This window comes from Pseudomonas sp. R3-52-08 (genome assembly GCF_003851745.1).
Classification (GTDB): Bacteria; Pseudomonadota; Gammaproteobacteria; order Pseudomonadales; family Pseudomonadaceae; genus Aquipseudomonas.
Genome location: NZ_CP027730.1, coordinates 3,704,970 through 3,820,312 on the forward strand (window position 1 = coordinate 3,704,970; position 115,343 = coordinate 3,820,312).

The 115,343-nt window shown below is 60.7% G+C and carries 103 protein-coding genes and 4 tRNA genes (2 of these 107 cut by a window edge); 52 read left to right on the forward strand and 55 right to left on the reverse strand.

Annotated elements, in window-relative coordinates:
- Nucleotides 1-441, reverse strand: partial view of a LysR family transcriptional regulator gene (locus C4J91_RS16875; RefSeq protein ID WP_124363381.1) — the beginning only. 453 nt of this gene lie to the left of the window's left edge; 441 of the gene's 894 nt are visible here — the first part of the coding sequence; the start codon lies at nt 439-441; its stop codon lies beyond the left edge, outside the window.
- Between the two features lie 120 nt (nt 442-561).
- Between C4J91_RS16875 and C4J91_RS16880 the strand changes: the two genes are divergently transcribed.
- Together C4J91_RS16880 and C4J91_RS16885 are read left to right on the forward strand one after the other, a co-directional pair.
- Nucleotides 562-888, forward strand: coding sequence for a carboxymuconolactone decarboxylase family protein (locus C4J91_RS16880; protein WP_124363382.1), 327 nt, complete (start codon nt 562-564; stop codon nt 886-888).
- 112 nt (nt 889-1,000) lie between these two features.
- Complete coding sequence (locus C4J91_RS16885; RefSeq protein WP_124363383.1) at nt 1,001-1,426, forward strand: cupin domain-containing protein; 426 nt, start codon at nt 1,001-1,003, stop codon at nt 1,424-1,426.
- Nucleotides 1,427-1,572: 146 nt separating this feature from the next.
- Here the strand turns inward: C4J91_RS16885 and C4J91_RS16890 are convergent, their stop codons facing one another.
- The 10 genes from C4J91_RS16890 to C4J91_RS16935 form a co-directional block, all read right to left on the reverse strand.
- Nucleotides 1,573-3,447, reverse strand: coding sequence for a SurA N-terminal domain-containing protein (locus C4J91_RS16890; protein ID WP_124363384.1), 1,875 nt, complete (start codon nt 3,445-3,447; stop codon nt 1,573-1,575).
- A 231-nt stretch (nt 3,448-3,678) separates the two neighbouring features.
- Nucleotides 3,679-3,951, reverse strand: a complete 273-nt coding sequence (locus C4J91_RS16895) for an HU family DNA-binding protein (RefSeq protein WP_003174819.1) — start codon at nt 3,949-3,951, stop codon at nt 3,679-3,681.
- A 149-nt stretch (nt 3,952-4,100) separates the two neighbouring features.
- Nucleotides 4,101-6,497, reverse strand: coding sequence for an endopeptidase La (gene lon, locus C4J91_RS16900; protein WP_124363385.1), 2,397 nt, complete (start codon nt 6,495-6,497; stop codon nt 4,101-4,103).
- Nucleotides 6,498-6,687: 190 nt separating this feature from the next.
- On the reverse strand, nt 6,688-7,971 hold the full coding sequence (gene clpX / locus C4J91_RS16905) for an ATP-dependent Clp protease ATP-binding subunit ClpX (RefSeq protein ID WP_010209414.1): 1,284 nt from the start codon (nt 7,969-7,971) through the stop codon (nt 6,688-6,690).
- A 112-nt stretch (nt 7,972-8,083) separates the two neighbouring features.
- Nucleotides 8,084-8,719 carry an ATP-dependent Clp endopeptidase proteolytic subunit ClpP gene (clpP, locus tag C4J91_RS16910; protein ID WP_124363386.1) on the reverse strand — a complete coding sequence of 212 codons (636 nt, stop codon included), beginning with the start codon at nt 8,717-8,719 and terminating at the stop codon, nt 8,084-8,086.
- A gap of 91 nt (nt 8,720-8,810) precedes the next feature.
- Nucleotides 8,811-10,121 carry a trigger factor gene (gene tig / locus C4J91_RS16915; protein ID WP_124363387.1) on the reverse strand — a complete coding sequence of 437 codons (1,311 nt, stop codon included), beginning with the start codon at nt 10,119-10,121 and terminating at the stop codon, nt 8,811-8,813.
- A gap of 400 nt (nt 10,122-10,521) precedes the next feature.
- Nucleotides 10,522-10,597, reverse strand: a tRNA-His gene (locus C4J91_RS16920).
- Nucleotides 10,598-10,674: 77 nt separating this feature from the next.
- A tRNA-Leu gene (locus C4J91_RS16925) sits at nt 10,675-10,759 on the reverse strand.
- Nucleotides 10,760-10,814: 55 nt separating this feature from the next.
- Nucleotides 10,815-10,890: transfer RNA gene (locus tag C4J91_RS16930), tRNA-His, on the reverse strand.
- A 32-nt stretch (nt 10,891-10,922) separates the two neighbouring features.
- Nucleotides 10,923-10,999: transfer RNA gene (locus C4J91_RS16935), tRNA-Arg, on the reverse strand.
- Between the two features lie 274 nt (nt 11,000-11,273).
- Here C4J91_RS16935 and folD point away from each other — a divergent pair.
- Nucleotides 11,274-12,128 (forward strand): bifunctional methylenetetrahydrofolate dehydrogenase/methenyltetrahydrofolate cyclohydrolase FolD, encoded by an 855-nt coding sequence (folD, locus tag C4J91_RS16940; protein ID WP_124363388.1) that lies wholly within the window; start codon nt 11,274-11,276, stop codon nt 12,126-12,128.
- A 343-nt stretch (nt 12,129-12,471) separates the two neighbouring features.
- Here the strand turns inward: folD and C4J91_RS27590 are convergent, their stop codons facing one another.
- On the reverse strand, nt 12,472-12,642 hold the full coding sequence (locus tag C4J91_RS27590) for a hypothetical protein (protein WP_164484548.1): 171 nt from the start codon (nt 12,640-12,642) through the stop codon (nt 12,472-12,474).
- A 452-nt stretch (nt 12,643-13,094) separates the two neighbouring features.
- Between C4J91_RS27590 and C4J91_RS16945 the strand changes: the two genes are divergently transcribed.
- Nucleotides 13,095-15,140 carry an acyltransferase family protein gene (locus tag C4J91_RS16945; protein ID WP_164484549.1) on the forward strand — a complete coding sequence of 682 codons (2,046 nt, stop codon included), beginning with the start codon at nt 13,095-13,097 and terminating at the stop codon, nt 15,138-15,140.
- A 222-nt stretch (nt 15,141-15,362) separates the two neighbouring features.
- Here C4J91_RS16945 and C4J91_RS16955 read toward each other — a convergent pair whose 3' ends face one another.
- Nucleotides 15,363-16,538, reverse strand: a complete 1,176-nt coding sequence (locus C4J91_RS16955; RefSeq protein WP_124363390.1) for an acyltransferase — start codon at nt 16,536-16,538, stop codon at nt 15,363-15,365.
- Nucleotides 16,539-17,001: 463 nt separating this feature from the next.
- Between C4J91_RS16955 and pbpG the strand changes: the two genes are divergently transcribed.
- Nucleotides 17,002-17,925, forward strand: coding sequence for a D-alanyl-D-alanine endopeptidase (pbpG, locus tag C4J91_RS16965; RefSeq protein ID WP_124363392.1), 924 nt, complete (start codon nt 17,002-17,004; stop codon nt 17,923-17,925).
- Between the two features lie 114 nt (nt 17,926-18,039).
- On the opposite strand, the gene C4J91_RS16970 is transcribed toward pbpG, so the two are convergent.
- Entirely contained in the window at nt 18,040-18,702 is a 663-nt protein-coding gene (locus C4J91_RS16970) for a peptidase C39 family protein (RefSeq protein ID WP_124363393.1), read from the reverse strand.
- Between the two features lie 213 nt (nt 18,703-18,915).
- Here C4J91_RS16970 and C4J91_RS27595 point away from each other — a divergent pair, with 213 nt between their 5' ends.
- Entirely contained in the window at nt 18,916-19,077 is a 162-nt protein-coding gene (locus tag C4J91_RS27595) for a hypothetical protein (RefSeq protein WP_164484550.1), read from the forward strand.
- Here the strand turns inward: C4J91_RS27595 and C4J91_RS16975 are convergent.
- A complete protein-coding gene (locus C4J91_RS16975) occupies nt 19,074-19,484 on the reverse strand; it encodes a hypothetical protein (RefSeq protein WP_124363394.1) in 411 nt (136 codons plus the stop codon). The genes C4J91_RS27595 and C4J91_RS16975 overlap by 4 nt on opposite strands.
- A gap of 204 nt (nt 19,485-19,688) precedes the next feature.
- Here C4J91_RS16975 and C4J91_RS16980 point away from each other — a divergent pair, with 204 nt between their 5' ends.
- From C4J91_RS16980 to C4J91_RS16995, 4 genes are all read left to right on the forward strand, one after another.
- Entirely contained in the window at nt 19,689-22,910 is a 3,222-nt protein-coding gene (locus tag C4J91_RS16980; protein WP_124363395.1) for an efflux RND transporter permease subunit, read from the forward strand.
- Nucleotides 22,900-24,069, forward strand: a complete 1,170-nt coding sequence (locus C4J91_RS16985; RefSeq protein WP_124363396.1) for an efflux RND transporter periplasmic adaptor subunit — start codon at nt 22,900-22,902, stop codon at nt 24,067-24,069. The genes C4J91_RS16980 and C4J91_RS16985 overlap by 11 nt, the downstream gene beginning before the upstream one ends.
- Nucleotides 24,053-25,471 (forward strand): efflux transporter outer membrane subunit, encoded by a 1,419-nt coding sequence (locus C4J91_RS16990; protein WP_124363397.1) that lies wholly within the window; start codon nt 24,053-24,055, stop codon nt 25,469-25,471. Before C4J91_RS16985 ends, C4J91_RS16990 begins: the two co-directional genes overlap by 17 nt.
- A 205-nt stretch (nt 25,472-25,676) precedes the next feature.
- Nucleotides 25,677-26,135 (forward strand): transposase, encoded by a 459-nt coding sequence (locus C4J91_RS16995; RefSeq protein ID WP_124363398.1) that lies wholly within the window; start codon nt 25,677-25,679, stop codon nt 26,133-26,135.
- Between the two features lie 132 nt (nt 26,136-26,267).
- Here C4J91_RS16995 and C4J91_RS17000 read toward each other — a convergent pair whose 3' ends face one another.
- A complete protein-coding gene (locus C4J91_RS17000) occupies nt 26,268-27,551 on the reverse strand; it encodes a Zn-dependent hydrolase (protein ID WP_124363399.1) in 1,284 nt (427 codons plus the stop codon).
- Nucleotides 27,552-27,635: 84 nt separating this feature from the next.
- Nucleotides 27,636-29,123: an NCS1 family nucleobase:cation symporter-1 gene (locus C4J91_RS17005; RefSeq protein ID WP_124363400.1), complete on the reverse strand. Its 1,488-nt coding sequence runs from the start codon at nt 29,121-29,123 to the stop codon at nt 27,636-27,638.
- A gap of 602 nt (nt 29,124-29,725) precedes the next feature.
- Between C4J91_RS17005 and hydA the strand changes: the two genes are divergently transcribed.
- The 3 genes from hydA to preA all read left to right on the forward strand — a co-directional run bounded on the left by hydA (nt 29,726) and on the right by preA (nt 33,971).
- Nucleotides 29,726-31,165: a dihydropyrimidinase gene (hydA, locus tag C4J91_RS17010; RefSeq protein ID WP_124363401.1), complete on the forward strand. Its 1,440-nt coding sequence runs from the start codon at nt 29,726-29,728 to the stop codon at nt 31,163-31,165.
- Nucleotides 31,166-31,329: 164 nt separating this feature from the next.
- The gene (locus C4J91_RS17015) at nt 31,330-32,697 is read left to right on the forward strand and encodes an NAD(P)-dependent oxidoreductase (RefSeq protein ID WP_124363402.1); all 1,368 of its coding nucleotides are present in this window, start codon (nt 31,330-31,332) and stop codon (nt 32,695-32,697) included.
- Nucleotides 32,697-33,971 carry an NAD-dependent dihydropyrimidine dehydrogenase subunit PreA gene (gene preA, locus C4J91_RS17020; RefSeq protein ID WP_124363403.1) on the forward strand — a complete coding sequence of 425 codons (1,275 nt, stop codon included), beginning with the start codon at nt 32,697-32,699 and terminating at the stop codon, nt 33,969-33,971. Before C4J91_RS17015 ends, preA begins: the two co-directional genes overlap by 1 nt.
- 111 nt (nt 33,972-34,082) lie before the next feature.
- Here preA and C4J91_RS17025 read toward each other — a convergent pair whose 3' ends face one another.
- Entirely contained in the window at nt 34,083-34,703 is a 621-nt protein-coding gene (locus C4J91_RS17025; protein ID WP_124363404.1) for a TetR/AcrR family transcriptional regulator, read from the reverse strand.
- 116 nt (nt 34,704-34,819) lie between these two features.
- Between C4J91_RS17025 and copC the strand changes: the two genes are divergently transcribed.
- From copC to C4J91_RS17070, 9 genes are all read left to right on the forward strand, one after another.
- Nucleotides 34,820-35,185, forward strand: a complete 366-nt coding sequence (copC, locus tag C4J91_RS17030) for a copper homeostasis periplasmic binding protein CopC (RefSeq protein ID WP_124363405.1) — start codon at nt 34,820-34,822, stop codon at nt 35,183-35,185.
- A gap of 3 nt (nt 35,186-35,188) precedes the next feature.
- Nucleotides 35,189-36,046, forward strand: coding sequence for a copper homeostasis membrane protein CopD (gene copD, locus C4J91_RS17035; protein WP_124363406.1), 858 nt, complete (start codon nt 35,189-35,191; stop codon nt 36,044-36,046).
- A 274-nt stretch (nt 36,047-36,320) separates the two neighbouring features.
- The gene (locus tag C4J91_RS17040) at nt 36,321-37,583 is read left to right on the forward strand and encodes an OprD family porin (protein ID WP_124363407.1); all 1,263 of its coding nucleotides are present in this window, start codon (nt 36,321-36,323) and stop codon (nt 37,581-37,583) included.
- 225 nt (nt 37,584-37,808) lie between these two features.
- Complete coding sequence (locus C4J91_RS17045; RefSeq protein ID WP_124363408.1) at nt 37,809-38,624, forward strand: NAD(P)-dependent oxidoreductase; 816 nt, start codon at nt 37,809-37,811, stop codon at nt 38,622-38,624.
- A 30-nt stretch (nt 38,625-38,654) separates the two neighbouring features.
- Nucleotides 38,655-39,530, forward strand: a complete 876-nt coding sequence (locus C4J91_RS17050; protein ID WP_124363409.1) for an SMP-30/gluconolactonase/LRE family protein — start codon at nt 38,655-38,657, stop codon at nt 39,528-39,530.
- A 51-nt stretch (nt 39,531-39,581) separates the two neighbouring features.
- Complete coding sequence (locus C4J91_RS17055; protein WP_124363410.1) at nt 39,582-40,544, forward strand: TRAP transporter substrate-binding protein; 963 nt, start codon at nt 39,582-39,584, stop codon at nt 40,542-40,544.
- A 74-nt stretch (nt 40,545-40,618) separates the two neighbouring features.
- Nucleotides 40,619-41,146: a TRAP transporter small permease gene (locus C4J91_RS17060; protein ID WP_124363411.1), complete on the forward strand. Its 528-nt coding sequence runs from the start codon at nt 40,619-40,621 to the stop codon at nt 41,144-41,146.
- Nucleotide 41,147: 1 nt separating this feature from the next.
- The gene (locus C4J91_RS17065) at nt 41,148-42,428 is read left to right on the forward strand and encodes a TRAP transporter large permease (protein WP_124363412.1); all 1,281 of its coding nucleotides are present in this window, start codon (nt 41,148-41,150) and stop codon (nt 42,426-42,428) included.
- A 145-nt stretch (nt 42,429-42,573) separates the two neighbouring features.
- A complete protein-coding gene (locus C4J91_RS17070; RefSeq protein WP_124363413.1) occupies nt 42,574-43,467 on the forward strand; it encodes an aldose 1-epimerase in 894 nt (297 codons plus the stop codon).
- 64 nt (nt 43,468-43,531) lie between these two features.
- On the opposite strand, the gene C4J91_RS17075 is transcribed toward C4J91_RS17070, so the two are convergent.
- The 5 genes from C4J91_RS17075 to C4J91_RS17095 all read right to left on the reverse strand — a co-directional run bounded on the left by C4J91_RS17075 (nt 43,532) and on the right by C4J91_RS17095 (nt 48,865).
- Nucleotides 43,532-44,677 carry an HlyD family secretion protein gene (locus tag C4J91_RS17075; protein ID WP_124363414.1) on the reverse strand — a complete coding sequence of 382 codons (1,146 nt, stop codon included), beginning with the start codon at nt 44,675-44,677 and terminating at the stop codon, nt 43,532-43,534.
- Nucleotides 44,674-46,320, reverse strand: a complete 1,647-nt coding sequence (locus C4J91_RS17080; RefSeq protein WP_124363415.1) for an MFS transporter — start codon at nt 46,318-46,320, stop codon at nt 44,674-44,676. Before C4J91_RS17080 ends, C4J91_RS17075 begins: the two co-directional genes overlap by 4 nt.
- A gap of 109 nt (nt 46,321-46,429) precedes the next feature.
- The gene (locus tag C4J91_RS17085; RefSeq protein ID WP_124363416.1) at nt 46,430-47,233 is read right to left on the reverse strand and encodes a sulfite exporter TauE/SafE family protein; all 804 of its coding nucleotides are present in this window, start codon (nt 47,231-47,233) and stop codon (nt 46,430-46,432) included.
- The gene (locus C4J91_RS17090) at nt 47,234-48,478 is read right to left on the reverse strand and encodes an FAD/NAD(P)-binding oxidoreductase (RefSeq protein ID WP_124363417.1); all 1,245 of its coding nucleotides are present in this window, start codon (nt 48,476-48,478) and stop codon (nt 47,234-47,236) included.
- Between the two features lie 51 nt (nt 48,479-48,529).
- A complete protein-coding gene (locus tag C4J91_RS17095) occupies nt 48,530-48,865 on the reverse strand; it encodes a helix-turn-helix transcriptional regulator (RefSeq protein ID WP_005789341.1) in 336 nt (111 codons plus the stop codon).
- 94 nt (nt 48,866-48,959) lie between these two features.
- Here C4J91_RS17095 and C4J91_RS17100 point away from each other — a divergent pair, with 94 nt between their 5' ends.
- Nucleotides 48,960-49,823 carry an MBL fold metallo-hydrolase gene (locus C4J91_RS17100; RefSeq protein WP_124363418.1) on the forward strand — a complete coding sequence of 288 codons (864 nt, stop codon included), beginning with the start codon at nt 48,960-48,962 and terminating at the stop codon, nt 49,821-49,823.
- Nucleotides 49,824-49,943: 120 nt separating this feature from the next.
- Here the strand turns inward: C4J91_RS17100 and bkdR are convergent, their stop codons facing one another.
- Nucleotides 49,944-50,432 (reverse strand): Bkd operon transcriptional regulator BkdR, encoded by a 489-nt coding sequence (gene bkdR / locus C4J91_RS17105; protein WP_122489983.1) that lies wholly within the window; start codon nt 50,430-50,432, stop codon nt 49,944-49,946.
- A 194-nt stretch (nt 50,433-50,626) separates the two neighbouring features.
- On the opposite strand from bkdR, the gene C4J91_RS17110 reads away from it, so the two are divergent.
- The 5 genes from C4J91_RS17110 (at nt 50,627) to C4J91_RS17130 (ending at nt 56,811) form a co-directional block, all read left to right on the forward strand.
- Complete coding sequence (locus tag C4J91_RS17110) at nt 50,627-51,862, forward strand: 3-methyl-2-oxobutanoate dehydrogenase (2-methylpropanoyl-transferring) subunit alpha (protein WP_124363419.1); 1,236 nt, start codon at nt 50,627-50,629, stop codon at nt 51,860-51,862.
- Between the two features lies 1 nt (nt 51,863).
- A complete protein-coding gene (locus tag C4J91_RS17115; protein ID WP_124363420.1) occupies nt 51,864-52,922 on the forward strand; it encodes an alpha-ketoacid dehydrogenase subunit beta in 1,059 nt (352 codons plus the stop codon).
- Nucleotides 52,923-54,188 carry a dihydrolipoamide acetyltransferase family protein gene (locus tag C4J91_RS17120; RefSeq protein WP_124363421.1) on the forward strand — a complete coding sequence of 422 codons (1,266 nt, stop codon included), beginning with the start codon at nt 52,923-52,925 and terminating at the stop codon, nt 54,186-54,188.
- 4 nt (nt 54,189-54,192) lie between these two features.
- Entirely contained in the window at nt 54,193-55,572 is a 1,380-nt protein-coding gene (gene lpdA, locus C4J91_RS17125; protein ID WP_124363422.1) for a dihydrolipoyl dehydrogenase, read from the forward strand.
- Nucleotides 55,573-55,788: 216 nt separating this feature from the next.
- Complete coding sequence (locus C4J91_RS17130) at nt 55,789-56,811, forward strand: branched-chain amino acid aminotransferase (RefSeq protein WP_124363423.1); 1,023 nt, start codon at nt 55,789-55,791, stop codon at nt 56,809-56,811.
- Nucleotides 56,812-56,935: 124 nt separating this feature from the next.
- Here the strand turns inward: C4J91_RS17130 and C4J91_RS17135 are convergent, their stop codons facing one another.
- From C4J91_RS17135 to C4J91_RS17155, 5 genes are all read right to left on the reverse strand, one after another.
- A complete protein-coding gene (locus tag C4J91_RS17135) occupies nt 56,936-57,826 on the reverse strand; it encodes a GNAT family acetyltransferase (protein ID WP_124363424.1) in 891 nt (296 codons plus the stop codon).
- 76 nt (nt 57,827-57,902) lie between these two features.
- Nucleotides 57,903-58,736 (reverse strand): TIGR03915 family putative DNA repair protein, encoded by an 834-nt coding sequence (locus C4J91_RS17140; protein WP_124363425.1) that lies wholly within the window; start codon nt 58,734-58,736, stop codon nt 57,903-57,905.
- Nucleotides 58,733-59,953, reverse strand: a complete 1,221-nt coding sequence (locus tag C4J91_RS17145; protein ID WP_124363426.1) for a putative DNA modification/repair radical SAM protein — start codon at nt 59,951-59,953, stop codon at nt 58,733-58,735. Before C4J91_RS17145 ends, C4J91_RS17140 begins: the two co-directional genes overlap by 4 nt.
- Nucleotides 59,954-60,060: 107 nt before the next feature.
- Entirely contained in the window at nt 60,061-61,398 is a 1,338-nt protein-coding gene (locus C4J91_RS17150; RefSeq protein WP_124363427.1) for a lysine N(6)-hydroxylase/L-ornithine N(5)-oxygenase family protein, read from the reverse strand.
- A gap of 120 nt (nt 61,399-61,518) precedes the next feature.
- Complete coding sequence (locus tag C4J91_RS17155; protein ID WP_124363428.1) at nt 61,519-62,001, reverse strand: sigma-70 family RNA polymerase sigma factor; 483 nt, start codon at nt 61,999-62,001, stop codon at nt 61,519-61,521.
- 256 nt (nt 62,002-62,257) lie between these two features.
- On the opposite strand from C4J91_RS17155, the gene C4J91_RS17160 reads away from it, so the two are divergent.
- The 14 genes from C4J91_RS17160 (at nt 62,258) to C4J91_RS17225 (ending at nt 78,096) form a co-directional block, all read left to right on the forward strand.
- Nucleotides 62,258-63,427 carry an efflux RND transporter periplasmic adaptor subunit gene (locus C4J91_RS17160; protein ID WP_124363429.1) on the forward strand — a complete coding sequence of 390 codons (1,170 nt, stop codon included), beginning with the start codon at nt 62,258-62,260 and terminating at the stop codon, nt 63,425-63,427.
- A 1-nt stretch (nt 63,428) separates the two neighbouring features.
- The gene (locus C4J91_RS17165) at nt 63,429-65,402 is read left to right on the forward strand and encodes a MacB family efflux pump subunit (RefSeq protein ID WP_124363430.1); all 1,974 of its coding nucleotides are present in this window, start codon (nt 63,429-63,431) and stop codon (nt 65,400-65,402) included.
- On the forward strand, nt 65,395-66,807 hold the full coding sequence (locus tag C4J91_RS17170; protein WP_124363431.1) for an efflux transporter outer membrane subunit: 1,413 nt from the start codon (nt 65,395-65,397) through the stop codon (nt 66,805-66,807). The genes C4J91_RS17165 and C4J91_RS17170 overlap by 8 nt, the downstream gene beginning before the upstream one ends.
- A 108-nt stretch (nt 66,808-66,915) precedes the next feature.
- Complete coding sequence (locus tag C4J91_RS17175; protein WP_124363432.1) at nt 66,916-67,671, forward strand: alpha/beta hydrolase; 756 nt, start codon at nt 66,916-66,918, stop codon at nt 67,669-67,671.
- 108 nt (nt 67,672-67,779) lie between these two features.
- Nucleotides 67,780-68,547 carry a FadR/GntR family transcriptional regulator gene (locus C4J91_RS17180; RefSeq protein WP_124363433.1) on the forward strand — a complete coding sequence of 256 codons (768 nt, stop codon included), beginning with the start codon at nt 67,780-67,782 and terminating at the stop codon, nt 68,545-68,547.
- A 233-nt stretch (nt 68,548-68,780) separates the two neighbouring features.
- Nucleotides 68,781-69,983 carry an ABC transporter substrate-binding protein gene (locus C4J91_RS17185; RefSeq protein ID WP_124363434.1) on the forward strand — a complete coding sequence of 401 codons (1,203 nt, stop codon included), beginning with the start codon at nt 68,781-68,783 and terminating at the stop codon, nt 69,981-69,983.
- Between the two features lie 41 nt (nt 69,984-70,024).
- On the forward strand, nt 70,025-70,885 hold the full coding sequence (locus C4J91_RS17190; protein ID WP_124363435.1) for a branched-chain amino acid ABC transporter permease: 861 nt from the start codon (nt 70,025-70,027) through the stop codon (nt 70,883-70,885).
- Between the two features lies 1 nt (nt 70,886).
- Nucleotides 70,887-71,897 (forward strand): branched-chain amino acid ABC transporter permease, encoded by a 1,011-nt coding sequence (locus tag C4J91_RS17195; RefSeq protein WP_124363436.1) that lies wholly within the window; start codon nt 70,887-70,889, stop codon nt 71,895-71,897.
- Nucleotides 71,894-72,643, forward strand: coding sequence for an ABC transporter ATP-binding protein (locus C4J91_RS17200; RefSeq protein WP_124363437.1), 750 nt, complete (start codon nt 71,894-71,896; stop codon nt 72,641-72,643). Before C4J91_RS17195 ends, C4J91_RS17200 begins: the two co-directional genes overlap by 4 nt.
- Complete coding sequence (locus tag C4J91_RS17205; protein ID WP_124363438.1) at nt 72,643-73,338, forward strand: ABC transporter ATP-binding protein; 696 nt, start codon at nt 72,643-72,645, stop codon at nt 73,336-73,338. The genes C4J91_RS17200 and C4J91_RS17205 overlap by 1 nt, the downstream gene beginning before the upstream one ends.
- 13 nt (nt 73,339-73,351) lie before the next feature.
- Nucleotides 73,352-74,620, forward strand: a complete 1,269-nt coding sequence (locus C4J91_RS17210) for a Zn-dependent hydrolase (RefSeq protein ID WP_124363439.1) — start codon at nt 73,352-73,354, stop codon at nt 74,618-74,620.
- Complete coding sequence (locus C4J91_RS17215; RefSeq protein WP_124363440.1) at nt 74,617-76,023, forward strand: amidase; 1,407 nt, start codon at nt 74,617-74,619, stop codon at nt 76,021-76,023. Before C4J91_RS17210 ends, C4J91_RS17215 begins: the two co-directional genes overlap by 4 nt.
- Before the next feature lie 146 nt (nt 76,024-76,169).
- Complete coding sequence (locus C4J91_RS17220; protein ID WP_124363441.1) at nt 76,170-77,033, forward strand: LysR family transcriptional regulator; 864 nt, start codon at nt 76,170-76,172, stop codon at nt 77,031-77,033.
- A 58-nt stretch (nt 77,034-77,091) separates the two neighbouring features.
- The gene (locus C4J91_RS17225) at nt 77,092-78,096 is read left to right on the forward strand and encodes a LacI family DNA-binding transcriptional regulator (protein WP_124363442.1); all 1,005 of its coding nucleotides are present in this window, start codon (nt 77,092-77,094) and stop codon (nt 78,094-78,096) included.
- Here C4J91_RS17225 and C4J91_RS17230 read toward each other — a convergent pair.
- From C4J91_RS17230 to C4J91_RS17255, 6 genes are all read right to left on the reverse strand, one after another.
- A complete protein-coding gene (locus C4J91_RS17230) occupies nt 78,093-78,818 on the reverse strand; it encodes an SDR family oxidoreductase (RefSeq protein WP_124363443.1) in 726 nt (241 codons plus the stop codon). The two genes, C4J91_RS17225 and C4J91_RS17230, sit on opposite strands and share 4 nt — an antisense overlap.
- Before the next feature lie 307 nt (nt 78,819-79,125).
- Nucleotides 79,126-80,658 (reverse strand): FGGY-family carbohydrate kinase, encoded by a 1,533-nt coding sequence (locus C4J91_RS17235; protein ID WP_124363444.1) that lies wholly within the window; start codon nt 80,656-80,658, stop codon nt 79,126-79,128.
- Between the two features lie 2 nt (nt 80,659-80,660).
- Nucleotides 80,661-81,740, reverse strand: a complete 1,080-nt coding sequence (locus C4J91_RS17240) for an alcohol dehydrogenase catalytic domain-containing protein (protein ID WP_124363445.1) — start codon at nt 81,738-81,740, stop codon at nt 80,661-80,663.
- 26 nt (nt 81,741-81,766) lie between these two features.
- Entirely contained in the window at nt 81,767-82,759 is a 993-nt protein-coding gene (locus C4J91_RS17245) for an ABC transporter permease (protein WP_124363446.1), read from the reverse strand.
- A complete protein-coding gene (locus tag C4J91_RS17250) occupies nt 82,725-84,233 on the reverse strand; it encodes a sugar ABC transporter ATP-binding protein (protein ID WP_124363447.1) in 1,509 nt (502 codons plus the stop codon). The genes C4J91_RS17245 and C4J91_RS17250 overlap by 35 nt, the downstream gene beginning before the upstream one ends.
- A gap of 63 nt (nt 84,234-84,296) precedes the next feature.
- Nucleotides 84,297-85,220, reverse strand: a complete 924-nt coding sequence (locus C4J91_RS17255) for a substrate-binding domain-containing protein (protein WP_124363448.1) — start codon at nt 85,218-85,220, stop codon at nt 84,297-84,299.
- On the opposite strand from C4J91_RS17255, the gene C4J91_RS27835 reads away from it, so the two are divergent.
- The gene (locus C4J91_RS27835; RefSeq protein WP_256681597.1) at nt 85,219-85,353 is read left to right on the forward strand and encodes a hypothetical protein; all 135 of its coding nucleotides are present in this window, start codon (nt 85,219-85,221) and stop codon (nt 85,351-85,353) included. The two genes, C4J91_RS17255 and C4J91_RS27835, sit on opposite strands and share 2 nt — an antisense overlap.
- A 200-nt stretch (nt 85,354-85,553) precedes the next feature.
- Here the strand turns inward: C4J91_RS27835 and C4J91_RS17260 are convergent, their stop codons facing one another.
- The 4 genes from C4J91_RS17260 to C4J91_RS17275 form a co-directional block, all read right to left on the reverse strand.
- Nucleotides 85,554-86,996: a hypothetical protein gene (locus C4J91_RS17260; protein WP_124363449.1), complete on the reverse strand. Its 1,443-nt coding sequence runs from the start codon at nt 86,994-86,996 to the stop codon at nt 85,554-85,556.
- A 149-nt stretch (nt 86,997-87,145) separates the two neighbouring features.
- Entirely contained in the window at nt 87,146-88,210 is a 1,065-nt protein-coding gene (locus C4J91_RS17265) for a lipocalin-like domain-containing protein (RefSeq protein ID WP_124363450.1), read from the reverse strand.
- Nucleotides 88,200-90,662 carry an FtsX-like permease family protein gene (locus C4J91_RS17270; RefSeq protein WP_124363451.1) on the reverse strand — a complete coding sequence of 821 codons (2,463 nt, stop codon included), beginning with the start codon at nt 90,660-90,662 and terminating at the stop codon, nt 88,200-88,202. The genes C4J91_RS17265 and C4J91_RS17270 overlap by 11 nt, the downstream gene beginning before the upstream one ends.
- A gap of 1 nt (nt 90,663) precedes the next feature.
- The gene (locus C4J91_RS17275; RefSeq protein WP_124363452.1) at nt 90,664-91,332 is read right to left on the reverse strand and encodes an ABC transporter ATP-binding protein; all 669 of its coding nucleotides are present in this window, start codon (nt 91,330-91,332) and stop codon (nt 90,664-90,666) included.
- 280 nt (nt 91,333-91,612) lie between these two features.
- On the opposite strand from C4J91_RS17275, the gene C4J91_RS17280 reads away from it, so the two are divergent.
- The 4 genes from C4J91_RS17280 to C4J91_RS17295 all read left to right on the forward strand — a co-directional run bounded on the left by C4J91_RS17280 (nt 91,613) and on the right by C4J91_RS17295 (nt 96,560).
- Nucleotides 91,613-92,290, forward strand: coding sequence for a histidine phosphatase family protein (locus C4J91_RS17280; RefSeq protein WP_177412855.1), 678 nt, complete (start codon nt 91,613-91,615; stop codon nt 92,288-92,290).
- Nucleotides 92,291-92,477: 187 nt separating this feature from the next.
- On the forward strand, nt 92,478-94,133 hold the full coding sequence (arnT, locus tag C4J91_RS17285) for a lipid IV(A) 4-amino-4-deoxy-L-arabinosyltransferase (protein ID WP_124363454.1): 1,656 nt from the start codon (nt 92,478-92,480) through the stop codon (nt 94,131-94,133).
- A gap of 22 nt (nt 94,134-94,155) precedes the next feature.
- Complete coding sequence (locus C4J91_RS17290) at nt 94,156-95,673, forward strand: glycosyltransferase family 39 protein (RefSeq protein WP_124363455.1); 1,518 nt, start codon at nt 94,156-94,158, stop codon at nt 95,671-95,673.
- Between the two features lie 581 nt (nt 95,674-96,254).
- Nucleotides 96,255-96,560 carry a DUF6124 family protein gene (locus tag C4J91_RS17295; protein WP_124363456.1) on the forward strand — a complete coding sequence of 102 codons (306 nt, stop codon included), beginning with the start codon at nt 96,255-96,257 and terminating at the stop codon, nt 96,558-96,560.
- A 455-nt stretch (nt 96,561-97,015) separates the two neighbouring features.
- On the opposite strand, the gene C4J91_RS17300 is transcribed toward C4J91_RS17295, so the two are convergent.
- The 11 genes from C4J91_RS17300 to C4J91_RS17350 form a co-directional block, all read right to left on the reverse strand.
- The gene (locus C4J91_RS17300) at nt 97,016-97,876 is read right to left on the reverse strand and encodes a hypothetical protein (RefSeq protein WP_256658874.1); all 861 of its coding nucleotides are present in this window, start codon (nt 97,874-97,876) and stop codon (nt 97,016-97,018) included.
- Nucleotides 97,877-97,986: 110 nt separating this feature from the next.
- Complete coding sequence (locus tag C4J91_RS17305) at nt 97,987-99,138, reverse strand: type III secretion protein (protein WP_256681598.1); 1,152 nt, start codon at nt 99,136-99,138, stop codon at nt 97,987-97,989.
- Nucleotides 99,139-99,398: 260 nt separating this feature from the next.
- Nucleotides 99,399-100,331 (reverse strand): pyridoxamine 5'-phosphate oxidase family protein, encoded by a 933-nt coding sequence (locus C4J91_RS17310; protein ID WP_124363457.1) that lies wholly within the window; start codon nt 100,329-100,331, stop codon nt 99,399-99,401.
- Between the two features lie 79 nt (nt 100,332-100,410).
- Nucleotides 100,411-101,295: a LysR family transcriptional regulator gene (locus C4J91_RS17315; RefSeq protein ID WP_124363458.1), complete on the reverse strand. Its 885-nt coding sequence runs from the start codon at nt 101,293-101,295 to the stop codon at nt 100,411-100,413.
- Nucleotides 101,295-102,215 carry a LysR family transcriptional regulator gene (locus C4J91_RS17320; protein WP_124363459.1) on the reverse strand — a complete coding sequence of 307 codons (921 nt, stop codon included), beginning with the start codon at nt 102,213-102,215 and terminating at the stop codon, nt 101,295-101,297. Before C4J91_RS17320 ends, C4J91_RS17315 begins: the two co-directional genes overlap by 1 nt.
- 16 nt (nt 102,216-102,231) lie before the next feature.
- Nucleotides 102,232-102,858 carry a glutathione S-transferase family protein gene (locus C4J91_RS17325; protein ID WP_124363460.1) on the reverse strand — a complete coding sequence of 209 codons (627 nt, stop codon included), beginning with the start codon at nt 102,856-102,858 and terminating at the stop codon, nt 102,232-102,234.
- A 141-nt stretch (nt 102,859-102,999) separates the two neighbouring features.
- A complete protein-coding gene (locus tag C4J91_RS17330; RefSeq protein ID WP_256681599.1) occupies nt 103,000-103,161 on the reverse strand; it encodes a hypothetical protein in 162 nt (53 codons plus the stop codon).
- Nucleotides 103,162-103,409: 248 nt separating this feature from the next.
- Nucleotides 103,410-104,321 (reverse strand): DMT family transporter, encoded by a 912-nt coding sequence (locus C4J91_RS17335; protein ID WP_124363461.1) that lies wholly within the window; start codon nt 104,319-104,321, stop codon nt 103,410-103,412.
- A gap of 7 nt (nt 104,322-104,328) precedes the next feature.
- Nucleotides 104,329-104,994 carry a 2OG-Fe(II) oxygenase family protein gene (locus C4J91_RS17340; protein ID WP_124363462.1) on the reverse strand — a complete coding sequence of 222 codons (666 nt, stop codon included), beginning with the start codon at nt 104,992-104,994 and terminating at the stop codon, nt 104,329-104,331.
- Entirely contained in the window at nt 104,987-106,111 is a 1,125-nt protein-coding gene (locus C4J91_RS17345) for a ThiF family adenylyltransferase (RefSeq protein WP_124363463.1), read from the reverse strand. Before C4J91_RS17345 ends, C4J91_RS17340 begins: the two co-directional genes overlap by 8 nt.
- Nucleotides 106,112-106,187: 76 nt before the next feature.
- The gene (locus C4J91_RS17350) at nt 106,188-106,289 is read right to left on the reverse strand and encodes a pantocin A family RiPP (protein WP_218565837.1); all 102 of its coding nucleotides are present in this window, start codon (nt 106,287-106,289) and stop codon (nt 106,188-106,190) included.
- Between the two features lie 523 nt (nt 106,290-106,812).
- Here C4J91_RS17350 and C4J91_RS17355 point away from each other — a divergent pair.
- The 5 genes from C4J91_RS17355 to C4J91_RS17375 all read left to right on the forward strand — a co-directional run bounded on the left by C4J91_RS17355 (nt 106,813) and on the right by C4J91_RS17375 (nt 110,830).
- On the forward strand, nt 106,813-107,889 hold the full coding sequence (locus C4J91_RS17355) for an aldo/keto reductase (RefSeq protein WP_124363465.1): 1,077 nt from the start codon (nt 106,813-106,815) through the stop codon (nt 107,887-107,889).
- Nucleotides 107,890-107,962: 73 nt separating this feature from the next.
- Nucleotides 107,963-108,199: a hypothetical protein gene (locus C4J91_RS17360; protein ID WP_124363466.1), complete on the forward strand. Its 237-nt coding sequence runs from the start codon at nt 107,963-107,965 to the stop codon at nt 108,197-108,199.
- 39 nt (nt 108,200-108,238) lie between these two features.
- The gene (locus C4J91_RS17365; protein ID WP_124363467.1) at nt 108,239-109,069 is read left to right on the forward strand and encodes a 5'-nucleotidase, lipoprotein e(P4) family; all 831 of its coding nucleotides are present in this window, start codon (nt 108,239-108,241) and stop codon (nt 109,067-109,069) included.
- Between the two features lie 544 nt (nt 109,070-109,613).
- The gene (locus tag C4J91_RS17370; RefSeq protein WP_124363468.1) at nt 109,614-110,171 is read left to right on the forward strand and encodes a helix-turn-helix transcriptional regulator; all 558 of its coding nucleotides are present in this window, start codon (nt 109,614-109,616) and stop codon (nt 110,169-110,171) included.
- An 86-nt stretch (nt 110,172-110,257) separates the two neighbouring features.
- Nucleotides 110,258-110,830 (forward strand): HD family hydrolase, encoded by a 573-nt coding sequence (locus C4J91_RS17375; RefSeq protein ID WP_124363469.1) that lies wholly within the window; start codon nt 110,258-110,260, stop codon nt 110,828-110,830.
- Between the two features lie 6 nt (nt 110,831-110,836).
- Here C4J91_RS17375 and C4J91_RS17380 read toward each other — a convergent pair whose 3' ends face one another.
- From C4J91_RS17380 to C4J91_RS17400, 5 genes are all read right to left on the reverse strand, one after another.
- The gene (locus C4J91_RS17380) at nt 110,837-111,259 is read right to left on the reverse strand and encodes a RidA family protein (RefSeq protein WP_124363470.1); all 423 of its coding nucleotides are present in this window, start codon (nt 111,257-111,259) and stop codon (nt 110,837-110,839) included.
- A 177-nt stretch (nt 111,260-111,436) separates the two neighbouring features.
- The gene (locus C4J91_RS17385) at nt 111,437-113,020 is read right to left on the reverse strand and encodes an FAD-dependent oxidoreductase (protein ID WP_124363471.1); all 1,584 of its coding nucleotides are present in this window, start codon (nt 113,018-113,020) and stop codon (nt 111,437-111,439) included.
- Between the two features lie 11 nt (nt 113,021-113,031).
- Entirely contained in the window at nt 113,032-113,955 is a 924-nt protein-coding gene (locus C4J91_RS17390; RefSeq protein WP_124363472.1) for an ABC transporter substrate-binding protein, read from the reverse strand.
- Between the two features lie 18 nt (nt 113,956-113,973).
- Nucleotides 113,974-114,747 carry an amino acid ABC transporter ATP-binding protein gene (locus C4J91_RS17395; RefSeq protein WP_124363473.1) on the reverse strand — a complete coding sequence of 258 codons (774 nt, stop codon included), beginning with the start codon at nt 114,745-114,747 and terminating at the stop codon, nt 113,974-113,976.
- A protein-coding gene (locus C4J91_RS17400) for an amino acid ABC transporter permease (protein WP_124363474.1) crosses the window boundary here: on the reverse strand, nt 114,740-115,343 show its 3' portion. The gene runs 368 nt beyond the window's last position; only the last 604 of its 972 coding nucleotides appear in the window; the start codon falls outside the window, past its right edge — the gene reads right to left on this strand; the stop codon is at nt 114,740-114,742. The genes C4J91_RS17395 and C4J91_RS17400 overlap by 8 nt, the downstream gene beginning before the upstream one ends.

Sequence of the window (115,343 nt, forward strand, 5' to 3'; positions counted from 1 at the left end):
AGGTCGAATGCCAGCATCGAAACGCCCGCCCACGATATCTGTCAGCCCTACATCTACGACAATTTCAATTTTGATTTCTGGGTACAGAGGAAGGAATTTCTCCAGCTTGGGCCAGAGCACGGTGGCCGCGGCGTTTTCGGTAGCCGCGAGGCGCAGAGTACCTCTGGGATTTTCGCCCAATGCAGTAACCGCTTCTAACTCCGCATCGACCTCCGCAAACCGCTGGCCGACCGATTGCAGCAGGCGCTCGCCGGCCTGAGTGGGTGACACGCGCCTGGTCGTCCGAGTGAGGAGCCTTACGCCCAAGCGCGTCTCTAATGCCCGCATCGTTTGGCTCAGCGCCGACTGGGAGACACCCAGTTGCTTCGCTGCTTTGGTAAAGCTTTGTTCTCGTGCAACCACTAAAAACGTGACGAGGTCGGAAGCGGTCTGCTTGTGCATTGATAAGCCCCCCTTATATATCTAATCAATTTTAAGCACGTTATCAGAACCAATCGTGGCTGTTACTTTAGTTTCTGATCTAGCGCAGCCTCGCTGCCGAGTGAAAGGAAGGAAATTCTGATGGCATACGAAAAAGGCACAGCCCATAAGGCTTTTGGCGATGTAGCTCCGGCGCTTGCCGAATACACCGATAACCTGCTGTTCGATGATGTGTGGAAACGGCCCGGTCTCTCACCTCGTGACCGCAGCCTTGTAACCATCACCACCCTGATTGTGCTTTACCGTCAAAACGAGTTGCCGTACCACCTTAAGCTTGCCCTTGAGAATGGCGTGACCCGTGAAGAAATCATCGAAACGATCACCCATCTGGCGTTCTATGGCGGCTGGCCCGTCGCGGCGACCGCACTGAATACCGCTCGTAAGGTGTTCGAGGAGACCGGTAAATAAGCAGGGCCTGTGAATATTTTCCGCAACGCAGGTGCCCACTGACGTGGCAGCTGCCGCCCACTATCGGTGGCGCATTACGTGCTCAAGCCACCCGCGACTAAGAGAGAATTCCATGAGTGATTCAGACCTAACCATCATCCGCAACGGAACCAAGCCATCTGCAAAGGGCCCTGACACTTGGTTCACTGGCTCGGTTCGTATCGACACTATGTTCCAGGCAACAGCACCTGGTCGAGCAACGGGCGCCATCGTCACGTTTGAGCCATCCGCGCGCACCTTTTGGCATTCTCACCCGGGGGGTCAAACGCTAGTGGTATTGACGGGTGTCGGCTGGGTTCAATGCGAAGGTGGCCAGCGAACCGAGATTCGCGCGGGTGACGTAGTCTCCTGTGCTTGCGGGAAACGGCATTGGCACGGCGCTGCTGCGACGACTGCGATGTCCCATTTCGCGGTCACCGAAACGATCGATGGCAAGAATACTGACTGGATGGAGCCGGTGACCGACGAACAATACCTCGGCGGTGCGCTCGTAAGCTGACCACGTTGGCGTCGATGCTGTGATGGATGGCTACGTTGGCAATCGTCGCCCCGGATGGCAGGTATCGCGGGTCAACCTGAGCTTTAAACGGCGCAAAAAAAAGACCCCGGCCTTTTCAGGACGGGGTCTTTTCATTCAAGCCGGCATCAGAACTTCTTGATGTCTGCCTGGGTTTCCAGCTGCTTGCGGTAGGCCGCAAAATCCTGCTGGCCAATACGCGAAGCGAGGGCGCGGCGGTATTGCGCCTTTTCTTCGTCCGTAGGCGCAGCAGCTTCATTGACACCGTTCAAGCGCACGATCACCTGGCTGCCATCGCGCAGGCTGACGGTGGTGAAGCTCGGCTTGTCCTTGCCCGCAGGCTTGGGCATGCGGAACAGCGCTTGCAGCACGGCAGGGTCGACAGCTTCCTGGCCACGGGTAGCGGCTTCAGTCACCTTCCAGGCCTGTCCGTCAATCGGCTGGCTCAGGGCGATCTTGTCATCACGCAGGCCGGCGATCAGCTCGTCGGCATGGGCTTTGGCGGCAGCGCTCGCACGCTCCTTGGTCATCTGTGCGCGAATCGCCGTGGCAACCTTTTCCAGCGGCAGCTGGGCAGGCTTGAGGTGCTCTTTGGCGCGCAGCACGATGATGGTTTCCGGATCGAGCTCAATGGCGCTGCTGTTGGCACCCTCATCCAGCACTTCCGGGCTGAACGCTGCGGTGACCACGGCACGGTTGGCCGCGACGCCTTCGCCACCTTCACGGCCGAACGGCGCGGAAGTGTGTACGGTCAGCTTAAGATCGGACGCCGGCTGGGCCAGGTCGGACGCTTCGAATGCCGCATCTTCCAATTGCTTGGTCGCTTCGACAAACCGCTGTTCAACCTGCTGGGTCTTGAGCTCGCGGGTCAGCTTGTCTTTCAGGCTGGCGAACGATGGAACCTCGGGTGCTTCAACGCCCAGCAGCTTGATCAAGTGCCAACCGAAGGACGTACGCACCGGCACCGACACCTGGTCCTGCTTCAGGCCGTACAGCGCCGTCTCGAAGTCTGGATCGTAGACGCCAGGACCGGCAAACCCGAGATCGCCGCCATTGCTGGCCGAACCCGGATCCTGGGAGAACTCCTTGGCCAGGGCGTCAAACTGCTCGCCCTTGGCCAGGCGCGCCTGGATGTCTTCGATCTTGGCCTTGGCTTGCGCCTCGGTGACCTTGTCGTTGACCTCGATCAGAATGTGCGCGGCACGACGCTGTTCAGCGAGGTTGGCGGTTTCTTTCTCGTAGGCAGCCTGCAGTTCATCGTCCTTGACGGTGACCTGGTCGAAGAACGACGACTTCTTCAGCTCCAGGTAGTCGATGACCACCTGGTCCGGGGTCATGAACTCCTTGGCGTGCTGGTCGTAGTACGCCTTGACTTCGTCATCGGTGAGTTTCACCGCTGCCGGGTCGGCTTTAACGTTGACGGTGGCAAAATCGCGCGTCTGTTTTTCCAGGCGGGCAAATGCCAGCACCTCGGCATCGGTCACGAAACCACTGCCGGCGATGCCTGCGCGAACTTGGCCGATCAGCATTTCCTGAGTCAGCATCTGACGGAATTGCAGGCGGGTATAGCCCAGTTGACGGACCACCTGGTCAAAGCGTTCGGCGTTGAACTTGCCGTCTACCTGGAACTCCGGCGTCTGCAGGATCACCTGGTCCAAGGCCGCTTCCGAGAAGCCGAACTTGGCATCAGCAGCACCTTGCAGCAGCAGCTTGCGGTCGATCAGGCCCTTGAGGGCCGCGTCGCGCAGCAGTTTTTCGTCCAACAGGGAAGCATCGAAATCCTTGCCCAGTTGTTGCATCAGCTGGCGCCGTTGCATATCGACGGCCTGGCTCAATTCGGTCTGGGTGATTTCCTCACCGTTGACCTTGGCCACGTCCTGCTTGTTATTACCCGAAGCCTGGAAAATAGCCTCGATACCGGTGAACGCCATCAACGCGACGATGATCCCGATAATGGTCTTGGCAATCCAGCCTTGTGAATTGTCCCTGATATTTTGCAGCATGCGTCCCCCAGAAACGGTTGAACATCAAAAATAGGCAACCGTGGAGCGTGGGTAGAATCCGGATAGAAGAAAGGCGCATCCGAGGATGCGCCTTCTCGTAACTGGCGGAGCGGACGGGGGTTTGAACTCTGACCCCCGGCGTGGCGACCCAATGGATACGTGGGTCAGCTACCGCTCCGCTGCCAGGCCAGACCTACGTCTGACCCGGGTAAGCAAAGGCTTGATCGAAGCTTAGTTAACGGCTTCTTTCAGGGCTTTACCGGCTTTGAAACCTGGTTTCTTGGCAGCAGCGATTTGCAGTGCTTTGCCGGTCTGTGGGTTACGGCCAGTGCGAGCTGGGCGGTCAGTCACAGAGAAAGTACCGAAGCCTACCAGTACCACGGAGTCGCCGGCCTTCAGAGCGCCAGTGACGGATTCGATTACTGCGTCCAGCGCACGGCCGGCAGCAGCTTTCGGGATATCAGCGGATGCAGCGATAGCATCAATCAGTTCCGACTTGTTCACTCTAAGTCCCCTTATATATCTATGAGTATGATTCTAAGTTTTTTGGTAAAAAGCAAAAACCAGTGCTGAATGGCCTACAGACACTTAAGAGCCGCTTTATAACAAGGGCTCTAAAAAGCTGTCAAGGAAGCCCCCCAGGCTTCAACACCTTAATGCGTGCTAATTCTTTCCTTGGAATCCGACTCGCGTTTTTCGTCCTTCGCGACAATCTCCGGAGCCACATCCGGCAAGGGCTCCGGCGCGTATTGCAGCGCAATTTGCAGGACTTCGTCAATCCATTTAACCGGTTTAATCTGAAGATCCTGCTTGATATTGTCAGGAATTTCCTTCAAGTCGCGAACATTCTCTTCAGGAATGATCACGGTTTTGATTCCACCCCGGTGTGCAGCGAGTAATTTCTCTTTCAGCCCACCGATGGCCAATACCTGGCCGCGCAGGGTAATTTCCCCGGTCATCGCCACATCGGCGCGCACCGGAATACCGGTCAATGCCGACACCAGCGCCGTGCACATGCCTACACCGGCGCTCGGGCCGTCCTTCGGCGTAGCGCCTTCCGGCATGTGAATATGGGTGTCGTGCTTCTCGTGGAAGTCCAGGGGAATACCCAGGCTTCTGGCGCGACTGCGCACCACGGTCTGCGCGGCGGTGATTGACTCGACCATCACATCGCCGAGAGAACCGGTCTTGATCAACTGGCCCTTGCCCGGGATCACGGCAGCTTCGATGGTCAGCAGCTCGCCGCCCACCTGAGTCCACGCCAGGCCAGTCACCTGCCCTACCTGGTCCTGCTGTTCGGCCAGGCCGTAGCGGAATTTACGCACACCCAGGAAATGCTCCAGCGCATCGGCCGTCACCTTCACCGAGAAGCGTTTTTCCAAGGAATGCTCCTTGACCGCCTTGCGGCAGATCTTCGCGATTTGACGCTCAAGGCCCCGTACACCGGCCTCGCGGGTGTAATAGCGCACGATGTCACGAATGGCTTCAACGTCAAACTCGATCTCGCCTTTCTTCAGGCCGTTGGCCGCAGTCTGCTTGGGCGCGAGGTATTTGACGGCGATGTTGATCTTCTCGTCTTCGGTGTAACCCGGCAGACGAATCACCTCCATCCGGTCCAGCAGCGCTGGCGGAATGTTCATGGAGTTGGAGGTGCACAGGAACATTACGTCAGACAGGTCGTAGTCGACTTCCAGGTAATGGTCGTTGAAGTTGTGGTTCTGCTCGGGATCGAGCACCTCAAGCAACGCCGACGCCGGATCGCCACGCATGTCGCTGCCCATCTTGTCGATTTCATCGAGCAGAAACAGCGGGTTGCGCACACCCACTTTTGTCATCTTTTGAATCAATCTTCCTGGCATCGAACCGATGTAAGTCCGGCGATGGCCACGAATTTCCGCTTCATCACGCACGCCGCCGAGGGCCATGCGCACGAACTTGCGGTTGGTCGCACTGGCAATCGACTCGGCCAACGAGGTTTTACCCACCCCAGGCGGACCGACCAGGCACAACACCGGGCCGCGAATTTTCTTCACGCGCTTTTGCACCGCGAGGTATTCAAGGATACGCTCCTTGACCTCTTCAAGGCCGTAGTGATCGGCATCGAGGATTTCTTCGGCACGGGCCAGGTCCAGGCGTACCTTGGTCTGAGCCTTCCACGGCACCTGCACCAGCCAATCGATGTAGGAACGAACCACAGTGGCTTCGGCCGACATCGGCGACATTTGCTTGAGCTTGTTCAGCTCGGCCGTGGCCTTGGTCAGCGCGTCTTTCGGCAAGCCGGCGGCATCGATACGCTTTTTCAGCTCTTCGATTTCGTTATGGCCTTCCTCGCCGTCGCCGAGTTCTTTCTGAATGGCCTTCATCTGCTCATTCAGGTAGTACTCGCGCTGGCTGCGCTCCATTTGTTTCTTCACGCGGCCGCGGATGCGCTTCTCAACCTGCAGCAGGTCGATTTCGCCATCCAGCAGCGCCAGCACATGCTCGACACGGGCTGACAGATCGATGATTTCGAGAATGTCCTGCTTCTGCTCGATCTTCAGCGCCATGTGCGCAGCCATGGTGTCGACCAGGCGACTTGGCTCATCGATGCTGTTGAGCGACGAGAGGACTTCAGCCGGGACTTTCTTGCCCAATTGCACATACTGCTCGAACTGCGAAAGCAGGCTGCGCACAAACACTTCGGATTCACGTTCAGGGGCTTCGACTTCGTCGATCAGCGCCACTTCGGCGCGCAGGTGACCATCCACCTCCATGAAACGCTCTACCGCGCCGCGCTGCTCGCCTTCCACGAGTACCTTGACGGTACCGTCAGGCAGCTTGAGCAATTGCAGGACAGTCGCAACGGTGCCGACCCGATACAGGGCGTCTTCGCCTGGATCATCATCAGCAGGATTCTTCTGGGCCAACAGCAGGATCTGCTTGTCGCCCGTCATCGCGGCCTCGAGGGCTTCGATAGACTTCTCGCGCCCCACGAACAGCGGGATAACCATGTGCGGATAGACGACGACATCACGCAACGGCAGGAGAGGCAATTCGATGGTTGTCTTCATGATTTCGCCTCTATGACAGTTGAAAAATAAGCTTGAAACCAAGATGGGGGTTGCATGCAAAAAAAACAAGCGCAATGCCAGCACTTAAACGCATGAATAAACGCGATTTAATCTGCCATCCCGCAAAAACACCCGAAAAAAACAAGGGGCCCCGAAAGGCCCCTTGCTTGTACCGCCACTGCAAAGACGCTTACGCGTCAGGTGCAGCCTTGGCAGCCGGCTCACTGTTTTCGTAGATATACAGTGGCTTGGACTTGCCTTCGATAACGCTTTCGTCGATCACCACCTTACTCACCTCGGACTGCGAGGGGATTTCGTACATGGTGTCGAGCAACACGCCTTCAAGGATCGAACGCAGACCACGTGCACCGGTCTTGCGCTCCAATGCCCGCTTGGCCACTGATTTGAGCGCGTCGGTACGGAACTCGAGGTCCACACCTTCCATCTCGAACAGCTTGGCGTATTGCTTGGTCAGGGCGTTTTTCGGCTCGGTGAGGATCTGAATCAAAGCCGCCTCATCCAGCTCGTCCAACGTGGCCAGGACCGGCAGACGACCGACGAATTCCGGGATCAGACCGAACTTGACCAGATCGTCAGGTTCGACTTCACGCAGGGACTCGCCTACCTTCTTGCCTTCTTCCTTGCTACGCACTTCCGCGCTGAAACCAATGCCGCCACGGGTGGAACGCTGCTGAATAACCTTTTCCAGCCCGGAGAACGCACCGCCGCAGATAAACAGGATGTTACGCGTATCGACCTGCAGGAATTCCTGCTGCGGGTGCTTACGGCCGCCCTGGGGCGGTACCGAAGCGACCGTGCCTTCGATCAGCTTCAACAGTGCTTGCTGCACGCCTTCACCGGAAACATCCCGAGTGATGGACGGGTTGTCCGACTTGCGCGAGATCTTGTCGATTTCGTCGATGTAGACAATACCCATCTGGGCCTTCTCTACGTCGTAGTCGCACTTCTGCAGCAGTTTCTGAATGATGTTCTCGACATCTTCACCCACGTAGCCAGCCTCGGTGAGGGTGGTGGCGTCGGCGATGGTGAACGGAACGTTCAGCAGGCGAGCGAGTGTTTCCGCAAGCAGGGTTTTACCCGAGCCTGTAGGGCCGATCAGCAGGATGTTACTCTTGCCGAGTTCGACTTCGTCGCCTTTCTTGTCACGCTGGTTCAAGCGCTTGTAGTGGTTGTACACCGCTACGGCCAGAACCTTCTTTGCACGCTCCTGACCAATCACGTACTGGTCAAGGATGCCGCTGATTTCTTTAGGCGATGGGAGTTTGTGCGCACTGCTCTCGGCCTGGGCTTCCTGCACCTCCTCGCGGATGATGTCATTGCACAGGTCGACGCATTCGTCGCAGATAAACACCGAGGGGCCGGCAATCAATTTGCGTACTTCATGCTGGCTTTTGCCACAGAAGGAGCAATAGAGCAGCTTGCCGTTGTCCTCGCCGTTGCGGGTGTCAGTCATTCGTTCGATCCAAATCCGATAGGCTTGCAACACAAGATGAAGGCTTATGCGGGCTTTTTCAAGCCCGCCAGTGGTCGGACATGCCGACCAGCCCTATTTTGAGCGGCTTATATTAAGCGGGGCGCTTTTCGATCACTGCGTCGATCAACCCGTACTCACGGGCGGCTTCAGCGCTCATGAAGTTGTCACGGTTGGTATCACGCTCGATTTCTTCAAGTGTGTGCCCGCTGTGCTTGGCCATCAGCGTGTTGAGGCGCTCACGAATGAAGAGGATCTCCTTGGCATGGATTTCGATGTCCGATGCCTGGCCCTGGAAACCGCCCAGTGGCTGGTGAATCATCACGCGTGAGTTCGGCAGGCAGTAACGCTTGCCCTCGGCGCCGGCGGTCAGCAGGAATGCACCCATGCTGCAGGCCTGGCCAATGCAGGTAGTCGACACGTTCGGCTTGATGAACTGCATGGTGTCGTAGATCGACATGCCCGCAGTCACCGAACCGCCCGGCGAGTTGATGTAGAGATGGATGTCCTTGTCCGGGTTTTCCGCTTCAAGGAACAGCAGTTGCGCACAGATCAGGTTGGCCATGTAGTCCTCTACCGGGCCAACCAGAAAGATCACTCGCTCCTTGAGCAGGCGCGAGTAGATGTCGTAGGCGCGTTCACCACGAGCGGACTGCTCGACAACCATCGGGACCAGGCCGCCAGCGGCCTGGACATCAGAGTTCTGCTGAATATAGGAATTACGGAACATGCTCTGCAGTTACTCCCAAATAGTCATGTCTTGAAAACGCATAAGCCAGCGCGAGGCTGGCTTATGGTTGAATTTCCAACGAGTTGGACAATCAGTCGGCTTGTGCTGCTTCCGCCGGTTTGACTGCTTCTTCGTAAGAGACCGCTTTATCGGTCACCTTAGCCTTCTGCAGAACAGTATCCACAACTTGTTCTTCCAGCACAACCGAACGTACTTCGTTCAGCTGCTGGTCGTTCTTGTAGTACCAAGACACGACCTGTTCAGGTTCCTGGTAGGCCGACGCCATTTCCTGGATCATTTCGCGAACACGGTCTTCGTCTGGCTTGAGGTCGAACTGCTTGACCACTTCAGCCACGATCAGGCCCAGCACGACGCGTCGCTTGGCTTGCTCTTCGAACAGCTCGGCCGGCAGTTGGTCAGGCTTGATGTTGCCACCAAACTGCTGAACCGCTTGTACGCGCAGGCGATCCACTTCGTTGGACAGCAGGGCCTTAGGTACTTCGATCGGGTTGGCGGCCAGCAGACCGTCCATGACCTGGTTCTTGACCTTGGACTTGATCGCTTGACGCAGCTCACGCTCCATGTTCTTGCGAACTTCGGTGCGGAAGCCTTCGATACCGGTTTCCTTGATGCCGAATTGCGCGAAGAACTCTTCGTTCAGCTCTGGCAGCTTAGGCTCGGAAACGCTGTTGACGGTCACGGTGAACTCGGCGGCTTTGCCGGCCAGGTCCAGGTTCTGGTAGTCAGCAGGGAATTCCAGGTTCAGAACGCGTTCTTCGCCGGCTTTGGCGCCAACCAGGCCGTCTTCGAAGCCAGGGATCATGCGGTTGGAACCCAGCACCAGCTGAGTGCCCTTGGCGGAGCCACCAGCGAATACTTCGCCGTCAACCTTGCCAACGAAATCGATGTTCAACTGGTCTTCGTTCTGGGCGGCACGCTCGACCACTTCGAAACGGGTGTTCTGCTTGCGCAGGATTTCCAGCATGTTGTCCAGGTCCGAATCAGCCACTTCGGCGCTCAGGCGCTCGATAGCGATACCGTCGAAGCCCGCTACTTCGAATTCCGGGAACACTTCGAATACGGCTACGTATTCCAGGTCCTTGCCGGCTTCCAGGGACTTGGGCTCGATCGAAGGCGAGCCAGCCGGGTTCAGCTTTTGCTCGACAACGGCTTCGTAGAAGGAAGCCTGGATCACGTCACCTACAGCTTCCTGGCGCGCATCGGCACCAAAACGACGCTTGATTTCGCTCATTGGCACTTTGCCTGGACGGAAACCAGCGATCTTGGCCTTCTGGGCAGTCTGCTGCAGACGCTTGTTGACCGCAGTCTCGATACGCTCTGCCGGCACAGTGATGCTCAGGCGGCGCTCGAGAGCAGTAGTATTTTCAACAGAAACTTGCATGGATATTCCTCGTTGCACAGACATTAGCCGGCCATTTCCGACCCCAATCAAGGGCATGCATTCTAGTGGGTCAAACTCAAGAAGTCACCCTACTGAAAATACACCCGGAAACCGCCGGCAATTTATCGGTACGAAGGCACTGAAGTACCTCGCCCCGGTGACAAATACAGCCAATTGCGCCAGGGCTCTGCGCCGCCCCTCTATATATAGAAGAAGCTGCCATTCATCTCCCTGACGGCCCACCCCGCGAACGGAGCGGACAGGCAACGCGGCATCATCGAGACACACAAATACGACGAAACGCACTGCCGATGCGGCCCAGTACCTGCGACCGCCGAGATAATCAAACCGCCAAAACCAAAAAAGGCGCCAGACTGTTAAATCTGGCGCCTTTCGAATATGGGGTGGACGAAGGGGATCGAACCCTCGACAACGGGAGTCACAATCCCGTGCTCTACCAACTGAGCTACGCCCACCATATTGCGTTAACAAAGAAACCAAACCACTTCTTTGTTGAACCCTGCCCTGCCTGACGGCCGAGCAACGTTTTATTTGGTGCGGATGAAGAGACTCGAACTCTTACGCCTCGCGGCGCTGGAACCTAAATCCAGTGTGTCTACCAATTCCACCACATCCGCGCTTGAAGCTCTTAAAGCAAAGGCGCCAGACGATTAATCTGGCGCCTTTCAAATATGGGGTGGACGAAGGGGATCGAACCCTCGACAACGGGAGTCACAATCCCGTGCTCTACCAACTGAGCTACGCCCACCATCTAACGCTACTTGTGCCAAAGCTGCCTAATGGCGCACCCGGCAGGACTCGAACCTGCGACCATCCGCTTAGAAGGCGGATGCTCTATCCAGCTGAGCTACGGGCGCCTGATTAATCTGTACTCTTGGAGGATTACAAACTAAGTGTTTCCAGTCTTGCAGCACAACAATTCTGCTTGACCTTCTAACCAGTGCTAGGCTGTGCCCGACAAGTGCGACGAATAGTATAGAGGGTCCCGAAACCCGTCAAATCTTTTTTGAAAAAAACTGATTTTATTTAAGGGGTTAGGGCAATTTGCAGACCAAGCGCCTTTGCCCTCGCGCCCTGGCGTGCGAGAATGCGCGCACTTTTCTTCCCCCTCTCGATGGTTAATCACGCGTAATGACTGCACAACTTATCGACGGCAAATCAATCGCCGCCAGCCTGCGCCAGCAGATCGCCAAACGCGTCACCGAGCGTCGCCAGCAAGGCCTGCGCACGCCTGGCCTCGCGGTGATCCTGGTCGGCAGCGATCCTGCCTCTCAGGTTTATGTCTCGCACAAGCGTAAAGACTGTGAAGAGGTCGGCTTTATCTCTAAAGCCTATGACTTGCCTTCGGAGACCACTCAACAGGCCCTGACCGACCTGATTGACAGCCTCAACGATGACCCGAACATGGACGGCATCCTGCTCCAGCTGCCGCTGCCCGAGCACCTGGATGCTTCCAAACTGCTGGAACGCATCCGCCCGGACAAAGACGTCGATGGCTTCCACCCTTATAACGTCGGCCGTCTGGCCCAACGCATCCCACTGCTGCGCCCCTGCACGCCCAAAGGCATCATGACTCTGCTGGAAAGCACCGGGGTCGATCTGTATGGGCTCGACGCGGTTGTGGTTGGCGCCTCGAATATCGTCGGCCGCCCCATGGCCATGGAATTGTTGCTGGCCGGCTGCACCGTGACCGTTACCCACCGCTTCACCAAGGACCTCGCCGGTCATGTGGGCCGCGCCGATCTGGTGGTGGTCGCCGCGGGCAAGCCGGGCCTGGTCAAGGGTGAGTGGATCAAGGAAGGCGCGATCGTGATCGACGTCGGCATCAACCGCCAAAATGATGGCAAGCTGGTGGGCGACGTGGTGTACGAGACCGCCCTGCCCCGCGCCGGCTGGATCACCCCGGTTCCCGGCGGTGTAGGCCCGATGACCCGGGCGTGCCTGCTGGAAAACACGCTGTATGCAGCAGAAACCCTGCACAGCTGATAACCAGGCGTACTGAAAAAGCCCTGCTTTATCGCGGGGCTTTTTATTGTCCAAAAAAAACCTGTTTATTCATAGTTTTTAAGTACTTTCGTCCGGCTCTGGAACAACATTCGACAGTTTCTTCTCCACACTCCTTATATAAACTCCGTGTAACTCTACGCTTTCCACGTAGCCAAACCTAGTGAATGCAGGGTCTGGCTAATTTTTTGCGTCCGTGCGAAGCATGAAGATCGTTTCGGACTAGCACGACCACCTGCTCGGGGAGAACCAACGATTGCTGATGGAGGTAAAGGTGTATAAGCAGCCGTTAATCTAACTCGCCGGCATGCCGCAACCGCTTCCTCTATGAACTCACCCATTCGGATTCATTGATCAAGCGCTGCTGCTTCAGGTCATCAGCGAGTGCAAGTCGGGTTTCGTAGCGCTCCTCCGGGGTGGCTAATAGGAATTTTGGATCGTTGCGTAGGGCAAGCCACACCTCCAGTGCGTTGATGTGCTGGAGTTTAATACTCATGACGAATACTCGAGGCCATTGCCTACAGTGTAGATATTGACCAGGCGTGAGCTGTTCATAGGCACCGATGAGCGCAGACCACTATGTGCGGAAGACTATCCAAGTGCAGCGGCATCCCGCTTCATTGCAGCGTTCTGCAGCAATATCGGCGGATGGAGTCGTACACCGACGAATAGCGTCTGCATAAAACAATGCATAAAGGATGATTAAGGCCAAGCAAATTGGGGCGAGACTATCCTGGTACTAGGGAGATATTGCAATCTGCAGCACCCTGCCAACACTTACCTAATCACAAGCCTGACATGTTCGATATTCTCTTGTAGAATCCTCCGCTGATCGCCAGTGCTCGACACGCTCAAGAAAAAAAGCTACAGAAAGCAGTTAAGCTTTCAGAGCAAAAGCAAAGCCAGACACTAGTAAAAAAAGGACGTGCTTTATCCATGGAGAAGGAAATGAACTTATCGAAGTACGTTGCAGGCATTGATGGCTTGCGCGCTATCGCCGTGATGACTGTTTTATTGTTTCACACTGGGCTATCAACCTTCGGCGGTGGCTATGTCGGAGTGGATGTTTTCTTTGTAATCAGTGGATATTTGATCACAAATCTGATTACTGACGAAGTAAAACAGACAGGAATGTTTTCTTTTAAGACGTTCTACACCCGGCGCATTCGGCGCCTATTCCCCGCGCTATTCGCTACAATTTTACTAACATTCGTATTCGCCATACTAATGTTTACGCCACAGCACTTTCAGCGGTTTGGCAGGGAAGTCATAAGCTCAATACTGTCAGTCTCTAACTTCGTTTTCTGGAGTGAAAGTGGCTATTTCAATACCGCTTCGGAATTCAAGCCATTACTTCATACTTGGTCTCTTAGTGTCGAAGAGCAGTTCTATTTGCTTTGGCCGGCCGCTCTGGTTTTTCTATTAACTAGAAAATCTAGAAGCGCGCCGATAATCGCTATTGTGGTGAGCGGTATCACCAGCCTTATTCTAAATATAGTGGTTACCGACGGTGGTATCGCTTCTGCGGGCTGGTGGCAGAACCTAATGGGTGAGAAAGCCAGCGACACTGTCTCTCTGATATACTTTTTCACACCATTCAGGGTTTTTGAATTTGCTATCGGTGCTGCATTGGTGTGGATACCGAAGGCTAAAGAGCAAACGCTTAAGCTTGACCTCTTAATGGTTATCGGTCTATCGCTTATATTTTTTGCTGTTTTCTCTTATACGGAAAAAACACTATTTCCATCCTACAATGCACTGGCTCCATGTATTGGCGCAGCCTTAGTGATTTATTCAGTAAATGCAAAATACGCCGGCTGGGTTGTACGCAACAGAATCATGGTTAAGATTGGCCTTATAAGTTACTCGGTTTACCTAGTGCACTGGCCGATCATCGTATTCTACAAATATTATACGAAGATAAACCTTGACCTCATAGAGCAGTTAGTCATAGTAACCGCGTCACTAGCCTTAGGATTTATATTCCAGCGTTATATCGAAACTCCTTTCCGCAAAAGTGCAAATGCGAAAAGCATAGCGCCAAAACTCGGCTTCATACCGGCCTGCGGCGGTCTTGCCGCTTTCATAAGCATCACCGCCGTAACTGTTTTAACGGGCCATGGTTGGCAGTGGCGCCTTAGCCCGCTTCCGGCAGGTGTTGCCGAACAGTTGGCAAACTCCAAACAGTTCCATATGGATCAATACGGCGGCGCGGACTACCCATGGAAAGGGTGGATAAGCGGGGGGCAGAACGGTATGGCTGACATGGTTGTGATTGGCGACAGCCATGCGCGACATTACGCGACGGGGCTTGACCTTGAAATCGCCAAGCCCCTCAATAAAAGCATCTACATCAGCGTTTATGGATGCATGATGTTGCCAGGCATGACAAAAATCGTTCCAGGTGAAGACCACGACAAAGGCTGTCAAAGCGCACTGGATAACGCGCTGGACGTGATAGACAAAAGCCCTAATACAATCGTCGTCATTAGCCAGTTTTGGATGGAGCAATTAGTGAGCGCTGCGCCGATAAATACCAAAAAGAAAATATTGAATGGCACAGAAGATGACGGCTACCGATTTGTAACGGAGAAATTGGCAGAGCTAAAAACCCGAATTGGTAACAGACAGCTCGTGATTGTAGGCAACGTACCAGGCGCCGGCAAATCTGATGTAATCGGGTGCTTCAGTCGTCCTAGATTTTTTTCTTCTGACTGCGAACAACATCTAGGGGTTAAGGAGGATGGTATTCCCACCATAAGCGGTAATTCTGCGCTTGAAAGATTTGCCGCCTCAACACCGAGCGTTACCTTTTTAAACCCGTTCAGTGTCTTTTGCGAAAATCGTTTTTGCAAGGTATATGGCGATGAAAAAGTTTACTACAGTGATTCGTTTCACCTATCAAAGGCGGGATCAGTGGTTGCGATCCATGCGTTCAAAGACAAACTTGTCTCGGCTTTAAACCACAGCGACTCCCTCAGAGGCAATAACTAGCAGAAGGACGGAAAACCCTGGACCGTCCGACCAGTTGTAGCGGATTAGCACCGATGATGTGAATGTGGGCGACTCGGCATCGCCATTGTAGCCATTGTGCGGACCAGGGCCGGCGCCAGTGGAGATGCCGTGAATCATCTCGCAACCCAGGCACTCGAAGAAAAGACCGATCTCCTTAGCCTTTATTCATTTTTCTCTGAGGGCGAAGTGAGAACTCTACACTCAGACAACGCGATTTATAAATTTAATTCTTCTGAGCAACAATATAGCCAGATATGACGCGACGAAAACAATTCCAGAGAGCACGGGTATATTGGTGTAAGGGGTACTGAACAACATCGGCAGCAGTGACTCAAGGGCGCTACCGCACACATCTAAAAAAATCACATGAATCAAATAAATACCAAAACTACATGCACTGACAGAAGAAACGAGACGATTAATGTTTTTTGCTGGATCAAGAACATATATGCCGGATAAAAATTTGATACAAACAAACCAAGACGCTGATGCAACGACAACCAGCGGAGAGAGATAACTATAAAAATCACCGACAAAAATACCGTCATTGTTTGCCGTCAAATAAGAAGTCATGCATGTAATTATCGAAAAACAAATGAGTATGGATAACACGGCAATAACTGCATGATAAGACTTGTAGTCTTTCTTTCCAAGTAGATAGCCAAGAACAAAATAACCAATATAGCCAGAAACATAAGAAAAATCGAACTGCCATTTTACGCCAAAATACTTATCAACTAGCGGTGATACCGTTATAGACAAAAACCAAAGCGCACAGTAATACACCAGAACATTGTCATCACCTGAGGCGACAACAACTCTGAGCAAAGGCAAAAACATATAGCACCCGATTATTGCATACAGATACCACAGATGATAACTAACGGGGGTAAAGATAAATTTACCGAAATTACCGAAATCGCTAAACTGCGAGCCTTGGTAGTATACTTTCCAGAACACATATATCACCGACCAAAAAACCAGAGGCCACAGGACCCTATTAATTCGCTTGGCAAAAAAAACGGAAACAGATTCACTCTTGCGTAAAAGCAAAAAACCAGAAGACATGAAAAACAATGGTACGCATGAGCGAACAAACGAGTCGTAAATATTTGCGATACTCCATTCACTCTGCGATATCTCGCCTAACTGATAGAGATAGGGTGCAGCAACGTGCAATACCACGACCATAGCTATCGCTGCAGCTTTTACATAATGCACCCACAGACACTGATCGTTTTTCAATTTAAACCACGCTATTGACTTTTTACGGCCATGTGAAGACCGTGAGCTTGCCTTAAAAATCGCCTGAATCCAAGACACCAGGTGAGGTGAAAAGTCATTGCTCCTGTCCGCGTGAGCAGTCAAGGGATGCATAACCCTGTACTTACTTAGTTCTTCGGCACCGCTTCAGCAATCCACAAAGTTGGCAGAGATGCGGCCATGGCCGTAGCGCTCAATCGACGGACGGTTACTCTTCAGTGATGGCTGTGGGTAGTGGCGTTTCAATCTTCTGCATTTCGAGTCGCACGTCGATCCAGCTGTTCAGCGGCGCGCCTCGGCACTGCCTTCATCACGGGACAACTTGGACACAGAATCCCAGTACTGCTGACGACCTATGCGAAAGAGCTTTCATCAACGATGGTCTGGTTGACTGCTGGAAAGCTTGAGCAAAGCCTTGATTGGTAAAAGCACGGTACAACCCTAACCAATCATCGGCTTACAGCCTTTATTTAAAGGCTCTCTATCGCTTTCTGATCCATACTCCTAAAATGTAACGCCATTTGTCACCAAACCCGTTCCCAAACGGTACTTCTTACTTTTTAGCGAGTTCATCCGCGTGAAAATTCGTCTTTCCATTGTCAGCCTATTTTTTGCACTGACGGGCACCTTCGCAAACGCTGCCGAAACCACCTTGGCCCCGCGTGACGCCTCCAAACTGCAAATCGCCTCCGGCAGCGCCATGCTTGTGGATCTGCAGACCAACAAGGTCATCTATTCCAGCAACCCCGACGTGGTGGTCCCCATCGCTTCCGTCAGCAAGCTGATGACCGGCCTGATCGTGCTGGAAGCCAAGCAGGACATGGATGAATACATCGACATCAACATCACCGACACCCCGGAGATGAAGGGTGTGTTCTCCCGGGTGAAGATCGGCAGCCAAATGCCGCGCAAGGAAATGCTGCTGATCGCGCTGATGTCCTCGGAAAACCGCGCCGCCGCGAGCCTGGCCCACCATTACCCGGGCGGTTACGCGGCGTTCATTGCCGCGATGAACGCCAAGGCCAAGGCGCTGGGCATGACCAGCACCCACTACGTGGAACCTACGGGACTGTCGATCCATAACGTGTCGACCGCCCGCGACCTGAGCAAACTGCTGGCCTATGCGCGCAAGTTTCCGATGTTGAGCCAACTGAGTACCACCAAGGAAAAAACCGTGGCGTTCCGCAAGCCCAACTACACCCTGGGCTTCTCCAACACCGACCATTTGATCAACCGGGCCAACTGGGACATCAAGCTGACCAAGACCGGTTTTACCAACCAGGCCGGGCATTGCCTGGTGCTGGTGACCAGCATGGGTAACCGCCCGGTGTCGCTGGTGATCCTGGATGCTTTCGGCAAATTCACCCACTTCGCCGATGCCAGTCGTATTCGCAGCTGGGTCGAAACCGGCAAGGGCGGCGCGGTGCCGGATGTGGCGTTGCGCTACAAGGCTGACAAGAACCTGAAGAACCGTGCAGGTGTGACAGAAGTGCGTCGCTAGTCAACTGACAGCACCGATCAAATGTGGGAGGGGGCTTGCCCCCGATAGCGGTGGGTCAGATACATGAATATCTACTGATCCAGCGCATCGGGGGCAAGCCCCCTCCCACATTTATTATTTTCGTTCTGCCAGGACCTTGATAGCCTGGGCCGCCGCCCCTTCCTGCCCGGCCTGGGCCGTAGCATTCGCCGCCTCGCGCCAGCGCTGCGCATCCACATTCGCCGGCAACTGGCTCGGACGCTGGGTAAGAATCGCCCAATTCCCTGCGCTCTTCCACGCCGACTCAAAGTCGCTGAAGCCCATCATCAATCGCCGCTCCCTGCCGGAACGCAACAGCACCGTGCTCTTCTGCTGGTTGAATCCCACCACCACGACATAGCGCGGGTCGGACCAGAAGCTTGAGTTGATCCGTGCCATCACCGGGTAACCCGCCGCCACCTGCGCCAGCACTGCGGTCAGCCTGGCCTCCAGTGGATACACCATCAGCCCGTATTCGCGCGCCAGCTTCGGCATGTTGCGCTCAAGGTCCGCTTCGGCGCCTGGCAAGTGCAGCGGCTTATCCAGCAACCCTGGTGTCATGACAATGCCTTGTTGCGACAGCATGCTGGCCAGAGCCGTAGGACCGCTCTGATAAGCCTCGCTGCGAAAGGTCGGTACGCCGTTGAGTTCAACCCGCTCCGGCAGGCCGGGGAGTTTCGAAGGATGGCTGGAACAGGCCGTCAGCCCCAGGGCGCAGGCCAGCAGGATGGATGCTTTAAGGTTCGACCGTAAGCGCAATTTTTTACTCTCTTGATCAACTGCCGGTGAGGGCCCCGATCATAGGACGCTCTTGGGCGGGGGTATAGCCTTCAGCGTAGGTAAAACGCCGGCGATAGAGCAAACGAGTTGGACAGACACGACCATTGGTCAATAGCAGGCAACCACCGGGTAGCTAGACTGTCCATTGGGAAGACTGTGTATAGACCCCGGATGGGGCGAAGGGAGGCCTGAATGAGCCTTGCAACGACGATTTTCATGCTGATCTGCGGTTGGCTGGCGGTGGCCGCCGCCATGTTGTGGGGGGTCATGCGCGTGACCCGTCGCCATCATCACCCCCACGTCAAACCCACTGCGCCCGCCAAGCCGCGCAAGGCGACGGCGCATCACGCCTAGCCCGGCATGCAGGTAAAATCCTGCGTGGCGGCAACCTCTTTGCCGTGCCCATCCTTGAGCGCTGCGCGCACAGTGGTCCCGAGGCTCGACTCCTCCAGGGTGTAATGCTCACCCGCCTTGAAATGCCTGTACTCGACCCGGCCCTGGCAGTCCTGCTGGTTATCGTCGCCGGGCTCTTCTTCAAACAGCGTCACGTCCAGGCGATGGTCCCCAGGGCTCACTTCAAAGTAGCGCCCGTCATCCACGCGCTGACCGTCGACGCGCTCGGCCAACAGGTCATTCGGTGCTTCTTCTTTCAAGCCGATCCAGGCTTCGCTCGGGTCGGCCTGGGGTATCGGGCCGGCACACGCCGACAACACCAAGGCGGCAGCCAGGACGGGAATCAACAACAGGGTTTTCGGTGACATGGCAGGGCTCCAAAGCACATCAGTAAAAAAGCGTATCCGATGGCTGACAAGCTTGAAGAGCTGCTGTTTGTAGAACAAATGAATACACATGAAAGGATCTTCAGCCGTTACCTAAATCTTCCTTCACCTGGCTGAAAGGTGCGTGTTAGGTGGGTCGGGCAAGACTGCCGGGGTTTGCAATCCTGCTCTTTCGGAGATCCACGCATGCTCGGGCTGGTAAAGACCGCACTGCACAAGCCGTACACCTTCATCGTGTTGGCCATTTTCATCTGCATCATCGGGCCGATGGCGGCCCTGCGTACGCCTACGGATGTGTTCCCCGATATCGGCATCCCGGTGGTCGCCGTGGTCTGGCAGTACAACGGCCTGTCGCCGGACGCCATGGCCGGGCGGGTGATCTACACCTACGAACGCTCCTTGAGCACCACCGTCAACGACATCGAACATATCGAATCCCAATCCCTGCCCGGCATGGGCATCGTCAAAATCTTCTTCCAACCCGGCGTGGATATCCGCACCGCCAACGCCCAGGTCACGGCGGTGTCACAGACCGTGCTCAAACAGATGCCACCGGGCATCACACCACCGCTGATCCTCAACTACAGCGCCTCCACCGTACCGATCCTGCAAATGGCGTTCTCCAGCCCGAGCTTGTCGGAAGCCAGAATCCGCGACCTGGTGCAGAACAATATCCGCCTGCCGCTGAGCGCCCTGCCCGGCCTGGCGATGCCCACGCCGATGGGCGGCAAGCAGCGCCAGATCACCCTCGACCTCGACCCCCAGGCCCTGGCCGCCAAAGGTTTGTCGGCCCAGGACGTCGGCAATGCCCTGGCGCTGCAGAACCAGATCATCCCGGTGGGCACCGCCAAGCTCGGCCGCAACGAATACACGATCCTGCTGAACAACAGCCCCAAGGCCATCGATGAGCTCAATGACTTGCCGATCAAGAACGTCGACGGCGCGATCATCACCATCGGCCAGGTCGCTCACGTGCGGGATGGCTCGCCACCGCAGACCAATATCGTGCGCGTCGACGGCCACCGCGCCGTGCTGATGCCGGCGTTGAAGAACGGCAGTATTTCCACTCTGTCGATCATCGACGGCATCCGCCAGATGCTGCCGCGCATCAACGAAACCCTGCCGCCGTCGCTGAAAACCTCACTGCTGGGCGACGCCTCGGTGTTCGTCAAGCAGTCGGTAGGCAGCGTGGCCCAGGAAGGCATCATCGCCGCCCTGCTGACCAGTGCGATGATCCTGCTGTTTCTCGGCAGCTGGCGCTCGACGCTGATCATCGCCGCGTCGATTCCCCTGGCGGTGCTGTCAGCCATTGCGCTGCTGGCGGTCAGCGGGCAAACCCTCAATGTGATGACCCTGGGCGGCCTGGCCCTGGCGGTGGGCATTCTGGTGGACGACGCCACGGTGACCATCGAAAACATCAACTGGCACCTGGAACAAGGCAAGGCGGTGAAGACGGCGATCCTCGACGGCGCCGCACAAATCGTCGGCCCGGCGTTCGTCTCGCTGCTGTGCATCTGCATCGTGTTCGTGCCGATGTTCTTGCTGCAAGGCATCGCCGGGTATCTGTTCCGGCCGATGGCGCTGGCGGTGATCTTTGCCATGGCCAGTTCATTCATTCTTTCGCGCACGCTGGTGCCGACACTGGCGATGTACCTGCTCAAGCCGCACACGCCGGAGCAAGGTGCAGGGCATCATCCGGAAGATGAATTCATCAATCACCATGAAGGTGATCAGCACAAGAAACCGCGCAATCGAGTGCTGCAAGCGGTGCTGAATTTCCAGCAGGGATTCGAGCGGCATTTCTCGAACATCCGTGACACCTACCACGGCCTGCTGATACTCGCGCTGGGCGCGCGCAAACGCTTTATCGTCGGTTTTCTCGCCTGCGTGCTGGCCTCGTTCGTGTTGTTGCCGAGCCTGGGCCAGGATTTTTTCCCGGCGACCGATGCCGGTGCGCTGGCACTGCATGTGCGCCTGCCGCTGGGTACGCGCATCGAGGAAAGCGCCGCTGCGTTCGACCGCATCGAAGCGCGGATTCGCGAAGTGATCCCGGCGCAAGAGCTGGACACCATCGTCGACAACATCGGCATCCCCCTCAGCGGCATCGACATGGCCTACAGCAGCAGCGGCACCATCGGCCCGCAGGACGGCGATATTCAGGTCACCCTGAAAAAGCACCACGCGCCCACCGCCGACTATGTCAAAAGACTGCGTGAAGCCCTGCCGCAAAGCTTCCCCGGCAGCCACTTCGCGTTTCTGCCGGCGGACATCAGCAGCCAGATCCTCAACTTCGGCGCGCCGGCACCGCTGGACGTGAAAATTTCCGGGCGCAGCGATGCCGAAAACCGCGCCTATGCCGTAGAGCTCGAACGCCGCCTGCAACATGTGCCCGGCATCGCCGACCTGCGTATCCAGCAATCCACCGGCTACCCGTCGCTGCAGGTGAATGTGGACCGCCTGCGCGCCAATGGCCTGGGCATCACCGAGAAAGACGTGACCAACAGCATGGTGGCCTCCCTCGCCGGCAGTTCCCAGGTGGCGCCGACGTTCTGGCTGAACCCGGCCAATGGCGTGTCCTACTCGATCGTGGCCGCAACGCCGCAATACCGCCTCGACAGCCTGCCTGCGCTGGAGGCGCTGCCGGTGACCGGTGCCGACGGCCAGTCACAAATCCTCGGCGGCGTCGCGAGTATCTCGCGGGTACAAAGCCCGGCGGTGGTCACGCATTACAACATCGAACCTACCCTGGACCTGTACGCCAACGTGCAAGGCCGCGACCTCGGCGGCGTCGTCCGTGATGTGCAAAAAGTGCTGGATGACACCGCGTCCATGCGCCCCAAAGGCGCGACGATCAGCCTGCACGGGCAGATCGATGCGCTGCATGAGGCGTTCAGTGGGTTGAGCTTCGGCCTGCTCGGCGCGGTGGTGCTGATCTACTTGCTGATCGTGGTCAATTTCCAGTCCTGGGCCGACCCCTTCGTGATCATCACCGCGTTGCCCGCCGCACTGGCGGGGATCGTGTGGATGCTGTTCCTCAGCGGCACCTCGTTATCGGTGCCGGCCCTCACCGGCGCGATCCTGTGCATGGGCGTGGCCACCGCCAACTCGATCCTGGTGGTGAGCTTCTGCCGTGAACGCCTGGCCGAACACGGCGATGCCTTGAAAGCCGCCATGGAAGCCGGTTACACGCGCTTTCGCCCGGTGTGCATGACCGCCCTGGCGATGATCATCGGCATGCTGCCCCTGGCGCTCTCCGAGGAGCAGAACGCACCGTTGGGCCGCGCTGTGATCGGCGGCTTGATCTTCGCCACCATCGCCACCTTGTTGTTTGTTCCCGTGGTTTTCAGCCTGGTCCACGGCCGTCACCCTACCCGCGCAACTGCTGGAGAAATGCCCCATGTCGTCTGATCACAAACCCTCGCGCAAGCGTCTGATGCTCCTGGGTGTCGGCGGCCTGACCCTGGCTGCCCTGCTGGTCGCCAACGGCTTGCACGCGCGTGCGCTGCATGAACAGTCGGTCAGCGCCTGGACGGAAACCGCGGCCATTCCCCAGGTGCTGGTGTTCCAGCCCAAACAGAATGCTGCGGGCGATACCCTGCGCTTACCCGCGCACCTGGAGGCCTGGAGCAAAGCGCCGATCCATGCGCGGGTCAGCGGCTACCTGAAAGACTGGAAGGTCGACATCGGCAGCCAGGTCAAGGCGGGGCAGGTTCTCGCGCAAATCGACAGCCCGGACCTGGACCAACAACTGGCGCAAACCCACGCCCACCTGGTTCAGGAACAGGCGAATGCGCGCCTTGCCGCCACCACCGCAACGCGCTGGCAAAACCTGTTGGCCAGTCATTCGGTATCGCGCCAGGAAGCCGATGAAAAAACCTCGAACGCCGCCGCCGCCAACGCCAATGCCCAGGCTGCCGCCGCCGACTATGCGCGGTTGTGTGCGCTGGAAAGCTACAAGACGATCCGTGCGCCGTTCGCCGGCACCATCACCGCGCGCAATACCGATATCGGCCAACTGATCAAGGCCGATACCGACAGTGATCCGGAACTGTTCAGCATTGCCGACACCCACCAACTGCGCCTGTACGTGCCGGTGCCACAGAACTATGCAGCGGTGATCCGCCCTGGTCTGGAAGCCGAGCTGAGCGTGCCCGAGCATCCGGGCGAACACTTCAAGGCGCACCTGATCGGCGACTCCACCGCCATCGACCGACGCTCCGGCACCCTGCTCGCGCAGTTCGTCGCCGACAACCCGAACGGTGAGCTGTTGCCCGGCGACTATGCCGAAGCCACCCTGCCGATTCCGGCGGACACCCACGGCGTGAGCATCCCCGCCAGTGCGTTGATCTTCCGTGCCCAGGGCACCCAGGTCGCGGTGCTGGACCCGCACAACCATGTGCACCTGCAAGACATTCATATCGGCCTGGACCTGGGCGAACGCCTGGTGGTCGACCAGGGCCTGAAACCCGCCGACCGCATCATCGACAACCCGCCCGACGCCCTGCGCGAAGGCGACCCGGTACAACTGGCCGGCGCCACAGGGGGTGCCCATGCGCCCAAGGCTTAAACCTTTTGCGGCCTGCCTGTTGATGGCGTTGCAAGGCTGCTCCCTGGCGCCCAGCTACCAGGTGCCGTCGGTTGACCTGCCAGCGAATTATCGCGAACACACCAGCGATGGCCCGTGGCACAGCGCGCAGCCGTCCGATCAATTGATGTCGCAGTGGTGGAAACTGTACAACGACCCAACGCTCGATGGGCTGCAACAGCAACTGCTCAAGGCCAACCCGGACCTGGCCGCGGCGCTGGCGCATTTCGATGCGTCCCAGGCGTATGCCAGTCAATTGCATGCCGGGCTTTTCCCACAGATCAGCGCCAGTGCGCAGCCGTTGCGCCAGCGGCAATCGGATTCCAGACCGTTGCGCGGTAGTACGCAGCCGTCGGTGTACAACAGCGACACCGCCGGGTTTTCGTTGAGTTACGACTTGGACCTGTGGGGCAAAATCCGCAATCAGGTCGCGGCCGGCGACGCCCAGGCCCAAGCGTCCGGCGATGACCTGGCGGCAGCGCGCTTGAGCCTGCAACGCCAGTTGGCGACGCTGTATGTGCAGCTCAATGGGCTGGATGCGCAGAGCCGGATTCTCGCCCACTCGCTGGAGGATTTCAGCCAGGCGCTGCAACTCACCCGCAGCCGTTATGAGGGCCAGATCGCGTCGGAACTGGACCTGACCCGTGCGCAGAGTCAACTGGCCGAGGCCAAGGCGCAACTGGATGACGTGCGCGGGCAGCGCAACCTGACCGAGCATGCCATCGGTGAACTGGTCGGCGCGGCGGCCAGCGATTTCTCCCTGCCGCCAAGCCCGCAATTGATTGCCTTGCCCGGCATTCCCTCACAGCTGCCGAGCCGCCTGCTGCAACGTCGCCCGGATATCGCGGCGGCCGAACGGCGCGTGTTTGCGGCCAATGCCAACATTGGCGTGGCCAAGGCGGCCTGGTATCCGGACTTCAGCCTGACCGGGTTGATCGGCGGCCAGACCCAGGGCGTGGGCAACCTGCTTGCGGCGGGCAATCAGTATTGGGCGCTGGGGCCGTTGATGAACCTGCCCATTTTTGATGGCGGGCGCTTGAGTGCCAACGAAGGCCAGGCCAAGGCCGAGTTTGAAGAAGCGTCGGCGCAGTACCGCAGCCAGGTGCTGAAGGCCGTGCGCGAGGTCGAAGATAACCTGGCGCAACTGCGGGATTTGCAACAGGAGGCGCAGGATGAACAAGCGGCGGCGGATGCGGCGCAGCACACACAAGTATTGGCAATGAACAGCTATCAGGCCGGAGCTGTGAGTTATCTGGATGTGGTCACCGCGCAAACGGCGGCGTTGCAGGCGCAGAGGACGTTGCAGGCGGTGCAGACAAGGCAGTTGCAGGCGAGTGTGGGGTTGGTGACGGCGCTGGGGGGTGGGTGGAAACCCGGCGCCTGATGCTGTGATTGAAATCCAATCGGGGGCAAGCCCCCTCCCACACTGGTTCCGCGCCAGACACACAATGTATGAACCGAGCCGAGCCCCTGTGGGAGGGGGCTTGCCCCCGATAGCGGCCCTCCAGACACATCCTGCCAAAAGCCTGCCCACCAGCCTCTTGCTCGACAACCTAGCCTCTCTAGACACTTGTTGAGAGGGCCAGGGAATGGCAGATTTACCGGCGTCACACCGCCTGCGCATAGGGCGTTTCAGCGAACCTAACCGTATCTACCTCATCACCACCAACACTCACGAACGCATACCGATATTCAACAACTTCCATCTCGGTCGCCTGGTCGTCTGGCAGTTTCGCCTGGCTCAGTACCAAGGGCTGGCGAACTCTTTGGCGTGGGTGGTAATGCCAGACCACTTTCATTGGATTATCGAGCTACGAAAAGGCTCACTGGCGGATCTGATGCGACAGGTGAAATCCAAGAGCACGCGCTGCGTCAACGGCGCCATCGGACGCAAAGGCCGGCTCTGGCAGGAAAGCTTCCACGACCGAGCACTGCGCAAAGAAGATGACCTTGTAAAAATGGCCCGGTACGTAGTGGCCAACCCATTGCGAGCGGGATTAGTCGAGCGAATTGGCGACTACCCATTGTGGGATGCCATCTGGGTCTGACGCTGTATCTGAAGCACACCGTTCAAATGTGGGAGGGGGCTTGCTCCCGATGGCGGTGGGTCAGTCAATAAATCTGGCGACTGATATACCGCCATCGGGAGCAAGCCCCCTCCCACATTTTGTTACCACATTTCAAGCCGCAAGCTTGCCACTGGCAATGGCCGCCGAAGCGGCCAGCATGGCACGCAACAGCACCGCACACCCCGCTGCCAGATCATCCGGCGCGGCGTTCTCGATTTCGTTATGGCTGATGCCACCCTCACACGGCACGAAGATCATTCCCGCCGGGCCTAGTTCGGCGAGGAAAATCGCGTCGTGCCCGGCCCCGCTGACGATGTCCATATTCGACAAGCCCAAGCCATTCGCCGCATCGCGCACGGCGTCTACGCAGCCCTTGTCGAAGTACAGCGGCGGGAAGTCGGCGGTGGGTTCCAGCTCGAAACTCAACCCATGTTTGGCGCAGGTCTCATCAATCACCGTGCGCACCTGGGCAATCATCGAATCCAGCCGCGCAGGCTCCAAGTGACGAAAATCCAGGGTCATGCGCACTTCACCGGGAATCACATTGCGCGAACCGGGATACGCCTGCAGGCAACCCACGGTCCCACAGGCGTGCGGCTGATGCCCCAGCGCCGCCGCATTCACCGCAGCCACCACCGCTGCCGCGCCGACCAGGGCGTCCTTGCGCAGGTGCATCGGCGTAGGCCCCGCGTGTGCTTCGACGCCACGCAGTTTCAGGTCGAACCATTTCTGCCCGAGTGCGCCAAGCACCACGCCGATGGTCTTTTTCTCATCCTCAAGGATCGGCCCCTGTTCGATATGCGCTTCGAAGTACGCCCCGACCTTGTGCCCGCTCACCGGCCGCGTACCCGCATAGCCGATCGCATTCAACGCATCGCCCACGCTGACGCCGTCCGCATCGACCTTGGCCAAGGTCTCGCCCAGGGTGAATTTCTCGGCGAACACGCCGGAGCCCATCATGCAGGGTGGAAAGCGCGAGCCTTCTTCGTTGGTCCACACCACCACCTCCAGCGGCGCCTCGGTTTCAAGCTTGAGGTCGTTGAGGGTACGCAGGACTTCCACCCCGGCCAGCACGCCGAAGCAACCGTCGAACTTGCCGCCCGTGGGCTGGGTGTCGATGTGGCTGCCGGTCATCACTGGCGGCAGGTCGGGATTGCGCCCAGGGCGCCGGGCGAAAATATTGCCGATGCCGTCGACGGTCACCGTGCAACCGGCCTGCTCGCACCACTGCACAAACAGGTCGCGCGCCTTGCGGTCGAGGTCGGTGAGGGCCAGCCGGCACACCCCGCCTTTTGGGGTTGCGCCGAGCTTGGCCAGGTCCATCAGCGACTGCCACAAGCGGTCGCGGTTGATGTGCTGATGGGTCGATTGCAAAACGTCGAGGGCAGCGTTCATGGGGATCTCCTCAGGCTACATTTCTTATGATTGGACCGCATTCCAATGTGGGAGAGGGCTTGCCCCCTCCCACATTGACTGTGTTCACAAGGATGATTTGGCTGCGACTGGGGTGATCGCGCGCCTGGCATTGAGCGCGTAATACAACAGCCCGCCCAATGCCGAACCGGTAAACCAGCCGTAGCTATAGAACCAACTGAATGCATCGCTGCCCAGGGACAGCAAGGTCAGCACCACCGGCACGCCAAACGCGACGAAGCCGCTCCAGTTCCACGCCGGGTACACGTCGTCGCGGTACAAACCGGCCAGGTCCAGCTGCTGTCTGCGGGTGATGAAGTAGTCCACCACCATGATCCCGGCGATCGGCCCCAACAGGCTGGAGTAGCCGAGCAGCCAGTTGGAATACACCGTCTCCAGGCTGACATCGGACACGATCAGCCCGAGTTTTTTCAGCAGCTCATGGGCCATCAACGCCAGCCCCACCACCCCCGTAAGAATCACCGCCGTGGTGCGATTGATCAGCTTGGGCGCGATGTTCTGGAAGTCGTTGGTCGGCGAGACAATGTTCGCCGCCGTGTTGGTGGACAAGGTGGCGATGATGATCAGCGCCATGGCGATAGCCACCCACACCGGGCTCTGGATATGGCCGATCAGGGTAACCGGGTCGGACACGCTGACCCCCACCAGTTTCACCGAGGCCGCAGTCATGATCACGCCAAGCGCAGCGAACAGGAACATAGTCAGCGGCAGGCCGAAAATCTGCCCGAGGATCTGGTCCTTCTGGCTTTTGGCATAGCGGCTGAAGTCCGGGATATTCAGCGACAAGGTGGCCCAGAACCCGACCATGGCAGTCAGGCCCGCCATGAAATAACCCGTCAGGCTCGCGCCTTCGGGACGCTTGGGTGGAATCGCCATCAGCTCACTGATCGACACATTCGGCATCGCCCACACCAGCAAGCCAATGCCCACAGCGACCAGCAACGGCGCCGAGAGGGTTTCCAGGCGCTTGATCGACTCGGCGCCGCGCAGCACCACCCACAAATTCAGGCACCAGAAAATCATGAAACCGATCACTTCCCCGGTGCCGCCAAGGGATTTCCAGCCCTCGAAAATCGAGCCCAGGAACAAGTGAATCGCCAGGCCGCCAAACATCGTCTGGATGCCGAACCAGCCGCACGCTACCAGTGCCCGAATCAGGCATGGCACGTTGGAGCCGAGGATGCCGAACGATGAGCGCAACAGCACCGGAAACGGGATGCCGTATTTCGTACCGGGAAACGCATTGAGCGTGAGGGGGATAAGCACCACGATGTTGGCCAGCAAAATCGCCATCAGCGCCTCGCCCACCGACAACCCGAAGTACGCAGTGAGCACACCGCCCAAGGTATAGGTCGGCACACAAATCGACATGCCGACCCACAGCGCAGTGATGTGCCACCTGTTCCAAGTGCGTTCGTGCACCTTGGTCGGTGCCATGTCGTGGTTGTAGCGAGGGCTGTCGAGGACGTCGGGGCCGGCGTCGAGTTCGTACAGGCCGTTACGTTCGATGACTTGCGATCTGTTCTGTTGCATGGCCGCTCCACGGTTTTTTTAAAATTATTCTTGCTCACCTGCACGGTTAAGGCAGGTGGCCGGAGTACCTCGTCGACAACATGACATCTCGGGCCCGGCCAGCCGCCACTGCACTCAATAACCGTGCCGACCATCGCTTCCCGACCCACACTGCATCTATAACTGGCTGATGTTTATCAGCTTTATCCGGTTGACCGATTGCATCTTCGGAACTTGCCTTGGAACTCAGGGTGAATAGCAAGGAAGTTGTCCGAACCTTCAGGACTCAATCTGGTGCAACACAATTATTTTTATTTATCTGCCCCGTCAAGCGCCATCGTTCAACCGGCTGATTTGCAATAAGAAATGTTGTTCAAATCGACAACCTGTCAAGTGCGTCAAAATGGTGTGAGGCTGCTTCATTTTGGTGAATTTTGATTTTTAATCTTTTAAATCAAATAGTTATATTGGTTATAAGCTTAATAAAAATATTCTTGCTCAATCGAAAAACTCGGGCTAGTTTCTATTCCTGTCACCGATGACAGGAATCAACCAGTTATCGGCGAGCCGTATTACAACACTTAGAACTGGCACAAGCCGGTCAAGCCTGTGAGGAACTCGACATGTCGCTGTTGATCCGTGGCGCTACCGTTATTACCCATGATGAAAGTTACCGCGCCGATGTGTTATGCGCAGGCGGTCTGATTCGTGCTATCGGCACGGACCTGGATATTCCCGCCGGCACTGAAACACTCGACGGCAGCGGCCAGTACTTGATGCCCGGTGGCATCGATCCCCATACCCATATGCAACTTCCGTTCATGGGCACCGTGGCCAGTGAAGATTTTTTCAGTGGCACGGCGGCGGGGTTGGCCGGTGGCACCACGTCGATCATCGACTTCGTGATCCCCAACCCGCAGCAGTCGTTGATGGAGGCGTTCCACCAGTGGCGCGGCTGGGCCGAGAAATCGGCGTCCGACTACGGCTTTCATGTGGCGATCACCTGGTGGAGCGAACAGGTCCGCGAGGAAATGGCCGAGCTGGTCAGCCATCACGGCATCAACAGCTTCAAGCATTTCATGGCCTACAAGAACGCGATCATGGCGGCCGACGATACCCTGGTGGCCAGTTTCGAACGCTGCCTCGAACTGGGCGCGGTGCCCACGGTGCATGCGGAAAACGGCGAGCTGGTCTATCACCTGCAACGCAAGCTGATGGCCCAGGGCATCACCGGGCCGGAAGCGCATCCGCTGTCGCGCCCCTCCCAGGTGGAAGGCGAAGCGGCCAGCCGTGCGATCCGCATCGCCGAGACCATTGGCACGCCGTTGTACCTGGTGCACGTTTCCACCCAGGAGGCGCTGGACGAAATTACCTATGCCCGAGGCAAGGGCCAGGCGGTCTACGGGGAAGTGCTCGCCGGCCACCTGCTGCTGGACGACAGCGTCTATCAACACCCCGACTGGCAGACCGCCGCCGGCTACGTGATGAGCCCACCGTTCCGCCCGCGCGGGCACCAGGAAGCGCTGTGGCACGGCTTGCAATCGGGCAACCTGCACACCACCGCCACCGACCACTGCTGCTTCTGCGCCGAGCAAAAGGCCGCCGGGCGTGACGACTTCAGCAAGATCCCCAACGGCACCGCCGGTATCGAAGACCGCATGGCGCTGCTGTGGCATGAGGGTGTCAACACCGGGCGTCTGTCGATGCAGGCCTTCGTCGCGCTGACCTCCACCAACACCGCGAAGATCTTCAACCTCTATCCGCGCAAAGGCGCGATTCGCGTCGGCGCCGATGCCGACCTGGTGCTGTGGGACCCGGAGGGCACGCGCACCATTTCCGCCAAGACCCATCATCAGCAAGTCGATTTCAACATCTTCGAAGGCAAGACCGTACGCGGCGTGCCGAGCCACACCATCAGCCAGGGCAAGCTGGTCTGGGCCGATGGCGACCTGCGCGCCGAGCGTGGGGCCGGGCGGTATGTGCAGCGGCCGGCGTATCCGGCGGTGTTCGAACAGTTGCGCAAGCGGGCGGAGCATTCCAGGCCCACTGCGGTGAAACGCTGAACATACAGCGCATATGATCGTTCCCACGCTCTGCGTGGGAATGCAGCCAGGGACGCTCCGCGTTCCAGGAGCGGACGCAGAGCGTCCAGTGAGGCATTCCCACGCAGAGCATGGGAACGATCGCCCATCAGAGGCAGCACCTCAATAACCGTGAGGCCACCACCGTGATCCAGACCCTGACCCACCTTCCCCATCCCCATGACGACGGGCCCACCCTCGCCAGCCATTTCACCGACCTGGCGCCGCCCCTCAACGCCCGCCAGGCCCAGCTTGAAGCCTCGCGCTGCCTGTATTGCTACGACGCCCCGTGCGTGAACGCGTGCCCCAGCGAAATCGACATCCCCTCATTCATCCGCAATATCCACACCGACAACGTCCAGGGCGCAGCGCAGAAAATCCTCTCGGCCAACATCCTCGGCGGCAGTTGCGCGCGAGTCTGTCCTACGGAAATCCTGTGCCAGCAAGCGTGCGTGCGTAACAACGCCGACGAATGCGCCCCGGTGCTGATCGGCCTGCTGCAACGCTATGCCATTGACAACGCGCATTTCAGCCAGCACCCGTTCCAACGTGCCGCGCCCACCGGCAAACGCATCGCGGTGGTCGGCGCCGGGCCGGCGGGCCTGGCGTGCGCCCACCGTGCGGCCCTGCACGGTCATGACGTGGTGGTCTTCGAAGCCCGGGAAAAAGCCGGCGGCTTGAATGAATACGGAATCGCCAAGTACAAGCTGGTGGACGACTTCGCCCAGAAGGAACTGGATTTCCTCCTGCAGATCGGCGGCATCGAGATCCGTCACGGCCAGCGCCTGGGCGACAACCTCACCCTGAGCGAGTTGCACGCGCAATTTGACGCGGTGTTCCTCGGCCTCGGCCTGGCGGCCAGCAAACGCCTCGGCCTGCCCGACGAAGACGCCCCCGGCCTGCTCGCCGCCACCGACTACATCCGCGAACTGCGCCAGGCCGATGACCTCACCCAACTGCCGCTGGCCGACCGCTGCATCGTGCTCGGCGCCGGCAACACCGCCATCGACATGGCCGTGCAAATGGCGCGGCTCGGTGCGCGTGATGTGAACCTGGTGTACCGCCGTGGCCTGGATGACATGGGCGCGACCCACCATGAGCAAGACATCGCCAAGGCCAACCAGGTTCGCCTGCTGACCTGGGCCCAGCCGGAGCAGGTGCTGCTCGATGACCAGGGGCATGTACGCGGTATGCGCTTCGCCCGTACGCGCATGGAGAACGGTCGCCTGCACCCCACCGGGGAAACCTTCGAACTGGCCGCAGACGCGATCTTCAAGGCCATCGGCCAGGGTTTTGACAACGACGCGCTGCACGACCCGCTGGCCCAGCAGCTGCATCGCGTGGGCGAACGCATCTTCGTCGACGAACAACTGCGCACCAGCATTCCCGGGGTGTATGCCGGCGGCGACTGCGTCAGCCTAGGCCAGGACCTCACCGTGCAGGCGGTGCAACACGGCAAGCTGGCCGCCGAGGCCATGCACGCTCAACTTATGCTCAACGTGGAGGCCGCGTAATGGCTGATCTGTCGATTGTGTTCGCCGGCATCAAAGCGCCCAACCCGTTCTGGCTGGCCTCGGCACCGCCCACCGACAAGGCCTACAACGTGGTGCGCGCGTTCGAGGCCGGCTGGGGCGGCGTGGTGTGGAAAACCCTGGGTGAAGACCCCGCGGCGGTCAACGTGTCGTCGCGCTACTCGGCTCACTACGGGGCGAATCGCGAAGTGCTGGGTATCAATAATATCGAGCTGATCACCGACCGCTCCCTGGAGATCAACCTGCGCGAAATCACCCAGGTGAAAAAGGACTGGCCGGACCGCGCATTGATCGTGTCGCTGATGGTGCCCTGTGTTGAAGAATCCTGGAAAAATATCCTGCCGCAGGTGGAAGCCACCGGCTGCGACGGTATCGAGCTGAATTTCGGCTGCCCCCACGGCATGCCCGAACGCGGCATGGGCGCGGCGGTCGGCCAGGTGCCTGAGTACGTGGAGCAGGTGACGCACTGGTGCAAGACGTACTGCTCGTTGCCGGTGATCGTCAAGCTCACGCCCAACATCACCGATATCCGCGTGGCCGCGCGGGCGGCCTATCGCGGCGGCGCGGATGCGGTGTCGTTGATCAACACTATCAACTCGATTACCAGCGTCGACCTGGAGCGCATGGTCGCCCTGCCCATGGTCGGCAGCCAGAGTACCCATGGCGGCTACTGCGGCTCGGCGGTCAAACCGATTGCGCTGAACATGGTCGCCGAAATTGCCCGCGACCCGCAGACCCAGGGCTTGCCGATCTGCGGTATCGGCGGCATCGGCAACTGGCGTGACGCCGCTGAATTCATCGCCCTGGGCTGCGGCGCGGTGCAGGTGTGCACGGCGGCGATGCTGCATGGATTCCGCATCGTCGAAGAGATGAAGGACGGGCTGTCGCGCTGGATGGACACTCAGGGTTACCAGAGCTTGCAGGAATTTTCCGGGCGCGCGGTGGGCAACACCACGGATTGGAAGTACCTGGACATCAACTACCAGGTGATCGCCAAAATCGACCAAGCGGCGTGTATCGGCTGTGGGCGTTGCCATATCGCCTGTGAGGATACCTCGCACCAGGCCATCGCCAGCTTGAAGCAGGCGGATGGTACGCATAAATATGAGGTGATCGATGACGAGTGCGTGGGCTGCAATTTGTGCCAGATCACCTGCCCGGTGGCCGATTGTATCGAGATGGTGCCGGTCGACACGGGCAAGCCGTTTTTGAATTGGACCCAGGATCCGAGGAATCCCTATCGGGAGGCTGTGTAGTCCTGTAGGCCGCTATCGGGGGCAAGCCCCCTCCCACATTTGATTGGGTTCACACAGCCAAGTGTGGGAGGGGGCTTGCTCCCGATGGGGCCCTCAACCTCACCACACTATTCAAGGCTCCAGCCCAATCCCGCGCAATATCACTCCGGTCACCGTCTGTATCGCCCGCTCAAACTGCATATCCGACAACGGTTGGTGATCATTCAAAATGTTCACCTGATGATCGAAGTCGGCATAGTGCTGGGTCGACGCCCAGATCATGTACAGCAGGCTCGACGGCTCCACCGGCAGGATGCGTTTGTCTTCCACCCAATGGCGAATTTTCGCTTCCTTCATCTTGGCCCAGTCGTACAGGCTTTCATCCAGCGCCTCACCCAGGGTGGGCGCACCGTGGATGATTTCATTGGCCCAGACTTTCGAGCCATACGGCCGTGTGCGCGAGCGCTGCATCTTGGCGCGAATGTAGCTGCTGAGCACCACCCGTGGGTCATCGAAAGTTTCGAAGCTCAGGGCGTCCTGTTTCCACAGGTCCAGCAGGTCGAACAGCACCGCGCTGTACAGCTCGCTCTTGGTGGTGAAGTAGTAATGCAGGTTCGAGCGCGGCAGTTGTGCCTCTTTGGCGATGTCGGCCATGGCGGTGCTGCCATAGCCTTTTTCAGCGAAGACTTTCTCTGCGGCCAGCAGGATTTTCTCGACGTTGATCCGCCGAATTCCGATCTTGTGATTGCCCATAAGGGCTCCCTGACAACAACACGACCTAGAGACTACCATCCGCTCTAGATCGGGGCGACACGCCGAACCGAAACTTCGTACACTGCTCGCTTCTATCCTCTGATTGGTATTGAACAATGTTGATCAAGAAGTCCCTGACCATCGTCGCCCTGCTCGCCTCCCTGCTGGGCGCGTCTGCAGCCTTTGCCCATGCACACCTGAAAAGCGCCACGCCAGCGGCAGACAGCAGCGTAGCCGCACCGACAGACCTGCGCCTGACCTTCAGCGAAGGCGTCGAAGCGACGTTCACCAAGGTGTCCCTGAGCAAGGACGGCACGGAAATCGCGATCAAGGGCCTGGAAACCCCGGACACCGACAAAAAAACCCTGGTGGTCACCCCTGCCGCTCCGCTGGCGGCCGGTACTTACAAGGTCGAGTGGCACGCCGTGTCCGTCGACACCCACAAGAGCGAAGGCACTTACAGCTTCAAGGTTGGCCAATAATCCATGACGACCCTGCTGGTGCTGTGCCGTTTTGTGCATTTCATCGTGGTGCTGCTGCTGTTCGGGGTCTGTGTGTTCAGGCCTCTGTTGCTCGGCGCGGCCGCGCAACCGGCACTCGACCGGCAAGTGCTGCGCATTACCCGAGGCCTGGCCTGGCTGGGGCTGGGCTCCGGGGTCGCGTGGCTGTTGCTGATCACTGCGAGCATGGCCGGCGGGTGGGAAGCCGCGCGGCAACCGGCCACGGTGATGTTGGTGTTGGGCAGCACCTTTTTCGGGCAGGTCTGGGTCTGGCACCTGCTGCTCAACCTGTTGCTGGTGATCGTATTGACCAAGCCGTGGCCGGCCTTGCGCCTGCCGCTGATTGCGCTGGTGCTGGCGACCCTGGCTCCGGTGGGCCACGGCGCCATGCTCAATGGCCTCAGCGGGCGACTGCTGATCCTCAACCAAGTGGTGCACTTGGCGTGCGTCGGTGCCTGGCTGGGCGGCTTGCTGCTGCTGGTGTTGATCCTCAGACAGCCACAGCCGCTGACCCTGCAGCCGATCCTGCGGCGCTTCAGTGGCGTGGGTTATGGCCTGGTTGCCGGCCTGCTGGTGACCGGTTTGGTCAACGTGCGCGTGCTCACCGGGCAACTGTGGCCCACCCCGCCGTTTGAAGGATTTGCCTTGATTCTGCTGATCAAGGTGCTGCTGGTAGCAGGCATGTTGGTGCTGGCCTTGCTGAACCGATTGCGCGTGGAACAGTGTGAACAGCGGGTGGGCAGCTTGAAGGCCAGTGTCCTGTTGGAATGGCTATTGGGTATTGCAGCAGTGGCAGCGGTTTCCCTGCTAGGCACCCTGCCGCCTATGGTCATGGCCGGCTGAGACCCCGCCATTCTCATGATTGGTCACCAATCAAATGTGGGAGGGGGCTTGCTCCCGATGCGGTGTGCCAGTCACTAAACATGTGACTGAATCATCGCTGTCGGGGGCAAGCCCCCTCCCACATTTTGAACCGTGTCCACATTTAGATAGACCGAACAAGTCATCCTATAACTTCTACTTGACACTCCCTTAAAACCCCGTAAATATCGCGCCCAACGTTGTACGACAACGTATGACGAATAATAAAAACAACAAAAGAAAAGGGAGCCTCACTGTGAGTCAATTCGCCCGTCATTTGTCCTCGCGTCTCGGTTTGATCAGCCTCGGCAGCCTTGCATGTACCTTACCCCTCACGGCGCACGCCGATGGGTTCGTCGACGATGCCAAGGCCACGCTCAACCTGCGCAACGCCTACTTCAACCGTAACTTCACCAACCCCGCCAATCCCCAGGGCAAAGCCGAAGAGTGGACGCAGAACTTCATTCTCGATGCCAGGTCCGGCTACACCCGTGGCACCGTGGGTTTCGGCATTGATGTCCTGGGCCTGTACTCGCAAAAGCTCGATGGCGGCAAAGGCACCGCTGGCACCCAATTGCTGCCGGTGCATGACGATGGGCGCCCCGCCGATAATTTCGGACGCCTGGGCGTGGCGTTGAAAACCAAGTTATCGAAGACAGAGTTGAAGGTCGGCGAATGGATGCCGGTGCTGCCGATCCTGCGCTCCGATGATGGCCGCTCCCTGCCCCAGACCTTCCGCGGCGGCCAGGTAACGTCCAACGAGATCGCCGGCCTGACGCTCTACGGCGGCCAGTTTCGCGGCAACAGCCCGCGCAATGACGCGAGCATGGAAGACATGTTCATGAACGGCAAAGCCGCGTTCACCTCCGACCGGTTCAACTTCGGCGGCGGCGAATACACGTTAAATGACAAGCGCACCCAGGTCGGCCTGTGGTACGCCGAGCTCACTGATATCTACCAGCAACAGTACCTCAACCTCACCCACAGCCAGCCGGTGGGCGACTGGACCCTGGGCGCCAACCTCGGCTTCTTCAATGGCAAGGAAGACGGCAGCGCCCTGGCCGGCGACCTCGACAACAAGACCGTGTTCGCCCTGCTGTCGGCCAAGTACAACGGCAACACCTTCTACGTGGGCCTGCAGAAACTCACCGGCGACAGTGTGTGGATGCGCGTCAACGGCACCAGTGGCGGTACGCTGGCCAACGACAGCTATAACTCCAGCTATGACAACGCCAAGGAAAAATCCTGGCAGCTGCGCCATGACTTTAACTTTGTGGTGCTTGGCATTCCTGGCTTGACCATGATGAACCGCTACATCAGCGGCAGTAACGTGCACACCGGGGCAATCACCGACGGCAAGGAATGGGGCCGCGAATCGGAACTCGCCTACACCGTGCAGAGCGGCGCACTGAAGGACCTGAACGTCAGATGGCGTAACTCGACCATGCGTCGGGATTTCAGCAATAACGAGTTCGATGAGAACCGGATCTTTGTCAGCTATCCAATCTCACTGCTTTAAAAGTTGTTGGTGATCTAAAAACACTGCAAAACCAATGTGGGGAGGGGCTTGCCCCCGATGAGGGAGTGTCTGTGAATACATTTCTGACTGGGCCACCGCTATCGGGAGCAAGCCCCCTCCCACATTTGAATCTCACTCGCCTGCAAGAACGTTGACAACCTGGGGATCCCTAACAATACTTCGGCCTAGTCATACGACAACCTACAACAAAAAATTGGACTACCCATGACCACCACTACCCCCGTTCCCTTCAACCGCATCCTGCTCACCGGTGCCGCCGGCGGCCTGGGTAAAGTGCTGCGCGAGCGCATGCGTCCCTATGCCCAGGTGCTGCGCCTGTCAGACATCGCTGATATGGCCCCTGCCGCCGCCCATGAAGAAGTACAAACCTGCGATCTTTCCGACAAACAAGCCGTGCACCATCTGGTGGAAGGCGTCGATGCGATCCTGCACTTTGGCGGCGTGTCGGTGGAGCGCCCTTTCGAAGAAGTGCTCGGCGCCAATATCAGCGGCGTTTTCCACATCTACGAAGCCGCGCGCCGGCATGGTGTGAAGCGCGTGATCTTCGCCAGCTCCAACCATGTGATCGGCTTCTACCCACAGGACGAAAAACTCGACGCCCACTCACCGCGCCGCCCGGACAGCTACTACGGCCTGTCCAAGTCCTATGGCGAAGACATGGCGAGTTTCTACTTCGACCGCTACGGCATCGAGACCGTGAGCATCCGTATCGGCTCTTCGTTCCCGGAACCGCAGAACCGCCGGATGATGCACACCTGGTTGAGCTTCGACGACCTGACCCAACTGCTCGAACGCGCGCTGTACACGCCGAACGTCGGCCATACCGTGGTCTATGGCATGTCGAATAACCAGGACACCTGGTGGGACAACCGCTACGCCGCGCACCTGGGCTTTGCGCCCAAAGACAGCTCCGAAGTGTTCCGCGCCCAGGTCGAGGCCCAGCCGCCGGTGGCTGACAATGACCCGGCCAAGCTCTATCAGGGCGGCGCGTTCTGCGCAGCGGGACCGTTCGGTGACTGAGTTCACCGCAACCCAAGGGAATGAGTGGCCATGAGTGCAGAATTGATTGTCGACGCCCGCAACGCCGTGGGCGAATGCCCGGTGTGGGTGCCCGAAGAAAACGCCCTGTACTGGGTGGATATTCCCAACGGTCGCCTGCAGCGCTGGGACGCGGCCACAGGCTTCGTCGCAACCTGGCAGGCCCCCCAGGTGCTCGCCTGTATTGCTCGCACCGATAAAGGCAACTGGGTCGCCGGCATGCAGAGCGGTTTTTTCCAACTGACCCCGCGCAGCGATGGCAGCCTTGAGACCATGCCGCTGGCCGGCGTCGAGCACCCGCGCACGGATATGCGCCTGAACGACGGCCGCTGTGATCGCCAGGGCCGCTTCTGGGCCGGCAGCATGGTGCTGGACATGGGCTTGAACGCCGCCGAGGGCATTCTTTATCGCTACGCGTCAGGCGCTGCGCCCCACGCACAGCTGGACGGTTTCATCACCCTCAACGGCCTGGCGTTCAGCCCCGACGGCCGCACGATGTATGCCTCCGATTCTCACCCGTTGGTGCAACAAATCTGGGCCTTCGACTACGACATCGAGACCGGCACGCCGTCCAACCGCCGCGTGTTCGTCGACATGCATCACCACCTCGGTCGGCCCGATGGCGCAGCGGTAGACGCCGACGGCTGCTACTGGATCTGCGCCAACGACGCCGGGTTGGTGCACCGCTTCACCCCGGACGGCCGCCTCGACCAGTCGCTGCCCGTACCGGTAAAAAAACCTACCATGTGCGCCTTTGGCGGCAGTCGCCTGGACACCCTGTACGTCACCTCGATCCGCGACGACGCGAGTGAACAATCGCTGTCCGGCGGCGTGTTCGCCCTCAACCCTGGCGTGCAGGGATTGCCCGAACCCAGCTTCATCCTCTAGCTGCATCGCTGTGCCTTGAATACAACAATAACAAGACAGGAATGACCCCTCATGGACTTCAAACGCACCTTGCTCGCCGCCACACTCGTCGCCCTCAGCAGCGCCGCTCACGCGCTGGAAATCAAGTTCGCCGACATCCACCCCGCCGGCTACCCCACCGTTGTCGCCGAAGAAAACATGGGCAAGGCGCTGACCAAGGAAAGTAACGGCGAACTGACCTTCAAGTACTTTCCGGGCGGCGTGCTGGGCTCGGAAAAGGAAGTGGTCGAACAGGCCCAGGTCGGCGCCGTGCAGATGACCCGCGTCAGCCTCGGCATCGTCGGCCCGGTGGTGCCGGACGTCAACGTGTTCAACCTGCCCTTCGTGTTCCGCGACCAGGCGCACATGCGCAAGGTCATCGACGGCGAGATTGGTGACGAGATCCTGGCCAAGATCACCGATTCCGAGTTCGGCCTGGTCGCCCTGGCCTGGATGGACGGCGGCACGCGCAATCTCTACACCAAGAAACCGGTGCGCAAGATCGAAGACCTCAAGGGCATGAAAATTCGCGTCCAGGGCAACCCGCTGTTCATCGACGCCTTCAATGCGATGGGCGCCAACGGCATTGCCATGGACACCGGCGAGATTTTCAGCGCATTGCAGACCGGTGTGATCGACGGCGCGGAAAACAACCCGCCGACGCTGCTCGAGCACAACCATTTCCAGAACGCCAAGTACTACACCCTCACCGAGCATTTGATTTTGCCCGAGCCCATCGTGATGTCGAAGATCACCTGGAACAAGCTCAACCCCGCGCAGCAGGACATGGTCAAGAAAGCCGCCAAGGCCGCCCAGGCTGATGAGCGGGTGCTGTGGGATGCCAAGTCCGCCAGCAGTGAGGAAAAACTCAAGAAGGCCGGGGTGGAGTTCATCACCGTCGACAAAAAACCCTTCTATGACGCCACCGCACAGGTTCGCGCCAAGTACGGCGCGCCTTACGCCGACATCATCAAGCGTATCGACGCCGTTCAATAACGCCCTCCTTCCTGACAAGGCCCGGCGCAGCCCGCTGCTCATGCAGGGGGCCGCGCCCGGTTACGGTGAACGCCATGAAGAATCTACTGCTGCGCATCAACGACCGCATCTACATGACCTGCATCTGGGTCGCCGGCCTCTCGGTGCTCGGGGTCGCACTGATCATTCCCTGGGGCATTTTCGCCCGCTATATCCTCGGCACCGGCTCAAGCTGGCCGGAGCCCACCGCCATCCTGTTGATGCTGGTCTTTACCTTTATCGGCGCGGCCGCCAGCTACCGCGCCGGTGCGCATATGTCGGTGGCCATGGTCACCGACCGCCTGCCGACCGCCCAACGCCGCGTCGTCGGCATTGTTTCGCAACTGCTCATGGGCACCATCTGTCTGTTCATGACGATCTGGGGCACCAAGTTGTGCCTGTCCACCTGGAACCAGTTCATGAGCGCCATCCCGACGCTGCGGGTCGGCATCACTTACATGCCAATCCCGATTGGCGGTTTGCTGACCTTGATATTCGTGGTGGAAAAACTGCTGTTGGGCGACCAGAGCAACCGGCGCGTGGTGCGCTTCGACCTGGTTGAAGAAAGCGAAGGGGCCGCCTGATATGGACGCGTTTATTCTGTTGGGCAGCTTTATCGCCTTGATCCTGATCGGCATGCCGGTGGCCTATGCCCTGGGCTTGTCGGCACTGATCGGCGCATGGTGGATCGACATTCCGTTCCAGGCCCTGATGATTCAGGTGGCAGGCGGGGTCAACAAGTTTTCGCTGATGGCGATTCCGTTCTTCGTACTGGCCGGCGCGATCATGGCCGAGGGCGGCATGTCGCGGCGGCTGGTGGCGTTTGCCGGGGTGCTGGTGGGCTTCGTGCGCGGCGGGCTGTCGCTGGTCAACATCATGGCCTCGACGTTTTTCGGCGCGATCTCCGGCTCGTCGGTGGCCGACACCGCGTCGGTCGGCTCGGTGCTGATTCCGGAGATGGAACGCCGCGGCTATCCGCGCGAATTTGCCACTGCGGTGACGGTCAGCGGCTCGGTGCAGGCGTTGCTTACGCCGCCCAGCCATAACTCGGTGCTCTACTCCCTGGCGGCAGGCGGCACCGTTTCGATCGCCTCGCTGTTCATGGCCGGTGTGGTGCCAGGCCTGTTGATGAGCGCGTGCCTGATGGTGCTGTGCCTGATCTTCGCGAGAAAGCGCGATTACCCCAAAGGCGAAGTCATCCCCTTGAAGCAGGCGCTGAAGATCGCCGCCGACGCGCTCTGGGGCCTGATGGCCATGGTGATCATCCTTGGCGGCATCCTGTCGGGTATCTTCACCGCCACCGAGTCTGCCGCGATTGCAGTGCTGTGGGCGTTCTTCGTGACCATGTTCATCTACCGCGACTACAAATGGAGTGAGCTGCCCAAGCTGATGCACCGCACGGTGCGCACCATTTCCATCGTGATGATCCTGATCGCCTTCGCCGCCAGCTTCGGCTACATCATGACCCTGATGCAGATACCGGCGAAGATCACCACGCTGTTCCTGACCCTGTCGGACAACCGCTACGTGATCCTGATGTGCATCAACGTGATGCTGCTGTTGCTCGGCACGGTGATGGACATGGCGCCGCTGATCCTGATCCTCACACCGATCCTGTTGCCGGTGATCCTCGGCATCGGCGTCGACCCGGTGCACTTCGGCATGATCATGCTGGTGAACCTGGGGATCGGCCTGATCACCCCGCCGGTGGGCGCGGTGCTGTTCGTAGGCGCGGCAGTGGGCAAGGTCAGCATCGAGAAGACCGTGAAGGCGCTGCTGCCGTTTTATGCGGTGCTGTTTCTGGTGTTGATGGCGGTGACCTACATTCCGGCATTGTCGCTGTGGTTGCCGAGCGTGGTGCTGTAACCCGGAGTTGATCGTTCCCACGCTCCGCGTGGGAATGCTCCTTGTGACGCTCCGCGTCACGATTCAAGAGCGGACGCAGAGCGTCCAGGGCGGCGTTTCCACGCGGAGCGTGGGAACGATCAAACTTCCATAAGGCAGGTCAATTGTGATTGAGCTTTCGGACCCTTTCACCCATCTGGTGCTCGCCCCGGCCACCGGCGGCGCCATCGTGAACTGGACGGTACGCGCCACCGGCCAGCCGCTGTTGCGGCACAGCGATGAGCAGGCGATCAACACCGGACTGCCGGGCAAATTGGGCTGCTACCCACTGGCGCCCTGGTCCAACCGCGTCGCCAAGGGAGGCTTCGACAACCCCGACGGCTGGCTCGCGCTCAAGCCCAACAGCCTCACCGATCCGCTGCCGATCCACGGCTCGGCCTGGCAGCAAGCGTGGCAGGTGGTCAGCCAGTCCGCGGATGAGGTGCTGCTGGAAGTGCTCTGTGACACGCCGTTCGCCTATCGCGCCGAGCAGCGCATCCGCTTGAGCGGTGGGGTGCTGAGGATCGAGTTGCGCGTCACGCATCTGGCCGAAACAGCCGCATGGCATGGCTTAGGCCTGCACCCGTACTTTCCGCGCCGGCCGGGTACGCGCTTACAGGCCAAGGCGGCGCAGGTGTGGATGAGTGACGCGGCCAAGCTGCCGACGGGGTTGGCGCCGGTGCCGCAGGAGTGGGATTTCAGGCAACCCCAAACCCTGCCGCAAGGCCTGGTGGACAATGGATTCTGCGAGTGGGATGGGTACTGCTTGATCGAACAACCGGAGCTTGGATATACCCTCGAATGCCAGGCCACCGGCGCCGATTACTTCCTGCTGTACTGCCCGCCGGGGCTGGGGTTTTTCTGCATCGAACCGGTAAGCCATCCGGTGAATGCCCATCACTTGCCGGGTAGGCCGGGCCTGAAACTGCTGGAGCGAGGCCAGTCAACCCAACTCAATTTCAACCTGAAATACAGTCCAAATGTGGGAGGGGGCTTGCCCCCGATAGCTGTGGGTCAGTAATAAATGGGGTGACTGATACACCGCAATCGGGAGCAAGCCCCCCTCCCACATTGACCGAGTTCCTTCAGGGCGGGCTGTTTTTAAGCCTTCCTGCCGTGTCGATACTCACCACCACCGACAATCCCGGCCGCAGCCGCTCGCTCTCGGCCTGGTCGGGGTCGACCGTGATCCGCACCGGCACACGTTGGGCGATTTTCACGAAGTTGCCGGTGGCGTTGTCCGCCTGCAACAGGCTGAACTCCGACCCGGTCGCCGGGGAAATATGCTGCACCGTGCCGTGAAACTTGCGGTGGTTCAACGCGTCCACGGTGAAGGTCACCGGCTGGCCGACCTGCACATTGTCCATCTGGGTTTCTTTCATATTGGCGATCACCCACAACTGCTTGGGCACCAGCGCCATCAATTGCGCGCCGGAGTTGACGTAGGCCCCGAGGCGCACGCCAATCTGCCCCAGCTGGCCATCCCGGGGCGCGGTGATGCGGGTGTTGGACAGGTCGATCCGCGCCAATTCCACCGCCGCCTCCGCGCTGGCCACTGCCGCTTCCAGGGAGCCGCGATTGACGATCACCGTCTGCAGGTCCTGCCGGGCGATTTCCAGGCTGGCCTGGGCCTGGGCCACGGCGGCGATAGTCTGCGCATTGGCGGCACGGGTCACGTCCAGTTCGCGCTTGGACACCGAGCCGTCGCTGATCAATTCCTCGTTGCGGCGCAAGTCTGCGGTGCTTTTGCGCGCCTGGGCCTGGCTGTCGACCAGCGCGGCCTGGCGCAATTTGATGGTCGCTTCGGCACTGTTGCGTTGCTGCACCACATTGGCCAACGACGCTTTCTGCACCGCCAGTTGCGCCAGGGCCTGGTCCAGGCGTTGCTTGTAGATACGGTCGTCGAGGCGCACCAGCAGGTCGCCCGCCTTCACATACTGAAAGTCCTGCACCGGCACTTCGAATACATAGCCGCTGAGCTGCGGGCCGATAATCGTCACCTGCCCGCGCACCAAGGCATTCTCAGTGGTTTCCACCGCGCTGCTGAACGGCGGCAGTTGCCAGGCATACAGCACGATCAGCACGCCGACGATGGCAATCGCGGCAAAGCCCAGGGACGAAAGGATGCGCACCCGCAGCGAGCGCGGTTCGGTCACCGCAGCGCCCGGCGGCGTGGTGCCCTCGGGGGTGGAGGCGATCGCATTGGTAGTGGTGGTCGTGGGTTCGGTCATGAAGAGGCGCCGACAGGTTGAACGGGAGGGGTTGCCGCTTTGGTGGTGCTCATCAGCCACAGGCTGCGGATAAAGATCCAGATCATGGTCAGGATCGCGATGATCGCGATCAGCATGAACACATCGTTGTAAGCCATCACGTTCGCTTCACGGGTGGCCGCCGTGGCCAGGCTGCGGATGCCCATGAGGTTGCGCAACTCCGGGTCGGCGACGATACCGCCATAGGCCGAGCCACCACTTTGCACCCGCGCCGCGACACGCGGGTCAAGCAGGGTCAGGTGCTCGGTAATCAGGCTTGAGTGATACTTCTCGCGCACGATCTGGAAGGTGCCGAGCAACGCCGCGCCGATCAGGCCGCCGAGATTCTGGCAAATCCCGAACATCACCGAAAAACTCACCAGGTTGCGCGGGTTGGTCAACACGTTCTTGGTGCCCAGCACCATGGTCGGCCCGAGGAAGAAGGTACCGCCAAAGCCTAGCAGGAACTGGCTGATGTACAGGTTTTGCGGCCGCGTGAGGTTGCTGGAAAAACTGTCCATCACCGACCCGGTCGCCATCAGCGCCAGGGAAATCACCAGCGGCATCAGCAAGTGCGCCGGGTTGATCGTTAAGGCGCTGACCACCAGCCCGGCAATCGCCCCGGCCAGCATCACCACGTACAGCGTATGCATCTGCTGGTAACTCATGTTGAGCATTTGCATGAACCCCACCGCGCCAGTGGATTGTTCGGACAGCACCATGCGAATCAGGATCACCGCCAATGCCAGGCGAATCATCGTGCCGCTGCCCAGCCAGCGGGTCATCAGCATCGGGTTGGCGCGGTTATGCTCGATGGCCAGCCCGGCCATGATCAACACCAGCGAACAGGCCGAGGCAACGCCAATCCACGGTGCTTCCAGCCACCAGTCGATGCGGCCCAAGGACAACACCGCGCAGAGCAAGGCGACGCCGGTGGCCAGGATTGCGAAGGTGAGGAAATCGAGTTTTTCAAAGGTTTTGAAGCGGTCGCCGGGCGGCAGCTTGAGCAGGAACACACAGCCCAGGCAGATCAAAGCCAGGCCCAGCTCGAACAGGTACAGGCCACGCCATTCGGCGATCTGCAGCAAATCCTCGGAGAACAGCCGCGCCAGAGGCAACGCCAACTGCGCCGTGCCCAGGCCCAGCACCAGGGCTTTCAAGCGCCATTTGGCCGGGAACGCCTGGATCATGTAGTACAAGCCCAACGAACTCAGCGCCGCCCCCACCATGCCGTGGGCCGCGCGCACGGCGATGGCCGAATTGAGATCGTTGACGAATAAATGGCCGAAGGTCACCAGCGCATACAACACCAGAAACACTTCGGTAAACGCGCGCAGGCCGAACTGCTGGCGAAACTTCACCAGCAGCAGGTTCATGCACACGTTGGTCATTACATAGGCGGCGGGAAGCCAGGCCATTTCCGCCGTGGTCGCGCCCAGGGCGCCTTGCAGGTATTGCAGGTTGGCGATGACCAGCGCGTTGCCCAACCCGCCGGTGATTGCCACCAGTACGCCGACCAGCGCAAACAGCCAGCGCTTGTGAGTGGGGTGCAACGGCGTCGACGGCGAGCCGGGCAGGCTCGGCCGCTCGTGGGGTTGCCAGGCGTGTGGGGTGTATTTATCCATTCGGTGACCTTGATGAACCGACGCGCAAGGCCGGTGAAGCCATGACTCAGAGAACAGTAAACCTGAGCGGGGTTCATTTTGTCACTTTTGAGCACATAACTGAGGGTCCCTAAAAAGCCTTGAGCAACATGCCTGCGGCCACCATCACACACAGGCTGGCGAAGCCCACCTGCAGCGCACGCGCAGGCATCACCGAGCACAAGCGGCGCCCGGCCAACATGCCGACGATACTCGCGCCGATAAACACCCAGCCCACCGGCTCGATGCTCACCCCGGCGTGAAAGGCCCCCACCACGCCGATCAACGACAGCAGGCTGACGACCATCAACGAGGTGGCGACAATCCCGCGCATCTGCACATCGGTGAGTTGCTTGAACGCCGGCACGATCAGGAAGCCGCCGCCCACACCGAGCAGCCCCGACACGGCGCCGGTCACCGCCCCCAGCGCCGCCAGGGTCGCGCTGCATTTGGCGGTCCAGGCCAGGCGCCCGGTCTGCTGGTTGAGCATGCAGTTCTTCTGGCCCCAGGAGGCCGCGCCGTGGTCACTCGGCCCGGCCTCGACCTTTTCGCGCCGCAACATGCGCCAAGCCACCAGCACCATCAATGCGCTGAACAGGCCCATCAGCACCGGCTCCGACAGTTGATGGGCGACGAACACCCCCAGCGGCGAAAACAGCGCGCCCAGCAACGCGATCAATAAGGCCGCGCGGTAACGCACCAGGCCGTGGCGCAGGCCGTCGATCGCGCCCACCGCCGCCGCCGCGCCCACCGCGAGCAATGACACCGGCGCAGCTTGGGTCATGGTCAGTCCCAACCCCAGCACCAATGCCGGCACCCCGAGGATGCCGCCGCCCGCACCGGTCAGGCCCATGACCAGGCCCATCAATACACCCAACACACTCGCCAGCAGCATTCAGTCCACCTTGCTCAGGCGGGTCAGCCACTCGCGGCCCTTGAGCATGCCGTTCCAGTAGAACCATGGCAGCAACGTGGCCTTAAGGAACCACATCGAGCGGCGTGCCTGGGTCGGGTCGAGAGGAAAAGTCGGCAGCAGCTTGCCGCCATAACCGAACTCGGCCAGCACCACTTTGCCCTTCTCCACCGTCAACGGGCAGGAGCCATAGCCGTCGTACTTGAGCGGCAGCGGCGCCTGCTTGCGCAGGGCCAGCAGGTTCTCGGCAACCACCACGATTTGCTTGCGCACCGCCGCAGCGGTCTTGGCGTTGGTAGTGCCGCACACATCGCCGAGGCCGAAGATATGCGGGTAACGCAAGTGTTGCAGGCTGTGAGGGTTCACTTCGCACCAGCCGCCGGCGTCGGCCAGCGGGCTTTGGCGGATAAAATCCGGGGAGACTTGCGGCGGCACCACATGCAGCAGGTCGAAGGCTTTTTCGACGACACTGACGTTGCCTTCGGCGTCCTTTACTTCAAACCAGGCCTTGCGTGCCGGGCCATCGACCTTGATCAGGTTGGCATTGAACGCCAGGCGTGCGTTGTATTTCTCGACGTATTTCATCAACGGCGGCACGAACGCCGGCACACCGAACAGCGCGGCACCGGCCAGGTTGAATTCCACCTCGATGTTTTTCAGGGTGCCCTGCCTGAGCCAGTGATCGCAGGACAGGTACAGGGCCTTCTGCGGCGCACCGGCGCATTTGATCGGCATGGCCGGCTGGGTGAAGAGCGCCTTGCCGCCGTTGAGTTGCTGCACCAGTTGCCAGGTGTAGGCGGCATGCTCGTAGCTGTAGTTGGAGGTGACGCCATGGCGGCCGAGGGTATCTTGCAGGCCTTCGATCTTTTCCCAGGCCAGGCGCAGGCCGGGGCAGACGATCAAGTGGCGCCAGCTGACGCGCTGGCCGCTGTCGAGCACCAGGCTCTGCTCGTCAGGCAGCAACTGGCTGACCGCGGCCTGGATCCAGGTGACGCCGTTGGGCAGTACGTCGGCCAGCGGGCGCCGGGTCTTTTGCAGGTTATAGGCGCCGCCGCCGACCAGGGTCCAGGCGGGTTGATAGCAATGGAAGTCGTTGGGTTCGATCAGGGTGATGTTCAGGTGCGGGTCGCGCTTGAGCAGGCTGGCCAGCAGGCCGATGCCTGCGGAGCCGCCGCCGATGACTACGATATCGCCACTGATGGTAGGTCCCCAGTGTTGTTCGGTCATTGTCTGCTGCCTTTTTGAGTCAGTGCACACAAGGGTCGCTGCCGGATGGCGTCACGCCCAGCTTTTTATGACCGCGCCGCAGTACAGGCCGGACAGGGTCTTCATCACTTGAATCACTTCGTGGCTGGCCAATCCGTAGAAAATGTATTTGCCTTCCCGACGGGTGGCAACCAACCCTTCGTCACGCAGGATGCCCAACTGTTGTGACAGCGTAGGCTGACGTACGCCGGTCAGCGCTTCCAGCTCGCCGACGTTGCGCTCGCCCTGGGTCAGCTGGCACAGGATCAACAAGCGGTCTTCGTTGGCCAGCGCCTTGAGCAAGGAACAGGCCTTGGACGCCGATGCACGCAACTGGGCGACTTCGCCCTCACTCAACGTAGATTCCATTTGCCTCGGCTCCTTTGTCTCACTTAAGCTCAAAACATTATGTGTAAACGTAAACTGATTGTAACTACTTTTTTCCGCATCGGGGACAGCCGCCATGCCAGCGTTGATTCAAGCCTTTCTGGACGAGGCATCGTCGACCTATACCTACGTCGTCTATGAAGCGCACGGCGGTGCCTGCGCCATCGTCGACTCGGTGCTCAACTACGACCCGGCTTCCGGGCGCACCGAGACCACGCAGGCCGACCAGGTGATTGCCTTTGTCCAAGAGCATGGCCTCAAGGTGCAATGGCTGCTGGAAACCCATGCCCATGCCGACCACCTGTCCGCCGCGCCTTACCTGCGACGCGCCCTGGGCGGCAAGATTGCCATCGGCCAGTCCATCAGCCAGGTGCAGGGCGTGTTCAAGCACCTGTTCAACCTGGAACCGGAGTTTCGCGTCGATGGCTCGCAGTTCGACCACTTGTTTGCGCCGGATGAGATCTTTCACATTGGCGGCCTGCAGGCCCAGGCGCTGCATGTGCCCGGGCATACCCCGGCGGATATGGCTTACCTGATCGACGGGCGCTTGATCCTGGTGGGCGACACCCTGTTCATGCCCGACGTCGGCACCGCGCGCTGCGACTTCCCCGGCGGCGATGCGCGCCAGTTGTACGCGTCGATGCGCAAGTTGCTGGCCTTCCCTTCGGATACCAAACTGTATGTATGCCATGACTACCCACCCGAGGGCCGTGAGGCCAAGTGCCTGACCACCGTGGCGGAACAACGGGCGGGAAATATCCATGTGCATGACGGGGTGGATGAAGCGGCATTTGTAGCGATGCGCACCGCCCGTGATGCCGGGCTGGGGATGCCGACGCTGTTGTTGCCGGCGATCCAGGTGAACGTGCGGGCGGGGAATATGCCGCCGGCGGAAGAAAACGGCGTGACGTACCTGAAAATTCCCCTCAACCAACTTTGAAATGCGGTTAAAAATGTGGGAGGGGGCTTGTCCCCGATGTCGGTGGGTCAGCTACAGATAAGCTGACTGTCACACCGCTATCGGGGGCAAGCCCCCTCCCACATTTCGACCTGCGGAGTGTCAGGTACCTAGGCTGATGCCGTTGGCCGGCAGCGGCAGTGCGGTTTTGTAGCGCACTTGCTTCAAGGCAAAACTGGAACGGATGTTCGCCACACCCGGCACCTTGGTCAGAAAGTCCATCATGAAGCGCTCCAGGGCCTGGATCGTCGGCACCAGCACCCGGATCAGATAATCCGGGTCGCCGGCCATCAGGTAACACTCCATCACTTCCGGCCGGTCGGAGATCGCCCCTTCGAACTGCTGCAACGCCAGTTCATTCTGCTTTTCCAGGCTCACATGGATGAACACATTCACATGCAATCCCAGCAGGTCGGCATCCAGCAGCGTGACCTGCTCGCGAATCAGGCCCAACTCCTCCATCGCCTTCACCCGGTTGAAGCACGGCGTAGGCGACAGGTTGACCGAGCGGGCCAGGTCGGCGTTGGTGATGCGCGCGTTCTCCTGCAGGGCGTTGAGAATGCCGATATCGGTACGGTCCAGTTTGCGCATGAGACAAAATCACCTGTTTATTATGTTTATGCAGATTTTTTATCCGCAAATGATCTTGAGCGCAATGAAACACAGATAAATATTCTTCTACGCCACGCCTATGATTGTTGTAGGACAAGATTTCTTCTACCCGAAGACTGACTGTCAGCTAGCGCGCCCACTACAAAAAATTCACAAGATCGAGCGTAGAAGCCATGACCCAGCCGTACGAACCGCTGCGCCTGCACGTCCCTGAACCCTCGGGCCGTCCAGGCTGCAAGACCGACTTCACCTACCTGCGCCTGACCGACGCCGGCCTGGTGCGCAAACCCGCCATCGACGTAGAACCGGCCGACACCGCCGACCTGGCCAAGGGCCTGATCCGCGTGCTCGACGACCAGGGCCAGGCCTTGGGCCCGTGGGCCGAGGGTGTCAGCGCCGACATCATGCGCAAAGGCATGCGCGCGATGCTCAAGACACGCATCTTCGACAACCGCATGGTGGTCGCCCAGCGCCAGAAAAAAATGTCGTTCTACATGCAGAGCCTAGGCGAAGAAGCCATTGGCAGCGCCCAGGCCCTGGCCTTGAACATTGACGACATGTGCTTCCCCACCTACCGCCAGCAAAGCATTCTGATGGCTCGCGATGTGCCGCTGGTCGACCTGATCTGCCAACTGCTGTCCAACGAGCGCGACCCGCTCAAGGGCCGCCAGTTGCCGATCATGTACTCGGTCAAGGACGCCGGTTTCTTCACCATTTCCGGCAACCTCGCCACCCAGTTCGTACAGGGCGTGGGCTGGGGCATGGCCTCGGCGATCAAGGGCGATACCAAGATCGCCTCGGCCTGGATCGGCGACGGCGCCACCGCAGAATCGGACTTCCACACCGCCCTCACCTTCGCCCACGTCTACCGCGCCCCGGTGATCCTCAACGTGGTGAATAACCAATGGGCCATCTCGACCTTTCAGGCCATCGCCGGTGGTGAGGCCACTACCTTCGCCGGACGCGGCGTGGGTTGCGGTATCGCTTCCCTGCGGGTCGACGGCAACGACTTCATCGCGGTGTACGCCGCGTCTGCCTGGGCCGCCGAGCGTGCGCGCCGTAACCTGGGGCCGAGCCTGATCGAGTGGGTCACTTACCGCGCCGGCCCGCACTCGACCTCCGATGATCCGTCCAAGTACCGCCCTGCCGATGACTGGAGCCACTTCCCATTGGGCGACCCGATTGCCCGTCTCAAGCAGCACCTGATCCGGATTGGCCAGTGGTCCGAAGAGGAACACGCGGCAGTCAGTGCCGAACTTGAAGCCGAAGTCATCGCCGCGCAAAAACAGGCCGAACAGTACGGCACCCTCGCCGGCGGCCAGATTCCAAGCGCCGCGACCATGTTCGAAGACGTCTATAAAGAGATGCCGGAGCACTTGAAGCGCCAGCGTCAAGAGCTGGGGGTCTGACATGAACGATCACAACAACAGCATCGAACTGGAAACCGCCATGACCACCACCACCATGACCATGATCCAGGCCCTGCGCTCGGCCATGGATGTGATGCTTGAACGTGACGACAACGTTGTGGTGTTCGGCCAGGACGTCGGTTACTTCGGCGGCGTGTTCCGTTGCACCGAAGGCTTGCAGACCAAGTACGGCAGCTCACGGGTATTCGACGCGCCGATTTCCGAAAGCGGCATCATCGGCGTGGCGGTGGGCATGGGTGCCTACGGCCTGCGCCCGGTCGCGGAAATCCAGTTCGCCGACTACGTCTACCCCGCCACCGACCAGATCATCTCCGAAGCCGCGCGCCTGCGTTATCGCTCGGCCGGTCAGTTCACCGCGCCCTTGACCATGCGCATGCCGTGCGGCGGTGGCATCTACGGCGGCCAGACCCACAGCCAGAGTATCGAAGCGGTGTTCACCCAGGTCTGCGGCCTGCGCACGGTGATGCCGTCCAACCCTTACGATGCCAAGGGCCTGCTGATCGCCTCCATCGAAAACGATGACCCGGTGATCTTCCTTGAACCCAAGCGCCTGTATAACGGCCCGTTCGATGGCCACCACGACCGCCCGGTGACGCCGTGGTCGAAACACCCGCAAGCGCAAGTGCCGGACGGTTACTACACCGTGCCGCTGGACGTGGCCGCCATCGTGCGTCCGGGTTCGGCCGTGACCGTGCTGACCTACGGCACCACCGTGTATGTGTCGCAAGTCGCCGCCGAAGAAACCGGCATCGACGCCGAAGTCATCGACCTGCGCAGCCTGTGGCCGCTGGACCTGGAAACCATCGTCAACTCGGTGAAAAAGACCGGCCGTTGCGTCGTGGTGCACGAAGCCACGCGCACCTGCGGATTTGGCGCCGAGCTGGTGGCGCTGGTGCAGGAACATTGCTTCCACCACCTGGAAGCGCCGATCGAGCGCGTCACCGGCTGGGACACCCCCTACCCGCACGCGCAGGAGTGGGCGTATTTCCCAGGCCCGTCCCGAGTGGGCGCGGCGTTGAAACGGGTCATGGAGGTCTGAATGGGCACGCACGTAATCAAGATGCCGGACATTGGCGAAGGCATCGCGGAAGTTGAACTGTCGCAGTGGCATGTCAAGGTCGGCGACATGGTCGTCGAAGACCAGGTGCTGGCGGATGTGATGACCGACAAGGCGATGGTGGATATTCCTTCGCCGGTCCACGGCAAGGTGATTTCCCTCGGCGGCGAGCCGGGTGAAGTCATGGCGGTGGGCAGTATTTTGATCAGCATTGAGGTGGAAGGCGCCGGTAACGCCAAGGAAGCGCCAGCCGTCGCCGCTCCGGTGGAAAACCCTGCGCCGGTGGTGGAGAGCACGCCGCCACCGGTTCAAAGCCAGCCCGCGCCTATCGCGGCCAAGGCCCAGGCCCACGCAGCGATAGCGCGTGATGCCAATGAACGCCCGCTGGCCTCCCCGGCCGTGCGCAAGCGTGCGCTGGATGCGGGTATTGCGTTGCGCCTGGTACAGGGCACAGGTCCGGCCGGGCGGATTCTGCATGAAGACCTCGACGCCTACCTCCAGCAAGGCACGAGCAACACCGCGACCGCCGCCAACCCCTACGCCGAACGCAACGACGAGCACCAGATTCCGGTGATCGGCATGCGCCGCAAGATCGCCCAGCGCATGCAGGACGCCACCCGCCGCGCCGCGCATTTCAGCTATGTGGAAGAAATCGACGTCACGGCGCTGGACGAGCTGCGCGTGCACCTCAATGAAAAACACGGCGCCACCCGCGGCAAGCTGACCCTGTTGCCGTTCATCGTGCGTGCCATGGTGGTGGCACTGCGCGATTTCCCCCAGATCAACGCGCGCTACGACGACGAAGCCCAGGTCATTACCCGCCTCGGTGCGGTGCATGTGGGCGTCGCCACCCAGAGCGACGTTGGCCTGATGGTGCCGGTGGTGCGCCACGCCGAAGCCCGCAGCCTGTGGGGCAATGCCGAAGAAATCGCACGCTTGGCCACGGCTGCGCGCACTGGCAAGGCCAGCCGCGACGAGCTGTCGGGCTCGACTATCACCCTGACCAGCCTCGGCGCGCTGGGCGGGATTGTCAGCACGCCGGTACTGAACCTGCCGGAAGTCGCCATCGTCGGTGTCAACCGCATCGTCGAGCGGCCCATGGTGATCAAGGGCCAGATCGTGGTGCGCAAGATGATGAACCTCTCCAGCTCGTTCGATCACCGCGTGGTCGATGGCATGGACGCGGCGCAATTCATCCAGGCCATTCGCAGCCTGCTCGAACAACCCGCCAGCCTGTTCCTGGAGTAAGGGCATGACTCAGACATTACACACCACCCTGCTGATTATCGGCGGCGGCCCGGGCGGTTATGTGGCTGCGATTCGCGCCGGCCAGTTGGGCATCCCGACCATTCTGGTGGAAGGCCAGGCGCTGGGCGGTACCTGCCTGAACATCGGCTGCATTCCGTCCAAAGCCTTGATCCACGTGGCCGAACAGTTCCAGCAAAGCGTTCACCACAGCCAGGGCTCGCCCCTGGGCATCGAAATGGATGTGCCCACCCTGGACATCCGCAAAAGCGTGGAATGGAAAGACGGTATCGTCGATCGCCTGACCACCGGCGTCGCCGCGCTGCTGAAAAAACACAAGGTGCAGGTGGTTCACGGTTGGGCCAAGGTGGTGGACGGCAAGACCGTCGACGTGGGCGACCAGCGCATTCAGTGCGAACACCTTCTGCTGGCCACCGGTTCGAAAAGCGTCGAGCTGCCGATGCTGCCGCTGGGCGGGCCGGTCATTTCGTCCACCGAAGCCCTGGCACCGCCCCGCATACCGAAGCGGCTGATCGTGGTGGGCGGCGGTTATATCGGCCTGGAGCTGGGCATTGCCTACCGCAAGCTCGGGGCCGAAGTCAGTGTGGTCGAGGCCCAGGAGCGCATCCTGCCGGCCTACGACGCCGAGCTGACCCAACCGGTCGGCGAGTCGCTCAAACGACTGGGCATCAAGCTGTACCTCAAGCACGCCGTCACTGGGTTTACCGACAACCGCCTGCAGGTGCGCGACCCCAATGGCGACACGCTGGCGCTGGAGACCGACCAGGTGCTGGTGGCCGTGGGTCGCAAACCCAACACCCAGGGCTGGAACCTCGAAGCGCTGAACCTGGCGATGAACGGCGCGGCGATCAAGATCGACAGCCGTTGCCAGACCAGCATGCGCAACGTCTGGGCCATCGGCGACCTGAGCGGCGAGCCAATGCTGGCGCACCGCGCCATGGCCCAGGGCGAAATGGTTGCCGAACTGATTAGTGGCAAATCCCGCGGATTCAACCCGGCGGCGATCCCGGCCGTATGCTTCACCGACCCGGAAGTGGTGGTGGTCGGCAAGACGCCTGATGAAGCCAAGGCGGCCGGTGTGGAGTGCATCGTGTCGAGCTTCCCCTTCGCCGCCAACGGCCGGGCCATGACCCTGGAGTCGAACATCGGTTTCGTGCGGGTGGTGGCGCGGCGTGACAATCATCTGATTGTCGGCTGGCAGGCGGTGGGCGCTGGCGTGTCCGAGCTATCCACGGCGTTTGGCCTGAGCCTGGAAATGGGCGCGCGCCTGGAGGATGTGGCCGGCACCATCCATGCCCATCCGACCTTGGGTGAAGCCGTACAGGAAGCGGCGCTGCGAGCCCTGGGCCACGCGTTGCATCTGTAGAACCGGGGTGCGGCCATCGGGGGCAAGTCGAATCGTCGCACCGCCCCTCCCACATTTGGAATGCATTCCCCTGTGGGAGGGGGCTTGCCCCCGATAGCAATGGATCAGCCAACAGAGATGTCGAATGGTCCATCCGCCCGCTCCCACACAAGCCAAGAATGCAGTATTGTTGTGCCATCCAGAAAAAAATCCGACTTGACCAAGATAGAGGGTGTCATGGGTAACGAGAGCATCAATTGGGACACGCTGGGTTTTGACTACATCAAGACCGACAAGCGGTTTCTCCAGGTCTGGAAAAACGGCGAATGGCAAGACGGCACCCTGACCGACGACAACGTGCTGCACATCAGCGAGGGCTCCACCGCCCTGCACTATGGCCAGCAGTGCTTTGAAGGCCTCAAGGCCTACCGCTGCAAGGACGGCTCGATCAACCTGTTCCGTCCGGACCAGAACGCCGCGCGCATGCAGCGCAGCTGTGCCCGCCTGCTGATGCCGCATGTGACGACCGATGCGTTCATCGATGCCTGCAAACAAGTGGTCAAGGCCAACGAGCGCTTCATCCCGCCTTACGGCAGCGGCGGCGCGCTGTACCTGCGCCCGTTCGTGATCGGCACCGGTGACAACATTGGTGTGCGCACCGCGCCGGAGTTCATCTTCTCGGTGTTCTGCATCCCGGTCGGCGCCTATTTCAAAGGCGGCCTGGTGCCCCACAACTTCCAGATCTCCACCTTCGACCGCGCCGCGCCACAGGGCACCGGTGCCGCGAAAGTCGGCGGTAACTATGCCGCCAGCTTGATGCCAGGGTCGGAAGCGAGAAAATCCGGCTTCGCCGACGCGATTTACCTGGACCCGATGACCCATTCGAAAATCGAAGAAGTCGGCTCGGCCAACTTTTTCGGCATCACCCATGACAACCAGTTCATCACACCGAAGTCGCCTTCGGTACTGCCGGGCATCACCCGCCTGTCGCTGATCGAACTGGCCCAGAGCCGCCTGGGCCTTACCGTGGTCGAGGGCGAGGTGTTCATCGACAAGCTGGACCAATTCAAGGAAGCCGGAGCCTGCGGCACTGCTGCGGTGATCTCGCCGATCGGTGGCATCCAGTACAACGGCAAACTGCACGTGTTCCACAGCGAGACCGAAGTGGGCCCGGTTACCCAGAAGCTCTACAAAGAGCTGACAGGTGTGCAGACCGGTGATGTTGAAGCGCCAGCGGGTTGGATCGTCAAAGTCTACTAGCCACAACGCAAAACTCAATGTGGGAGGGGGCTTGCTCCCGATAGCGGTGTATCAGTCACAGACTTATTGACTGACCCACCGCCATCGGGGGCAAGCCCCCTCCCACATTTGATCTCCAGTACTTTTAAGATTGAGGAATGTTCACCGCAATCTTCTTGCCCATGCTGATCCTCTGTTCCACCCCATACCCCAACGCCTCGTAAAACCCCGCCACCGCATCATTGCCGCTGGTGATCTGCAGGTTGATCTTCATGCAACCCAGCGCCGTCAACGCCTGTTCCGCGTGACGCACCAACGATGATCCCAGGCCGTGGCGACGATAGTCGGCGTGCACCGCCACCGAATACAGCCAGCCACGATGGCCGTCGTACCCGGCGAGGATCGTGCCGATCACGGTTTTTTTGTCGGTGGCGACAAAGAACAGCCCGTCATTGACCGCCAGTTTCTTATCGATCGCCAGGGTCGGCAGGTTATGCGCGGTGTCATAGCCGAACGCTTCCTGCCATAACGCAACCACCTGCGCACGGTGCTGGCGGTCGCGATACGGGCCGATGGGGTGCCGAGACAGCAGCGCCTTTTCCATAACCAGCGTGCGCTCGTTGCCGTGGTAGACATCGCGCACGGTATGAAAACCCAGCTTGCTATAGAACGGCTCGGCGGTCAGCGAAGACGGCACACTCAACACGCTCACCCCGGCTTCACGGGCGCGCAGTTCGATCTCGATCATCAGCAACCGGCCAATGCCCTGCCCTTGCAGCGCTGGGTTGACGAATACCGAGCGCACCACATTGGCGTCCAGGGCCGCCGTGGCGACGATCACATCGGCTTTTACCGCCACCAGCACCACACGACGCTTGAGCAGTTCCAGCACCGCCTCGGGTGTGAAATTGCTCGCCACGCGAGCGATCACATCCGCCGGGTAATCCCGTGCATTGCTGCCGTGCAAGGCGGCGAGGATGACTTGGCTGATGCCTTCGGCATCTGAGGCTTGGGCACTACGAACGACGGTAGACATGCTTGCTCCTGGCTGACGGCGCTATAACAAGCACCACAATACCAATGTTGGAGGGGGCAAGCCCCTCCCACATTTTCTAACCGTGCCCGCCCGCAATTCGTTTGCCGGGCTTAGTGCCAACCAGCTTGGCCTGCCCATCTTTCTGCTTGCCCGTACGTGCCTCGCTGATAAGCCCCGGAATCAACTTGCCCTCCGGCAGGTTCTTCCAGAACCGGCTCGGCAAATGCCCTTCCATCACCTTGGGGTTCAACCGCGCCGGGTTGAAGATGTGGCTGTAGTAGGTCAACCACATGGCGCTGTGCGGATCCTCGACGTTCTGCGCCAGTTGCTGCCAAGCCTCGGGGCACTGGCGTTGGTGAATCAATTGCTCGCCGTCGTAATACACGCCGTCCAGGGGCGTTGCGATCATCCAGCGATGCCGGCCCATGCGCCCGACAAAATGCTGGCTGGCGCTTTGCAGAATATCGTGGGCCGGTTCGTGCCAGGCCACGTACTCCGGCAGCTGCGGCCCTGCCCCCGACGGCAATGCGATAAACCGTACAAACGCGTGCAAGTGGTGGGCTTCACGACTGACCTGCTTGATGCGTCGCTGCAACTCGCTGCCCAACTTGTCACCGGCCAGCATCGCCGTGCGATCGCCATGGCTGACCCGCCACAACACCTCGTACAGCAAACTCCAGCGCTGGTCGCCGTGGTAGCAGGCGGCCGACTCCAGCAGGTGCAGCAACGCCTTGGGGATGCGCGCCTGGAACGGGCCAGGCCCAGGCGGAATCGGCTCGTCGGTGGCAAACAGATCCGCCACCTCGGCTTCGCCCCAACTCACCTGGCTGGGGTCGACCTGATGGCTGAGCAGCCAGCGCGCCTGTTCGCGCCAGGTGCTGAACAGGTTGTCGCATTCCAGGCTGATCATCCCCACAACCCCATTTGTTGCGGTTGCGGGCGATCGCGCAGCTGCTCGCGCAGCAAGACGCTGGTGGTGTCCGCTTGTTGGGGGTGGTAATCGCTGGTGATGAAAAACGGCTTGGCCTTGGCCAGCACGCAGCGCATGCGCGCCAGGTCTTCAAAGCGGATCTTGCGTTCGCGGCGCAGGTCGACCAGGCGCTGGGTGGTGCGCAGGCCAATGCCGGGGATGCGCGCGATCAAGGTAGGTTCGGCGCGGTTCAGGTCCAGGGGGAACACCTCGCGATGTTCCAGGGCCCAGGCCAGCTTGGGGTCGATATCCAGGGCCAGGTGGCCGGGGCCTTCGAACAGCTCGTTGGCGCTGAAACCGTAGCTGCGCAACAGGAAATCGGCCTGGTACAAGCGATGCTCGCGCATCAACGGCGGCGCGGCCAGGGGCACGCTTTTCGGGCTGTTGGGGATGGGACTGAAGGCCGAATAATACACGCGGCGCAGCTTGTAATTGCCATACAGGGCTTCGGCACCGTGCAGGATGGTGCTGTCGTCGGTGTCGTCGGCGCCGACGATCATCTGCGTGCTCTGCCCGGCCGGGGCGAAGCGTGGTGCGCGGGGTTCGTTGAGCACGGTCTGCTCCCCGGTGTAGATGGCCTGCATGGCCTGCTTGATCGAGACGATCTGCTTTTCCGGCGCCAGGGTTTGCAGGCTGGCATCGGTGGGCAGTTCGATATTCACGCTCAGGCGGTCGGCATAACGCCCGGCCTCGGCGATCAGCGCCGGGTCGGCTTCGGGAATGGTCTTGAGGTGGATATAGCCGCGAAAGTCGTGCTCTTCGCGCAACAGCCTGGCGACCCGCACCAATTGTTCCATGGTGTAGTCGGCCGAACGGATGATGCCGGAACTGAGAAACAGGCCGCTGACGCAATTGCGCTTGTAGAAGTCCAGGGTCAGGGTGACCACCTCCTCCGGGCTGAATCGCGCACGGGGCACATCGCTGGAACGGCGGTTGACGCAATACTGGCAGTCGTAGAGACAGAAGTTGGTGAGCAACACCTTGAGCAGCGACACGCAACGGCCGTCGGGCGTATAGCTGTGGCAAATGCCCATGCCATCGGTGGAACCCAGCCCCGCCTTGCCTTCGGAGCTGCGCTTGGGTGCGCCACTGCTGGCGCATGACGCGTCGTACTTGGCGGCGTCGGCGAGGATGCTGAGTTTTTCGATCAACTGCATGGAGAGCTACCGATACTGGTTTTTTGTACAGTATCAGGGGGTAGATGTAAGCTGCAAGCTTTTAGCTTCAAGCTGCAAGCTTGCGGCTTGCGACTTGCGGCTGGAACTCAGCTCGCCGTCGCCAACAACAGGTCCTGTACCGAACGCGCTGAATCACGGCTGCGGTCATTGGCATACAACGACGCCGCAATCTCATCCGCGCGAATCGGCAGTACCGACAGCAACGTATCGCTCAAGCCATGGCTGGCCTGGCTGAACCCCTGGATATAGATACCCGCCTTGCAGCGCTCATCGGTGACGATACGGTAGTCGCGGGCCACTTCGAAGTCGCCCATGTAGGCTTCCAGTGGCGCGAGCAGTTCGCGGTGCATCTGGCGTTCGTAACCGGTGGCGAGGATTACCGCGTCGTAGTGATTCACGCAGGTTTCGCCGGTAGCGTTGTTGCGCAACGTCAGTTCGATGCCCAGCGGACCGGGGGTGGCCTTTTCGACGACGGTCATGGTGCGAAACGCCTGGCGCGCGATACCGGAGACTTTCTGGCGATAGAAGATGCCGTAGATGCGTTCGATCAGGTCCAGGTCCACCACCGAGTAGTTGGTGTTCTGGTACTCGGCGACCAGGCGCTCACGTTCGGCGCCGACTTGCTGGAATACCAGGTCGGTAAAGGCCGGCGAGAACACTTCATTGACGAACGGGCTGTCATCGGCGGGTTTGAGCGCCGAGCCGCGCAGGATCAGGTCAACCTGCACCGAGGGGAAGCTGTCGTTGAGGTCGATAAAGGCTTCGGCGGCGCTCTGACCACCGCCAATCACCGCGATGCGCATCGGCTTGCCGTCGACACAGGGCTGGCCGGCCATGCGCTCCAGGTACTGGGAATGGTGGAACACCCGGCTGTCGCCCTTGAGCGCCTTGAACGCCTCGGGAATACGCGGCGTGCCACCGGCGCTGACCACCACCGCGCGCGTGGTGCGCACATGCTGTTCACCCTGGGCGTCACGGGAAATCACGCGCAGCGCTTCCACCTGCTGCTGGTGCAGGATCGGCTCGATGGCCAGCACTTCTTCGCCGTAGCGGGCCTGGGCCTGGAATTGCCCGGCGACCCAGCGCAGGTAGTCGTTGTACTCCATGCGGCACGGGTAGAACGTGCCGAGGTTGATGAAGTCCACCAGGCGCTCGCGGGCCTTCAGGTAATTGACGAAAGAGTACGGGCTGGTGGGGTTGCGCAGGGTCACCAGGTCCTTGAGGAAGGAAATCTGCAGTTCGCTCTGGGTTACCAGGGTATTGCCGTGCCAGCGGTAGTCGGCTTGTTTGTCGAGGAACAGCACGTCCAGTTTGCCCTGGGCCTTTTCACGCTCCTGCAGGGCGATGGCCAGCGCCAGGTTCGATGGGCCGAAGCCGATACCGATCAGGTCGTGAACCGCGGGCGAAGCAATTGCCTGTGTCATTCCAGTGTCCTCTGGATAAGCCCCTTGGCGGTTGGGGCGGGAATACCTTCATGGCCTGAACAACAGGCCGTGTGTTGATAGGAAACGAGGACAGTGAAATAAAATTTAACTAATGCCGCTTCAGTGGGCTTCCCACTCACGCATGCGTGACCGGCAGTGCTTCATGGCGTTGACGATGTGCTTTTCCACCAGGCTGCGGGAAATGCTCAGCCGCTCGGCGATTTGCAGATGGGACAGGCCGTCGAGTTTGCGCAGCAGGAAACTGTCGCGACAGGCCGCCGGCAACTCGGCCAGGGCGCGCTCGAGCAGCTCCAGGCGCTGGCCCTGGTCGTGGCTGGCGTGGGGTGAACACGGGGCGAAGCGTTCTTCGCTGTCCAGCACCTCCAGCGGCTCGACCTGGCGCAGGGCGTTGCGCCGATGGCCGTCGATCACCAGATTCAACGCGGTGCGATACAGGAACGCGCGCGGCTGTTCGATCGGGGTGTCACTGGAACGCTCCAGCACCCGCACATACGCGTCATGCACCACATCCTCGGCCACCTGACGGTTGCCCAGCTTGGCGTTGAGGAAACACACCAGCTCACGATAGTAGTTTTCCAACATGACTCCTGGCCCCATGGCCGTGGTGCTAACGATGCCAGTTCGGGTAGGAACAGGCCCATCGATGATGGCAGTTTGAGTAGGTGCAATTTATAGTAATTCTCATCTACTTTTAAAGAAGTCTCGCATCAACGGCCGATTTTTTTCGCCGCGCGAGCTGTAACCGCGCGTGTAACCGCCTAAATCCTGCGACATTTTCTTCGTTTAACTGTCAGCTCTGCGCGACTGCGCCCCGATCTTTCCTGGCTGGAACCTACGCATGAAACGCCCTCGACCTGCCCGACGCGCCCTGCTTGTGGTGGCGTGCCTGATTCCCATCGTTGCGTTTGCCACCTGGCAAGGCCTGGCGCCGGGTCGCGACACCCTGACCACCGTCACCGTCACCCGTGGCGATATCGAAAACAGCGTCACGGCCCTGGGCACCCTGCAACCGCGGCGTTATGTGGATGTGGGCGCCCAGGCTTCCGGGCAGATCCAGAAGATCCACGTCGAAGCCGGCGACCAGGTCAAGGAGGGCCAATTGCTGGTAGAGATCGACCCCTCGACGCAAAAAGCCAAGCTCGATGCCAGCCGCTACGCCATCGAAAACCTTGCGGCGCAGTTGCAGGAACAGAAGGCCCAGCATGCATTGGCGCGCCAGAAGTACCAGCGCCAGCAACGCCTGAGCGCCGGCAACGCCACGCGCGAAGAGGATGTACAAACCGCCAAGGCCGAACTGAGCGCGACCCAGGCGCGGGTCGAGATGTTCCAGGCCCAGATCCGCCAGGCGCGGGCCAGCCTGCGCAGCGACGAAGCGGAACTGGGTTACACGCGTATCTATGCGCCGATGGCCGGTACCGTGGTCGCGGTGGATGCGCGGGTCGGCCAGACGCTAAACGCGCAACAACAAACCCCGCTGATCCTGCGCATCGCCAGGTTGTCGCCGATGACCGTGTGGGCCGAAGTCTCCGAGGCGGATATCGGCCACGTCAAACCCGGTATGAGCGCGTACTTCACCACCTTGAGCGGCGGCAGCCGGCGCTGGACCAGCACCGTGCGCCAGATCCTGCCGATTCCGCCCAAACCCTTGAACGAAACCCAGGGCAGCGGCAGCCCGAGCAGCGCCAGCAAAAGCGGCAGTGGCCGCGTGGTGCTGTACACGGTGCTGCTGGACGTGGACAACGCCGATAACGCGCTGATGGCGGAAATGACCACCCAAGTGTTTTTCGTCGCAAACCAGGTCAAGGACGCCCTCACCGTGCCAGTCGCTGCGCTGCAAGGCACGCCCAACGCGGATACGCAAATCGCCCGCGTGGTGGCGAAGAACGGCAGCATCGAGCAGCGCACGGTGCGCCTGGGTGTCAGCGACCGCCTGCGCGTCCAGGTGCTGGATGGCCTCAGCGAAGGCGATCACCTGTTGATCGGCCCGGCCGACAGCAGCGGGGGTTGAATTGACCACGCCCCTGATCGAACTCAAGCACATCCGCAAATCCTACGGCGGCGGCGACAGCCCGCAGGTCGACGTGCTGCGTGGCATCGACCTGGCGATCCATGCCGGGGAGTTCGTCGCCATCGTCGGCGCGTCCGGCTCCGGCAAGTCCACATTGATGAATATCCTCGGGTGCCTCGACCGCCCGAGCGACGGTGACTACCTGTTCGCCGGTGAAAACGTTGCCCACCTGGGCAGCGACGAACTGGCCTGGCTGCGCCGCGAAGCCTTCGGTTTCGTGTTCCAGGGCTACCACTTGATCCCGTCGGCATCGGCCCAGGAAAACGTCGAGATGCCGGCGATCTATGCCGGCATCAGTGCCAGCGAACGGCATGCCCGCGCCACCGCCCTGCTCACCCGCCTGGGCCTGGCCGACCGCACCGGCAACCGTCCGCACCAGCTCTCCGGCGGCCAGCAGCAGCGGGTGTCCATCGCACGGGCGCTGATGAACGGCGGGCATATCATCCTCGCCGACGAACCCACCGGCGCCCTCGACAGCCACAGCGGCGCCGAAGTGATGAGCCTGCTCGACGAACTGGCGAGCCAGGGCCATGTGGTCATCCTGATCACCCATGACCGCGAAGTGGCCGCACGGGCCAACCGCATCATCGAGATTCGCGACGGCCTGATCATCAGCGACTCGGCCGGCGCCCAGGTCTGCGTGCCTGCCGAAGCGGACAGCACTGCGCTGCAGGCCGTGGACCTGCGCCAGCGCCTGGTCGACGGCGCCGAACACAACGGCGCCTGGAAGGCCGAACTGCTCGACGCATTACAAGCGGCCTGGCGCGTGATGTGGATCAACCGTTTTCGCACCGCGCTGACCCTGCTCGGAATCATTATTGGCGTAGCCTCGGTGGTGGTCATGCTGGCCGTGGGTGAAGGCAGCAAGCGCCAGGTCATGGCGCAGATGGGCGCGTTCGGCTCGAACATCCTGTATGTCAGTGGTTCGTCACCCAACCCGCGTACGCCCCTAGGCATCATCACCCCCCAGGATGTGGCCGCCCTGGCCACCCTGCCCCAGGTGAAACGGATCATGCCGGTCAACGGCGCCGAAGCCGGCGTGCGTTTCGGCAACATCGACTACATCGCCTATGTCGGTGGCAACGACACCCAGTTTCCGAGCATCTTCAACTGGCCGGTGGTCGAGGGCAGCTACTTTACCGAAGCCGACGAACGCAACGCCGCCACCGTCGCCGTGATCGGCGCAAGGGTGCGGGACAAGCTGTTCAAAGGCCGGGTCAACCCCATCGGCCAGTACATCCTGATCGAAAACGTGCCGTTCCAGGTGGTGGGCGTGCTCCAGGAAAAAGGCTCCAGCTCGGGCAACAAAGACAGTGATGACCGCATTGCCATCCCCTACTCCGCCGCCAGCATCCGCCTGTTCGGCAGCTATAACCCGGAATACGTGGTGATTGCCGCCGCCGACGCCACCCGGGTGAACGCCGCCGAGCAGGCCATCGATCAGTTGCTCAAGCGCCTGCACCAGGGCAAGGACGATTATCACCTGACCAACAACGCCGCGATGATCCAGGCCGAGGCGCGCACGGCCAACACACTGTCGTTGATGCTCGGTTCGATTGCGGCAATTTCCCTGTTGGTGGGCGGCATCGGCGTGATGAACATCATGCTGATGACCGTGCGCGAACGTACCCGCGAGATCGGCATCCGCATGGCCACCGGTGCCCGTCAGCGCGACATCCTGCGCCAGTTTCTCACCGAGGCGGTGATGCTCTCGGTGGTCGGCGGGCTGTTGGGTATTGCCCTGGCCTTGCTGGTGGGCGGCGTGCTGGTACTGGCCGAGGTGGCGGTGCAGTTTTCCCTGATGGCGGTGCTCGGCGCCTTTGGCTGCGCGCTGGTCACCGGTGTCGTATTCGGCTTTATGCCGGCCCGTAAAGCTGCCCGGCTCGATCCGGTTAAGGCGTTGACCAATGAATAAACGACCCCTCGCACCGCCGCTGGCGCTGCTCAGCCTGTGCCTGTTGCTCAATGCCTGTGCGGGTAATACGCCCGCCGTCGACAGCGGCATCGCGCCGCCCGCCGCCTGGCAATACGCCGAGCGCGCGGCCAACCAAGCCACCAACCAGCGCTGGTGGACGCAATTTGGCAGCCCCTCGCTCAACCGCCTGATCGACCAGGCGCGCCGTGACAGTTTCGACGTTGCCGCCGCCATGGCCCGCGTGCGCCAGGCGCAGGCAACGGCGGTAATTGCCGGCGCACCGCTGCTGCCCGAGGTCAAGTTCAACCTCACCGCCAGCCGTGAAAAGCTGCTGCGCGGCAGCGGCAACTCGGACCTGAACGCCACCGAGAGCAACAGAACCGTCAGCAGCTATGACGCCAACCTCACGGCCAGCTACGAACTCGACTTCTGGGGCGGCCGCGCCGCCGCACGGGACAGTGCACTGCAGAGCCTGCAGGCCAGCCAGTTCGACCAGGCCAACGTCGAGCTGACCCTGCTCAGCAACGTGGCCGACCGCTACGCGCAAACCCTGGCCGCGCGCCAGCGCGTGCAGATCGCCGAGCTGAACCTGGCGAACGCGCGCAATGTGCTGAAGCTGGTGCAAACCCGCTACGACGCCGGTTCCGCCACAGCCCTGGAGCTGGCGCAACAGAAAAGCCTGGTGGCCAGCCAGCAACGGCAACTGCCGCTGATCGAGCAGTTGGCCGAAGATTCGCGGATCACCCTTGCCGCGTTGCTCGGCCAGCCCGTGCAGGCGCTGGCGCTGGGCAACGAGGCGTTCCAGGCACTGACTTGGCCAAGCATCGGGCCCGGCGTGCCGAGCCAGTTATTGAGCCGGCGCCCCGACCTGGCCCAGGCCGAGGCACAGCTGGCGGCGGCGAGCGCCGATGTGCGCGTGGCCCGTGCGGCGATGTTGCCTGCCGTCACCCTGGGCGCGACCCTGGGTTCGGGCGCGTACAAAGCCGACGACATCCTGCGCAGCCCGTTCTACACCCTGACCTCGGGCCTGGTGGCCCCGATCTTCAACAACGGTCGTTTAAGCGCGGAACGCGACAAGGCCCGTGCGCGCCAGGATGAGCTGCTGCACACCTACCGAGGGGCGATCATCAACGGCTTTGCCGACGTGGAAAAAGCCCTCAGCAGCATCACCCGCCTGGACCAGCAACGCCAATGGCAAGCCGAGGAGTTGCAACAGGCACAGACCGCGTTCCAGATCGCAGAAAGCCGTTACCAGGCCGGTGCCGAGGATTTGCTCACGGTGCTGGAAACCCAGCGCACCTTGTACGCGGCCCAGGACTTGAACGTGCAACTGCGACTGTCGCGCTTGCAGGCCAGCATCGCGTTGTATAAAGCGCTGGGCGGTGGCTGGAGTAGCGACATCTGATAAACGAAACTCCAGTTTCGTACACAAACCGTTTAATCGCCTTACATTATTAGACCCAAGGTCCTTGGTAAAAAAGCCGCCTTCACACGGCTCTTCCAGGACCTTTTAATGAAACCCTGCGTTGTTGGAAAATGCCTGGTTTGCCTCGGCGCCTGGCTGATCGCCCACCTGGCCCTGGCCGACCCCTTGATCACGCCCACCGCCATTGACTGGTTACTGGATTGCCCCTTCCCGGCGTTTGAACGGCTCGACCCCGAAGTCCTCGCGCGCACCCAATGCGGCCAGGTGACGGTGCCCCGCGACCATGCTGCACCCAGCCGCGGCCGCCTTCGCCTGAGGGTGACACGCGTCGGCGCACGCGACCCGCTCAACCGTGAGGGCGTGGTGTTTATCCAGTCCGGCGACCCGCGTGCAGCTAAAAACGCCACCTTTGCCCTGCATCTCGTCGGCCGCTGGGAGTCTTATGCCACCCAGGCTTACCGCACGTTAGTCGACCGCTACGACGTGATCGAACTGAGCCCCCGCGACCTGCAGCAGGCCGCCGCCGTCGAACAGGCGGCGCGGGATATGGAGTATGTCCGTGTGCAACTGGGCGAGGCCCAACTCAACTACGTCGGCAATGCCGACGCGGCGCGACTCGGTAACCGCTATGCCACGCTGTTTCCCGAACGCATCGCGCGCACGGTGCTGGTCAACGCCGGGCGCGGGGAACCTGTGGCTTCCGGCGTCGAGCTGCTGCTGCTCAAGGAACCCGCCCAGGCCAGCGGTGACGGCTGTGTCAGCCGCTGGCTCGGTGATTTTCTGGCTTACGGCAAACAGCCACCGGCGAATACACGCTGCCTGGACCGTGGCGGCTGGGACTGACCCTGACGTTTACGACCTGTTGATGCCAGAAACGACACCCTGCGTTGACGCTGCGGCCTGATCGTTATTAAGTGCTATTTATCCGCATTAATACGATAAATCGAAACCATGCTGAGTCGTCCGCTACGCCGCAAGCGCCAGAAACTGTCCGATGTGATCGTCGAGTCGGTCAAGCGCTCCATCGTCACCGACGCCTTGAAGCCCGGCGACCGCCTGCCCACCGAACGTGAGCTGATGGAAAGCTTCCAGTGCTCCAAGGGCTCGGCCCGCGAAGCGCTCAAGGCGCTGGAAGTCGAAGGCCTGGTGAGCACGCGCACCGGCCCCAGTGGCGGCGCCTACCTGAACCAGGCCGGCACCGAACCCGCCAGCCGCGCACTGCGCAACTACCTGCACTTCCAGCACCTGGACGGCGAGCAGGTGTACCAACTGCGCAAGGTCATCGAAGTGGAGCTGGCGCTGTCGGTGCTCGGGCGCTTGAGCGAGGGCGACTACCAGGCCTTGCAGGACAACGTGGACTTTTGCAGCGCCCCCGAAGACAGCGAAGCCGGCCAGCGCGAACAGCGTCTGGCGGAACTGGAATTTCACAACCTGCTGGCCAAGGCCTGCCCCAACCCGCTGCTCGGTTTCATGGCGCAGTTCCTCAACGACCTGCTGCGCGACCTGGTGGTGCTGAAAAAAGCCTACAAGCCCAAGCGCAAGCAGTTCGATGCGGCCAACCTCGACTACCACAAGCAATTGCTGATCGCCTTTCGTGCCGGGGATGAAAGCGCGGTGCGCAGCTTGATGCATGAACACATGTGCGATGCCGAACACCACATGACCGCGCTGGAAGGCCAGGTCAGCCCGCACTTCCTGCTGGAGTTCGATCACTCTTAACCCAAACACCACAAATCCAATGTGGGAGGGGGCTTGCTCCCGATAGCGGTGGATCAGCCACCTGATGCAGTGCCTGACACTCAGTCATCGGGAGCAAGCCCCCTCCCACATTGGGATTTGCATTCCAATCGATAGACCCGCGTCACCTCAATAAAAAACGCCTGCCCACAGGCCCTTGCTCCACCGTATCGCCCTTGCCGCTCCTGCCAATAACTAAACCAGGGAGTCACCCCATGCAGCGTCGTACGTTATTGAAAGCCAGTCTCACCTTCGCCTCCGCCCTCAGCCTCCCGCTGAGCGTGCGTGCGGCATTCGCCGCCGAGCCCTTTACCTTTTACGGCCTCAAGTCCATGTCTGGCGCCTTTGCCAGCTATGGCAAGTTTGCCGACATGGGTTCGCGCCTGGCGGTGGAGCAGCACCCGCAAGTGCTCGGCCGCCCGTTGAACTACAAGGTCATCGACACCGAGGGCAATGCCGGCAAGGCGGTGCGCAAGGTGCAGGAGGCGATTCAGCAGGACGGCGCGCGATTCTTCCAGGGCTGCACGCTGTCCTCCTCCGCTCTGGCAGTGGCCAAGGAGGTCGACAAAGTCGGCGGCGTGTTCATGACCCCGGTGGGCGCTGATGAAGTCACCGGCAAGGACTGCAACAAGGCCACGTTTCGCTGGTCGGTGCCCACCTACGGCGCCATCCGCGAAACCCTGGTGCCGCTGATCAAGCTGCTGCCGGACGCCAAGCGCTGGTACACCATCACCCCGCAATACGTGTTCGGTGAAGCTTTGCTCGAAGGCGCGAAAAACGTGCTCAAGGAACACGGCCTGGAACACGTCGGCAACAGCTACCACTCCTTGCAGGAGCAGGAATTCTCCGGCTACCTGACCAATGCCATTTCCACCAAACCCGATGTGCTGGTGCTGCTGAATTTCGGCAGCCAGTCATCCAACACCCTGCGCCAGGCGGTGAATTTCGGCATCAAGGAACGCATGAAGGTGCTGCTGGTGTGGTCCGCCGGCCTCGACCAGTTCCAGGAACTGGGCAGCGACATTCTCGAAGGCGTGTACCTCGGCGCGCAGTACTGGCACCAGGTCGATACGCCGCTCAACCGCGAGTTGGTCAAGCTGACCCAGGCCAAATATGGCATCAACCCCACCTACCCGCTCGCCGCCGACTACATCAGCACCAAGGTGATGCTCGAGACCATCGTCGCCACCGGCAGCTTCGACGGGCCGACCGTGGCCAAAGCCATGCAGGGCCTGAGTTATGAAGGCCCGACCGGAAAGGAGTCGATCCGCGCCGGCGACCATCAGGTGATCAAGGACTACTACCTGCTGATCGGCAAGGCCGCCGCCGATATGACCGACAAGGACGACCTGGCCAAGGTGCTCAGCGCCGGCCAGTCCTTCCCGCCGGTGGAAGCCACGGGCTGCACGCTCGCCTGAGTTCCTGACTATCGCACCGGCTTCCTGCTGAGGGCTTGCGCATGCTTAATCTTTACCTGTTCCAGATACTCAACGGCCTGGGGTTGGGAATGATCTACTTCCTGATCGCGGTCGGGCTGACGATCATTTTCGGGCTGCTCAACTTCGTCAATTTCGCCCATGGCGCGTTCTTCCTGCTGGGCGCCTATATCTGCTACACCGCTGTCAGCCTCACCGGTAGCTTCTGGCTGGCGCTGCTGATCGCGCCGCTGGTGGTGGCTGCGCTGGCGTGGGTGATCGAGCGCCTGCTGATCCAGCGCATTTATCACTTGCCGCACATGTTCCAGATTCTGGTAACGCTGGGCATCGCGTTGATCATCCAGGAAGCCAGCGTGATGATCTGGGGCCCGGTGGGCAAGAGCGTCGCGGTGCCGGAACTGCTGCGCGGCGTGCTGGTGGTGGGCGATTTCGTCTACCCCTACTACCGCCTGTTCCTCATCGTGTTTTCTGCGGTGGTGGGCCTGGGCCTGTGGCTGCTGCTGGAACGCACGCGCTTCGGCGCGCTGGTACGCGCCGGCAGTGAGAGCACCGAAACCGTATCGCTGCTGGGCACCAATATCTTCCGTTTGTTCTCCATGACCTTCGCCCTCGGCGTTGGCCTGGCCGGCATGGCCGGTGTGCTGTTCGCGCCGTTGCGCGGTGCGCAGCCGTTCGTGGGCCCGGAGATTCTCGGCATCGCCTTCGTGGTGGTGGTGATCGGCGGCATGGGTTCGTTCAGCGGCGCGCTGGTCGGCGGTTTGCTGGTGGGCGTGGTGCAAAGCCTGATGACCACACTTTGGCCCCAGGGTGCGAGCCTGATGATCTACGGCGCGATGGCCGTGGTGATTCTGGTACGCCCCTACGGCCTGTTCGGGAGAGCCTGACATGAGCGAGAAAAATCCCCTGCCGTTGGCCAAGACGCAATCGCGCGCCATGTTGCTGTGGGTCGTGGCGGTGCTCATCGGCCTGCCGTTGGTTTTGCCCTCGGCCACCCTGGCCAGCGAAATCCTGATCTTTGCCATGGCCGCCCTGGCCTGCAACCTGTTGCTGGGCTACACCGGGCTGTTGTCGTTCGGCCAAGGCATCTTCTTTGGTGCCGGTGCGTATTGCGCGGCGTTGCTGATGATCCACCTGCAATGGGGCCTGTTCACGGCGTTGCTGGGTGCCGCCGTCGTCGGTGGTTTCCTGGCGTTGCTGGTAGGTGCCCTGGCCATCCGCCGCACCGGTATCTACTTCGTGATGCTCACGTTGGCGTTCAGCCAGATGGCCTACTTCGTCGCCTACACCCTGAGCGACTGGACCGGCGGCGACAACGGCCTGCTCAGCGTGCCGCGCCCGGAGATTCGTATCGGTGACACGGTGCTGCTGTCGCTGGCCGACGCCCGCGCTTTCTACGGCTTTGTCGCGGTGCTGTTCCTGCTGATCTTTATCGGCGCGCGCCGGGTGATCGCCTCGCCGTTCGGCAGCACCCTGATGGCGATCCGCGAAAACGAAACCCGCGCCTCGGCGATCGGTTATGACACGCGGCACTTCAAGATCCTGGTGTTTGTGTTGTCGGGCGCGGTCACCGGCATCGCCGGGGCGCTGTACGCGATGCTGCTGCACTTTGTGCCGCTGTCGAACATCGACCTGGCGATGTCCGAGAACATCCTGATCATGACCATCGTCGGCGGCACCGGCTCGTTGTTCGGCTCGTTGCTGGGCGCCGGTTCCATCGTGCTGCTGGGGGATTTCCTGTCGGACCTGTGGCCGCGCTGGCTGATGCTGCTGGGGGTGATTCTGATCCTGGTGGTGATCTTCATGCGCGGCGGTTTGTGGGGCGGGTTGGCCGCGCTGTACGAAAAAGTACGCGCCAGTCGCAAGCCCAGCGTCGTCACCAAGGAGGACGTGCTATGAGCATCCTGCTGCAAACCCAAGACCTGGAACTGGCCTACGGCGCGTTCCATGCAGTCAATGGCGTCAACCTCAGGGTGGAGGCCGGCACCATCCACACCATCATCGGCCCCAACGGCGCAGGCAAGACCAGCCTGTTCCACTGCCTCACCGGTGAGCGCCAAGCCACTGCCGGTGCGATCCACTTCGACGGCAGGAACCTGATGCGCAAACCCGCCCACGCCCGCGTCGGCCTGGGCATGGCGCGCTCGTTCCAGCTCACCAGCCTGTTCCAGAACCTCAGCGTGCGCGAAAACCTGCGCCTGGCCGCCCAGGGCCGTGACGGCGCGCGCGCCCTGAACTTCTGGCGGCGCGTGGACAGCAAGCGCGAGCATCTGGAGATGGCCGACCAGGTGCTGGAGCGCCTGCAACTCACTGCTCGCGCCGACACCCTGGCCGGCGAGTTGTCCCACGGCCAGCAGCGGGTGTTGGAAGTGGGCATGTCGATCTGCTCCAGGCCCAAACTGTTGATGCTCGATGAGCCCACCTCCGGCATGGGCATCGATGACATTCCGATCATGACCCAACTGATCAGCGACCTCGGCCGCGACCATACAGTGCTGCTGATCGAACACAACATGAGCATCGTCATGTCCATCAGCCAACGCATTACCGTGATGAGCCACGGGCAGATCCTGGTGGAAGGCACGCCGGAATTCGTGCGCGCCGATGAACGTGTGCGCAGCGCTTATCTTGGGGAGGCTGCCTGATGCTGATCGTCGAGAATATCCATTCCTACTACGACAAGAGCCACGTGCTCGAAGGCGTGTCATTGACCGTCAACCCCGGCGAACTAGTGACACTGCTCGGGCGCAACGGCGCCGGCAAGACCACGACCTTGCGCAGCATCCTCGGCATCATCTGCCCGCGCCAGGGCCAGATCCACTTCAACGGGCAGGCGCTGGTGGGCCAGAAGATTTTTCAAATCGCCCGCCAGGGCCTGGCGCTGGTGCCGGAGAACCGTGGGATTTTCCGCCTGCTCAGCGTCGAGGAAAACCTGCGCATCGCCGCCCGCAAGACCAGCCGCTGGCAGCTGGAGGATGTGTACGGCATGTTCCCGCGCCTCAGGGAACGGCGCAAGAACGCCGGCCATGCACTCTCCGGCGGCGAGCAACAGATGCTCGCCATTGCCCGCGCGCTGCTTAACGACCCCAAGCTGCTGATCCTCGATGAACCCACCGAAGGCCTGGCCCCGGTGATCGTCGACGAATTGGTGAAGATCCTGCGCAAGGTCAAGGACGACGGCCTGCCCGTGTTGCTGGTGGAACAGAACCTGATGGTCTGCGACAAGCTCGCCGACCGCCATTACGTACTCGAACAGGGCCGCGTGGTGTACGAAGGCAGCGCCGCAGATTTTCGCGCCGACCCGACCATCAAGAATCGCTACCTGGCCCTGAGTGCCTGACCGGAGAATGCCCATGAACAGCTTTGCGCAACCGCTAACCAGCAACGCCCCGCTGATCGATCGCGACCGCCTGTGGCAATCCTTGATGGACCTGGCCCGGCTTGGCGCCACGGCCAAAGGCGGCGTGTGCCGCTTGGCCCTGACCGACCTGGACCGCCAGGCCCGTGACCTGTTCGTGCAGTGGTGCGAGGCCGCCGGCTGCAGCGTGACTGTGGACGCCATCGGCAATATCTTTGCCCGCCGCGCCGGGCGCAATCCCGCCCTGCCCCCGGTGATGACCGGCAGCCACATCGACACCCAGCCCACCGGCGGCAAGTTCGATGGCTGCTACGGGGTGATGGCCGGCCTGGAAGTGATCCGCACCCTGAACGACCTGCAGATCGAAACCGAAGCACCCATCGAAGTGGTGGTGTGGACCAACGAAGAAGGCTCGCGCTTCCCACCGTGCATGATGGGCTCCGGGGTATTCGCCGGTAAGTTCGACCTGCAGGACACCCTCGACAAACAGGACGAACATGGCCTGTCGGTGGGCGCAGAATTGCAGCGCATCGGTTATGCCGGCTCCCGCCCTGTGCTGGGCCATCCGGTGGGCGCGTATTTCGAGGCGCATATCGAACAGGGCCCGGTGCTGGAGGACCAGGCCACCACCATCGGCGTGGTGATGGGTTGCCTGGGCCAGAAATGGTTCGACCTGACCCTTACCGGCGTCGAAGCCCATGCCGGGCCGACGCCGATGCACCTGCGCAAGGACGCCCTGGTGGGCGCCGCCGAGGTGGTCAGCGCAGTCAACCGCATAGCCCATCAGCAGCAACCTCACGCCTGCGGCACCGTCGGTTGCCTGAGCCTGCACCCCGGCTCACGCAATGTGATTCCCGGCCAGGTGCACATGACCCTCGACCTGCGCCACCTGCATGCGGACAAGTTGCACGCCATGGTCGACGAAGTGCGCGGCGTGATCGAAGCCAGCGCCGCCCGGCACGGCTTGACGTTCGAACTGACCCCCACCGCCGACTTCCCGCCCCTGGACTTCAACCCCACCTGCGTGAACGCCGTGCGCGACGGCGCGAAGGCCTTGGGCTTGAGCCATATGGATATCGTCAGCGGCGCCGGGCACGACGCGATCTTCGTCGCCGAACTGGGCCCGGCCGGCATGATCTTTGTGCCGTGTGAAGGCGGCATCAGCCACAACGAAATCGAAAACGCCGCGCCGGATGACCTGGCGGCGGGTTGCGCGGTGCTGCTGCGCGCCATGGTCAATGCCGCACAGGGAGCCCAGCCATGAGCGAGATCGGCCAACTGACGGCGGTGCAACTGCTGCAGCATTTTCGCGACAGGACCTTGTCGCCGGTGGAGGTCACCGAGGACGCGCTGTTGCGTATCGAGCGCTACAACCCGCAGGTGAATGCCTACTGCCATGTGGACCCGCAAGGTGCGTTGAATGCGGCGCGCGCCGCCGAGCAACGCTGGCTCAAAGGCCAGCCCTGCGGCGCGCTGGATGGCGTGCCGGCCTCGATCAAGGATTTGACCTTGACGATGGGCATGCCCACCCGCAAGGGTTCGCGCACCACGTCCGCCGAAGGGCCGTGGGACGTCGATGCACCCTTCACCGCCTTCATGCGCAAGGCCGGCGCGGTGCTGCTGGGCAAGACCACCACCCCGGAGTTCGGCTGGAAAGGCGTCACCGACAACCCGCTGTACGGCATCACGCGCAACCCCTGGGACACCCGCACCACGGCGGGCGGTTCGTCCGGTGGCGCCGGGGCGGCAGCGGCGCTGAACCTCGGCGTGCTGCACCAGGGCAGCGACGCGGGCGGCTCGATCCGGATTCCCTGTGCGTTCACCGGCACCTTTGGCATCAAGCCGACCTTTGGTTATGTGCCGCAATGGCCGGCAAGCTCGATGACGATCCTGTCGCACCTGGGCCCGATGACGCGCACCGTGGAAGACAGCGTGCTGATGCTGCAGGCCGTGGCGCAGCCGGACGCGCGGGACGGGCTGATCGGTGCGCCGAGGACCACGCCGTGGCTGACGCCAGGTAACGACCTGAAGGGATTGCGCGTTGCCTACAGCCCCACCTTGGGTTACGTGGATGTCGACCCGCAGGTGGCCAGGGTGGTCGCCGCAGCGGTCGATGGCCTGGTGCAGTTGGGCGCCCATGTCGAACAGATCGACCCCGGTTTCAGCGACCCGTTGGAGGTGTTCAGCACCTTGTGGGCGGCCGGCGCTGCGCGCTTGACTCGCAGCATGAGCGATGCACAAAAACAGCTGCTGGACCCCGGCCTGTCGCGCATTGCGCAACGGGGCGAGCGCTTGAGCCTGGATGATTTCAATGCGGCCCTGGAAGCCCGCGCCGCGCTGGTCGCGCGGATGGCGGCGTTCCATGAGCACTACGACGTGCTGGTGTCACCGATGATGCCGATCACCGCGTTCGAGGCCGGGCACACCGTCCCGCCGGGTTCGGGCCTGGAGGAATGGACGCAGTGGACGCCGTTCACCTACCCCTTCAACCTCACCCAGCAACCGGCCGCGTCGGTGCCGTGCGGGCTGGCGGCGAATGGGCTGCCGGTGGGGTTGCACGTGGTGGGCGCGCGGTTTGCCGATGAGCAGGTGTTGAGGGTGTGCCAGGCGTACGCCAAGGCATTCCCCACCCAACATCTGCAAGCCCCAATCACCAGAACACTGTAGATCCAATGTGGGAGGGGGCTTGCTCCCGATGGCGGTGTGTCAGCCACTACATCCCTAGCTGACCCACCGCCATCGGGAGCAAGCCCCCTCCCACAGTTTTGACCGCATTCCACTACAATGCCCTCCATTCATTCCCGGGGGGCTTCATGGACATCGAACTGGCACGCACCTTCCTCGAAATCACCCGCTGCGGCAGCCTGGCCGCGGCGGCGGAGAAATTGCACGTCACCCAGACCGCCATCACCGCACGGGTGAAAAACCTGGAAAACCAGCTGGGCAGTACGCTGTTCGTGCGCAATCGCGCCGGGGCCAGGCTGACCGCCGATGGCGAGGCCTTCGTGGTGTACGCCAACCAGCTGCTGCAAACCTGGGAAGCGGCACGCCGTGACCTGCCGTTGCCCGATGGCTATCGCAATGTGCTGCATATCGGCGGCGAAGTCAGCCTGTGCAACCCGTTGATGCTCGGCTGGGCCAAGGCGCTGCGCGAGCGGATACCGGGGCACGCGCTGCGTACTGAAGTGCGTGAAGGCGAGTACCTGTTGCGCCAGTTGGAACTGGGGGTGCTCGACGCCGCGCTGGTGTTCCAGCCGCAGTACTGGCCGGGCTTGCAGGTGGAGCAGGTGCTGGAAGAAAAACTGATCCTGGTGCAACTGGCGAGCAAGCCCGAGCCCTACGTGTATATCGATTGGGGCCCAGGCTTTCGCCAGCAGCACGACGCCGCCCTGCCCGACCGGGCGCGCGCGGCGGTGAGTTTCAACCTGGGGCCGCTGGCGTTGCAGTACATCCTCGAGAACGGCGGCGCCGGGTACTTCCGCACGCGGGTGGTGCAGAGTTACCTGGACAGCGGCGTGATGCAGCGCGTGGCCAAGGCGCCGGAGTTCAGTTTTCCGACTTACCTGGTGTACTCGCGGGCACGGGACTCGGCGGTGCTGCAGCAGGCGCTGGGGTTGCTGCGCGAGGTGGTCAAGGCCGAAGGTGATTGGTCACAACGTTGGGATCCGCTGATTTGAAGCACCCTGCCCCTGCGCGCATGCTAGCCTGCGGGTGTTTCCTCTCGCAGCCTTACCGATGAACAAGAAAAAGTCCGTCACCATCAGCGACATCGCCAAACGGGTGGGCATGACCACCATCACCGTGTCCCGGGCGCTGAGCAAACCTGACCTGGTCAAACCCGCCACCCTGGCGCGCATTCTGGAAGTGGCGCGCGAGCTCGACTACGTGCCCAACGCCTTCGCGCGCGGGCTCAAGCGCAGTGAGAGCCTGATCATCGGTGTGATCACCGCGTCGGTGGACAACCCGTTCTACAGCGAGATGATCAAGGCGATTTCCCGCGAAGCGAAAAAACACGGCTACACCATCATGCTGGTGGACACCGATGAGCTGGAAGAACTGGAAAGCAAGGCCGTCGATACCCTGCTGGGGTATCGCGTGGCAGGGATCATCCTGTCGCCGGTCTCCGATGAGCCGAGTTACCAGCCCGACTATCTCGAGCGCCTGGGCAACGGCAAGACGCCGGTGGTGCTGCTTGACCGCACGCTGCATGACAGCCCATTCAGCCGCGTGGTGCTCGACAACTACCACAGCGGCATCCAGGCCGCGCAGTACCTGTTGCGCCAAACCCCGAACCTTGAGCGCCTGCTGGTGCTGACCGGCCCCGAGCACTCGCGCATCACCGTGGAACGCCTCAAGGGCTTGCGCGAAGTGCTCGCCGAACATCCCCAGGTGCAGGTCGAAGTGCAGGCTGGGGACTACACGTTGATGCCGGCTTACCTGCACACCCTCGACTACCTCGCCGCGCACTCGGCGCCGGACGCGATCATGGGTTTCAACCAGTTGATCACCCTCGGCGCCCTGCGTGCGCTGCGCATGCACAACATCGCCCACGACAGCCTGACCATCTGCGGCATCGACCGCCTGCCCTTCGCCGACATTTTCGGTGTGCCCATCGCCTGTGTGGCCCACGACGCATCCCTGGCTGGCAGCAGCGCGGTGCGCCTGCTGCTCGATCGCCTGCAAGACCCGCACAAACCACGGGACAAGGTGGTTATCGCCGGGCAGCTGGAGAACGGCTAGCGGCTGGTATAGCCGCCATCGATGGGCAGGCTCACGCCGCTGATCATACTGGCGGCATCGCTGAGCAGGAACAGCACGGGCAACGCCACTTCCACGGTTTGCGCAAAACGGCCGAGGGGAATGGCAGCCAGCGCCGGATCGCGCTTGGCCGGATCCGACCAGGCCATGGTCGCCATCGGCGTGAGCGTGACGGTGGGGTTGACGCTGTTGACGCGAATGCCGAAGCGGCCCCATTCAGCGCACTGCACGCGGGTGATCGCATCCAGCGCGGCCTTGGAGGCGCAGTAGCCGAGGTGATCATCCAGGGCCACCAGCGAGGCTTGGCTGGACACGTTGACGATACTGCCGGCGATGCTCGCCTCGATCATCCTCGCCGCGACACGGCTGGCCACCTGCGCAGCGGCGCGGGCGTTGACGTTCATCACCTGGTCGAAGGCCGCAGCGCTGACGGAAACGGCGGGCTCCAGGCGCGAAATGCCGGCGCAGTTGACCAGGCCGTGCAGCGGCGGCAGGCCTTGCAACGCTTTATCGAGGGCCGCGCTGTCGGCGATATCCAGGCTCAAGGTATGGCAACCCAGTTCGGCCAAGGCTTGAGCATCGCGGCCCAGGGCGAATACTTCAGCGCCGCTGAGGATGAGCTGCCGGGCGATCTCGCGACCGATGCCACTGCTGGCGCCGGTGACGAGGATGCGGTGACGGGTGAAGTCAAAGCTGGCCTGCATAAATGAATTCCCAAAATAATGAAGAACCCCTGTGGGAGGGGGCTTGCTCCCGATGAGGGCGTGTCAGCCAATGCAGCTGTGACTGACCCACCGCCATCGGGGGCAAGCCCCCTCCCACATTTGGATGGTGTTGAATCAGGTGGGGCCGAGGTGCAAAGCTGGCCTGCATAAATGAAATTCCGAAAACAACGAAGATCCCCTGTGGGAGGGGGCTTGCTCCCGATGAGGGTGTGTCAGCCACTGCTGCTGTGACTGACCCACCGCTATCGGGAGCAAGCCCCCTCCCACATTTTTGGGCGGTGTTGGCTCAGGTGGCTTGCAGGTTGTGCATGATCGGTTTCAGGGCTGGGTACAGCTTTAGATATTCGGTAAACCCCTGGTCGTAGATCACGACGTTCTCGCGCTTGGGCTGTGCGCGCAGCGTCAACTGCACCCAGCCCTTGTCCATCTGCCCATCACTGACCATCCCCACCGTATGCGCCGCCAACAATGCAGCCCCGAGCGCTGCTTCGACTTCCTGGACAAGGGTGTACACCGGGTAGCGCGTCACATCCGCGATGATCTGCATCCACAGATCCGAATGGCTCGCACCGCCCACCACGATCAAACGCGGGTCAAGGGAATGCGCGCCCTGGGTGCCGGCTTCGATGTTGTGGCGCAGGGCAAAACTCACCCCTTCGAGCACGGCGCGGTACAGGTGCAGGCGCGTGTGATACAGGTTCAACCCGACAAAACTGCCACTGGCGCGGTCATCCCATACCGGGCTGCGCTCCCCCATCAGGTACGGCAGGAACAACAAGCCCTCGCTGCCCGCCGGGATCGTCATCGCGCCCTGTTCCAGCAGCGCCAGGCTGTCCTGGCCGGTGGCCTGGGCCTGTTGCTCCTCGGCCTGGCAGAACTGCTCGCGAAACCAGCTGACCGACGCCCCGGCGGTGATCGCGCCCCCGAAGATGTACAGGTCGCGATGGCCGTTATAGACATGGGGCATGCTCACCAACCCGTGGTGCGCGTCGACCTGCTGGTTGAGGTAGCCCCAGCACATGCTGGTGCCGATCATCGCCACATGGTTGCCCGGTTGGGTGACGCCTGCGGCCAGGGTCGCCATGGCCGCATCCACGCCACCGGCGAGCACCGGCGTGCCTGCCTGCAAGCCCAGGCGGGCGGCCCAGTCTTCCAGCAGACCGCCCACCACTTCACCGGAATACACCAACCGTTCCGGCATCATCGATTGCGCGATGCCCAGCGCATCGAGCATCTCGCCCGACCAATTGCGCGCAGCCACATCATAGACACCGCCGATATTGCCGGCGCTGCTGTGGTCCACCGCCAGCGCGCCGGTCAGGCACCAGTTGATGTAGCTGTTGGGCGGCAGCAAATAGTGCGTATTGGCCCACACCTCAGGCCGATACTGCTTGAGCCAGAGCATCTTGGTGAAGCCGTAGTAACTGTCCACCGAATTCCCGGTGACCGCGAACAGCCGCTCCAGGTCCATGTGCTCACGCACCCACTGCACCTGCTCGCCAGCGCGCCGGTCCATCCAGATCAGGCACGGGTGCAACGGGGTGATCTGCGCATCCACCGCGATCCCCGAACCGCCATACAGGCTGCTGATGCACAGCGCTTTTACCTGCGCCTTCTCCACACCGGCCTTGACCATGCACTGCGCCACGCATGCCTCGACCGCCGCCAACCAGACCTGCGGCCATTGCTCGGCCCAGCGCACTTTCGGGGTATCCACGCGATACCCCTGGCTGTGCTGGGCGATGAGCGTGCCGTGGGCATCCACCAGCAGCGCCTTGGTGCTCTGGGTTCCGATATCGACCCCGATCACGTAGTCCATGGTCAGAGCACCGGCTTCAACAAGACCTTGATCGACTTCGTGGAATTGGCCAGCTCGAAGGCTTCGGCAAAGTCATCCAGCGGGAAGTCATGGGTCACGATGCCCTGGGAAGTGACCAGGCCGCGTTCGAACAGGTCGATGGCGATCGGGTAGCAATACGGGCCGAGGTGGGCGCCGCGCACGTCCAGCTCCTTGCGGTCGCCGATGATCGACCAGTCCACGCTGGTCTCGGCGCCGAACACGCTGAACTCGACGAAACGCCCGAGCTTGCGGATCAGGTCCAGGCCCTGGGTGACGCCGGCCGGTACGCCGGTGGTCTCGATGTACACGTCGCAGCCGTATTTATCAGTAAGGCCGTTGATGATCTCGCGGGCGTTGTCGCGGGACGGATTGATCACCACATCGGCACCGAACTTCTTCGCCAACGCCAGGCGCTCGTCGACCATGTCGATCACCACCAGTTTCTTCGGCGTCTTCAGCGCCGCCACCTGCACCATGCACAGGCCCAGGGTACCGGCGCCGGCAATCACCACCACGTCATCGAGCTGAATATCGCCACGGTTGACCGTGTGGATCGAGCAGGCCATCGGCTCGACCAGCGCCGAGTCTTCCAGCGACACCGACTCGGGAATCCAGTGCACGATGGCGGTCTTGGGAATGCGCATGTACTGCGCCATGCCGCCCTCGGCGACTTCACGCTGGAAGCCGAAGATGTTGTGCACTTCGCACATCCAGTACTTGCCCGACTTGCAGAAACGGCACTTGGCACACGGCACGATCTGCTCGGCGATTACCTTGTCCCCCACCGCCACTTCGAAGTGTTCCTCGGCGCCCTCGCCCGCCTCCACCACATAGCCGAAAAACTCGTGGCCCGGCACCACCGGCGCCTTGACCCACGGGTTGTCGCCACCCCAGAACATCGCAGCGCCGGAATGGCACTTGCAGTCGCTGGCGCAGATACCGCACGCGGCGATACGGATCACCAGTTCATTGGCGCGCGCCCGGGGTTTGCCGATGCGCTCCAGGCGGTAGTCTTTCGGGCCGTGGCAGACGACGGCTTGCATCTCTGTGTGCTTGTCCATGGTGTTCGTCCTATGTGGATCAGTGTTTATCGATGGCGCTGACGGCTGATAAAGATCGCCAGCAAAATGATTGCGCCCTTGATCACGCTCTGCACGTAAGGCGAGACGCCGAGCATGTTCAGGCCGTTGTTCAATACGCCGAGCAGCATGGCGCCCAGCAGCGTGCCGACGATCACTCCGCGCCCACCGGCAATCGATGCCCCGCCCAGTACCACGGCGGCAATCGCATCCAGCTCGAACGACACGCCGGCATTCGGCTGGCCGCTCATCAAGCGCGACGTCAGCACCAGCCCGGCAATCGCGGCGGTGAGGCCGCTGATGCCGTACACCAGCAACTTGAAGCGCGCCGCCCGCACCCCGGACAAGCGCACCGCCTCTTCATTGCCGCCGATGGCGTAGATGTAGCGACCGATGCGCGTGTGCTGCAGCAGCACATAAGCCGCCAGGTAGGTGAGCAGCATGATCAGGATCGGCACCTGGATGCCCCACACGCTGGCGCGGCCGAAGAAGGCGAACCACTCCGGCAGCCCGGAAATCGGGTAGCCGTCGGTGTACATCAGCCCGAACCCACGGGCGATGCCCATGGTTGCCAGGGTCACGATGATCGGCGGCATATGCAGGTAGGCCACGAACAGGCCGTTGCCGATGCCGAACGCCACCCCCACCAGCATCCCCGCGCCGATGGCCAGGCCCGGCGGCACACCCGCGACCATCAAGCCGGCCGTGAGCGTGCCGGACAACGCCATCACCGGCCCCACCGACAGATCGATGCCGCCGGTGAGAATCACGCAGGTCATGCCCACCGCGATAATCGCGTTGATCGATACCTGACGGGCGATGTTCGACAGGTTGCTGGCGGTGAGAAAGGTGTCGCTGGCCAGGATCATCACCAGGGTCACCACCACCAGCCCGACGAAGGGATAAAACGCCGGCGAGCGCAGCAGCCGTGCCAGGTTCAGGCGCAACCGGCCGCTGCCTGCAAGGTTAATGGACGTATTCACTGGAGCCCCCTGTTGCATGGCGCATGACCTCTTGAGGATTGACGGCGGACGCTTCCAGCACCTTGACGATCGCGCCCTTGTGGAACACCGCGACGCGGTCGCACATGCCGATGACTTCGGGCAGCTCGGAGGAAATCATGATGATCGCGTAGCCCTGTTCGGTCAGGCTGCGCATCAGCGCGTAGATCTGCGCCTTGGCCCCTACATCGATGCCACGGGTGGGTTCGTCGAACACCAGCACGTCGCAGTGGTGGTTGATCCAGCGGGCGATCACGACTTTCTGCTGGTTGCCGCCGCTGAGGTTGAACACTCGGCTTTCAGCGCTGGGCGCCTTGATCGATAGCTGGCGCATCAGGGCTTCGACGCTGGCACATTCCCTGGCCTTGTCGATCAGGCCCGTGGCGTTCTGGTATTTGGGCAGGTTATTCAGCGAGATATTTTCGCGAATGCTGAAGTCGGTGATCAGCCCTTCGCTCTTGCGGCTCTCCGGCAGCAGGCCGATGCCATGGGCAAGTGCCTGGGCCGGGTCGTCGAGGCTGACCTTTGCGCCGCGCAGCCAAACGTCTTTGCTCACCGAGGGCAGCGCGCCCATCATGCCCAGGGCCAGCTCGGTGCGGCCGGAACCGACGAGGCCGGCAAAGCCGAGAATCTCACCCTGGTGCAGGTTGAAGCGGTTGTGCGGGCCATTACGCACCAGCTGAATGTCCTTCACCTCTAGCAGCAAAGGCCCGCGCTCGGTGGTGGGTTTGGGCGGGAAACTGCAGGCCAGGCGGCGGCCGACCATCATCTCGACCAAGCGGTCGATGTCGCTGTCGGCCACATCGGTGACCCCCACGTTAGCGCCGTCGCGCAGCACGCTGATGCGGTCGCACACCTGGAAAATTTCTTCCAGATGGTGCGAGATAAAGATCACCGCCACGCCCTGGCGCTTGAGCTCGCGCATGATCTCGAACAGCAACTCGGCTTCGCTGGGGGTCAGCGTCGCGGTGGGTTCATCGAGCACCAGCAAGCGCGCGTCCAGGGCCAGGGCCTTGGCGATTTCGACGAACTGCTGCTCGGCCACGCTCAGGTGCTTGACCGCGCAATCAAAGTTGATCGACACACCCAGGCGCTTGAACAGCGCTTCGCAGGCCTCACGCATGTCGCGCTTGCGCAACAGGCCGAAGCGGTTGCTCAGCTCATGGCCGAGAAAGATGTTTTCCACGGCCGTGAGGTAGGGAATCAGGCTGAACTCCTGGAACACGATGCCGATGCCGGCGGCAATCGCGTCCCGGTAGGTCGCGAATTGCCGGGCCTGGCCGTCGATCAGGATCTGCCCTTCATCTTGATGCTCGACGCCGCCGAGGATTTTCATCAGGGTGGATTTGCCCGCGCCATTTTCCCCGAGCAACGCGTGGATTTCGCCGCGCTCCACTTGCAGGTTGATGGACGTGAGGGCTTGTACCCCCGGGTAACGCTTACAGATATTTTCCAGCTTCAGAAGACTGCTCATACCACCGACCTCGCATTCAGAAGGACAACCCGAGCCCCACGGCGGGCGTGGGGCGCGGGCGATTTACCAGCTGAAGTCCTTGGCCTTGGCCTGGTCGATCAAGGTGATGTCCACCGGCAGCGTGGCGGGCACTTGCGCGCCCCACTTCCTGGCCAGGGCAATGCCCAGGGCAAGGCGGATCTGGTCGCGCGGGTATTGGGCCGAGGTGGCGATGAACTTGCTGCCGGGTTTCTGGATCGCCTTGATCGCTTCCGGCGCGCCGTCGACGCTGACCAGCTTCACATCCAGGCCGCTGGCCTCGATGGCCGACAGCGCACCGAGGGAGCCGTTGTCGTTCACGCTGAAAATGCCCTTGAGGGTGGGCTGGGCCTGCAACATGTTTTCGGTGACGGTCAGCGCCTGGTCACGTTCCTGCTTGCCGTTCTGGATGCTGACAATCTTGATCTGCGGGTGCTTGGCCACCGCCTCCTTGCAACCGCGCACACGTTCCAGGATCGGCACCACGGCGATGCCGTCGAGGATGGCGATGTTGCCTTTGTCACCGATATTTTTGGCCAGGTATTCGCAGGCCTGGAAACCGGCGTCGTAGTTTTTCGAGCCGACGAAGGAATCCAGCGGGCCATCGGCCTGGGCGTCTACCGCCACCACGACCACACCGGCGGCATGGGCAGACTTGACCGCCGATTGCACGCCCACCGAGTCGGTCGGGTTGATCAGCAGGATATCGATGCCTTTTTGCAGCATGTCTTCGACATCGCTGACTTGCTTGGACACGTCATGGCGGGCGTCGGTGATGATCAGCTTCGCACCGATGCTCGCGCCGGCTTCTTCCAGGGCGTTTTTCATGGTGACGAAATAAGGATTGTTGATTTCCTGGAACGAAGCGCCGATGCGGATCGGTTTGGCGGCCTCGGCAAAAACGGAGGAAACGCTGCCCAGGGTGATGCTGGCAGCCAGTAAACACAGGGTTTTCGGGAGCATTTTCATGGCGTGGTTCTCTGTTTTGTTTTTATTTTTAGAGCAAATGTTATCGTTAACATTTTGCGAGAAGCTAGCAAGTAAATCAGACCTGCGCAAGCCTTTGCTGGTCGGCAGCAATCAAAATGTGGGAGGGGGCTGATCGTTCCCACGCTCTGCGTGGGAATGCCTTCTGCGACGCTCCGCGTCGCGCCAACCGCTGCACGTTTCGGCTACCGCGCACAGGTGACGCAGAGCGTCACGGGCTGCATTCCCACGCGGGAGCGTGGGAACGATCTATACACACGAAGCAAAAAAAGGGGCAGCCCCTGGAGGCTGCCCCTTCTGTTTCACATCACGCTGTCAAGGGATGATGGTCTGGGTGCAGATATGCCCCAGGCTGACGTATGGCTTGCTATCACCGCCGACGCCCACGCCGGGGAACTCGGCCAGTTCGATGCGCCAGCCACCCTCGTTGTAGGTGGTTCTCCACCGGTACGGCACACCGGTGCTGCTGTCGTTGATCACCGTGGTGTAATCACCGAAGCAGGTGCCGATATTGGCCGTGGCCGTGGACGCACCGGCGCTGTTGGTGGTCGCCGGGTAGTCAACCCAGTGGAAGTTCAGGTCAACGAAGTGGTTGTCCACGCGCAACACCGGGGTGACGCCCAGCAGCGGCGCGCCGGTGGAGTCCGACCACTGGGTCGACCAATTCAACAGCCGCGCGGTTTGGGTGGCCAGCGGAGCCTCGCTGACCGGCACCCGCACGATGTTGTCACCCTTCACATCAAACGTCTTCAGGCTCGGCGTGGAACCCAGGCTCAACTGGTAATACTTGCTCGGGTCCTGCGCCACCGCCGGGTTGGCCCGCACCCGCACCTTCACCGTGGTGCCCGGCGCGACGCTCGGGTAGGTCGAGGTGGAACCCGCTGGCACGGTGATCCAATTGGCACCATCGAAGCGATCGAAGATCCACTGCTCACGGCTGCCGTTCTCGTCGCCCGCCAAGTACATGCTCACGCTTTGGCCACGGACCGCCTTGAAGTCGAAATAATCGACGTCGCCGGCATTGTCGAGGTTACCGCTGAGCTTGTTCATCGAGTCCGGCAAGACGAACGCGGTTTGCGCGCTGTCGTTGGGCTCAAACGCGTCCACGTTGCTGTCCACCGCCACGCCGAAACTGAACTGCGCGTTATCGGCGACATTGGCCACCATGTACCAGTAATAATCACCGGCCGGCAGTACACCGTTGAGGTATTCATCGGCATTGCCCGCGGCATCCGAAGTCCCCACCACACTCAGGTTGCCCTGGCCGTCGTCCTGAAACAGGGTCAGCGCCATATCCGCGCCTGCGCTCTGGTTGACCAGTTGTACCTGCACTCGCGCGTTTTGCGGCAGGTTGAAGTGGTAGGCAAATTCGTTACCGGCCTGCACTCCATCGACGGTGTAGAGCGTGTTGATATCCAGGGTTGGGAACAGCGGCTCAAACGCTGCAACCGCCGCGTTTTTCAACTCGCTTTGCGCCGGTTTCTTCAGCTCACCGACCACGCTGTCGAACGGCGCGGACTTGAGGGCTTTGGTCACTGCCTTGGATTGGCCGGACTTGGCCACCGACAGTTTCTTTTTGAGTTGCGGCGAGACCTGCGAGGCGTCCAGCTTGCCGCCGGACTTGAGCGCTTTGTTCGCGGCCTGCTTGACCGCTTCGGCACTGAGTGTCCGAGGCGCTTGATCAGCGAGGGAGAAGGCCGAGACGAAGCAGGAGGCCATCACGGCCGCACTTAGCATAAGGGCTTTTTTCGATTTCATTTTTTTATCCATCCATAGTTAAAAAATTGAAGCTCAGGTGAGCGGTGACATCCGGTCACCTGGGATGGACTATAGGAAGATACTGTTTATATGTACAGTATTTTCTCAATTTTTTGTCGGTCATGTCGGAGCAAGCCCGATGAAAAATCCTAGTACCCGGTCATCTCCAAATACCCCACCCCACCGTCGAACTTCACCGGCCCTTCCCAATAGGGAATTCCCAGGTTCATCCACGCCTTCGGGTTGACGGCTTCGGTAGTGATATCCAGGTGTTTGCCGGGAATTTTCAGCGACCAGCGCGTGGGGATATTGCGCCCCTCGATCTGGGTGGTGGTCAGCGGCGCCAGTTGGATATCGGCGTTATGCAAGGTCTCGGTACGGCCTTGCGCATCGATCCAGGTGCCGGTGAGGTAGCCGCCACCGTCCTTCTGCCGCACGCGAAACAGCATCAGGTGTTCGCCTCGGTCCAGGTGCAGGGAGAACCAGTCCCAACCGGTCTGGTTCGCGGCCAGTGGCTGGCTGCTCCATTCGCGGTCGAGCCAGGCGGGGCCGCTGACCTGGTAGGTCTGCCCGTCGATACTGAGGCTGCCGTTAGCGCTGAAGAACGGCTGGCTGTAGTAGTAGGACGCCTGGCCCTGGTCGGATTTGCGGCTGTAGCCGTTGTCGCCTTGCAGCACCAGCGGGCGGCTGGAGGTCAGCTGCAGGTCGTAGGCGAACTGCGCGCCATGGGCCTTGAGTTGCATGGCGGCCAACGGGTTGGCGGCGCCAGGGCGGGTGGCGAAGGTCCAGTCGTCGATCCAGGCACTGAAGGGCTGCGCCTGCGCCCCGGCCTGGCCGACGCCACCCCGGGCGAAGCGCTCGGCGGCATAGTGCCGGGTGGCGGAGGTGACAGCGGCATGGCCGAGCCAGATCGTGGGGTCGCGCCAGCCCGCTTGCGTCGGCCCCGCTTTCACGGCATTGCGAAACAGCGTCCATTGCACGCCGAAGGCATTGCCTTGGGCGTCCTTGAGGTTGGCGGTGACGTACCACCATTCAATGCGAAAGCCCGGATGGGGGCCGTGGTCTTCGGGGAAGGTGAAGACCTTGCCGGGCAGCACTTGGACAAAGTCTGCCGCATCGCTGCCCAGACCGGCAAAGCTCTCCTGGGGCGCCGGCGCCTGGTCGCAGGCGCTCAGCAGCAGCAACACCGCCCACCCCAACGCTTTAATCTTCATGGGCAAAGGTCCTCAACAAATCCGCCGGGCGGCTGCGATACAGCTGCCACAACGGCCAGGCCGAGGCGAGCAAGGTGGCAAGCATCGCCAGCCCCATCAATTGCGCCAACTGCCACGGGAACACCTGCAACGGCAGGCGCCAGCCAAAGGCTTGCACGTTGATCACCGCATCCAGGCACCACGCCAGCAGCAGCCCCAACGGCAACGCCAGTACCAGGGTGAGTACCGCCAGCAGCCAGGTCTGGCCGAGGTTGAGCAGCATCAGTTGGCGCCGCGTCACCCCCAGGGCCCACAGCGGCGCCAGTTGGCCGAGGCGGCTCTGACTCTGGGTCAGCAGGCTGATGAACAACGCCACACCGGCCACGCCGAGGGTCAGGCTGTTCAACGCGGCGGTGGCGGCGAAGGTGCGTTCGAAGACCTGGCTGGACCAGCCCTTGAGTTGCTGTTGATCGACGATGCGGCTGTCTTCCAGGGCGAATTCACGCTGCACTTCACGTATCAGCGGCTGCACGTCCTGGGGCGCCACGCGCAAGTTGAAACGCACCGGTGACAGGCTCGGCCAATGCGCCAACAGGTGCTTGACGTTGACCAGCAGATGGCCCTTGGGGTTGCCGTAATCGGCGTAGATCCCGACGATTGTCGGCGCCCATGGGCCCTGGGGCGTGGGGACTTGTACCGTGTCGCCCAGTCGTACGTTCAAGCGTCGCGCCAATTGCTCGCTGAGCATCACGCTGTCGTCCTGCAGCAAGCGGTCCCAGGGCTTACTCGCCGCCTCCAGCAACGGCCAGTGCTGGCGATAGGTGGGGTCGTCGACCACGCCAAACACCTCCGCCGGCCAGCCTTGCAGCTGCACCGCGACCTGCCAGCTGGGCAGCACCGCCCGCACCAGCGGTTGTTGCGCCAGCCACGCATGCAGGTGCTGCGCCTGGGCCGGATTTTGCGGGTTGAGGTACAGCTCGGCAGTGAGGCGCTGCTCCAGCCAATTGTTGAACGTGCTGCGAAAACCCGAGGTCATCGAGCCTGCACCGATATTCGCCGCCAGGGCCAACAGCAACGCCATCAATGCCAGGCTCAAGGCCGGCAGTTGCTGGCGGCAATCGGCCAGGAACCATTGGCCCAGCACCGAACGGCTGCGCCCCAGCACGCCCTTCAACAGCGCATTGAGCAGTACCGGCAAGCCGAGTGCGGCGCCCAGCAGCAAGGCCGCCATCAGTACGAACCCGGCGGCCAGGCTGTTGCCCCAGACCAGCGCCAGCAAGGCGATGAGCAGGGCCGCGGCCGCCACCCAGCCCTGGCGCCGCAACCAACGCCCATGGGCCTCATGCCAGGCCTGGGCGTTGGCCAGCGCCAGCAGCGGCAAGCGTGCCGCACGCCACAGGCTGCTGGCCCCGGCGAGCAACGCACCGAGCAGGCTCAAGCCCAGGCCAGCCAGCCACCACCACGGGCTCAAGCTCAGTTGGCCGGCGACTTCGGCACCGTACAGGCCGCGCAAGCTGGCCGCGACATCCGGCAGCAACAGGCTGGCGAGCAGGTAACCGCTGGCCACACCGAGCACGCCGCCGAGCAACGCGAGGAACCCCAGCTCAACGCCCAGGCTCAGGATCAGCATGCGTGCGCTGACCCCGCAGGCGCGCAGGGTGCGCAGCAGGCCCCGGCGTTGCTCCAGGGCCAGGCCGATGGCCGCGTGCACGATGAACAGCCCCACCACAAAGGACAAAAAGCCCAAGGCGTCGAGGTTCAGGTGAAAGCTTTCGGTGAGGCGCGAGAGGTTATTGTCGTCGCCCTGTTTGAGTTGCAGCCCGGCGGGCGGCGTGGGATGACCGGCGGCGAAGCGGTTGTCCAGGAGCAGGCGCGACAGCCGCCCGTGCATGTCGAGCAAGGGTTGGGCAAAGCCGATGTCGGTGAGCAGCATGCCGGGGGCCATGTCCGGCTGCACCTGCAACGGCGGCAGGCGTTGCCCGTTAGCCGTCAGTGGTTGTTCGCCTGGGCGCAAGCCAAGGGCCTGCAAGGTTTGCGCGGCAATCCAGGTGCGCCCCGGCGCCTCGAAAAACGCGAGCATCTGTGCCTGGCTCAAGCGCTGCCCCGCTACGCTGCCGCTGCCGGGCAATGATACCGGCTCGATGCCCATCAACTGCAGGCGCTGTTCTTCATGCCCTTTGAGCACTACCCGCCCCTGCACCACCGGTGACACCGGCCATCCGGCACGGCGCAGTTCGGCGAACAACGCCTGCGGGAAGCCGGCACCGTCCGGCGCACTCAGGCTGGCTTGCGGTGCGCCGCCGATTAACTGGCTGGCGCGCGCGTAGCCGTCGCGCGCCTGGCTGTTGAGGGCCTGCACCCCGGTCAATAACGCGGTGGCCAGCCACAGGCCGGTCAGCACGCTGAAAAACTGCACCGGGTGGCGCCGCCAATGGCTCAACAGCGCCCGCAGCGCCCAATGGAACACCGCCATCTCAGCGCGGGTCCATCGGCACGACGCGGCCGTGTTGCAGCACCACCTGCCGATCCAGGCGCGCGGCGAGACGCGGGCTGTGCGTGACCATCAACAGGCTGGTGGGGCTGTCGCGCAGCAGGTCGAGCAGCAGTTGCAGCACCTCATCGCTGGTGGTTTCGTCCAGGTTGCCGGTGGGCTCGTCGGCCAATAGCAGGCCGGGGCGCGACGCCAGTGCGCGCCCCACTGCCACCCGCTGTTGCTGGCCGCCCGAGAGCTGCTCCGGGTAACGCTTGAGCAGCTCGCCCAGCCCCAGGCGCTCCACCAACTGCGCCTGCCACTGCGGATCGAAACGCCCAGCCAGGCGCGCCTGGAACGCCAGGTTGTCCTCGACGCGCAAACTGCCGATCAGATTGAACTGCTGGAACACCAGGCCGATTTCGGTACGTCGCCAATGGGCCAGTTGCCCTTCGTTGAGGCGATCGAGGCGCTGGCCGCCGATCAGGATGCTGCCGCCATCCACGCGGTCGAGCCCGGCCACCAGGTGCAGCAACGTGCTTTTGCCACTGCCCGACTCGCCCATCAGCGCCAGGCTGCTGCGCGCCCCCAGGTGCAGATCGACGCCTGCCAGTACGGCCAGCGGGCCTTGAGGGGTCGCGTAATGTTTAACAACACCTTCTACCTGCAACATCACCAACACTCGGGTTAAGGACTGCAAACGAGAATAACGGCTGCGGGGCCTTTCTACGCAATTTTTTCACATTGATTTCACCGCTTGCCCACTCCAAACACTTTAAATTCCCCACCCAAGCATGATTAACCTAACACTTCAAAGTTAATCAAAACGGTGTTTCTTAATATCCACATGTTCAGCTAAAAGACAGCAGCCGTATGACAGGCTTTTGCTCCACCAAGGGCGTCTGCCGTATTAGTTGCGCCTGTCTTTTAACAATAAACAATCACTCGTGCCAATGGTGAACTGCGTGGCAGACATTACCCTGACCAAACCCCCACGGGCCAGGTTAAAGCGCCTGAAGAAATTCCGCGTGCCAGTAGCAAGTATCATTGTGTTCGCACTGCTCTTGACCGGTTTTGTATTCTGGCCACGCTCACCGCAAGATCTGGGCATCGGCAACCGCCTGGTCACCTCCGGGGTGCTGGCCAGCTGGCGCAACGGCGACCTAGTCGTGCTGGTGCGCCACGAAGAGCGCTGCGACCGCTCGCACAATCCCTGCTACGGGCCCGCAGACGGCCTGACGGTCAATGGCACGCAACGCGCGGCCAACCTGGGCATAGCCTTTGAAACACTGGGCATGGAGCGCACCGACGTGCTCAGCAGCCCCACCACGCGCACTGCGCAGACGTCGCTGTTCATGTTCGGCAAGACCGAGCTGTCCCCTGGCCCCCTCGCCATCTGCGGTGATGCCATGGGCGAAGAGATCCTCAGCCATAAACAGGCGGATCGCAACCTGATGCTGATCACCCATAGCGCCTGCATGAGTGACTTCCAAGCCGCACTCGGCTACCCCCATGCGCAAGCCGCCGAGTATGGCAGCGCACTCTTCGTGCAGGTATTGCCCAACGGCACACTCAAAGCAATCGGCACGATGAAAATCCAGGAATGGGCCGCCGCGCTGAAGCAACTTTAAATACACTTTTTTACATATTGCCCAGTAGTGCGTTCAGCAAGACGACAGCCTGCGTCTGGCATTTTAAGTGCGCCTGTTAGTTCAGGACGCCCTAACTTCCCAATGAATTAGTGACCCTCTTAATGCCTGACGTCTTTAACTGTTCAAACTTCGCACGCACGACTGAACGCCATGGCGTGACACGGTCATGAGCCGATTGCAGCCCTTGCCGGTATTCTTGCTTGGCCTGGTCATTTTCTTCGTGCTGCCGTTGGGTTTGCACGGCTTATGGATCCCGGATGAAACCCGCTATGCCCAGGTCAGCCAGGAAATGCTGATGAGCGGCAACTGGGTGGCGCCGCACTTCATGGGGGTGCGTTATTTCGAGAAGCCAGCTGCGGGTTATTGGTTGATCGCCCTGGGCCAGGCGGTGTTTGGCGAGAACCTGTTCGGCGTGCGTATCGCCTCGGTCCTGACCACAGCGCTGAGTGTGCTGTTGGCCTACGTGATTGCACGCCGCCTGTGGAACGAGCCGCGTAAAAGCTTCGCCTGCGCTCTGCTGTACATGAGCTTCGGCCTGGTGGCCGGGCAAGCGGGCTATTCCAACCTCGATCCGCAATTCACGTTCTGGGTCAACCTGAGCCTGGTCGCGCTTTGGTTTGCGCTCGACAGCGCCACCCCACGCAGTCGCCTGGGTGCCTGGGCTTTACTGGGGCTGGCCTGCGGCGTGGGCTTCATGACCAAGGGCTTTCTGGCGTGGCTGCTGCCGGTGCTGATCGCCGTGCCCTACCTGGCCTGGCAACGTCGCGTCGGCGAGTTACTGCGGTACGGCCCTTTGGCGATCCTGGTCGCGGTGTTGGTCTGCTCGCCCTGGGCGTTGGCGATTCATGTGCAGGAACCGGATTACTGGCGCTTCTTTTTCTGGCACGAACACATCCGCCGCTTCGCCTCGGACACGGCGCAGCATGCGCGGCCGTTCTGGTTTTTCCTGCCGATCATGGTGGTGGCGTGCCTGCCCTGGTCAGCCCTGTTGCCCGTTACCCTGCTCAAGGCCTGGAAAGACAAACGTCAGCCCGCCATTGCCTTTCTCGCCCTGTGGCTGTTGCTGCCCCTGGGTTTTTTCAGCCTGAGCAGCGGCAAGCTGCCGACCTACATCATGCCGTGCCTGTTACCTTTGGCGCTGCTGATGGGCCATGCCTTGATCGACCTGATCAACCAACACAAGCCCCGTGCGATCTTCATCAACGGCGCGCTCAACTTCATCCTCGGCATGGCGGCCATGGTCACGCTGATTTACCTGCAGATCGCCAACCCGATCTACAGCAACAGCCACGCCGAGATGTTCAGCCTGTCCCTGACCTTTATCGTGCTGCTCGGCTGGATCCTGGCCAACCTGCTGCAAGCAATGCGCCCGTTGACCTTATGGGCGACGCCGGCCCTGGGTATCGGCCTGCTGGTGGCGCTGCTGCCGGCGGGCATGCCACACCTCATCGCGGCGAACGAAATGCCCGACCAGTTCGTGCTTGAACATCTGGATGAACTGCAACACACCCATGCTTTGCTGAGCAATGAACTGGGCTCGGCGTCTGCCCTTGCGTGGCGCCTGCGCCGGCCGGACGTGGCGTTCTACAACACCGCGGGCGAACTGCGCTACGGCCTGGACTACCCGGCTTCGCAGCCGCGCAAGGTCACCTTGGACAGCGTTCAGTCCTGGTTGATCGAGGCCCGCCGCCAAGGTTCGGTCGGCGTGCTGATGCGCGTCATGAGCACCAGCGAACACCTTGAGGAAGGCCAACTGCCGCCCGGTGGCAAGCGCTACCGCAAAGGCGACCTGGTACTGACGATTTACCCCCAACAACCTTGATAGCCTTTACAGGAACAGCCCAATGCGCTTGTGGAAAACCGAACGTGGCGCCCTGGCTTTATTGCTGGGTGTCTCGGCCTTGCTCCTGCTGCTGGGCCTGGGCAGTCGCGAGCTGTGGGGGCCGGAGACACGCTGGGCGAACATCGCCCTGCAGATGCTGCAAAGCGGTGACTACTTCGATCCGTACCTGAAGGGCACGCCCTATTACGACAAACCCCTGCCCTCCTACTGGCTGATCACCGGCTTCGCCAACCTGATGGGTGGCCTTGGCCCCTGGTCACTGCGCCTGTCCTCGGTGATCGCGGCCTGGCTGAGCATCTGGCTGGTGTACTTGATCGGCGAACAGCTGTTTCGCAAAGGCACCGGGCTGATCGCCGGCTGGATGCTCGCCACCACCTTCTACTTCCTGTTCTGGGCCCGCGTGGCCACGGCCGATGTGCTGACCGTGTGCGGCGTGCTGGCGGCGGTCTGGTGGTACTGGCGCGGGCCGGACGACACTCGCCTGGGCCGCTATACCGTATTTTTCCTGCTGCTGGCGGCCACGTCGCTGTTCAAGGGTCTGATCGGGTTCGTGCTGCCGGGACTCGCGCTGTTGCCGCACCTGCTCAGCGAACACCGCTACAAACGCCACCTCAACCTGCGGCTGGTACTGGCCCTGCTCATCGCCGGCGGGTTCTACGCCATTCCCTTCGGACTGTCCCACCTCTACGGCGCCCCCACCTACGGCGAGAGCGGCCTGGAATTGGTGTTTCGCGAAAACGTGGTGCGCTTCTTCGACCCCTTCGACCATATGGGCCCGATCTACACCTACCTGATCTACCTGCCGGTCTACACCCTGCCGTGGGCGCCATGCTGGATGCTCGGCGCGTGGCTCGCTCTGCGTCACTGGCACCGCACGCCGCCCAACGTACGCTGGCTGCTGTGGAGCCTGGGCCTGTTGTTCATATTCTTCACCGCCAGCGGCAGCCGACGCAGTTACTACGTACTGCCCCTGGTGCCCTTCGCCCAATTACTCGCCGCCTGGTGGCTGAGCGAGCACCTGCGCCAACACCCGGCCCGTTGGCCGCGCTGGCAAACAGGCTTCGGCCTCGCCGCAGGCTTGATGGTGTTGGTGCTGGGCGTGATCTACCCCTGGACCACGCGCAACGGCGGCGTGACCCGCTTCGCCGAGAACGTCCAAGCCCAGGCGGTGAAGAGCGCGCCCTGGAACCATTGGCAACTGGTACTGGTGGAAGTCGACAACAAGTTGCCGATGTACCTGCAGAACGGCGGCAAACCGTTCTACTACGTGAGCGAAACCCAAGACTTCCCGCGCCAGGGCGACAGCGCCGCGTTCATGGCCTGGCTGGAAAAGACCAGCGGCCAGGGGTTTGATCCAAGGCACACGATTATCGTCGCGCAGTACTCCAAGGAAGATCCGACGCCACTGGCGTTTCTGGGGGCGGATCACCAGGTGGTCACGACGCAACCGGATAATGGGGAGCGGTTGTTTCAGAAGCGCTCGGGGGGGAGTGTGGCGTTTATTCCTGCTGGGCATTGAGACGTGGCCAACGCATAAGCGAGCACGGCCACTGTGGGGTCACACAATAAAAGACCGGGCCGCTTCGCGCCCCAGCGGGAGCAAGCTCCCTCGCCACAGGGGACCGAGAGGTGTCAGGGCTGCCTGCGATCGTTCCCACGCTCCGCGCGGGAATGCAGCCCGTGACGCTCTGCGTCACCTGTAGGCAGTAGCGGTTGGCGAGACGCGGAGCGTCCCAGGAGGCGTTACCACGCAGAGCGTGGGAACGATCCCCTGTCGTTCACCCGCTGAAACATTTTCAAAGGGCCAGCAAGCCACATCTCTTTAAATTGCAGGACGTTTCCGAGACAATCCCCGCCGCCTTGTGCCGGTTGGAATCGGTGGCTAGTCTGCGGCCTATCACTGCTCATCAGTGATCGGGTTTAGTCGCTCGAATCTTCCAACACGGCATGGCCCTCCATGAGTTTTATGGTGGCTGTGCGTAGGGCACCTCCGGGTGCGCCGGATATTTCGTGTTGGGCCGGTCGACTAACCTGCGTACAGCCGCCACCCTCGTTTAGTCGCGACGGGTGTCGACTCCTCATCCAACACGGAGTTACACCATGAACAAAGCCCTACCCGATCCACCCCTCGATCCCGCCAAAGACCGTGCCGCGTTCAACCGTGCCATCGACCATTACCTGCCCACCCAAGGATTCCACAGCGTCAACGAAGACCTGAGCTTCGAAGATGCGCTGCTCTACACCGCCAGCTTGCTCGACAGCGCTTCGGCGACGGCGTTGGATTGCGGCGAGCTGCTTAGCAGCCCCGAGCGGGCGAAGATTCTGGCGGTGTGGCACTTGCTGGAGATTGCCAAAACAACCGTGGATCGCTCTATCGAGTGCATGAAGCCTTCGAAAACGGCCTGATATGCAATATTTTCGTCGGCTGTCAGGCCGCCATCGGAGGCAAGCCCCAATGCCAGTCAGTTAAGGCTTTTTTGTAGGAACGAGCTTGCTCGCGAAGAACTCAGGGCCCCCGCGTTTATTCAGAATGAACGCGTTGCCTGGCCGTTTTTCGCGAGCAAGCTCGCTCCTACAGTGGCATTGGGGCAAGTCCCCACAGTTGGATCGTGGAGTCTCAGTTGGATACCCGGCGGTTATCAAGCCCACCCGCCAAGGCGATCGTTCCCATGCTCCGCGTGGGAAAGTAGCCCGTGACGCTCTGCGTCACCTGTGTCCAGTAGCGGTTGGCGGGACGCGAAGCGTCCCAGGAAGCGTTACCACGCAGAGCGTGGGAACGATCCCATGTGGTTCACCCGCTGAAATCTTTATACCGCGCTGGGCGGCGCGTGGGGCGAGCCACCGAGCCTGGCGGTCGCACGCTAGAGCAGTTTCAGTCCAATGACTGAATGGCGGTTCCAGTCGCGCTTATCCAGTTGCTGTTTGTACCCATAACTGTCCAGAAAGCCGTCCACCACCGCCATTGAGTGAAACGCGTCGGCGATCGTGCCGATAGCCCCGTCCATGAAGTCCTGGAGGGTTGCGGGCGCAACGAAGTCCTTTAAGCCCAGGCGTCGCAGGGCCTGCCCCGGATACTCACCGTCATTCAACGTGCGCATGGCGGCGGCGAAGCTCTCATTGGCCTCGCCGTCATTATTTTCGAGATACGCGCGCTTGGCGCTCACGGCATATAAGAACTGCGCATTGACCAGTACATCATTGGGTCGGTCGGCGCCGAAGTTCGCGCCGGCCCGGGCCTGTTTCAGCTCATCATGGGTGATGTCCAGCTTGAAGCCATCACGCATGACGACACGATAGCCGGTGTTGATGGCGTGTATGGACGTGTAAATACCGTGGGGGTTGTGACCGAACTTCATCATGGCGGCTTTGATGGCGGATACCGTCACGCAATTGCCTTCGGTCAACTGATAGAAGTTCTGGAAAATATCTTTGGGTTTGGCGCCCGTATTCGCAGGTGTGCCTTTCAGAAACTCGTCACGGTTTACATCACGCTTATCGACGCGCCGTTCATTCAGATTATCAAGGGGGGACGGTGAGGGTTTTACGTCGACTTCCGGTTTAAGCCGCGCCGCTAAAAGCGCCAATAAACGTTCCAACTCTCCCACCAGGTTATTCAACTGCTCGGCTGCTCCGGCGGGTGCAGCCTCATTTGCAGCACCTGAAGAAATTACCGTACCACTCGCCTCGGCGAAGCCAGGGACAGCATACTTAACGTTAGACACTAACATCCACAATCACTCGCATAGCTGACTTAAAAAAGGCGCATAAACACTCAGCGCCATGAACACTACGGCCACTGTTCTAATGAGAATAAGCAGATAAATATGTGGTTTTACTCAACTTGATCGCGAAGCGTTACAACCTTCAACGACGGCGAAACGGGCTGGTTGTATAGCTGCCCCTCCATGACCCCATCAAAGAGCGCACCATTCTTGTGTCGCTCGCCCTTGTCCAATGGCACCCCGACGCGCGCGCCCAGTGCACTGGCGTCGATGATCTGCATATGTTCTTTGAGGCCCAGGTACGACAACGCCATACCGCCGCCGATGCCCTGTGCCGCTGCCGCCAGCACCCCCGGATAAGTACGGTGGGCGTGGTAAGCGCTGTCCTTGCCATAAATGCTGTAGAACGGGTCCGTTGCATTGTTGCGCGCCTGCTCCAGGTGCTGACGCTTGCTCATTACCCCAAACAGAAATTGCGCGTCCTTGACCATGCCTTCATCACCGCCACTGAATTTCGCCGCCTTGGCCGCCAGTTGCAGCTCTTCACCGGTGATATGCAGTTTGAAGCCGTCTTTCATCGTGACGTTATAGCCATCCCCACTCTTGACGACGTGCGTGAACACCCCGGTTGGACTTTGCCCGAAGGTGGCCATGGCCACCTTGATCGCCGCCACGTGTTCTTCTCTGCCCGTGGTGCCCAGGTAGGGAAAGTTCTCATAGGTGGCGCGCAGCCCGTTGCGTATATCGTCGGGTTTTTGCCTTGGGGCTTTTTCAGACAAAAACGTGTTCGACGGCTCGCTGTTTTTATCGGAAAACATTTCAATAAGTTCAGTATCGAAAGCGTTTCGGCTACTGGCCAGATCTGACCGATTCATGAACGGTGCCAGTTGTTCTTTCCATCGGCTTTTACCGGGCTGCACAGTCTCAGGCGTTGGCACGACGTCGATCTGGGGTTTGGGAATGATATTCACGAATGGTTTGGGTATTACGGCCACCGGGGGGGGTGGGGCGGGTGGCGTATTCTGCTCGTTCATCCATGTTTTAAGTGTTGTTACGAGCGTATTGAGCAAGGTCAACAGTTCAGCTGTTCCCCGATCATTACCACCCGGCTGAACTGTTCGAGCAATCGCCTGATGAGCCGGTACTTGTCCGAAGCGATTGAGTCGATCGGACGTTGACGGCCCCTGTGTGTTATCAAACTGCTCAGAAGTTGCATAGGCGGAATAAGCCTGTTTAGTGTCAGACGTGTTAAGCGTGACCATCTTGTTTAGCCTCATTTATCAGAAGGAGTCCTCATGCGTGGCAAGCCAGTGGGAAACGTTCCTGATATCAGAGGCGTAACAGGTAACAACGTCCTTCTATTTCAGCTGATTTCTATCGGACAATTCCTCAACGGCGACGTTTTCATCCGAACAGTCCTCAGCGTAATTCCAGCTGCCACAAATGAGCCAGCTGAACCGCCGCTATCTGGGGCAAGCCCCCTCCCACATTTGACCTCCAGCGCCGGGCAGACCGCGCCTGGCTACCAGCTTCCCATCGCCAGGCTATAGGGCGAAAACTCGACGAACCGCCAGCGCAAGGCCAATGCTGCCGGACGGCGGACCACCTGTTCCACGGTCACCGTCCATAACCGCTGCGCCCCTTCGAACTCGGCCACTTGCGGCCCGCTGAGGATCAGCGAAGTACGCCCGGCCACTTGCAGCACGTCACCCGATTCAAAATCAATGAACAACAACCCCGCCACCGGGTTGGTTTGCAGGTTGCCGAGGGTGTTGAAGAACAGGTTGCCGGCAAAATCCGGAATGGTCAGCACATTGCCCTCGACCCGCACAAAACCGGTGCTGCCGCCGCGATGGGAAACATCCACCGAGCGCTCGCCGTGCAGGTCGACATAACTGGCGACGAAGAAGGTGTCGGCATTGCGGATCATTGTGTGTGCGACCCCATCCAGGCTGTCGCTGCGCTCAGCCACGCTGCCAGGTTTGCGCGCAATAGTATCGACGGGGCGCAGTTGGATGTATTTGGGGCAGTTGCCGAAGCTCTGCACCACGTCCACCGCAAAGCCGTCTTGATCCAGCGCGCCGATGCGCCCATTCATACGATTGCGACGGCGTGTATTCAGGTCGATACCGAGCACGCCGACGGCCGCGCCGACCGTTAGCCCCGCCCGGGCGGGGTCGCTTTTGCAGGGCAGGCTGTCGATTTGCAACCGCTGCGGATCAGGCGAATGCGCGAAGCCTGGCGCGCCTTCGAGCATCGTTGCCCATGGAATGCCGTGTTCATCCACCACGCCCAGCATCAGGTAAGGCAGCAAGGGAAAGAAATCGCGATGCTGCTCCGGCAGGTGATCGCGTATGACCTTGGGGCCGATCACGGCCATGCGTTCTGCCACGCCGGCACTTTCCTGCAGTTGCCGTTCGCCGCTGTGCCAGGGGGATGCTTCGATCGCGTTCATGGCGCTCACCTCTCGTTGGATAGCCAAATGCTGCGCCTGACCTGTCGCCGAGAGAATGACCACCCCGGGCAATCCACTGTTACGCCAACTGAAACGCCGGGTGCTCGCGCAAGGCCGCTACACAGTCATCGACAAAACTGCGCACGCGCATGGACGCATGGCGACCTTCGCGATACACCACCTGCACCGGTACCGCAGGCAATTCAAAGCCAGGCAATACGCGAAGCAGCCGGCCGCTCAGCAAGTGCTCGTGCACCGGGTAGCTCAGGCAACGCAGCAGCCCTGCCCCCGTCAAGGCCGCATTAATGGAACCCTGCACCGTGGCGCAGCGCAGCCGTGCGCGGGCCTTGAGCTGATAGTGCGCGAAGTCCCATTGCACCGGGTCGGCATTGGCGATCAAATGATGCTGCTTGAGGGCGGCGGGATGCTGCGGTTCTCCGTGGGCGGCCAGGTAACCGGGGCTGGCGCAGAGGATATGCCGCACATGCCCCACCGGCCGTGCGATCAATGACGAGCTGGGCAACTCGCCTACCAGCACCGCCACGTCCAGCCCTTCTTCGTGCAGGTTCGGGTAGTAGTCGTGATAGTGGGCGACCACACGTACTTGCGGGTAGCGGTCCATATACGTGGCCAGTACCGGCGCCATCACATAGCGGCTGAACAGCAACGGCAAGAATACCCGCAGATTGCCCTGGGCCTGGCTATGCAACCCTTTGGCCGAAGCTTCAGCCGCCTCCACCGCAGCCAGCAGCCGCACACAGTCGGCCATGTAGGCATCGCCCGCGTCGGTCAGGCTGACCCCACGGGTACTGCGCTGCAACAACGTTACGCGCAAACGCCCTTCCAGACGTGCAATCGCCCGCACCAGGGTCGGGCCGGAGACCTGCGCCAAGCGCGCCGCCGCCGCCAGGCTCGGTTGCCCGGCCAGCGCCGCGAACAACTGCATATCGCGATAACGTTCCATCAGTCGCGCGGCTTTATCAGCGGTTTCAGGGCCACGTCATGCCCAAGCCGATCGGCAAGGAAATCGACGAAGGTGTGGACCTTGGCCGGCACTCGCCCGTTGTTCTGGAATACCACCTGCACCGGCAGCGCTGCCGGCTCGAAATCCTGCAGCACAAGCTCCAGCTCACCCGCCGCCACCGCCGCCGCCACCTGATAGGACAGCACCCGCGTCATGCCCCAGCCCAGGCGCGCCAGGTGGATCGCGGCGTTGTTCGCAGTGACCACCAGGCGCGGTTCGATAGCTACCGTCAGCGCCTGGCCGGCGTCGACAAACGCCCATTCATCCAGGCGTTGGCTGGCGGATGAGGCCACGATCTTCGCTTCACGCAAGTGTTCAGGCCGTTGGGGTCGCCCATGCCGGTCGAGGTAAGCGGGCGACGCGCACACCACCCGGCGCACTTCACCGACCTTGATCGCCTGCTGCCCCGGCTCGTGCAGATGACCGATGCGCACGGCCACGTCGACGCCTTCGTCGCTCATATTGACCACACGGTCGACCAGCAGCGCATTGATGTTCACCTGGGGAAAGCGGTCGAGATAATCGCCCAGCGTCGGCGCCACGAACAGCTCGCCGAACAGCACCGGGGCGGTCACGTTCAGTTGCCCGCAGGGGATCGAATAACTGCCCGCTGCCGCTTCCTCGGCCTCGTCCAGCTCGGCGAGGATACGCCGACAGTCTTCCAGGTAACGCTGCCCGGCTTCGGTCAAGTGCAGGCTGCGGGTGGTGCGCGCCAGCAGCTGGGTGCCGATGCGTTGTTCCATGGCGGCAATCGCCCGGGTCACGCTGGGCGGCGAGGTGTTCAGACGCCGTGCGGCGGCGGCAAAGCCGCCCTCGTCGGCCACCGCGAGGAACACCTGCATTTCATGAAAACGGTCCATCGACGCCCCTTGTTGGTTACTCTGATTGCAGACCCGCCGCCGTGCGCGGCATGCCGACGAAACCCGGCAGTGCTTCAATGCTGGCCAGCCAGGCGCGCACCTGAGGATAGTCGGCCAGCGACACATTGCCTTCCGGCGCATGGGCCGTATAGGTGTAGAACGCGATATCGGCAATGCTCGGCGAATCGCCAGCCAGGAAGCGGCTCTCACCCAGTTGCTGCTCCATTACGTTCAGCAGTGCATGGGCACGGTTGATGGCGACGTCCGCGTCCACGTCGGCGCCAAACACCGTGGCCAACCGCGCCGTGGCAGGCCCGGCATGCAACTGACCGGCCGCAGCCGAGAGCCAACGCTGCACCCGTGCCTGTCCGACCGAATCAGCGGGCAACCACTGGCCGTTGCCATAGGTGGCAGCCAGGTAGACCAGGATGGCATTGGAGTCCGCCAGTATCGTCCCGCCATCGTCGATCACCGGCACTTGGCCGAAGCGGTTGAGGGTGGCGATGAATTCGGGCGATTTATGCGCGCCTTGCTTGAGGTCCACCAGGATAAATTCCATAGGCAGGCCCAGCAGGGACAGCATCAGCTCGACCCGATGGGAGTGGCCGGACAGGGGGAAACCATACAGTTTGATTGCGGGCATGACGGACTCCAGAGCTTTGTCGACCGGATATCGTGTCGATGGCTGCAATCTTCTTATGTACCAACCGCCAGCGGAATTACCAGATTGTACAATCCAGCATTTCAGATAATGAAACAATAACGCGATTCCGCGCTGACGCTGCTAGCCGGCAGTCAGATAAGCTCCCTGGCATTCGAGTGCGCGAATCCTGCGGTAATCCGCCTCGATCACCACTGGGTCGGTATGAACCAGATACACCGTGCCCGGCTGACTGAATACATCCTGGGTCACGCCGATCGGCTGGCCGTTCTCAACGTAAAACACTGCCTCGAAAAACGACTCGACTGCTCATGGGTTTCCGCACATTTAAGTGCAGCGGTCAAATCGCATGATTCCATTAGCTCGACAAGATTATCGCGGCGCAAAGCATTGAGTGTTGCTAGAGGCTGGATTCGTGCAGCTATAGGTGCGATTTCCCACCAAGTGATTGATCCCAGTCAGCTGGCTTTACCGCATGGCGTAACAGGTGATCCTTATAGAAGTGCTGATTGACTGGATCAATAGCCCCAGTGTCATGTTGCCGCCTGATTGGTTTTTGAAATTAATGCAGGTCTAACAATATTTACTATCAATGCACTGATTAGAATTAATGAAAAACCGATCATTGTGCTAGTTGATGGCGTCTCACCGAAGTAAGCTATAGCTAGTATTATAGAAATTATCGGAGAGAATAACGTTGCGTAGCTCGCATATTCTGCATTCTGAAGCTTGATCAAATAAAACCAAATATAAAATACGATCGCCCCTCCTACAACCCCCATAAATAAAATTGAAGCAACAACAGGCAATGAAAAACTCCCGGAAAATTTTATGATTTCGGTAGGCCAACTTATAAATAGCGGAGATACCAAGAAAACGCAAAGGCAACCGAATGTTACCTGCCAGAACACTTTTACCCGGAAATCCACATTGGTCTCTAACCTTTGTGAGATGATAGAACCGATCGACCAAGCTATTGCGCTTGACAGAATGATAAGGTGGCTCGAAGAAAACTCAAAACTACCTATTATCAGCCCAACCCCTGATAAACAAAAAGCTAGCGAAGCAATAGAAAAAGCATCTAGTTTCCTATTCAGGATCATCGCAAAAAAAGATGTAAAACAAGGCATTGTGTAAATGAGAGACGTAGAGTCGGAAATACTTAAGCGCTCCAAGGCTATATTGTTCAAAACTGGGACGAGGAAAACATTAGGAACGGCGATGATGAAAAATTTAAAATAGAGTACAGGCTCTAAACTTATGCCGATTCTATTTACTGGGTTCCAAAATATTGCGTAGAGGAAAAGAACGCTGATAGAAGCGCATGCCAATCGAAATGGCCAAGCGCCCATAGCTTGAACACCTATTTTGGAAACTGGCAAGCCAGCCCCCCAAATTAGGGCCATGCCAGCGATAAGAAGCAAACTTTTTTGAAATGGCGACATAATTTAATTAACCATAACGAGCAATGAGAGCGATCCTGGTTTGATCCGGATTAGCTGTTACCATTGATACAAAATGCGGAACTTTTCGCTGTGAAGTATCGAACACAAATAGCTGGCCGTAAGTTGGCGTCAATGTATCATTAACCGACGAATGGGTTTTATTTAAAATGAAGGTAAGCCCGCCAAAATTCGGATTCCATTGGGGTGTTATGTTCAGTGCTATTCCAAGATTTGAACCTGGGTCGCAATGAGTTGTTAAAAAATCACCTTGGTCGAAACGATTTATGTAGCGAGCCTCCATTGCTCCAATTGTTCGTTCTGATAGCTTCGATAATAATTCTATAAAATCGTCCCTCATAAGGTAATCATCGAAGAGTTTCATGGCCGGATGAATTGGCGCACCCTCGATTTCGGCTAGTCGGCGAAAGCTAAAAGCAAAACCTCCCTCATGGTATATTTTAAGTGCGTCGGCTTTAGCATGCTTTAAACGCGAGTGTGGCACGCTGTATGGCAAATCAACTTCTTCAGTAGAATTGCGAATTATATACGTCCAATCTTGTTCTTCGATGCTTGCGCACGCATCTTTACAGCCATGCACAAGGTCTGGAATGCGTGAACATAGATCGATTGAGCAATAACCTCGCTCTCTAAAGCACTGTGATTTCTTATTCATGTTCGAAGACAGTCTCTTCTCGCTTATCCAGGGTTTGCATTGATAGATAAATCCTCTTGCCTATTACCGTTGGCAGATCGTAGCCAGTAATATGCTTGACGATTTGATCGCATGCTAATCCAGCCATTGCTGACAAGGAGGGAGCGCTTTGCCACGCATTAACTGTCCGATCCCCATCCAAAAAATTATGCTTGAGCCGAGCTCGCTGGAATTTCTCTATATTAGATTTATTGCTGTAATAAGTTTGTCGTGCGGATTGTTTTACATCTTCGAAAGATTTGTGTGACCCATCATTTAGGTATAACGGCCCAATGGATATTTCAAGCGGGTCTCCTCCTAACTCCATTACTGGAATGCCACGCTCTTTGGCCATAGTGTGGATCACTTCTTCTGGTGTGTGTTTTCGATAATAGCCCAAGCTTGCCCAAGCAAGTACGATCAAATCAACACCGTCTAATAGCTTGCTAATTTGTGAGGGGTCTGGAGCAACAAATTCACAAAAGGCTTCCACTATTACATTAGGATTGTACTCATAAATTCTTTCTTTGGCCGCTGACACCTTCTCTTTTCCAACATCTGAAGTAGTGTATAAAATTTGACGATTTATGTTAGATAATTCGACGTCATCACCATCAACCAAGCGCAGTTTTCCTATGCCGGCCATTGCAAGAAGTAGAGAACACCAAGTCCCCCAACCTCCCATTCCAAACATAACGAGATTGCTGGACTTTAGACGCTCCTGATAAATTTGCGAATGTACATGTCCCTTGTCGATCAGCGAAAATTGAAGCATTTGACGGTCATATCGCTCGACCTCTTCACTCGTCAACGCATTTGAAAAAAAAGCGTTATCTTCTAGCAGATTCATCTCATGAAGTGATGCGATAAAGCCGGTGAGGTCCTGCTCAGAGACCTCAACACCCTGATGCCCTAACTCTTTGGCAATCCGCGGCACTGTGCGGGTTCCATCCAACTTCCCTAGCACATCTTTCACCCACTCTGGCGGTGCAACAATGATCTTGGATACTCCCGGAATCTCTCCGATGCAAATATCACCGTCCTCAGCCAGTATGATGTGATGTGATCGCTTGATAAGAGGCTTGGTGTTGGTATTCATACGAGGACTCGCAATTATTTTTGGCATAAGGAAAGGGGCTGCAGTAAGCAACCCCTTACCGAGAAACGTAACTTAATTAATCTTCCAGTTCGATCTCCTCGCCTTCAGAATACATAGCTTTCTCCTCAGAGATAGCCGATACGCGCTCCTCAAGCTCTTCAAATTGTACGTTCTGCATGATTCACCTCGCTCATTTATAAATTAAATCAGTTCAAACCATACGTCGCTCAACGCATTTAATGTATAGAACAAGAATTGATATTCTGCGGCGTTACTTTGTTGCCAAATACTTCAGCTTTCCTAAAATAGTATTTTTAATTCCGAATGATATTGCGGATTAGACTTCCTGTCAGAACACTCAGAAACTACATCTTATGTTAATTATTAGTACGCACACCAAGGAGCTTTCCTACAGTACTTTTAACTTACAAGCGCACTCCTCAAACCGCTCCTGCAAAGTCCGATGACTGCCCGAGAACCACCGGTGGTACGTCAACAGCACTACCCCTGCAGTGCCCAACGCCGGCGCTGCCGCAAAAATCAATCACGGGTCGAACCGCGCCAGTCCTCATGCCGGGGAGGGGGTGGGATTCCTGATTGCCTCACCAACAACCCGTGGCGCGAAGTTTTCATGAAAAAATTCAAACTATCGCCACCCTCATCGTTCACACCTTCACGTGCAACGCAAAGTAGGAGGCAACATGCAATACCGACAACTGGGTCATTCCGGCCTGCTGGTCTCGGAAATCATCCTGGGCACTGTGCCTTTTGGCGGTCGTGCCGAGTTCGAGAAATGCGGTGCGGTGGACGTGCCCCAGGCCAGGCGTATGTTCGATATCGCGTTCGACGCCGGGGTGAATATGATCGACACCGCCGACCTTTACTCCCATGGCCTGGCCGAGGAAGTGGTCGGTAAAGCCCTGGGCGACAAGCGCAACGACATCCTGCTGGCAACCAAGGGCCGCAGTCCGGTGGACCAGAACCCGAACAATTCCGGCTCATCGCGCTATCACTTGATTCGCGCCTGTGAAGCCAGCTTGAAGCGCCTGGGCACCGACCATATCGATTTGTACCAACTGCACAACTGGGACGGCCTGACGCCCATCGAGGAGACGCTCGAGGCGCTGCGCCTGTTGGTCGGCTCGGGCAAGATCCGCTACTTCGGCACCAGCAACTTCACCGCCTGGCAAATGATGAAAACCCTGGGCAAGGCCGAGTTGCACGGCATGCTTAAGCCGATCACCCAGCAGATCTACTACACCCCCGAATCCCGCGAGGCCGAGTACGAGCTGCTGCCGCTGGCATTGGACCAGCAGGTAGGTACGCTGGTATGGGGGCCGATGGGTGAAGGCCTGCTGACCGGCTCGACCCGGCGCGGACATAAGCCACCGGCCAATACCCGCCAGGGCAGCGACTGGCCGGAACCCTACGTGCACGACCAGGAACGCGCGCTGGACATCATCGAAACCCTGGCTGCCGTGGGCGATGAACACGGGGTCTCGGTGGCGCGCACTTGCCTGGCGTGGCTCAAGGATCGCCCGGGGATCACCTCGCTGATCGTCGGCGCCCGTACCGAGGCGCATCTGCGCGACAACCTTGCCGCCACCGAGCTGAAGCTGACCGAGGCGCAGTCCTCACGCATTGAGGCCGTGACGCGTCGCCAGCCGCTGTATCCGTACTGGCATCGGTTTACCGCAGGGATCGATCGCTTCGATCCGGCGGAGCAGCCGTTCCTTGCCGAGCATCAAAAAACCATGGATGCGCGCGAGGACAAATAGCCCTTCGGCGACACACTGCCGTTCAATAGGTGGGAGAGGCCCGTGCCCTCTCACCTTGATCAAGGAGACAGCTTTGATCGCGCAAATCATGATCGCCGCCCTCGGCGTCGTCGCTATCTGGTTCAGCCAAAGCAAACGCCTGCACGTACGCCGCTACGCCTGCCTGTTCGGCATGGCCGGCCAGCCGTTCTGGTTCTGGTCGTCGATCAATGCCGAGCAATGGGGCATCGTGCTGCTCAGCTGTTTCTATACGGTGGCGTGGGCCAAGGGCATCAAGACCCATTGGATTGATCGCAAGGCCGATGGGTAGCGCTTATGATTGAGCCTACCCACCGCTGAGAGCCTTTCAATGCGTAACCTGATCTTCGCCAGCGCCTGCCTTTTATCCATTGCCCTCACCGGCTGCCAGCAAACCCCACCGGCCAACGACCAGCTCGACGCCGTGCTCTGGACCCAGACCTCCATCGAGCACGAGCTGATCTACCGCCAGCTGTTCGCCAACGCGACCCGCCAACTCGATGCAGCCCTGGCCGATCCCACCTGGGACGCCCTGCCCTTGCCTGCACGGGATTTGAAAGGGTTACCCCCGGCCGTGGTGGTCGATATCGACGAAACTCTGCTGGACAACGTGCCGCTCAATGCCCGTGACGTTATCCATAACCAGGTCTATTCCTATGACCGTTGGAACACCTGGGTCGATCAAGCCAAGGCCAAGGCGCTGCCTGGTTCGGTGGCGTTCCTGCAGGCGGCCCGGCAAAAAGGCATTGAGGTCTATTACCTCACCAACCGCGAACACAGCCAGGTGGCAGCCACAGCGAGAAACCTGCGCTTGCGTGGTTTCCCGATCGAGCGCGACGAACAGATCCTGGCCGCCAGCACCCCCATCGGCCAATGCGAAAGCGCCGGCTACGGCAAGGCCTGCCGGCGCCAATGGGTCGCCAGTCACGCGCGCGTGCTGCTGATGGCCGGCGATTCCCTGGGGGATTTCGTACAGGCCGAGCACAACACGCTGGCGGCCCAACGCAAGGCAGTGGCGCCCTATGTGAACTGGCTGGGGCAGCGCTGGTTTCTGCTGCCCAATCCGACTTACGGCAACTGGTACAGCGCGCCGTATGGGGATAATGAAACGTTGCCATTCGAGCAAAAGCGCAGGCTCAAACAGCAGGCGTTGCAGTTGTAGCCCGCCGGCTTGTCCATAGGTATCTACACAACTTTGGCGTGGCTCTGAATCTGTGACGGCTCAGGAGCCGAAGCCTCTCTAACTGATACCCCGCGACCTAAATGTGGGAGGGGGCTTGCCCCCGATGGCGGCCTGACAGACGACCAGGATGCTGGATCAGGGCGAGTACATATCCGTTGCTGCGGTAACGGCGGCTATGGGTTCCGCCCTTACGGCGGCTCACTTTTGAAAAGCGCAAAAGTAAGCAAAACGCTCTTGCCCCACCACTCGGCACCTCGCCCAGGCTCGGTGTGCCCGTAATCCGACAGTGATTTGGGGGGCCGCCGCCACGCGCCATCCATGGCGCGGGGCGGCTAAACCGGCATCCCTGCCGGTTTACCCCCCAAATCACTATCGAATTTCGGCCAGCGTGGTTTAACGGGGCGCCTAGATCAAAAGCAAGATCACGAGCAAGAGCGGCTCGCTTCGCATCGTGGTTACCGTAGGCTGCTAAAAAGTTGTGTAGATTACCTATGTCACTATGTCATTACCGAGGAAACGCGAAATGCCCGCCCTGCTGCTCCAGCCCGCCATTCCGGGCATTGCGCTGCGCCGATGGCGCCTGTTACACCGCGTCAAGCAAACCCATGCCGCACAGATGTTCAACGTAAACCAATCGACGTTGTCCCGCTGGGAGAATGGCCTGCAAGCCATGGACGCTGCCGCGCACCAACAGCTGGAACGGTTGCTGTCCGCTCGGCTTGACACCGCAGCTGATCAGGCCCTGGCTGGGCTGGTCAGAGACAGCTCGCGCGCCGTACACCTGGTGTGCGACCTGACGCACCGCTTCCTGGCCTGTTCGCCCTCCCGCGCCGCACAGTTCAGCCGCCCGTTGGTCGACTTGATGGGCCAATCGCTGTGGCGTTATGCGACAGCGGAAATCCGCCAGGTGGAAGCTGCGCTGGATCACACCGGCTGGCGCGAGAACCAGGCGCCGCCAGCGCTTCAATTCTGCACCGGCAGCAACGACTCCAGCCTCGTGCCGATCCGCCCAAGCCTGTGTCGCTGGACACGCCTGATCCTCAGCGATGGCAGCGCCGCGCGTCTGGTCGAGACGCTCTGACCGGCCTCGCGCATTTTTTATGCGTGGACGCACCGCGCCAGCGCACCTAGGCTTACCTGCATCATCAACCTGATGGATGCAGCGTCATGGACTTCGAGAAAATCAAAGGCCGCCTCGACTTTCTGCGCGAAGCCGAGAAGCTCAAGGACGTGCTCAGAAGCGCCCACACCGCTTCGGGACGCACGGAAAGTACCGCTGAACACAGTTGGCGCCTGTGCCTGATGGCGATGGTGTTCGCCGATCAACTGCCCGGCCTGGACCTGCTTAAAATCCTCAAGATGTGCGTGATCCATGACTTGGGCGAAGCCATTAACGGTGACATTCCAGCAGTCAGCCAGGCGGCGTTTCCCAACAAGGGCGAGCAGGAGCGGCGCGACCTGCTGCAGTTGACCCAAGCCCTGGATGAGCCGCTGAAAAGCCAGATCCTGGCGCTGTGGGATGACTACGAGAACGCGCTGTCGCCGGAAGCCAAAGCCGTCAAGGCGATGGACAAGCTGGAGACCCTGCTGCAGCACACCCAGGGCCTCAACCCGCCGGATTTCGATTACGCCTTCAACCTGGCATACGGCAAGAAACATACGGATGCGGCGCCATTATTCGAGGCGCTGCGCGCGTTGATCGACCGTTCTACCCAGGAACGCCTCGACGCCGCGCAGTGACTGACATCACCCGGCCCTGGCCGCCACCGCCTCCACTTCCACCAACGCCCCCGGCAGGGGCAGCGCCACCACCTGCAAAGCGGTGCGCGCCGGTTTGTTCGGTTGTTCGGGGGTGCCGAAGAATTGCGTGTAACCGCGCTGCAGCCCGGCGAAATCCAGCTTGCCGTCGGTTTCAGCAGCGCCGACCAGAAACACCCGCAACTGCACGATATCGCCCAGGTCCAGGTCCTGCTGCTGAAGGATTTTGCGCAGTTTGTTGAACACCGAAACCGTCTGCACTTCGGTGTTGCCGTAAACCCCGGGGACGTTCGGGTCGGCCAGGTCCGGCAAGGTGCCGCTGACGAAGATCAGGCTGGCCGAGGCCGGTACGGTCACGGTTTGCGAGATGGGGAAATCGCCGACGCTGGTGCGTTGGATGCTGTCGCTCATGGTGTTGCTCCTTGATTGAAGGTTTACACAAATCTCGAAAGCTGCCCCATACCCTTTGTGGCGAGGGAGCTTGCTCCCGCTGGGCCGGGATGGCGGTCACCTAGCTCCCAGCTCAACACGATTGGGACCGCTACGCAGTCCAGCGGGAGCAAGCTCCCTCGCCACGACAGCGCAGTCTCATGACGCCGCCAATGCCGTGATCTGGCGCTGTTGCGTCACGCGCTCGGCCAGTTGCGCAACCACATGCCGCGCCGAATTGGCCGCCGATTCCTGCCAGATGCCCACGCCGCTTTGCACCAGGCCGTCGCCGGCGAAGTACACGCGGCCGTGGGCCTGTTCCAGCAGCGCGCTGGCATCGGCCGGGAAGTGTTCGCGTTGCAGCCACGGGCCTTCGCTGTAGGGGATCTGCTCCCAGGACACCGCCAACGGATGGCGCAGGTGCCTGGAATAACCGGGGTGCAGCAACTCCACGGCGTGCCGGGAGGTGGCGTATTGCGCGTCGAACGACTGCGCGCCGAACACGTCGGCGCCCTCCCCGGTGACGTAACCGGCCACCAGCACGCCTTCGCGGGTATTGAGGTCGTTGCTCGGGTACCAAAGCAAGCGCGCCGGGTGTTCGACCCAGGACAGGCCGCCATAAGTGCGGTAATCGGTTTCCCAGAAGCGCGGCGATTGCCACGCCACTTTGGTTGCCTGGTCGCTGCGGGTGCTGAGCAAGGCCGCCTTGATCGGGTCGCTGAAGTCGGTGTCGAGTTTGGCCAGCAACGGCAGCGGCAAGGTGCAGACCAGGTAATCAGCGCGCACCACCTGTTCACGGCCGCTGTGCTGGTCGTGATAGGTCACCGCGACGCCGTCTCCCAACTGGCGAATCTGCCGTACCTGTGCGCCCAGCTGCACCTGCTCGCGCACGCGCTGGTAGAACGCCTCGGTGATCCGGTCCATGCCGCCCACCGGCTGGAACATGGTTGCCGAAAACTCCGGGAATTCGGTGTGCAGCAGCGCGCCCCACAGCTCTGGATGCAGCAGGCGCTCAAGGTCGAGCGGCCGCGCGCTGGCCGGCAGTGCGCCGGGGTGCGCAGGCGATTCCAGGTGGCCGGAACGCAAACTGCCCTCGTACGCCAGCGCTTGGGAAAGGTCGCCATACACCTGCAGGAACGCGAGCAACCGCGTGCGTTCATCAAGGGTCAAGACATCGTCGAGCGCATCGCGCTGCACTGCCTTGGCGAGCAAGCCGGACAGATGCCCGCGTGCATCGTTGACCGCCTGGCCGACGGTGAACGCCGGTTGCTGCAAGTCGGGCCGCACCTGGGCGCCATGGCTGCTGTTGACCAGCACTTCCAGGGGCACGCCCAATTCGCTGCAATAGTCGAGGATCGTGCGATGCTGGCTGGGAATACGCGCAGGGCCGGCGTTGAAATACTGGCCCGGATCGAACGCCACAGTTTGCGAGCGGCCATCCTTGTAGTCCACGCGGTCGCCGTTGCGCAGGGTCCAAGTGCGCCCACCCACGCGGTCGCGCGCCTCCAGCACCTGCACGGTGAACCCGGCCCGGTTCAGTTCCAGCGCAGTGACCAGCCCGGCAATCCCGGCGCCCAGCACCAGCACGCGGGTGCCCTGGCCCAGGCCATCCTTGAGTTTCAGCGGTTGCGGCCGCCGGTGTGAAGACGGCCCCAGGCCCAATGCGGCCAGCGCATCCTTGACCGCCTTTTCGCCGCCGACTGCGGCGATGCTGGACAGCGCTTCACGTCGTGTCAGTGTCATGTTCGCGACTCCTAATCCGGCAGGCCCGGTGGGTTGATCAGCGATTTATCCACGCGCTCCACATCCAGCCCCCAGCGCTGCAGCACCTGCGCGTATTGCCCTCCGGCAATCGCACCTTCCAGGGCGGTGTGGATCGGCTTGACCAGGCCGTTGTCCTTGCGCGTGGTCACGGCGATATCCGCCTGCAACGGCCAGCCGCCGTTGACGGTGCCGACGCGCTTGATACCGCCGGTGATCGCCGCCGAATAGGCGTACACCGAGTTGGGCCCGAACAACGCATCGCTGCGCCCCGACTGCACCGCCAGCTGCGCGGCGGCCTGGTCGTCGAAGTACTGCAACAGCGCAGGCTTGAGGCCGGCCTTTTCATTGGCCTCGTTCCACGCCAGCAAGACCTTTTCCTGATTGGTCCCGGAGCCGACGATGATCTTCAGCCCGGCAATGTCGGCGGCCTGTTTGATCTCGCTGATCGGGCTGGTGCTCTTGACGTAAAACCCGAGCACATCCTGTCGATAGGTGGCGAAGTCAAAGCGCTTCTTGCGCGCCTCGGTCACGGTGACGTTGCTGATCACCGCGTCGTACTTGCCCGAGCTGACGCCCAGGGGCCAGTCCTCCCAACTGGTCTGCACAACGTTCAGTTGCAGGCCGAGGCTGTCGGCGACCAACTGCGCGGTGTCGGCTTCACTGCCGATGGTGGTCTTGTCATCGCTGGCCAGCAGCGCCAATGGCGGCCCGGCCACACCGGACACGGCCACGGTGAACTTGCCCGCCTGGGCGAACTTGAAGCCCGGCGGGATTTGCGCGATGGCCGCCTCGTTACGTGGCGCATGAATGCGCGGGCGGTCGGGGCTGAGGTCGACCTGCTGCACAGCAAGCGCGTGTTGTGCGGTGCCGACGGCAAGCGCCAGCACGGCCACGCGCAGGGGATGGTTAAACATGGGCAGTCACTCCTTGAACTAAAGCACCTTGCCGAGAAAGGCCTGGGTGCGGGGATGTCGGGGTTGGCGCAAGATCTGTTCGGGCGGGCCTTCTTCGATCAACTGGCCGTCGCAGAGAAACACCACATGGTCGGCCACCTCGCGGGCAAAGCCGATTTCGTGGGTGACGATCACCAGGGTCACGCCCGATCGGGTCAGGCCCTTGATCACGTCGAGTACTTCGCCCACCAGTTCCGGGTCGAGGGCCGAGGTGGGTTCGTCGAACAGCAGCACCTTGGGGTCCAGCGCCAGGGCACGCGCAATGGCGACGCGCTGTTGCTGGCCGCCGGAGAGCTGGCGCGGGTAGGCGTCGAGTTTGTCCGCCAGGCCGACCTTGGTCAGCAGTTCGGCAGCTTTGCCCTGGGCTTCGGCCCTGCTCCAGCGCTTGTGGGCCAACGGCGCTTCGGCAACGTTTTCCCAGGCGGTGAGGTGCGGGAACAGGTTGAAGTTCTGGAAGACGAAGCCCACGTCGATGCGCCGCTTGAGAATTTCGCGCTCCTTGAGCTCGTAGAGCAGGTCACCCTTGCGCCGATAGCCGACGTACTCGCCGTCGATGGTGATATGCCCGCTGTCGATCTTTTCCAGGTGATTGATGGTGCGCAGCAAGGTGGATTTGCCCGAGCCGGACGGCCCGAGGATCACTGTGACTTTGCCCGGATCGATCGTCAGGTCGATGTTATCGAGCACCTGCTGGTTTCCGAACCGCTTGCCCACGCCCTGGATCTGGATGCGCCCTGCGCGTGCTTCAGCCATGGGATGTCTCCTTGAGCCAATGGCGCAGGCGTTGCAGCGGTGTCGGCGGCAGCACGCGCGCGGTGCCTCGGGCGAAATGGCGCTCGACGTAATATTGGGCGCTGGTCAGCACCGTGGTGATGATCAGGTACCACACCGTGGCCACGATCAGCAGCGGGATCACCGCCTGGGTGCGGTTGTAGATGACCTGCACGGTGTAGAACAGCTCCGGCAGGGCCAGCACGTAGACAATGGACGTGCCCTTGACCAGGCCGATGATTTCGTTGAAACCCGACGGCAGAATCGAGCGCAAGGCCTGGGGCAAAATGATCCGGAAAATCCGCCGCGAGGCCGGCAGCCCCAATGCCGCCGCCGCTTCATGCTGGCCGGCATCCACCCCGATCAAGCCGCCGCGGATGATCTCCGCCGCGTACGCCGCCTGCATCAGGCTCAAGCCCAGCACCGCCACGGTGAACTGGCTGAGCACATCCACGGTGGACCATTGCGCGAACACCTGCTCGGTGAACGGCACGCCGATCACGATGTGGTCGTACAGGTAGGCAAAGTTGTAGAGGATGATCAGCACCAGCAGCGCCGGCATCGAGCGGAAGAACCAG

Excerpts from the sequence above, each read along its gene's own strand:
- C4J91_RS17065 (WP_124363412.1), top strand. The coding sequence starts at position 41,148 with ATGGACGCGTTTATTCTGTTGGGCAGCTTTATCGCCTTGATCCTGATC.
- C4J91_RS17090 (WP_124363417.1), bottom strand. The coding sequence starts at position 48,478 with ATGACCGAACAACACTGGGGACCTACCATCAGTGGCGATATCGTAGTC.
- C4J91_RS17115 (WP_124363420.1), top strand. The coding sequence starts at position 51,864 with ATGAACGATCACAACAACAGCATCGAACTGGAAACCGCCATGACCACC.
- C4J91_RS16885 (WP_124363383.1), top strand. The coding sequence starts at position 1,001 with ATGAGTGATTCAGACCTAACCATCATCCGCAACGGAACCAAGCCATCT.
- C4J91_RS17250 (WP_124363447.1), bottom strand. The coding sequence starts at position 84,233 with ATGAGCAGTCTTCTGAAGCTGGAAAATATCTGTAAGCGTTACCCGGGG.
- C4J91_RS17290 (WP_124363455.1), top strand. The coding sequence starts at position 94,156 with ATGCGCTTGTGGAAAACCGAACGTGGCGCCCTGGCTTTATTGCTGGGT.
- C4J91_RS17150 (WP_124363427.1), bottom strand. The coding sequence starts at position 61,398 with ATGACACAGGCAATTGCTTCGCCCGCGGTTCACGACCTGATCGGTATC.
- C4J91_RS17145 (WP_124363426.1), bottom strand. The coding sequence starts at position 59,953 with ATGCAGTTGATCGAAAAACTCAGCATCCTCGCCGACGCCGCCAAGTAC.
- C4J91_RS17075 (WP_124363414.1), bottom strand. The coding sequence starts at position 44,677 with ATGACCGAACCCACGACCACCACTACCAATGCGATCGCCTCCACCCCC.
- C4J91_RS17255 (WP_124363448.1), bottom strand. The coding sequence starts at position 85,220 with ATGAAAATGCTCCCGAAAACCCTGTGTTTACTGGCTGCCAGCATCACC.
- C4J91_RS17050 (WP_124363409.1), top strand. The coding sequence starts at position 38,655 with ATGAGTGCAGAATTGATTGTCGACGCCCGCAACGCCGTGGGCGAATGC.
- C4J91_RS17335 (WP_124363461.1), bottom strand. The coding sequence starts at position 104,321 with ATGTCGCCATTTCAAAAAAGTTTGCTTCTTATCGCTGGCATGGCCCTA.
- C4J91_RS17260 (WP_124363449.1), bottom strand. The coding sequence starts at position 86,996 with ATGAAATCGAAAAAAGCCCTTATGCTAAGTGCGGCCGTGATGGCCTCC.
- C4J91_RS17385 (WP_124363471.1), bottom strand. The coding sequence starts at position 113,020 with ATGACACTGACACGACGTGAAGCGCTGTCCAGCATCGCCGCAGTCGGC.
- C4J91_RS17375 (WP_124363469.1), top strand. The coding sequence starts at position 110,258 with ATGGACTTCGAGAAAATCAAAGGCCGCCTCGACTTTCTGCGCGAAGCC.
- C4J91_RS17100 (WP_124363418.1), top strand. The coding sequence starts at position 48,960 with ATGCCAGCGTTGATTCAAGCCTTTCTGGACGAGGCATCGTCGACCTAT.
- C4J91_RS17085 (WP_124363416.1), bottom strand. The coding sequence starts at position 47,233 with ATGCTGCTGGCGAGTGTGTTGGGTGTATTGATGGGCCTGGTCATGGGC.
- C4J91_RS17175 (WP_124363432.1), top strand. The coding sequence starts at position 66,916 with ATGAAACCCTGCGTTGTTGGAAAATGCCTGGTTTGCCTCGGCGCCTGG.
- C4J91_RS16945 (WP_164484549.1), top strand. The coding sequence starts at position 13,095 with ATGAACTTATCGAAGTACGTTGCAGGCATTGATGGCTTGCGCGCTATC.
- C4J91_RS17225 (WP_124363442.1), top strand. The coding sequence starts at position 77,092 with ATGAACAAGAAAAAGTCCGTCACCATCAGCGACATCGCCAAACGGGTG.
- C4J91_RS17220 (WP_124363441.1), top strand. The coding sequence starts at position 76,170 with ATGGACATCGAACTGGCACGCACCTTCCTCGAAATCACCCGCTGCGGC.
- C4J91_RS17195 (WP_124363436.1), top strand. The coding sequence starts at position 70,887 with ATGAGCGAGAAAAATCCCCTGCCGTTGGCCAAGACGCAATCGCGCGCC.
- C4J91_RS17235 (WP_124363444.1), bottom strand. The coding sequence starts at position 80,658 with ATGGACTACGTGATCGGGGTCGATATCGGAACCCAGAGCACCAAGGCG.
- C4J91_RS17270 (WP_124363451.1), bottom strand. The coding sequence starts at position 90,662 with ATGGCGGTGTTCCATTGGGCGCTGCGGGCGCTGTTGAGCCATTGGCGG.
- arnT (WP_124363454.1), top strand. The coding sequence starts at position 92,478 with ATGAGCCGATTGCAGCCCTTGCCGGTATTCTTGCTTGGCCTGGTCATT.
- C4J91_RS16985 (WP_124363396.1), top strand. The coding sequence starts at position 22,900 with ATGTCGTCTGATCACAAACCCTCGCGCAAGCGTCTGATGCTCCTGGGT.
- C4J91_RS17095 (WP_005789341.1), bottom strand. The coding sequence starts at position 48,865 with ATGGAATCTACGTTGAGTGAGGGCGAAGTCGCCCAGTTGCGTGCATCG.
- C4J91_RS17140 (WP_124363425.1), bottom strand. The coding sequence starts at position 58,736 with ATGATCAGCCTGGAATGCGACAACCTGTTCAGCACCTGGCGCGAACAG.
- C4J91_RS17180 (WP_124363433.1), top strand. The coding sequence starts at position 67,780 with ATGCTGAGTCGTCCGCTACGCCGCAAGCGCCAGAAACTGTCCGATGTG.
- C4J91_RS17205 (WP_124363438.1), top strand. The coding sequence starts at position 72,643 with ATGCTGATCGTCGAGAATATCCATTCCTACTACGACAAGAGCCACGTG.
- lpdA (WP_124363422.1), top strand. The coding sequence starts at position 54,193 with ATGACTCAGACATTACACACCACCCTGCTGATTATCGGCGGCGGCCCG.
- C4J91_RS17305 (WP_256681598.1), bottom strand. The coding sequence starts at position 99,138 with ATGGTCACGCTTAACACGTCTGACACTAAACAGGCTTATTCCGCCTAT.
- C4J91_RS17185 (WP_124363434.1), top strand. The coding sequence starts at position 68,781 with ATGCAGCGTCGTACGTTATTGAAAGCCAGTCTCACCTTCGCCTCCGCC.
- C4J91_RS17215 (WP_124363440.1), top strand. The coding sequence starts at position 74,617 with ATGAGCGAGATCGGCCAACTGACGGCGGTGCAACTGCTGCAGCATTTT.
- copC (WP_124363405.1), top strand. The coding sequence starts at position 34,820 with ATGTTGATCAAGAAGTCCCTGACCATCGTCGCCCTGCTCGCCTCCCTG.
- C4J91_RS17155 (WP_124363428.1), bottom strand. The coding sequence starts at position 62,001 with ATGTTGGAAAACTACTATCGTGAGCTGGTGTGTTTCCTCAACGCCAAG.
- lon (WP_124363385.1), bottom strand. The coding sequence starts at position 6,497 with ATGAAGACAACCATCGAATTGCCTCTCCTGCCGTTGCGTGATGTCGTC.
- C4J91_RS17325 (WP_124363460.1), bottom strand. The coding sequence starts at position 102,858 with ATGCCCGCAATCAAACTGTATGGTTTCCCCCTGTCCGGCCACTCCCAT.
- C4J91_RS17275 (WP_124363452.1), bottom strand. The coding sequence starts at position 91,332 with ATGTTGCAGGTAGAAGGTGTTGTTAAACATTACGCGACCCCTCAAGGC.
- C4J91_RS17230 (WP_124363443.1), bottom strand. The coding sequence starts at position 78,818 with ATGCAGGCCAGCTTTGACTTCACCCGTCACCGCATCCTCGTCACCGGC.
- C4J91_RS27835 (WP_256681597.1), top strand. The coding sequence starts at position 85,219 with ATGGCGTGGTTCTCTGTTTTGTTTTTATTTTTAGAGCAAATGTTATCG.
- C4J91_RS17190 (WP_124363435.1), top strand. The coding sequence starts at position 70,025 with ATGCTTAATCTTTACCTGTTCCAGATACTCAACGGCCTGGGGTTGGGA.
- folD (WP_124363388.1), top strand. The coding sequence starts at position 11,274 with ATGACTGCACAACTTATCGACGGCAAATCAATCGCCGCCAGCCTGCGC.
- C4J91_RS16980 (WP_124363395.1), top strand. The coding sequence starts at position 19,689 with ATGCTCGGGCTGGTAAAGACCGCACTGCACAAGCCGTACACCTTCATC.
- hydA (WP_124363401.1), top strand. The coding sequence starts at position 29,726 with ATGTCGCTGTTGATCCGTGGCGCTACCGTTATTACCCATGATGAAAGT.
- C4J91_RS17170 (WP_124363431.1), top strand. The coding sequence starts at position 65,395 with ATGAATAAACGACCCCTCGCACCGCCGCTGGCGCTGCTCAGCCTGTGC.
- C4J91_RS16890 (WP_124363384.1), bottom strand. The coding sequence starts at position 3,447 with ATGCTGCAAAATATCAGGGACAATTCACAAGGCTGGATTGCCAAGACC.
- C4J91_RS16990 (WP_124363397.1), top strand. The coding sequence starts at position 24,053 with ATGCGCCCAAGGCTTAAACCTTTTGCGGCCTGCCTGTTGATGGCGTTG.
- C4J91_RS17280 (WP_177412855.1), top strand. The coding sequence starts at position 91,613 with ATGGTGAACTGCGTGGCAGACATTACCCTGACCAAACCCCCACGGGCC.
- C4J91_RS17200 (WP_124363437.1), top strand. The coding sequence starts at position 71,894 with ATGAGCATCCTGCTGCAAACCCAAGACCTGGAACTGGCCTACGGCGCG.
- C4J91_RS17345 (WP_124363463.1), bottom strand. The coding sequence starts at position 106,111 with ATGAATACCAACACCAAGCCTCTTATCAAGCGATCACATCACATCATA.
- C4J91_RS17365 (WP_124363467.1), top strand. The coding sequence starts at position 108,239 with ATGCGTAACCTGATCTTCGCCAGCGCCTGCCTTTTATCCATTGCCCTC.
- C4J91_RS17310 (WP_124363457.1), bottom strand. The coding sequence starts at position 100,331 with ATGAACGCGATCGAAGCATCCCCCTGGCACAGCGGCGAACGGCAACTG.
- C4J91_RS17080 (WP_124363415.1), bottom strand. The coding sequence starts at position 46,320 with ATGGATAAATACACCCCACACGCCTGGCAACCCCACGAGCGGCCGAGC.
- C4J91_RS17395 (WP_124363473.1), bottom strand. The coding sequence starts at position 114,747 with ATGGCTGAAGCACGCGCAGGGCGCATCCAGATCCAGGGCGTGGGCAAG.
- C4J91_RS16955 (WP_124363390.1), bottom strand. The coding sequence starts at position 16,538 with ATGCATCCCTTGACTGCTCACGCGGACAGGAGCAATGACTTTTCACCT.
- C4J91_RS17265 (WP_124363450.1), bottom strand. The coding sequence starts at position 88,210 with ATGAAGATTAAAGCGTTGGGGTGGGCGGTGTTGCTGCTGCTGAGCGCC.
- C4J91_RS16975 (WP_124363394.1), bottom strand. The coding sequence starts at position 19,484 with ATGTCACCGAAAACCCTGTTGTTGATTCCCGTCCTGGCTGCCGCCTTG.
- tig (WP_124363387.1), bottom strand. The coding sequence starts at position 10,121 with ATGCAAGTTTCTGTTGAAAATACTACTGCTCTCGAGCGCCGCCTGAGC.
- clpX (WP_010209414.1), bottom strand. The coding sequence starts at position 7,971 with ATGACTGACACCCGCAACGGCGAGGACAACGGCAAGCTGCTCTATTGC.
- C4J91_RS17110 (WP_124363419.1), top strand. The coding sequence starts at position 50,627 with ATGACCCAGCCGTACGAACCGCTGCGCCTGCACGTCCCTGAACCCTCG.
- C4J91_RS17320 (WP_124363459.1), bottom strand. The coding sequence starts at position 102,215 with ATGGACCGTTTTCATGAAATGCAGGTGTTCCTCGCGGTGGCCGACGAG.
- C4J91_RS17045 (WP_124363408.1), top strand. The coding sequence starts at position 37,809 with ATGACCACCACTACCCCCGTTCCCTTCAACCGCATCCTGCTCACCGGT.
- C4J91_RS16995 (WP_124363398.1), top strand. The coding sequence starts at position 25,677 with ATGGCAGATTTACCGGCGTCACACCGCCTGCGCATAGGGCGTTTCAGC.
- clpP (WP_124363386.1), bottom strand. The coding sequence starts at position 8,719 with ATGTTCCGTAATTCCTATATTCAGCAGAACTCTGATGTCCAGGCCGCT.
- C4J91_RS17370 (WP_124363468.1), top strand. The coding sequence starts at position 109,614 with ATGCCCGCCCTGCTGCTCCAGCCCGCCATTCCGGGCATTGCGCTGCGC.
- C4J91_RS17130 (WP_124363423.1), top strand. The coding sequence starts at position 55,789 with ATGGGTAACGAGAGCATCAATTGGGACACGCTGGGTTTTGACTACATC.
- C4J91_RS27590 (WP_164484548.1), bottom strand. The coding sequence starts at position 12,642 with ATGAGTATTAAACTCCAGCACATCAACGCACTGGAGGTGTGGCTTGCC.
- C4J91_RS17055 (WP_124363410.1), top strand. The coding sequence starts at position 39,582 with ATGGACTTCAAACGCACCTTGCTCGCCGCCACACTCGTCGCCCTCAGC.
- C4J91_RS17160 (WP_124363429.1), top strand. The coding sequence starts at position 62,258 with ATGAAACGCCCTCGACCTGCCCGACGCGCCCTGCTTGTGGTGGCGTGC.
- C4J91_RS17135 (WP_124363424.1), bottom strand. The coding sequence starts at position 57,826 with ATGTCTACCGTCGTTCGTAGTGCCCAAGCCTCAGATGCCGAAGGCATC.
- C4J91_RS17005 (WP_124363400.1), bottom strand. The coding sequence starts at position 29,123 with ATGCAACAGAACAGATCGCAAGTCATCGAACGTAACGGCCTGTACGAA.
- C4J91_RS17350 (WP_218565837.1), bottom strand. The coding sequence starts at position 106,289 with ATGCAGAACGTACAATTTGAAGAGCTTGAGGAGCGCGTATCGGCTATC.
- C4J91_RS17380 (WP_124363470.1), bottom strand. The coding sequence starts at position 111,259 with ATGAGCGACAGCATCCAACGCACCAGCGTCGGCGATTTCCCCATCTCG.
- C4J91_RS17340 (WP_124363462.1), bottom strand. The coding sequence starts at position 104,994 with ATGAATAAGAAATCACAGTGCTTTAGAGAGCGAGGTTATTGCTCAATC.
- C4J91_RS17000 (WP_124363399.1), bottom strand. The coding sequence starts at position 27,551 with ATGAACGCTGCCCTCGACGTTTTGCAATCGACCCATCAGCACATCAAC.
- C4J91_RS17240 (WP_124363445.1), bottom strand. The coding sequence starts at position 81,740 with ATGGACAAGCACACAGAGATGCAAGCCGTCGTCTGCCACGGCCCGAAA.
- preA (WP_124363403.1), top strand. The coding sequence starts at position 32,697 with ATGGCTGATCTGTCGATTGTGTTCGCCGGCATCAAAGCGCCCAACCCG.
- C4J91_RS17245 (WP_124363446.1), bottom strand. The coding sequence starts at position 82,759 with ATGCAACAGGGGGCTCCAGTGAATACGTCCATTAACCTTGCAGGCAGC.
- C4J91_RS16880 (WP_124363382.1), top strand. The coding sequence starts at position 562 with ATGGCATACGAAAAAGGCACAGCCCATAAGGCTTTTGGCGATGTAGCT.
- C4J91_RS17025 (WP_124363404.1), bottom strand. The coding sequence starts at position 34,703 with ATGGGCAATCACAAGATCGGAATTCGGCGGATCAACGTCGAGAAAATC.
- C4J91_RS17060 (WP_124363411.1), top strand. The coding sequence starts at position 40,619 with ATGAAGAATCTACTGCTGCGCATCAACGACCGCATCTACATGACCTGC.
- C4J91_RS17295 (WP_124363456.1), top strand. The coding sequence starts at position 96,255 with ATGAACAAAGCCCTACCCGATCCACCCCTCGATCCCGCCAAAGACCGT.
- bkdR (WP_122489983.1), bottom strand. The coding sequence starts at position 50,432 with ATGCGCAAACTGGACCGTACCGATATCGGCATTCTCAACGCCCTGCAG.
- C4J91_RS17210 (WP_124363439.1), top strand. The coding sequence starts at position 73,352 with ATGAACAGCTTTGCGCAACCGCTAACCAGCAACGCCCCGCTGATCGAT.
- C4J91_RS17120 (WP_124363421.1), top strand. The coding sequence starts at position 52,923 with ATGGGCACGCACGTAATCAAGATGCCGGACATTGGCGAAGGCATCGCG.
- C4J91_RS27595 (WP_164484550.1), top strand. The coding sequence starts at position 18,916 with ATGAGCCTTGCAACGACGATTTTCATGCTGATCTGCGGTTGGCTGGCG.
- C4J91_RS17315 (WP_124363458.1), bottom strand. The coding sequence starts at position 101,295 with ATGGAACGTTATCGCGATATGCAGTTGTTCGCGGCGCTGGCCGGGCAA.
- C4J91_RS17390 (WP_124363472.1), bottom strand. The coding sequence starts at position 113,955 with ATGTTTAACCATCCCCTGCGCGTGGCCGTGCTGGCGCTTGCCGTCGGC.
- copD (WP_124363406.1), top strand. The coding sequence starts at position 35,189 with ATGACGACCCTGCTGGTGCTGTGCCGTTTTGTGCATTTCATCGTGGTG.
- C4J91_RS17355 (WP_124363465.1), top strand. The coding sequence starts at position 106,813 with ATGCAATACCGACAACTGGGTCATTCCGGCCTGCTGGTCTCGGAAATC.